The 114,626-nt window shown below is 38.4% G+C and carries 127 protein-coding genes, 1 tRNA gene, 2 pseudogenes and 1 riboswitch (1 of these 131 running past the window's edge); of the genes and pseudogenes, 27 read left to right on the top strand and 103 right to left on the bottom strand.

Features of this window, described 5'->3' with window-relative positions; genetic code table 11:
• On the bottom strand, positions 1-798 hold the 5' portion of the coding sequence (locus tag PDT38_RS00650) for a M24 family metallopeptidase (protein ID WP_270798238.1). It extends 264 nt beyond the left edge of the window; 798 of the gene's 1,062 nt are visible here — the first part of the coding sequence; it begins with the start codon at positions 796-798; the stop codon falls past the left edge of the window.
• Between the two features lie 201 nt (positions 799-999).
• Positions 1,000-1,533: a YqhR family membrane protein gene (locus PDT38_RS00645; protein WP_270798237.1), complete on the bottom strand. Its 534-nt coding sequence runs from the start codon at positions 1,531-1,533 to the stop codon at positions 1,000-1,002.
• Between the two features lie 255 nt (positions 1,534-1,788).
• Here PDT38_RS00645 and PDT38_RS00640 point away from each other — a divergent pair, with 255 nt between their 5' ends.
• A complete protein-coding gene (locus tag PDT38_RS00640; protein ID WP_270800074.1) occupies positions 1,789-2,745 on the top strand; it encodes a DUF1385 domain-containing protein in 957 nt (318 codons plus the stop codon).
• A gap of 40 nt (positions 2,746-2,785) precedes the next feature.
• Positions 2,786-3,172, top strand: coding sequence for an SA1362 family protein (locus PDT38_RS00635; RefSeq protein WP_270798235.1), 387 nt, complete (start codon positions 2,786-2,788; stop codon positions 3,170-3,172).
• On the opposite strand, the gene PDT38_RS00630 is transcribed toward PDT38_RS00635, so the two are convergent.
• The 3 genes from PDT38_RS00630 to PDT38_RS00620 form a co-directional block, all read right to left on the bottom strand.
• On the bottom strand, positions 3,169-4,041 hold the full coding sequence (locus tag PDT38_RS00630) for a patatin-like phospholipase family protein (RefSeq protein ID WP_270798234.1): 873 nt from the start codon (positions 4,039-4,041) through the stop codon (positions 3,169-3,171). The genes PDT38_RS00635 and PDT38_RS00630 overlap by 4 nt on opposite strands.
• Positions 4,042-4,146: 105 nt before the next feature.
• The gene (mntR, locus tag PDT38_RS00625) at positions 4,147-4,575 is read right to left on the bottom strand and encodes a transcriptional regulator MntR (protein ID WP_270798232.1); all 429 of its coding nucleotides are present in this window, start codon (positions 4,573-4,575) and stop codon (positions 4,147-4,149) included.
• Between the two features lie 80 nt (positions 4,576-4,655).
• Entirely contained in the window at positions 4,656-5,492 is an 837-nt protein-coding gene (locus PDT38_RS00620; RefSeq protein ID WP_270798231.1) for a lipoate--protein ligase family protein, read from the bottom strand.
• A 178-nt stretch (positions 5,493-5,670) separates the two neighbouring features.
• Between PDT38_RS00620 and PDT38_RS00615 the strand changes: the two genes are divergently transcribed.
• Positions 5,671-6,051, top strand: a complete 381-nt coding sequence (locus PDT38_RS00615; protein WP_270800073.1) for a rhodanese-like domain-containing protein — start codon at positions 5,671-5,673, stop codon at positions 6,049-6,051.
• Between the two features lie 161 nt (positions 6,052-6,212).
• Here PDT38_RS00615 and PDT38_RS00610 read toward each other — a convergent pair whose 3' ends face one another.
• The 6 genes from PDT38_RS00610 to gcvT all read right to left on the bottom strand — a co-directional run bounded on the left by PDT38_RS00610 (position 6,213) and on the right by gcvT (position 13,491).
• The gene (locus tag PDT38_RS00610) at positions 6,213-7,094 is read right to left on the bottom strand and encodes a glycine betaine ABC transporter substrate-binding protein (RefSeq protein WP_270798230.1); all 882 of its coding nucleotides are present in this window, start codon (positions 7,092-7,094) and stop codon (positions 6,213-6,215) included.
• Positions 7,094-7,948 carry an ABC transporter permease gene (locus PDT38_RS00605; RefSeq protein ID WP_270798229.1) on the bottom strand — a complete coding sequence of 285 codons (855 nt, stop codon included), beginning with the start codon at positions 7,946-7,948 and terminating at the stop codon, positions 7,094-7,096. The genes PDT38_RS00610 and PDT38_RS00605 overlap by 1 nt, the downstream gene beginning before the upstream one ends.
• Before the next feature lie 2 nt (positions 7,949-7,950).
• Positions 7,951-9,207, bottom strand: a complete 1,257-nt coding sequence (gene opuAA, locus PDT38_RS00600; RefSeq protein ID WP_270798228.1) for a glycine/proline betaine ABC transporter ATP-binding protein OpuAA — start codon at positions 9,205-9,207, stop codon at positions 7,951-7,953.
• A 370-nt stretch (positions 9,208-9,577) separates the two neighbouring features.
• A complete protein-coding gene (gene gcvPB, locus PDT38_RS00595; protein WP_270798227.1) occupies positions 9,578-11,041 on the bottom strand; it encodes an aminomethyl-transferring glycine dehydrogenase subunit GcvPB in 1,464 nt (487 codons plus the stop codon).
• Positions 11,034-12,380 (bottom strand): aminomethyl-transferring glycine dehydrogenase subunit GcvPA, encoded by a 1,347-nt coding sequence (gcvPA, locus tag PDT38_RS00590; protein ID WP_270798226.1) that lies wholly within the window; start codon positions 12,378-12,380, stop codon positions 11,034-11,036. Before gcvPA ends, gcvPB begins: the two co-directional genes overlap by 8 nt.
• Positions 12,381-12,393: 13 nt before the next feature.
• The gene (gene gcvT, locus PDT38_RS00585) at positions 12,394-13,491 is read right to left on the bottom strand and encodes a glycine cleavage system aminomethyltransferase GcvT (protein WP_270798225.1); all 1,098 of its coding nucleotides are present in this window, start codon (positions 13,489-13,491) and stop codon (positions 12,394-12,396) included.
• Positions 13,492-13,707: 216 nt separating this feature from the next.
• Positions 13,708-13,799: riboswitch (glycine riboswitch) on the bottom strand.
• A gap of 145 nt (positions 13,800-13,944) precedes the next feature.
• On the opposite strand from gcvT, the gene PDT38_RS00580 reads away from it, so the two are divergent.
• The 4 genes from PDT38_RS00580 (at position 13,945) to sinR (ending at position 17,096) form a co-directional block, all read left to right on the top strand.
• Positions 13,945-15,624, top strand: a complete 1,680-nt coding sequence (locus PDT38_RS00580; RefSeq protein ID WP_270800072.1) for a DEAD/DEAH box helicase — start codon at positions 13,945-13,947, stop codon at positions 15,622-15,624.
• Between the two features lie 3 nt (positions 15,625-15,627).
• Positions 15,628-16,422, top strand: a complete 795-nt coding sequence (locus tag PDT38_RS00575; protein WP_270798224.1) for a YqhG family protein — start codon at positions 15,628-15,630, stop codon at positions 16,420-16,422.
• Positions 16,423-16,559: 137 nt separating this feature from the next.
• Positions 16,560-16,727, top strand: a complete 168-nt coding sequence (sinI, locus tag PDT38_RS00570; protein WP_270798223.1) for an anti-repressor SinI — start codon at positions 16,560-16,562, stop codon at positions 16,725-16,727.
• 33 nt (positions 16,728-16,760) lie between these two features.
• Positions 16,761-17,096: a transcriptional regulator SinR gene (gene sinR / locus PDT38_RS00565; RefSeq protein WP_270800070.1), complete on the top strand. Its 336-nt coding sequence runs from the start codon at positions 16,761-16,763 to the stop codon at positions 17,094-17,096.
• Between the two features lie 100 nt (positions 17,097-17,196).
• Here the strand turns inward: sinR and tasA are convergent, their stop codons facing one another.
• The 3 genes from tasA to tapA all read right to left on the bottom strand — a co-directional run bounded on the left by tasA (position 17,197) and on the right by tapA (position 19,339).
• Entirely contained in the window at positions 17,197-17,991 is a 795-nt protein-coding gene (tasA, locus tag PDT38_RS00560; RefSeq protein WP_270798222.1) for a biofilm matrix protein TasA, read from the bottom strand.
• 84 nt (positions 17,992-18,075) lie between these two features.
• Complete coding sequence (gene sipW, locus PDT38_RS00555; protein ID WP_270798221.1) at positions 18,076-18,645, bottom strand: signal peptidase I SipW; 570 nt, start codon at positions 18,643-18,645, stop codon at positions 18,076-18,078.
• 61 nt (positions 18,646-18,706) lie between these two features.
• Entirely contained in the window at positions 18,707-19,339 is a 633-nt protein-coding gene (gene tapA, locus PDT38_RS00550) for an amyloid fiber anchoring/assembly protein TapA (protein WP_270798220.1), read from the bottom strand.
• 268 nt (positions 19,340-19,607) lie between these two features.
• On the opposite strand from tapA, the gene PDT38_RS00545 reads away from it, so the two are divergent.
• On the top strand, positions 19,608-19,934 hold the full coding sequence (locus PDT38_RS00545) for a DUF3889 domain-containing protein (RefSeq protein ID WP_270798219.1): 327 nt from the start codon (positions 19,608-19,610) through the stop codon (positions 19,932-19,934).
• A gap of 37 nt (positions 19,935-19,971) precedes the next feature.
• Here the strand turns inward: PDT38_RS00545 and PDT38_RS00540 are convergent, their stop codons facing one another.
• From PDT38_RS00540 to comGA, 8 genes are all read right to left on the bottom strand, one after another.
• A complete protein-coding gene (locus PDT38_RS00540) occupies positions 19,972-20,154 on the bottom strand; it encodes a YqzE family protein (RefSeq protein WP_270798218.1) in 183 nt (60 codons plus the stop codon).
• An 82-nt stretch (positions 20,155-20,236) separates the two neighbouring features.
• A complete protein-coding gene (gene comGG / locus PDT38_RS00535; protein ID WP_270798217.1) occupies positions 20,237-20,620 on the bottom strand; it encodes a competence type IV pilus minor pilin ComGG in 384 nt (127 codons plus the stop codon).
• Between the two features lie 2 nt (positions 20,621-20,622).
• Positions 20,623-20,997, bottom strand: a complete 375-nt coding sequence (gene comGF / locus PDT38_RS00530; RefSeq protein WP_270800069.1) for a competence type IV pilus minor pilin ComGF — start codon at positions 20,995-20,997, stop codon at positions 20,623-20,625.
• Positions 20,998-21,022: 25 nt separating this feature from the next.
• Positions 21,023-21,370 carry a competence type IV pilus minor pilin ComGE gene (gene comGE, locus PDT38_RS00525; RefSeq protein WP_270798215.1) on the bottom strand — a complete coding sequence of 116 codons (348 nt, stop codon included), beginning with the start codon at positions 21,368-21,370 and terminating at the stop codon, positions 21,023-21,025.
• A complete protein-coding gene (gene comGD, locus PDT38_RS00520; RefSeq protein WP_270798214.1) occupies positions 21,354-21,803 on the bottom strand; it encodes a competence type IV pilus minor pilin ComGD in 450 nt (149 codons plus the stop codon). Before comGD ends, comGE begins: the two co-directional genes overlap by 17 nt.
• Positions 21,804-22,100, bottom strand: a complete 297-nt coding sequence (comGC, locus tag PDT38_RS00515) for a competence type IV pilus major pilin ComGC (protein WP_270798213.1) — start codon at positions 22,098-22,100, stop codon at positions 21,804-21,806.
• A gap of 15 nt (positions 22,101-22,115) precedes the next feature.
• Positions 22,116-23,153, bottom strand: a complete 1,038-nt coding sequence (gene comGB, locus PDT38_RS00510; protein WP_270800068.1) for a competence type IV pilus assembly protein ComGB — start codon at positions 23,151-23,153, stop codon at positions 22,116-22,118.
• Positions 23,140-24,207 (bottom strand): competence type IV pilus ATPase ComGA, encoded by a 1,068-nt coding sequence (gene comGA, locus PDT38_RS00505; protein ID WP_270798212.1) that lies wholly within the window; start codon positions 24,205-24,207, stop codon positions 23,140-23,142. The genes comGB and comGA overlap by 14 nt, the downstream gene beginning before the upstream one ends.
• Positions 24,208-24,438: 231 nt before the next feature.
• On the opposite strand from comGA, the gene PDT38_RS00500 reads away from it, so the two are divergent.
• Both PDT38_RS00500 and PDT38_RS00495 read left to right on the top strand, forming a co-directional pair.
• Positions 24,439-24,510 (top strand) — tRNA-Gln (locus PDT38_RS00500).
• A 168-nt stretch (positions 24,511-24,678) separates the two neighbouring features.
• Positions 24,679-24,924 (top strand): DUF2626 domain-containing protein, encoded by a 246-nt coding sequence (locus PDT38_RS00495; RefSeq protein WP_270798211.1) that lies wholly within the window; start codon positions 24,679-24,681, stop codon positions 24,922-24,924.
• Between the two features lie 105 nt (positions 24,925-25,029).
• Here PDT38_RS00495 and PDT38_RS00490 read toward each other — a convergent pair whose 3' ends face one another.
• Complete coding sequence (locus PDT38_RS00490; RefSeq protein ID WP_270798209.1) at positions 25,030-25,668, bottom strand: MBL fold metallo-hydrolase; 639 nt, start codon at positions 25,666-25,668, stop codon at positions 25,030-25,032.
• 152 nt (positions 25,669-25,820) lie between these two features.
• Between PDT38_RS00490 and PDT38_RS00485 the strand changes: the two genes are divergently transcribed.
• Complete coding sequence (locus tag PDT38_RS00485) at positions 25,821-25,994, top strand: DUF2759 domain-containing protein (RefSeq protein WP_270798207.1); 174 nt, start codon at positions 25,821-25,823, stop codon at positions 25,992-25,994.
• 44 nt (positions 25,995-26,038) lie between these two features.
• Here PDT38_RS00485 and PDT38_RS00480 read toward each other — a convergent pair whose 3' ends face one another.
• The 11 genes from PDT38_RS00480 to rpmG all read right to left on the bottom strand — a co-directional run bounded on the left by PDT38_RS00480 (position 26,039) and on the right by rpmG (position 36,032).
• Positions 26,039-26,356 carry an MTH1187 family thiamine-binding protein gene (locus tag PDT38_RS00480; protein WP_270798205.1) on the bottom strand — a complete coding sequence of 106 codons (318 nt, stop codon included), beginning with the start codon at positions 26,354-26,356 and terminating at the stop codon, positions 26,039-26,041.
• A gap of 16 nt (positions 26,357-26,372) precedes the next feature.
• Positions 26,373-27,461: a YqgU-like beta propeller domain-containing protein gene (locus PDT38_RS00475; protein ID WP_270798204.1), complete on the bottom strand. Its 1,089-nt coding sequence runs from the start codon at positions 27,459-27,461 to the stop codon at positions 26,373-26,375.
• Between the two features lie 64 nt (positions 27,462-27,525).
• Complete coding sequence (locus tag PDT38_RS00470; protein WP_270798203.1) at positions 27,526-28,650, bottom strand: M14 family metallopeptidase; 1,125 nt, start codon at positions 28,648-28,650, stop codon at positions 27,526-27,528.
• Between the two features lie 89 nt (positions 28,651-28,739).
• On the bottom strand, positions 28,740-30,626 hold the full coding sequence (locus PDT38_RS00465) for an LTA synthase family protein (RefSeq protein ID WP_270798202.1): 1,887 nt from the start codon (positions 30,624-30,626) through the stop codon (positions 28,740-28,742).
• A gap of 173 nt (positions 30,627-30,799) precedes the next feature.
• A complete protein-coding gene (locus PDT38_RS00460; protein WP_270798201.1) occupies positions 30,800-31,765 on the bottom strand; it encodes an ROK family glucokinase in 966 nt (321 codons plus the stop codon).
• A gap of 14 nt (positions 31,766-31,779) precedes the next feature.
• Positions 31,780-31,977 (bottom strand): YqgQ family protein, encoded by a 198-nt coding sequence (locus tag PDT38_RS00455; RefSeq protein WP_270800067.1) that lies wholly within the window; start codon positions 31,975-31,977, stop codon positions 31,780-31,782.
• A 102-nt stretch (positions 31,978-32,079) separates the two neighbouring features.
• Complete coding sequence (locus PDT38_RS00450) at positions 32,080-33,534, bottom strand: spore germination protein (protein WP_270798200.1); 1,455 nt, start codon at positions 33,532-33,534, stop codon at positions 32,080-32,082.
• A gap of 226 nt (positions 33,535-33,760) precedes the next feature.
• Positions 33,761-34,942, bottom strand: coding sequence for a rhomboid family intramembrane serine protease (locus PDT38_RS00445; RefSeq protein ID WP_270798199.1), 1,182 nt, complete (start codon positions 34,940-34,942; stop codon positions 33,761-33,763).
• Positions 34,943-35,031: 89 nt separating this feature from the next.
• On the bottom strand, positions 35,032-35,205 hold the full coding sequence (locus PDT38_RS00440) for a hypothetical protein (protein ID WP_270798198.1): 174 nt from the start codon (positions 35,203-35,205) through the stop codon (positions 35,032-35,034).
• Between the two features lie 45 nt (positions 35,206-35,250).
• On the bottom strand, positions 35,251-35,835 hold the full coding sequence (locus PDT38_RS00435; protein ID WP_270798197.1) for a 5-formyltetrahydrofolate cyclo-ligase: 585 nt from the start codon (positions 35,833-35,835) through the stop codon (positions 35,251-35,253).
• Between the two features lie 47 nt (positions 35,836-35,882).
• The gene (gene rpmG / locus PDT38_RS00430; RefSeq protein WP_006637557.1) at positions 35,883-36,032 is read right to left on the bottom strand and encodes a 50S ribosomal protein L33; all 150 of its coding nucleotides are present in this window, start codon (positions 36,030-36,032) and stop codon (positions 35,883-35,885) included.
• A 327-nt stretch (positions 36,033-36,359) separates the two neighbouring features.
• Between rpmG and PDT38_RS00425 the strand changes: the two genes are divergently transcribed.
• The gene (locus PDT38_RS00425; RefSeq protein WP_270798196.1) at positions 36,360-36,710 is read left to right on the top strand and encodes a hypothetical protein; all 351 of its coding nucleotides are present in this window, start codon (positions 36,360-36,362) and stop codon (positions 36,708-36,710) included.
• Complete coding sequence (locus PDT38_RS00420; RefSeq protein WP_270798195.1) at positions 36,707-37,243, top strand: endolytic transglycosylase MltG; 537 nt, start codon at positions 36,707-36,709, stop codon at positions 37,241-37,243. The genes PDT38_RS00425 and PDT38_RS00420 overlap by 4 nt, the downstream gene beginning before the upstream one ends.
• Positions 37,244-37,447: 204 nt before the next feature.
• On the opposite strand, the gene pstB (PDT38_RS00415) is transcribed toward PDT38_RS00420, so the two are convergent.
• From pstB (PDT38_RS00415) to PDT38_RS00375, 9 genes are all read right to left on the bottom strand, one after another.
• Positions 37,448-38,227, bottom strand: coding sequence for a phosphate ABC transporter ATP-binding protein PstB (gene pstB, locus PDT38_RS00415; RefSeq protein WP_270798194.1), 780 nt, complete (start codon positions 38,225-38,227; stop codon positions 37,448-37,450).
• 12 nt (positions 38,228-38,239) lie between these two features.
• Positions 38,240-39,055 carry a phosphate ABC transporter ATP-binding protein PstB gene (pstB, locus tag PDT38_RS00410; protein WP_270798193.1) on the bottom strand — a complete coding sequence of 272 codons (816 nt, stop codon included), beginning with the start codon at positions 39,053-39,055 and terminating at the stop codon, positions 38,240-38,242.
• Positions 39,056-39,071: 16 nt separating this feature from the next.
• The gene (gene pstA / locus PDT38_RS00405; RefSeq protein WP_270798192.1) at positions 39,072-39,959 is read right to left on the bottom strand and encodes a phosphate ABC transporter permease PstA; all 888 of its coding nucleotides are present in this window, start codon (positions 39,957-39,959) and stop codon (positions 39,072-39,074) included.
• Positions 39,959-40,888, bottom strand: coding sequence for a phosphate ABC transporter permease subunit PstC (gene pstC, locus PDT38_RS00400; RefSeq protein ID WP_270798191.1), 930 nt, complete (start codon positions 40,886-40,888; stop codon positions 39,959-39,961). Before pstC ends, pstA begins: the two co-directional genes overlap by 1 nt.
• Positions 40,889-40,959: 71 nt before the next feature.
• A complete protein-coding gene (locus PDT38_RS00395) occupies positions 40,960-41,904 on the bottom strand; it encodes a phosphate ABC transporter substrate-binding protein (protein WP_270798190.1) in 945 nt (314 codons plus the stop codon).
• A gap of 126 nt (positions 41,905-42,030) precedes the next feature.
• Positions 42,031-44,148 carry a peptidoglycan D,D-transpeptidase FtsI family protein gene (locus tag PDT38_RS00390; protein ID WP_270798189.1) on the bottom strand — a complete coding sequence of 706 codons (2,118 nt, stop codon included), beginning with the start codon at positions 44,146-44,148 and terminating at the stop codon, positions 42,031-42,033.
• 59 nt (positions 44,149-44,207) lie between these two features.
• Positions 44,208-45,494, bottom strand: a complete 1,287-nt coding sequence (locus tag PDT38_RS00385; RefSeq protein WP_270798188.1) for an MFS transporter — start codon at positions 45,492-45,494, stop codon at positions 44,208-44,210.
• A gap of 121 nt (positions 45,495-45,615) precedes the next feature.
• Positions 45,616-46,224 carry a superoxide dismutase SodA gene (gene sodA, locus PDT38_RS00380; protein ID WP_270798187.1) on the bottom strand — a complete coding sequence of 203 codons (609 nt, stop codon included), beginning with the start codon at positions 46,222-46,224 and terminating at the stop codon, positions 45,616-45,618.
• Positions 46,225-46,383: 159 nt separating this feature from the next.
• A complete protein-coding gene (locus PDT38_RS00375) occupies positions 46,384-46,866 on the bottom strand; it encodes a DUF456 domain-containing protein (RefSeq protein ID WP_270798186.1) in 483 nt (160 codons plus the stop codon).
• Positions 46,867-46,974: 108 nt separating this feature from the next.
• Here PDT38_RS00375 and PDT38_RS00370 point away from each other — a divergent pair, with 108 nt between their 5' ends.
• From PDT38_RS00370 to ispG, 3 genes are all read left to right on the top strand, one after another.
• Complete coding sequence (locus tag PDT38_RS00370) at positions 46,975-47,733, top strand: DUF1189 domain-containing protein (protein WP_270798185.1); 759 nt, start codon at positions 46,975-46,977, stop codon at positions 47,731-47,733.
• Between the two features lie 76 nt (positions 47,734-47,809).
• The gene (locus tag PDT38_RS00365) at positions 47,810-48,127 is read left to right on the top strand and encodes a LysM peptidoglycan-binding domain-containing protein (RefSeq protein WP_270798184.1); all 318 of its coding nucleotides are present in this window, start codon (positions 47,810-47,812) and stop codon (positions 48,125-48,127) included.
• Between the two features lie 91 nt (positions 48,128-48,218).
• A complete protein-coding gene (ispG, locus tag PDT38_RS00360; RefSeq protein WP_270800066.1) occupies positions 48,219-49,331 on the top strand; it encodes a flavodoxin-dependent (E)-4-hydroxy-3-methylbut-2-enyl-diphosphate synthase in 1,113 nt (370 codons plus the stop codon).
• Between the two features lie 25 nt (positions 49,332-49,356).
• Here the strand turns inward: ispG and PDT38_RS00355 are convergent, their stop codons facing one another.
• A complete protein-coding gene (locus tag PDT38_RS00355; RefSeq protein WP_270800065.1) occupies positions 49,357-49,728 on the bottom strand; it encodes a DUF4190 domain-containing protein in 372 nt (123 codons plus the stop codon).
• A gap of 140 nt (positions 49,729-49,868) precedes the next feature.
• On the opposite strand from PDT38_RS00355, the gene PDT38_RS00350 reads away from it, so the two are divergent.
• Positions 49,869-50,444 (top strand): hypothetical protein, encoded by a 576-nt coding sequence (locus PDT38_RS00350; protein WP_270798183.1) that lies wholly within the window; start codon positions 49,869-49,871, stop codon positions 50,442-50,444.
• 25 nt (positions 50,445-50,469) lie between these two features.
• On the opposite strand, the gene PDT38_RS00345 is transcribed toward PDT38_RS00350, so the two are convergent.
• The 4 genes from PDT38_RS00345 to PDT38_RS00330 form a co-directional block, all read right to left on the bottom strand.
• Positions 50,470-50,898, bottom strand: a complete 429-nt coding sequence (locus PDT38_RS00345; protein WP_270798182.1) for a Fur family transcriptional regulator — start codon at positions 50,896-50,898, stop codon at positions 50,470-50,472.
• The gene (locus tag PDT38_RS00340) at positions 50,876-51,736 is read right to left on the bottom strand and encodes a metal ABC transporter permease (protein ID WP_270798181.1); all 861 of its coding nucleotides are present in this window, start codon (positions 51,734-51,736) and stop codon (positions 50,876-50,878) included. The genes PDT38_RS00345 and PDT38_RS00340 overlap by 23 nt, the downstream gene beginning before the upstream one ends.
• Positions 51,736-52,512: a metal ABC transporter ATP-binding protein gene (locus PDT38_RS00335; RefSeq protein WP_270798180.1), complete on the bottom strand. Its 777-nt coding sequence runs from the start codon at positions 52,510-52,512 to the stop codon at positions 51,736-51,738. The genes PDT38_RS00340 and PDT38_RS00335 overlap by 1 nt, the downstream gene beginning before the upstream one ends.
• Before the next feature lie 147 nt (positions 52,513-52,659).
• Positions 52,660-53,541: a YitT family protein gene (locus PDT38_RS00330; protein WP_270798179.1), complete on the bottom strand. Its 882-nt coding sequence runs from the start codon at positions 53,539-53,541 to the stop codon at positions 52,660-52,662.
• A 117-nt stretch (positions 53,542-53,658) separates the two neighbouring features.
• Between PDT38_RS00330 and PDT38_RS00325 the strand changes: the two genes are divergently transcribed.
• Positions 53,659-53,916 (top strand): DUF2624 domain-containing protein, encoded by a 258-nt coding sequence (locus tag PDT38_RS00325; RefSeq protein ID WP_270798178.1) that lies wholly within the window; start codon positions 53,659-53,661, stop codon positions 53,914-53,916.
• A gap of 28 nt (positions 53,917-53,944) precedes the next feature.
• Here the strand turns inward: PDT38_RS00325 and PDT38_RS00320 are convergent, their stop codons facing one another.
• Complete coding sequence (locus tag PDT38_RS00320) at positions 53,945-54,838, bottom strand: deoxyribonuclease IV (RefSeq protein ID WP_270798177.1); 894 nt, start codon at positions 54,836-54,838, stop codon at positions 53,945-53,947.
• Positions 54,839-54,849: 11 nt separating this feature from the next.
• Positions 54,850-56,169: a DEAD/DEAH box helicase gene (locus PDT38_RS00315; protein ID WP_270798176.1), complete on the bottom strand. Its 1,320-nt coding sequence runs from the start codon at positions 56,167-56,169 to the stop codon at positions 54,850-54,852.
• Between the two features lie 245 nt (positions 56,170-56,414).
• On the opposite strand from PDT38_RS00315, the gene vrrA reads away from it, so the two are divergent.
• Both vrrA and PDT38_RS00305 read left to right on the top strand, forming a co-directional pair.
• On the top strand, positions 56,415-57,104 hold the full coding sequence (gene vrrA / locus PDT38_RS00310; protein WP_270798175.1) for a VrrA/YqfQ family protein: 690 nt from the start codon (positions 56,415-56,417) through the stop codon (positions 57,102-57,104).
• A 124-nt stretch (positions 57,105-57,228) separates the two neighbouring features.
• The gene (locus PDT38_RS00305; protein ID WP_270798174.1) at positions 57,229-58,185 is read left to right on the top strand and encodes a 4-hydroxy-3-methylbut-2-enyl diphosphate reductase; all 957 of its coding nucleotides are present in this window, start codon (positions 57,229-57,231) and stop codon (positions 58,183-58,185) included.
• A 23-nt stretch (positions 58,186-58,208) separates the two neighbouring features.
• Here PDT38_RS00305 and PDT38_RS00300 read toward each other — a convergent pair whose 3' ends face one another.
• The 26 genes and pseudogenes from PDT38_RS00300 to rpsU all read right to left on the bottom strand — a co-directional run bounded on the left by PDT38_RS00300 (position 58,209) and on the right by rpsU (position 83,165).
• A complete protein-coding gene (locus PDT38_RS00300; protein WP_270798173.1) occupies positions 58,209-59,330 on the bottom strand; it encodes a Nif3-like dinuclear metal center hexameric protein in 1,122 nt (373 codons plus the stop codon).
• Positions 59,323-59,973 carry a tRNA (adenine(22)-N(1))-methyltransferase gene (locus PDT38_RS00295; RefSeq protein ID WP_270800064.1) on the bottom strand — a complete coding sequence of 217 codons (651 nt, stop codon included), beginning with the start codon at positions 59,971-59,973 and terminating at the stop codon, positions 59,323-59,325. Before PDT38_RS00295 ends, PDT38_RS00300 begins: the two co-directional genes overlap by 8 nt.
• 147 nt (positions 59,974-60,120) lie before the next feature.
• A complete protein-coding gene (locus tag PDT38_RS00290) occupies positions 60,121-60,828 on the bottom strand; it encodes an endonuclease V (RefSeq protein ID WP_270798172.1) in 708 nt (235 codons plus the stop codon).
• Between the two features lie 821 nt (positions 60,829-61,649).
• Positions 61,650-62,009 (bottom strand): cytochrome c550, encoded by a 360-nt coding sequence (cccA, locus tag PDT38_RS00285; protein WP_172296323.1) that lies wholly within the window; start codon positions 62,007-62,009, stop codon positions 61,650-61,652.
• 320 nt (positions 62,010-62,329) lie between these two features.
• On the bottom strand, positions 62,330-63,451 hold the full coding sequence (gene rpoD / locus PDT38_RS00280; RefSeq protein ID WP_270798171.1) for an RNA polymerase sigma factor RpoD: 1,122 nt from the start codon (positions 63,449-63,451) through the stop codon (positions 62,330-62,332).
• A gap of 169 nt (positions 63,452-63,620) precedes the next feature.
• Positions 63,621-65,444, bottom strand: coding sequence for a DNA primase (gene dnaG, locus PDT38_RS00275; protein WP_270798170.1), 1,824 nt, complete (start codon positions 65,442-65,444; stop codon positions 63,621-63,623).
• A 32-nt stretch (positions 65,445-65,476) separates the two neighbouring features.
• Positions 65,477-66,004, bottom strand: a complete 528-nt coding sequence (locus PDT38_RS00270) for a YaiI/YqxD family protein (RefSeq protein WP_270798169.1) — start codon at positions 66,002-66,004, stop codon at positions 65,477-65,479.
• A 218-nt stretch (positions 66,005-66,222) separates the two neighbouring features.
• Positions 66,223-67,041, bottom strand: a complete 819-nt coding sequence (locus PDT38_RS00265) for a pyruvate, water dikinase regulatory protein (protein ID WP_270798168.1) — start codon at positions 67,039-67,041, stop codon at positions 66,223-66,225.
• 12 nt (positions 67,042-67,053) lie between these two features.
• Positions 67,054-67,692: a helix-turn-helix transcriptional regulator gene (locus PDT38_RS00260; protein WP_172296336.1), complete on the bottom strand. Its 639-nt coding sequence runs from the start codon at positions 67,690-67,692 to the stop codon at positions 67,054-67,056.
• A 167-nt stretch (positions 67,693-67,859) separates the two neighbouring features.
• Positions 67,860-69,899: a glycine--tRNA ligase subunit beta gene (gene glyS, locus PDT38_RS00255; RefSeq protein ID WP_270798167.1), complete on the bottom strand. Its 2,040-nt coding sequence runs from the start codon at positions 69,897-69,899 to the stop codon at positions 67,860-67,862.
• Complete coding sequence (gene glyQ / locus PDT38_RS00250; protein WP_270798166.1) at positions 69,892-70,779, bottom strand: glycine--tRNA ligase subunit alpha; 888 nt, start codon at positions 70,777-70,779, stop codon at positions 69,892-69,894. The genes glyS and glyQ overlap by 8 nt, the downstream gene beginning before the upstream one ends.
• 249 nt (positions 70,780-71,028) lie before the next feature.
• A pseudogene (gene recO, locus PDT38_RS00245) lies at positions 71,029-71,833 on the bottom strand (DNA repair protein RecO).
• Between the two features lie 38 nt (positions 71,834-71,871).
• On the bottom strand, positions 71,872-72,015 hold the full coding sequence (locus PDT38_RS00240; protein WP_270798164.1) for a YqzL family protein: 144 nt from the start codon (positions 72,013-72,015) through the stop codon (positions 71,872-71,874).
• 155 nt (positions 72,016-72,170) lie between these two features.
• Positions 72,171-73,076 carry a GTPase Era gene (gene era, locus PDT38_RS00235; RefSeq protein ID WP_270798163.1) on the bottom strand — a complete coding sequence of 302 codons (906 nt, stop codon included), beginning with the start codon at positions 73,074-73,076 and terminating at the stop codon, positions 72,171-72,173.
• A complete protein-coding gene (locus PDT38_RS00230; protein WP_270798162.1) occupies positions 73,057-73,467 on the bottom strand; it encodes a cytidine deaminase in 411 nt (136 codons plus the stop codon). Before PDT38_RS00230 ends, era begins: the two co-directional genes overlap by 20 nt.
• A 144-nt stretch (positions 73,468-73,611) precedes the next feature.
• Positions 73,612-73,992, bottom strand: a complete 381-nt coding sequence (locus tag PDT38_RS00225) for a diacylglycerol kinase family protein (RefSeq protein WP_172296353.1) — start codon at positions 73,990-73,992, stop codon at positions 73,612-73,614.
• Entirely contained in the window at positions 73,970-74,446 is a 477-nt protein-coding gene (ybeY, locus tag PDT38_RS00220; RefSeq protein ID WP_270798161.1) for an rRNA maturation RNase YbeY, read from the bottom strand. Before ybeY ends, PDT38_RS00225 begins: the two co-directional genes overlap by 23 nt.
• Positions 74,443-76,476: an HD family phosphohydrolase gene (locus PDT38_RS00215; RefSeq protein ID WP_270800063.1), complete on the bottom strand. Its 2,034-nt coding sequence runs from the start codon at positions 76,474-76,476 to the stop codon at positions 74,443-74,445. The genes ybeY and PDT38_RS00215 overlap by 4 nt, the downstream gene beginning before the upstream one ends.
• A 166-nt stretch (positions 76,477-76,642) precedes the next feature.
• On the bottom strand, positions 76,643-77,602 hold the full coding sequence (locus PDT38_RS00210) for a PhoH family protein (RefSeq protein WP_270798160.1): 960 nt from the start codon (positions 77,600-77,602) through the stop codon (positions 76,643-76,645).
• The gene (yqfD, locus tag PDT38_RS00205) at positions 77,599-78,807 is read right to left on the bottom strand and encodes a sporulation protein YqfD (RefSeq protein WP_270798159.1); all 1,209 of its coding nucleotides are present in this window, start codon (positions 78,805-78,807) and stop codon (positions 77,599-77,601) included. The genes PDT38_RS00210 and yqfD overlap by 4 nt, the downstream gene beginning before the upstream one ends.
• Positions 78,808-78,822: 15 nt before the next feature.
• Positions 78,823-79,104: a sporulation protein YqfC gene (yqfC, locus tag PDT38_RS00200; protein WP_270798157.1), complete on the bottom strand. Its 282-nt coding sequence runs from the start codon at positions 79,102-79,104 to the stop codon at positions 78,823-78,825.
• 494 nt (positions 79,105-79,598) lie between these two features.
• On the bottom strand, positions 79,599-80,042 hold the full coding sequence (locus PDT38_RS00195) for a hypothetical protein (RefSeq protein ID WP_270798156.1): 444 nt from the start codon (positions 80,040-80,042) through the stop codon (positions 79,599-79,601).
• Positions 80,043-80,073: 31 nt separating this feature from the next.
• Positions 80,074-81,066 carry a flotillin-like protein FloA gene (gene floA / locus PDT38_RS00190; RefSeq protein ID WP_270798155.1) on the bottom strand — a complete coding sequence of 331 codons (993 nt, stop codon included), beginning with the start codon at positions 81,064-81,066 and terminating at the stop codon, positions 80,074-80,076.
• A 26-nt stretch (positions 81,067-81,092) separates the two neighbouring features.
• Positions 81,093-82,412, bottom strand: coding sequence for an NfeD family protein (locus PDT38_RS00185; protein ID WP_270798154.1), 1,320 nt, complete (start codon positions 82,410-82,412; stop codon positions 81,093-81,095).
• 118 nt (positions 82,413-82,530) lie between these two features.
• Positions 82,531-82,977 carry a GatB/YqeY domain-containing protein gene (locus PDT38_RS00180; RefSeq protein WP_172296368.1) on the bottom strand — a complete coding sequence of 149 codons (447 nt, stop codon included), beginning with the start codon at positions 82,975-82,977 and terminating at the stop codon, positions 82,531-82,533.
• Between the two features lie 14 nt (positions 82,978-82,991).
• On the bottom strand, positions 82,992-83,165 hold the full coding sequence (gene rpsU / locus PDT38_RS00175) for a 30S ribosomal protein S21 (protein ID WP_010196218.1): 174 nt from the start codon (positions 83,163-83,165) through the stop codon (positions 82,992-82,994).
• Between the two features lie 186 nt (positions 83,166-83,351).
• Here rpsU and PDT38_RS00170 point away from each other — a divergent pair, with 186 nt between their 5' ends.
• Positions 83,352-84,278, top strand: coding sequence for a Na/Pi symporter (locus tag PDT38_RS00170; protein ID WP_270798153.1), 927 nt, complete (start codon positions 83,352-83,354; stop codon positions 84,276-84,278).
• A gap of 43 nt (positions 84,279-84,321) precedes the next feature.
• Here PDT38_RS00170 and mtaB read toward each other — a convergent pair whose 3' ends face one another.
• The 12 genes from mtaB to gpr all read right to left on the bottom strand — a co-directional run bounded on the left by mtaB (position 84,322) and on the right by gpr (position 98,276).
• On the bottom strand, positions 84,322-85,677 hold the full coding sequence (gene mtaB / locus PDT38_RS00165; protein ID WP_270798152.1) for a tRNA (N(6)-L-threonylcarbamoyladenosine(37)-C(2))-methylthiotransferase MtaB: 1,356 nt from the start codon (positions 85,675-85,677) through the stop codon (positions 84,322-84,324).
• 2 nt (positions 85,678-85,679) lie between these two features.
• A complete protein-coding gene (locus tag PDT38_RS00160; protein ID WP_270798151.1) occupies positions 85,680-86,447 on the bottom strand; it encodes a 16S rRNA (uracil(1498)-N(3))-methyltransferase in 768 nt (255 codons plus the stop codon).
• A 24-nt stretch (positions 86,448-86,471) separates the two neighbouring features.
• A complete protein-coding gene (gene prmA, locus PDT38_RS00155; RefSeq protein WP_270798150.1) occupies positions 86,472-87,407 on the bottom strand; it encodes a 50S ribosomal protein L11 methyltransferase in 936 nt (311 codons plus the stop codon).
• A gap of 23 nt (positions 87,408-87,430) precedes the next feature.
• Positions 87,431-88,561 carry a molecular chaperone DnaJ gene (gene dnaJ / locus PDT38_RS00150; protein WP_270798149.1) on the bottom strand — a complete coding sequence of 377 codons (1,131 nt, stop codon included), beginning with the start codon at positions 88,559-88,561 and terminating at the stop codon, positions 87,431-87,433.
• Between the two features lie 152 nt (positions 88,562-88,713).
• Positions 88,714-90,549, bottom strand: a complete 1,836-nt coding sequence (gene dnaK / locus PDT38_RS00145) for a molecular chaperone DnaK (RefSeq protein WP_270798148.1) — start codon at positions 90,547-90,549, stop codon at positions 88,714-88,716.
• Between the two features lie 22 nt (positions 90,550-90,571).
• Positions 90,572-91,141, bottom strand: a complete 570-nt coding sequence (gene grpE, locus PDT38_RS00140; protein ID WP_270798147.1) for a nucleotide exchange factor GrpE — start codon at positions 91,139-91,141, stop codon at positions 90,572-90,574.
• 81 nt (positions 91,142-91,222) lie between these two features.
• The gene (hrcA, locus tag PDT38_RS00135) at positions 91,223-92,254 is read right to left on the bottom strand and encodes a heat-inducible transcriptional repressor HrcA (protein ID WP_270798146.1); all 1,032 of its coding nucleotides are present in this window, start codon (positions 92,252-92,254) and stop codon (positions 91,223-91,225) included.
• An 80-nt stretch (positions 92,255-92,334) separates the two neighbouring features.
• Positions 92,335-93,474 carry a radical SAM family heme chaperone HemW gene (gene hemW / locus PDT38_RS00130; protein WP_270798145.1) on the bottom strand — a complete coding sequence of 380 codons (1,140 nt, stop codon included), beginning with the start codon at positions 93,472-93,474 and terminating at the stop codon, positions 92,335-92,337.
• 57 nt (positions 93,475-93,531) lie between these two features.
• Positions 93,532-95,370: a translation elongation factor 4 gene (lepA, locus tag PDT38_RS00125; RefSeq protein WP_270798144.1), complete on the bottom strand. Its 1,839-nt coding sequence runs from the start codon at positions 95,368-95,370 to the stop codon at positions 93,532-93,534.
• A 149-nt stretch (positions 95,371-95,519) separates the two neighbouring features.
• Positions 95,520-95,843, bottom strand: a complete 324-nt coding sequence (locus tag PDT38_RS00120; RefSeq protein WP_270798143.1) for a YqxA family protein — start codon at positions 95,841-95,843, stop codon at positions 95,520-95,522.
• Positions 95,844-95,857: 14 nt separating this feature from the next.
• A complete protein-coding gene (gene spoIIP, locus PDT38_RS00115; protein WP_270798142.1) occupies positions 95,858-97,060 on the bottom strand; it encodes a stage II sporulation protein P in 1,203 nt (400 codons plus the stop codon).
• Positions 97,061-97,166: 106 nt separating this feature from the next.
• Positions 97,167-98,276 (bottom strand): GPR endopeptidase, encoded by a 1,110-nt coding sequence (gpr, locus tag PDT38_RS00110; protein ID WP_270798141.1) that lies wholly within the window; start codon positions 98,274-98,276, stop codon positions 97,167-97,169.
• Positions 98,277-98,480: 204 nt separating this feature from the next.
• Here gpr and rpsT point away from each other — a divergent pair, with 204 nt between their 5' ends.
• A complete protein-coding gene (gene rpsT, locus PDT38_RS00105; RefSeq protein ID WP_172296394.1) occupies positions 98,481-98,747 on the top strand; it encodes a 30S ribosomal protein S20 in 267 nt (88 codons plus the stop codon).
• Between the two features lie 46 nt (positions 98,748-98,793).
• Here the strand turns inward: rpsT and holA are convergent, their stop codons facing one another.
• Positions 98,794-99,834: a DNA polymerase III subunit delta gene (gene holA / locus PDT38_RS00100; RefSeq protein WP_270798140.1), complete on the bottom strand. Its 1,041-nt coding sequence runs from the start codon at positions 99,832-99,834 to the stop codon at positions 98,794-98,796.
• 227 nt (positions 99,835-100,061) lie between these two features.
• Between holA and PDT38_RS00095 the strand changes: the two genes are divergently transcribed.
• Positions 100,062-100,193: a YqzM family protein gene (locus PDT38_RS00095; RefSeq protein WP_172296398.1), complete on the top strand. Its 132-nt coding sequence runs from the start codon at positions 100,062-100,064 to the stop codon at positions 100,191-100,193.
• Between the two features lie 85 nt (positions 100,194-100,278).
• On the opposite strand, the gene PDT38_RS00090 is transcribed toward PDT38_RS00095, so the two are convergent.
• From PDT38_RS00090 to PDT38_RS00080, 3 genes are all read right to left on the bottom strand, one after another.
• Positions 100,279-102,600 carry a DNA internalization-related competence protein ComEC/Rec2 gene (locus PDT38_RS00090; RefSeq protein WP_270798139.1) on the bottom strand — a complete coding sequence of 774 codons (2,322 nt, stop codon included), beginning with the start codon at positions 102,598-102,600 and terminating at the stop codon, positions 100,279-100,281.
• A gap of 6 nt (positions 102,601-102,606) precedes the next feature.
• Positions 102,607-103,176 (bottom strand): ComE operon protein 2, encoded by a 570-nt coding sequence (locus PDT38_RS00085; protein WP_270798138.1) that lies wholly within the window; start codon positions 103,174-103,176, stop codon positions 102,607-102,609.
• Positions 103,177-103,244: 68 nt separating this feature from the next.
• A complete protein-coding gene (locus PDT38_RS00080; RefSeq protein WP_270798137.1) occupies positions 103,245-103,871 on the bottom strand; it encodes a helix-hairpin-helix domain-containing protein in 627 nt (208 codons plus the stop codon).
• 83 nt (positions 103,872-103,954) lie between these two features.
• Here PDT38_RS00080 and comER point away from each other — a divergent pair, with 83 nt between their 5' ends.
• Entirely contained in the window at positions 103,955-104,776 is an 822-nt protein-coding gene (gene comER, locus PDT38_RS00075) for a late competence protein ComER (protein ID WP_270798136.1), read from the top strand.
• Between the two features lie 67 nt (positions 104,777-104,843).
• On the opposite strand, the gene PDT38_RS00070 is transcribed toward comER, so the two are convergent.
• From PDT38_RS00070 to PDT38_RS00035, 8 genes are read right to left on the bottom strand one after another with little or no spacing between them, the layout of a single operon-like run.
• Complete coding sequence (locus PDT38_RS00070; protein WP_270798134.1) at positions 104,844-105,599, bottom strand: class I SAM-dependent DNA methyltransferase; 756 nt, start codon at positions 105,597-105,599, stop codon at positions 104,844-104,846.
• The gene (rsfS, locus tag PDT38_RS00065) at positions 105,596-105,949 is read right to left on the bottom strand and encodes a ribosome silencing factor (protein ID WP_270798133.1); all 354 of its coding nucleotides are present in this window, start codon (positions 105,947-105,949) and stop codon (positions 105,596-105,598) included. The genes PDT38_RS00070 and rsfS overlap by 4 nt, the downstream gene beginning before the upstream one ends.
• 19 nt (positions 105,950-105,968) lie before the next feature.
• Positions 105,969-106,526: a bis(5'-nucleosyl)-tetraphosphatase (symmetrical) YqeK gene (gene yqeK, locus PDT38_RS00060; protein ID WP_270798132.1), complete on the bottom strand. Its 558-nt coding sequence runs from the start codon at positions 106,524-106,526 to the stop codon at positions 105,969-105,971.
• The gene (locus PDT38_RS00055) at positions 106,516-107,085 is read right to left on the bottom strand and encodes a nicotinate-nucleotide adenylyltransferase (RefSeq protein WP_270798131.1); all 570 of its coding nucleotides are present in this window, start codon (positions 107,083-107,085) and stop codon (positions 106,516-106,518) included. The genes yqeK and PDT38_RS00055 overlap by 11 nt, the downstream gene beginning before the upstream one ends.
• Positions 107,086-107,103: 18 nt before the next feature.
• Positions 107,104-107,394, bottom strand: a complete 291-nt coding sequence (yhbY, locus tag PDT38_RS00050; protein ID WP_270798130.1) for a ribosome assembly RNA-binding protein YhbY — start codon at positions 107,392-107,394, stop codon at positions 107,104-107,106.
• Entirely contained in the window at positions 107,388-108,224 is an 837-nt protein-coding gene (gene aroE, locus PDT38_RS00045; protein WP_270798129.1) for a shikimate dehydrogenase, read from the bottom strand. Before aroE ends, yhbY begins: the two co-directional genes overlap by 7 nt.
• A 17-nt stretch (positions 108,225-108,241) precedes the next feature.
• On the bottom strand, positions 108,242-109,342 hold the full coding sequence (yqeH, locus tag PDT38_RS00040; RefSeq protein ID WP_270798127.1) for a ribosome biogenesis GTPase YqeH: 1,101 nt from the start codon (positions 109,340-109,342) through the stop codon (positions 108,242-108,244).
• A 3-nt stretch (positions 109,343-109,345) separates the two neighbouring features.
• On the bottom strand, positions 109,346-109,864 hold the full coding sequence (locus PDT38_RS00035) for a YqeG family HAD IIIA-type phosphatase (RefSeq protein WP_172296422.1): 519 nt from the start codon (positions 109,862-109,864) through the stop codon (positions 109,346-109,348).
• A gap of 362 nt (positions 109,865-110,226) precedes the next feature.
• On the opposite strand from PDT38_RS00035, the gene sda reads away from it, so the two are divergent.
• Complete coding sequence (sda, locus tag PDT38_RS00030) at positions 110,227-110,367, top strand: sporulation histidine kinase inhibitor Sda (protein ID WP_270798126.1); 141 nt, start codon at positions 110,227-110,229, stop codon at positions 110,365-110,367.
• A 113-nt stretch (positions 110,368-110,480) separates the two neighbouring features.
• Here sda and PDT38_RS00025 read toward each other — a convergent pair whose 3' ends face one another.
• Positions 110,481-110,606 (bottom strand): hypothetical protein, encoded by a 126-nt coding sequence (locus PDT38_RS00025; protein WP_270798125.1) that lies wholly within the window; start codon positions 110,604-110,606, stop codon positions 110,481-110,483.
• A gap of 226 nt (positions 110,607-110,832) precedes the next feature.
• On the opposite strand from PDT38_RS00025, the pseudogene PDT38_RS00020 reads away from it, so the two are divergent.
• Positions 110,833-111,180 (top strand): annotated as a pseudogene (locus PDT38_RS00020) (sigma-70 family RNA polymerase sigma factor); the annotation flags it as partial.
• Between the two features lie 34 nt (positions 111,181-111,214).
• On the opposite strand, the gene PDT38_RS00015 reads toward PDT38_RS00020, so the two are convergent.
• The gene (locus PDT38_RS00015; RefSeq protein ID WP_270798124.1) at positions 111,215-112,717 is read right to left on the bottom strand and encodes a recombinase family protein; all 1,503 of its coding nucleotides are present in this window, start codon (positions 112,715-112,717) and stop codon (positions 111,215-111,217) included.
• A gap of 544 nt (positions 112,718-113,261) precedes the next feature.
• On the opposite strand from PDT38_RS00015, the gene PDT38_RS00010 reads away from it, so the two are divergent.
• Positions 113,262-113,846: a hypothetical protein gene (locus PDT38_RS00010; RefSeq protein ID WP_270798123.1), complete on the top strand. Its 585-nt coding sequence runs from the start codon at positions 113,262-113,264 to the stop codon at positions 113,844-113,846.
• Between the two features lie 269 nt (positions 113,847-114,115).
• On the opposite strand, the gene PDT38_RS00005 is transcribed toward PDT38_RS00010, so the two are convergent.
• Positions 114,116-114,343: a hypothetical protein gene (locus PDT38_RS00005; protein WP_270798122.1), complete on the bottom strand. Its 228-nt coding sequence runs from the start codon at positions 114,341-114,343 to the stop codon at positions 114,116-114,118.
• Positions 114,344-114,626: the final 283 nt, after the last annotated feature.

The following is a 114,626-nucleotide window of genomic DNA, read 5'->3' as shown; positions in this document are numbered from 1 at the left end:
GGCATCAGCCTGCCTTCCGGTGATACCTGGTTTAATATTCGTCATGCCAATCATTTGCGCTTCAAATACAATTTGATAGATGTTTTTCAGCTGATCACTTGGTTCCCCCACTGCAATTGTTCGGGTTATATCTGAGCAGTAACCTTTATAATAAGCCCCGAAATCCAAGGTTACAAAATCACCCTTTTCAACAGTTTTGCTACTTGCTACTCCGTGCGGCAAGCTTGAACGAAGCCCTGATGCCACGATCATATCAAATGAAGAATGATCCGCTCCCTGACTTCTCATGTAAAACTCAAGTTCATTGGCAATTGAAATCTCTGTCATACCTGGCTTGATAACCGTCAAAATATGGCTGAACGCAGCATCTGCAATCTTTGCAGCTTCCTTTAATATCTTAATCTCTTCACTTGACTTAATCAAGCGTAACCTTTCCACAGATCTTGAAACCGGAACAAGTTCCACTGCCCCAAGTGCATTCTTGTAATTTGCATACATTCCATATGTCATTTTATCCTGTTCAAAACCGATTTTTTTTAATCCCATTTCTTTTATAACATCAACTGCTGTTGCACTCATACCTCTAGTATGTTCGATAATTTCAAAGCCATTGACTTGTCTTTTGGCCTGCTCAGTATAACGGAAATCTGTGATAAAGACAGCTCTGTCCTCCGATATAACGGCAAGACCCGATGAGCCGGTAAACCCGGTCATATACTGGAGATTCACTTGACTTGTGACAAGGAGCCCTTCTATTCCGAGCCCGCAAAAAAGCTCTCTCAATTTTTTCAGTTTCATTGTTGAATCCCCCTATTTATGGTTTTAAAAATAACAGAAAACCTCAGGCAAAACACAAATATGACTGCACATCTTCCACAAAACATATCAGATTAAATCGACGGTTATTGATTCCGTACCGAACCTCCCCCCTTTTACAATTCAAAATAAAAAAATGTCCACTTACAGTGAACATTTTAACATACAACACCTATCTCAACATTATTCTCTTGATTCACCGATGACACGGGAAAGTTTTTCTTCATTTAATTCATTGTATTCAAATGAAATAGAGTAGCCAACAAATAATCCATACAATAAGTAGATACAAAATGTTGTAATAACAGTTTCCCGTTTTAGTTCGGGAACAGTTTGAACATCTGGAAACATCGGATTAAACAGATAAAACACAATGACCCACAAAATGGCTCCGTATACAACACCCATCCACATGCCTTTCACCTGTTTGAAAATGCTGTAATACAGCAGTGCAGCCCCAATAGATATAACCCCGATTAGTAATATGCTAATGACCGTTCCAAGAAATTCACTTTTCCAGTCACCGAGGATAAACAGCTGAAGAATCATATTAGGGCTGACTTCTGAAAACTTCAAAAAATGGGTTAGCTCTCCTAAAGCACTCCAAAATACACCAGCGAAAAACCCAGTTGTAATGACTCTTCCACTAAAAGGTATAGGTTTTTCCCGTTTATTTTGTTCTAATTCTTCATCTTTCTTATTGTCTTCACTACTCATGTTATTATGTTCACCTCCATCTCCATTATGTCCAAAAATGGTAGTGTCAAAAATAAACGTTTTGACAGTTTTTTAATTCGATAAGTGTAAAAAATATGAAAACGGGTATACTTTTATTAGATTTGACGACGGTTGTTAATGAATTTCATGATTTTTTTCAAGCCATCGATCTAGAGGTTTCATCACTTTTCCTGTACAATAGGTGTAAGGAAATGGTTAATGAATTTAAAGATTGATACAGATAGGTTGATGCTTATGTCAAATCAGAAAAACCAACAGCAAGCATACGGTGGGCAGGCTGTTGTTGAAGGTGTTATGTTCGGAGGCAAACGCCACTATGTCACGGCGATTCGCAGAAAGGATCAAAGTATTGAATTTTTCAAACTGCCACGCAAATCAAATCCAACATTTGAAAAGTTAAAGAAAATTCCTTTTATTAGAGGAATTATCGCAATTATTGAAGCAAGCGCAAATGGAACCAAACATTTGAACTTTTCAAGTGAAAGATATGACCGTGATCCTGCGTTAGATGATCAGATCCAAGAAGAAAAACAGTCAAAACTGACAATGATCTTTGGCGTTGCTGTTATTGGAGTGCTTTCATTCCTATTCAGCAAATTTATATTCACCTTGGTTCCCGTCTTTTTAGCGGAATTGACTAGACCTATATTTCAGTCCGATGTTGCACAGATCATGATCGAGAGCTTATTTAAACTGGTTCTGCTGTTAAGCTATATTTACGCGATCTCGTGTACACCTTTTATTAAAAGGGTATTTCAGTATCACGGAGCTGAGCATAAGGTCATAAACTGTTATGAACAAAATTTGCCAATAACAGTTGAAAACGTTCAGCGTCAGTCAAGACTTCATTACAGATGTGGCAGCAGTTTTATTTTGTTTACTGTGATCGTGGGCATGTTTGTTTACTTGCTTGTTCCTACTGACCCTCTTTGGGTCCGCATTTTAAATAGAATTGCTCTGATACCAGTTGTTCTTGGTATTTCATTTGAAGTACTGCAGCTCACTAATAAAGTGAGAAATATTCCGGTGCTTAAAGTGCTGGGCTATCCAGGTCTATGGCTGCAGCTCTTAACAACAAAAGAGCCATCTGACGATCAGGTTGAGGTTGCAATTGAAAGTTTCAATGAACTTCTTGATATGGAGACCAAAGCAGAGGACGAACAGAAGGAACCTTCTCATATCGTAATATAGACTTTAACGAATTGGTTAATTTTTTGGGAGGTGGACAGTTATGAAGCAACGCGTACATCCAGTCTCAAGCTTAGTTATTGCGCTTGGTATTTTCGGTTTTGTTTATTTCGCAATTACAGAGCCAGGTCTTTTGCTCCAGTATATTTTCGTTACTGCCGCAGTCGGTGCGATCATTTACTTCGTGATCAAACGACTGAATAGTCGCAATATGGGAAATGAGGGAGCCGCTTTTAGAAAAGCAGCCAAACAATCAAACAAGCGTTTTCAGGATCATAAAAAACGCTCTGCGAAAAGCCGGGTCAATCATCTTAAGAGTGTACCGTCAGCCAATAAATCCAAACCTGGATTAATCAAAAAAAAGAACCATACCCAGCTGACAGTCATTGAAGGAAAAAAAAGCAAAAAGAAAAACAGAGCGCTTTTTTAATACGTCCACTGTTTCAAAAATATTTCTGTTCGTTTTTTCCCTAGCTCAATAAGAGCTAGTTTTTTTTCTTTTGAGACTGTAAACTCTGTTGATACGATTTCTTCAACAGGTAAAAAAATAATGTTGCGCTCGTGTTTGCTGGAGATATGTCTGGCATCATGGGCTTCTTTCATTGTCTCAAAAAGTGCTCCAAACAGTTCAAATGCATTATTGACGACATTTTTAGGCTTTTCCTTTATGTTCGGCATTAGAGTTACACCTAATACCGGCCGCTTTTTATCAGGAAAAAGCCAGATTGGAAAATTACTGAGCACTCCGCCATCTACAACCACGCTAACACCAGCCGATGATTTCAATTTGACAGGTTGGAAAAAATAAGGGATACTGCAGCTCATCCGCACAGCTCTTGCGACAGAAAAGCGATCAGGATTCAAACCGTATTTCGTTAAGTCGTCAGGAAGGACAATCATCCTTCCATTTGTTAAGTCAGAAGCAATCAGCTTTAGTTTTCCTTGTTCAAAGTCACCAAATACTGAAATACCTTTTGCTTTTAATTTTTCTTCTATCCAACTTTCCAGCTTATCCCCTTTATATAAGCCAAGTCGCCAATAAATTGAAACCCATTTTAAAATTTTCAAAGGGTAAAATGAATATCGCTGATCAAGGAGTTCAAGCTCATTTAATTCTTCTATTATTCGACGGATCTCAAGACTCGTATATCCAGCTGTTATGAATGATGCAATAATCGAACCTGCGCTCGTTCCAGCCAGCCTTTTAAAACGGAATCCTTTTTCTTCAAGTGTTTCATAGGCTCCCACAAGCGCTATCCCCTTCACTCCTCCACCTGAAAATACCCCGTCTATGTACATGTCGTTTCCTCCTCTTAAAAAGTTGGATCTAACACCATTCTAAGAAAAGGACAGAAAAAAAAGACCACAATAAAAAAGCCGCCGGATCATTCGGCAGCTACTTTCCTAGCGATTTTCTTGTTCATTTCTTTTTTGAACGCTTCTTAGTTCATCGATTCTTTTATGATCATCTTCAAAATATTGTACAAGATCTCCAATCCGATCAATGCTGTTCCAGCTTAAATGATGTTCTATTCCTTCCACATCATTGTAAATTCTCTCTTCTTCAACACCAATGATTCGTAAAAACTGTTCGAGTAATTCATGTCTGTAAACTAAACGCTTACCTATTTTTTTCCCTTTCGGCGTCAGTACAAGACCGCGATACTTTTCATATATCAAATATTCGTCTTTATCAAGTTTTTGAACCATTTTTGTAACGGAGGAGGGATGGACAGCTAAAGCTTCCGCTATATCTGAAACTCTGGCATATCCTTTTTCTTCTATCAGCATATAAATTTGTTCTATGTAGTCTTCCATACTCGGCGTTGTCATGAAACCCCTCCAAATCACACCTATTCAAATCACTACAAGTTTACACTATGAGCATGTAAAAAACAAGCAAACATAGATCTTTATCTTTTATAATTCCATTCATCTGACGCATATTTCTTTTCGGCTAAATCCCTGACAAATCTCATTTCTTCCTGTGTTAGTTCATAGGGCTGCAAATTGATGTTCAACCCTTTTTCAAATCCTTTTTTAAAAGCTAATACAGCTTCTTCTATGTTGACTTTTTGTGAGCTTAATTGATTAATGGCGACTGCTTTTTGTTTAAAGTTTCGCTGCAAGCGTTCTCTCACCCGATCATTTTTATAAAGAAACAAATCAAAGAGCATATCTTCATCCAAGTCAAGCAGAATTGACCCATGTTGGAGAATGACACCTTTTTGCCTTGTCTGAGCGCTACCTGCAACTTTTCTTCCTTCAACAACAAGCTCATACCATGACGGCGCGTCAAAACAGACTGATGATCTTGGGTTTTTCACACTTTGCTTTTCTTTTTCTGTTCTCGGAATCGCAAAGTAAGCCTCAAGCCCAAGCTCTCGAAAACCTTCAAGAACACCCTCAGAAATCACTCTATATGCTTCTGTTACCGTCTTAGGCATTTCCGGATGCTCTTCAGACACAATTACACTATAGGTGAGTTCTTGATCATGGAGAACACCTCTGCCGCCAGTTGGTCTTCTTACAAAGCCCAAATCGTATCTTTTGACAGCTTCTAGGTTGACCTCCTTTTCAATGTTTTGAAAATAACCGACAGAAAGTGTTGCCGGGTTCCAACCGTAAAATCGAATAGTCGGCGGAATCTGATGTTGGCTGTGCCAGTAAAGCAAAGCCTCATCAAGTGCCATATTAAAAGCTGGAGACTGTTTTCCTGAGTTAATAAAACGCCATGTTTCTTTTTCCATAACCTACCCTCTTTTTTTTTTCGTATAAAATTAGTCTATCATTCCTTGTTAAAATTGAAAATAAATTCGGCTAACTAGATGACATATCTCCGAGCCTTTACTATAATAGTACTTGTCTTAAGATAAAAACTAGCCCATCTTCCGGGATGATTTCAAAAGGAGTCGGATCAGATTGTCTATTAGCAATATTATCGTTTTCAGCATTTCCGCTGCACTGATTATTTACGCGGTGGTTTCATACATTTACCAGCAACGGATTATGAAAACCTTGTCAGAAGAAGAATTTCGAGCTGGTTATCGCAAGGCTCAGCTTATTGATGTACGCGAACCGAAAGAATTCGAAGGCGGTCATATTCTTGGAGCGAGAAATATTCCCCTTTCTCAACTGAAACAAAGGAAAGTGGAAATTCGCCCAGATAAGCCAGTTTATCTTTATTGTCAAAATAACATGAGAAGTGGGCGTGCCGCACAAACTTTAAAGAAGTACGGTTGTAAAGAAATCTACAACTTAAAAGGCGGCTTTAAAAAATGGGGCGGCAAAATTAAAACGAAAAAATAACGGAACAGCTATCTCAAATTGAGATGGCTGTTTTTGATGCTTTTGCTCTTAGAATTTCTTTCATGGCTAATTTGAAAGTCGTTTTATCATTTATTTGCGGTGTTTATTCTAGTATTTTCTAGAGAAAAAAGCCGGTGAATTTAGGATTCACCGGCTTTTCATTATTTTTTCAAATCTTCAATTGAGTTGATATCTTTCATATACTTCGGCACAACTAGTCCAATTTTTACACCTTTCATGCTGACACCGATATCTTCAAACTGACCTTTATATTTTTCAGCATATGCTTTGTGTGTTTGTGGTAACCATGCAGCAAGTGAAGCATCTACACTTCCCTTAGCAATCCCTGCCCACATTGGACCAGCTTCTATTTGACTAAGTGTCACTTTGTAACCTAAATCTTCAAGTACTTTACCGATAACATTTGTGCTGGCAATTTCACTATCCCATGCAACATAGCCAAGCTTAATTTCTTTGCCGTTTACTTTATCAACACCTTTTGTCCATTTTGCAACAAGGTCTTGATGTTTTTTCACAAAATTAGCTGCAGCTTCTTCCGGTTTTTTACCATCCTGAATAGCAAGCATGACTTCACCCATATCATCCTCTGTCCAACTGAACTGACTTAGCAATTTGTTGGCACCTGGATGATCTGCTTTAAACCCCGTACGTGTAATTGTATGAATTTCTTCTGCATCACCATATGAACCTTTCGGATCTTTCAAATACTTCAAGTCATATTTTGAAAACATCCAATGCGGTGTCCAACCAGTAATGATGATCGGATCTTTTTTATCGTAAGCCTTTTTTAAAGCAGCCGTCATCGCTGCACTTGATCCTTGAGTTAAAGTCCATTTGTTCAGATCATAGTCTTTTAATGCCTGCTCAGTTGCAGTCATAATCCCTGCACCAGGGTCAATACCTGTGATTTTATAGTTTACTTGTTCACCTACTGAAGCATCTTTATCAGTATTGTTTCCGCAAGCTACCAGACCTAACATGAGTGTTGCAGCAGCACCAATTCCAGCTATTTTTTTCCACATTATGCATTCCTCCTGTTTTTCTTCAATCTTATATTTTGTGTAATCCGGTCAAGCACAATTGCGATAATTACCATTGCTAGCCCGGTTTCTACACCGACCCCTGTTTTCACCTGTGTCACAGCGCGATATACTTTTTCTCCAAGTCCTGGTGCTCCGACCATTGAAGCGATAACCACCATTGACAATGCAAGCATAATACTTTGATTAATGCCGGCTAAAATCGTTTTGGTTGCAAGTGGTAACTGAACTTTGAAGAGTCGTTGGCTTGTTGTTGAACCAAATGCCTCTGTTGCTTCAATCAGATCTTTAGGTACTTGCTCGATGCCTAAAATCGTCATTCTAATTGTTGGAGGCATCGCAAAAATAACCGATGCAACAATACCTGGCACAACTCCGACGTTGAAAAAGAAAATCGCTGGTATCAAATAGACAAATGCTGGCATCGTCTGCATCAAATCGAGGATCGGTGTAACAATTCTTTGAACCATCTTCTTTTGTGAACCCCAAATACCAACCGGAATCCCGATGATGATCGAAATCAGAACAGATGTCAACACCAATGCCAAAGTTTGCAACATATCATGCCAATATCCTAAATAATCAATAATAGAAAAACCAAGTAAAGTAAAAAATGCAATACCTTTTTTACTAATTAGCCAAGCTAAAGCTGTAAAAATAATGATCAGGATCAATGGCTGAACTAATCCAAGTCCATCAACAATTGATTGATAAAATGTTTCCAGCCCTTCTGAAATACTGTTAAATATGCCTCCAAACGACATTGTCATCCAATCAACAAATTGATCAATCCAATCTGCTAAAGGAATTCTGGGAAGTGAAGATAAAGTAAACATGCTTAATTCACCTCCTGCATAACAGCTTCTTGTTTGTTAGCTGATTCTTGATGTGCATTAATATATTCGTCATTTCCAGCAAGAGCACCAATGAGGGCCCCCCTGACAATAATCCCTTTCATGCGATGTTTTTCATCAATGACAGCAATGGGAATGCTTGCATCTGATACCATTTCAAAAATATCGGTCAAAATCGTTTCTTGTTCGACAGTTTTGATGTCTGTTGAGATCACTTGATCAAGTGGTAAACCTTTCTCGGTCGCTTCCTTTGCTGTTGAAGCATCAATTGCTCCGATCAGGCGATTATGTTTATCCACAACATAAATTGAAGAAATACCTAAGTTTTTCATTAGTTCTAGTGCAACACGCGGTCCTTTATCAATTCGCACAGTTTCTGCACGTTTCATAATATGACCGGCTGTTAATACTTTAGATAAGTCCACATCTTCAACAAATTTCTCAACATATTCGTTTGATGGATTCATTAAAATTTCTTCAGGCGTACCGATTTGAACGATATTACCGTCTTTCATTAACGCAATACGATCACCAATCCGTAAGGCTTCATCAAGATCATGCGTAATAAAAATAATCGTTTTCCCAACAGATTCATGTAAGTCGAGCAACTCGTCCTGCATATTTTTACGAATTAACGGATCAAGAGCACTGAATGCTTCATCCATGAGCAGAATATCGGGATCATTTGTCAATGCGCGAGCAAGCCCAACACGTTGCTGCATGCCACCGCTTAGCTGGTTAGGATACTGGCTTTCATACCCTTCAAGACCGACGAGTTTAAGGGACTCTAGTGCCTTTTCTTGCCGCAAGCTTTTTTCAACACCTTGCAGTTCTAGCCCATACTCCGTATTTTCAAGGATTGTCCTGTGTGGGAACAAAGCGAAATTTTGGAAAACCATACTGATTTTTTTTCGTCGAACTTCTCGAAGCTGGTCTTTGGACATATTTGTTATCATGTCACCATCTATATAGATATTTCCAGCAGTCGGTTCAATCAATCGATTTAATAGCCGAACTAACGTTGACTTACCGCTCCCAGATAGACCCATGATGACAAATATCTCACCATCGTAAACATTAAATTCTGCTTGATTGACGCCAACGGTTGATCCGGTTTCTTTAAGGATCTCTTTTTTCGTTTTTCCGTCAGCAAGCATTTGTATCGCTTTTTTTGTGTGTTTACCAAAAACTTTGGATACTTTTTCTACTTTTATCTTAATTGGTTGTTCACCTACACTCATATTTTCCCTCCAGTATTTAAGCAATCCTTTATACCGTAACATTTATAAGGGATATCACACAAACTTCATATTTTCTTTAATTTGGTTTCATACCTTCATATACTTTCTTTGTGGCTTTCTAATCTTCTTTATACGGCTAAATGCTCTGTAATCCTCTATAATTAATGTACACCAGATATAAATTGATGACTTTTTAACTATTATTGCTGAAATAACTCGAATTATTTTAGTTATTTTAACCCATTATAAAGGTATTATTTTTTCTGGATACTTAATAAATAAGAGGAAACCAATCAATCGGTTTTTTGATTATTGGTTTCCCCTTTTATATGAAAGAAATCTTCAATGATTACTGAACGATCTTCTTTCATCAACCTTCTTTAACAAAGCGAAGCATAGGTTGGCGGGCCGCTTTTGTTTCATCCATTCGCTTAACAACCGTTGTGTGCGGAGCTTCTTGCACGATTTCAGGAGTTTCTTCCGCTTCTTTAGCAATTTGGATCATTGTATCGATAAAAGCGTCGAGCGTTTCTTTCGATTCAGTTTCTGTCGGTTCAATCATAATACATTCTTCAATATTAAGGGGAAAATAGATGGTTGGTGGATGGAAACCAAAATCCAAGATTCGTTTAGCGATATCTAATGTTCTCACCCCAAGTTTTTTCTGCCGCTTGCCAGATAAAACAAATTCATGTTTACAATGACAATCAAATGGCAAATCATAATACGGTGCTAATTTTCGCATCATATAATTTGCATTTAAAACAGCGTTTTCCGTAACCTCTTTCAGCCCATCAGGACCCATTGAACGAATGTATGTATACGCTCTTACATTAATACCGAAATTTCCGTAGTAAGGTTTAACTCTGCCAATTGATTGAGGACGATTTTTGTCAAATGTGTAATGGTCGTTTTGTTTCACTAATACAGGTTTAGGCAAAAACGGGATAAGCTCGTGTTTTACACCCACAGGACCAGATCCAGGCCCTCCACCTCCATGTGGACCTGTAAATGTTTTATGAAGGTTTAAGTGGACGACATCAAAGCCCATATCTCCAGGCCGTACTTTACTGAGAACAGCGTTTAGATTTGCTCCATCATAATACAGCTTTCCCCCATTTTCATGGACAATCTCGGCCATTTCTAAAATATTCTTTTCAAAGAGACCAAGTGTGTTCGGATTTGTCAGCATAAGAGCTGCTGTTTCTTCATTGACGACTCGTTTTAAGTCTTCTATATCAACAAGACCGTCAGCATTTGATTTGACAGTGACTGTTTCAAGTCCAGCAACTGTTACAGATGCCGGATTTGTACCATGAGCAGAATCTGGAACGATGACTTTTGTTCTTTTCACATCACCGTTTGCTTCATGAAAAGCACGGATCATCATCAGACCTGTCCACTCGCCATGCGCACCTGCTGCCGGTTGCAGTGTAACCTTATCCATTCCAGTGATTTCCTCTAGATGCTCACTCAAATCATATAAAAGTTCTAAAGCCCCTTGCACAGTATGTTCATCCTGAAGCGGATGGATAGCAGAAAAACCAGGAATTCTTGCGAGTTTTTCATTTAGTTTTGGATTGTATTTCATCGTACATGAACCAAGTGGATAAAAACCCGAGTCCACACCATGGTTGCGGTTTGATAGTGCTGTATAATGCCGCATAATATCAAGCTCAGATACTTCCGGCAACTGTGCTGGTTCAGTTCTCTGATATGTTTCATCAAGAAGGCTTGATAGATCTGTTTCAGGGACATCAAGTTTTGGCAGACTGTAACCAATCCGCCCTTCTTTTGATACTTCAAAAATAAGCGATTGCTCCTGATTATTCATGACCATCCCCCAATTCCTTGATGAGTGTTTCAATTTCATTTTTTGTTCTAAGCTCTGTAACAGCGATCAGCATATGGTTTTCTAAATCGGGAAATGTCTTACTTAAGTCATATCCACCAATGATTTCTTTTTTAAGAAGACGTTCGTTTGCTTTGCTGATAGGTTCGTTTAGCTTAACAACAAATTCGTTAAACATCGGACCATGATAAACAACTTCAAGACCTGCCTGTTGAGCAGCTTGTTTGGCATATGCTGCTTTTTGAATATTTTGCCAAGCGATTTCCTTGATACCGTTTTTGCCGAGTGCTGTCATGGCTACTGAAGCAGCAAGTGCATTAAGGGCTTGGTTAGAGCAAATATTTGAAGTCGCTTTATCACGCCTGATATGTTGTTCCCTAGCCTGAAGTGTTAAGACAAAGCCTCTCTTGCCATTTTCATCTTCAGTCTGGCCGACTAGACGTCCAGGAACCTTTCTCATCAGTTTTTTTGTAACAGCGAAAAAGCCGCAATGTGGTCCTCCAAAAGATGCTGGAATTCCAAATGGCTGTGCATCTCCAATCACAATATCAGCGCCAAATCTTCCTGGGGGCGCTAGAATCCCTAGAGCTAACGGGTTGACAGATACGACAAACATGCTTTTTCCTTTGTGAGCAATGGGGTCAATTTCTTTCAACGGTTCAATCTGCCCAAAAAAGTTCGGATATTGGACGATCACAGCAGCAGTTTCATCACAAACTGCTTGATGAAGAGCGTCCAAATCTGTTATTCCATTTTTTGAACGCACTTCAACCACATCGATGTACTGCCCTTTTGCATATGTTTTCAAAACCTCTCGGGATTCTGGATGGACGGTTTCAGACACAACGATTTTTTTCTTTTTCGTCTGTCCTGCGGCAAGCATCGCTGCTTCTGCCAATGCTGTTCCACCATCGTACATCGATGAATTGCTGATATCCATGCCTGTTAACTCACAAATCATGGTCTGAAATTCAAAAATGGCTTGGAGTTCCCCTTGAGAAATCTCAGGCTGATATGGTGTATATGCTGTATAAAACTCAGACCTCGATATGACATGATCAACAATAACGGGCTGATAATGATCATAGACACCTGCTCCCAAAAATGAAGCGTATGCGTCTGCATGTTTATTTTTAGCAGCAAGCTTTTGCAACTCTTTCGTCAGTTCTGTCTCAGATTTTGCTTGTTTTATCCGATATTCGCCTTTAAATCTGACCTTCTCAGGTATATCTGAGAAAAGATCATCAATTTGATTGACTCCGATCGCCTCAAGCATGTCTTTTTTATCTTGAGTGGTTGTTGGCAGGTAACGGTGCTTCATCGTCATTCTCCTTTCAAGACGTTTGTCGTTTATAAAATGGGGTTTTTACAATTTTGGCTTTCAGCCGCTTTTTCCTGACTTCCACTTCAACTACTGTGTCAATCTCAGTAGCTTCTATATTCAACATGGCAAGACCAACATTTTTTTTCAAAGTGGGCGACTGTGTGCCGGTTGTTACCTCACCGATTTTTTCATTTTGATAAAAAACAGCATATCCGTGCCGCGGAATTCCTTTATCAATCATTTCAAGTCCGACCAGCTTTCTGTCCACCCCATTTTGTTTTTGACTGGCCAAAACAGACTTCCCAAAAAAATCAGATTTTTTATTTGTTTTTACGACAAAACCAATACCAGCCTCAATCGGTGTAATTTCTTGCGTCAATTCTTGTCCGTATAAGGGTAGATTTGCTTCAAAGCGGAGGGTGTCTCTTGCGCCAAGACCGCACGGTACTAATCCGTCATTTTTGCCGGTTTCGAGAAGAAGTTTCCAAATGGAAGGAGCGTCTTGATTTTGACAATAGATTTCAAATCCATCCTCACCTGTATACCCAGTTCTCGAGATAAGTGCTCGCACACTTCCGATTTCTACACAATCTTGAAATGTAAACGGTTTTATCTTAGCGATGTCTACCTTTGTCACTTGTTGTAAAATATGCTCAGCTTTTGGTCCCTGCAAAGCGAGTAAACAAATGTCATCAGACATGTTCTTGATTGCAACATCCCCTTCAGCATGACGTGTCATCCATTCGATATCTTTATGAATATTGGCTGCATTCAAAACAAGTAAATAGTGATTGTCTCCCTTGTGATAAACGAGAAGGTCGTCAATCGTCCCGCCATTTTCATTACACATCACTGTATATTGGACGCGTCCTTTTTTTAATGTATGAACATCACTAGTCAACAGCTTCTGTAAAAATTCAAGGCTGTTTTCTCCAGTAACCTCCACTTCCCCCATATGTGAAACATCAAATAGCCCAGCGTTTGTTCTTACCGCTTCATGTTCTTCTTTAATTGAAGAAAAACGAACCGGTAGCTCCCAACCGCCAAAATCAATCATTTTCCCGCCATAATTTTGATAAAGATCAAATAAAGGCGTTCGTTTCAACATGTTGCTTCCCCCTTTGCTTTTTATAAAAATTTGTTAATCATCAGAAAACGCAAAAAATTTCAATAATAGACCACAAAAAAGGACAGAGAACCCCCCCTTTGAATTGGTTTTGGGTTCTCTGTCCTGGCACCTGAAAGTTTACTTTGCATAAAAGCAAAGGCGTCCCCTTTGGTGGTTTGCTCGTCATGATGATTATACAAACGCTCTCCAGAGTTGCGTCAAGCAAGAGTTCTTTTGCCTGAGAGATTCACGATCTTCGAAAGTTTGCTCCTTCGGCGCCTACTAAAGGTCTCTCCCCTTGCTATCATTCGCTCATATTCATGTCATTTATTGGACATACTAAATAAAGCTTATGTATTTTCATGATGATCTACAATTATCCTACCATCACTCATCTGATTGGGCAACAGAAAAAACATTTAGACTTAAAAGAGGAGGAAGGTGGCATTTATGATGAAACCAGATATCCATTTTGATCATGAGTGGCCGGCACAGTTTGCTCAACACCTTGATCAGGACGGCCCATGGGCGAATTGGGAGCTCTACAAATTATCATGTGAAGTGCAAAAACGGCTGTCGATTCCATCCTTTAAAGGGTTGCAGGCTCCATATCATTTGCCTGACTTCACCCCTCTCCCACATCAGCTTGAAGTGGCCCAAAAAGTCATTGAACAAATGAATGGAAAAGCTATTTTAGCTGATGAAGTCGGACTTGGAAAAACCATTGAAGCCGGATTAATTTTAAAAGAATACATGATTAGAGGACTGGCAAAGAAAATTCTTATTCTTGCACCAGCTTCCCTTGTTTCACAGTGGGTCAAAGAACTACGTGAAAGGTTTTTAATTCCAGCTGTTGAACAGAAAAAACATTATGTATGGGAGCAATGTGATGTTGTCGTCTCTTCTCTTGATACAGCGAAAAGATCTCCACATCGTGAGACCGTTCTCTCCATTCAATATGATGTCGTAATTATTGATGAAGCTCACAAACTAAAAAACAGCAAAACAAAAAACTATGAACTTGTTCGTCATTTAAAGAAGAAATATTGCCTGATGCTTACAGCAACACCTATTCAAAATAAGATAGACGAAATTTTCAACCTTGTATCCCTTTTAAAACCGGGGCACCTAGGCAATGAAAGTAATTTTAATAAAGATTATTCAAAAAAGAACGGCTCTGCTGAAGCACACGAACATTTAAAAACATTAATTAACAAAGTGATGATCAGAAACAGACGGCACGATACTGGGATCGCTTGGACAAATCGCCATGTTGAAACTGTGCCCATCTCGTTTTCACCGACTGAGCAGGCTTTATATCATGAGATTAAAAATTTAAAACAGGATCACCTTCATTCGTCAAGTATGTTTTCCATTATGACACTTGAACGAGAATGCTGTTCTAGCCGAGAGGCAGTTTATATGACTTTAAAAAATATGCTTGATCGAAAAAACCAAGAAGCTCCGATAATCGAAGAAACAATAATTCATGACTTGATTGAAAAAGTGAATGAGGTTACCCAAAACTCCAAAGCAATGAGAACACTAGAACTGATCCAAGAGCTTAATGACAAAGTGATTATTTTTACAGAATACAGAGCAACACAAATATACCTTCAGTGGTTTCTTCAACAAAACGGAATCAGCTCTGTACCCTTTAGAGGGGGTTTTAAGAGAGGAAAGAAAGACTGGATGAAAGAACTGTTCAAGAACAAAGTTCAAGTGCTCATCGCAACAGAAGCTGGTGGTGAAGGGATCAACCTTCAGTTTTGCAATAAAATTATCAACTATGACTTACCGTGGAATCCAATGCGTCTTGAACAAAGAATCGGCCGGATTCACCGTCTCGGTCAAAAACGAGATGTTTTTATTTACAATATGACAACTAAACATACGGTAGAAGAACATATTTTAAAGCTTCTTTATGAAAAAATCGACTTGTTTGAAAAAGTAGTTGGTGATTTAGATGATATTTTAACAAAAGTAGAGGTCGGCAATTTTGAAGAGCACTTGCATGATATCCTTTTCTATTCGACTACAGATGAGGAAATGAAAGTTAAAATGGAAAACCTGACTTCATTCATTTCTTATGGGAATAAAACGGTTTCAGATTACAAACAGACTGGAGGCTAACAGATGAGACAGGATGACATCTACCGGTTTTTAGAACACTTTTTCGAAGCGACTGGTTGCACGATTACAGATAAAAGTAGCGCTCATTTAACTGTTCAACTGACGGCTGAGGTCGATAAACAAATCATGAACAGACCCTTTTACTGGCACTGGCTCGAAAAAACAGGTGGTCAGCCGGATCCAATGAAAATTACGCTTATTACAAATGAAAAACAAGCTCCGGCAAATATAGAAGGAGACTTTATTCATTTTGGTTCACCTAGACTATTCCAAATCTTTCAGACCGTTAAGAGAAAAGGAAGATTTATTCGTCTCTATGAAAAAGTTCGTTCAAATGGCTTGCAAATCCCCCTTGAACCATGGCTCGGTGTAAATGTGACAATCTCTTACCAATCAGACCTGAAAAAAGATAAGCTTTTGTCTTGTGGTCTCCATCTAATCAACGGAGAACTCAGAGAAGGGTTTCAAGATGACCTAGAGGACTTTTTACTCACAACACAGATCTCTGATTATTGTTACACGATATCACCATTAATTAAACCGGAAAGCGGCATCAAACGACTCGAATATTATATCGAACAAGTGGCCAGAGATGAGCCGCTTGATTGGGCAGAAGCTGCCCTTAAAAGATGGAATGATGACCTTTCACTCCTCAATCAATTTTATGAGGAGGTAGAAGAAAAACCGCAAGAATACAAAATCGAAAAAAAAGCACTTCAGACATTATACGAACCAAAAATTAAAATTAAGATTGAAAATGGAGGATTATTTTATTTACAAAAAAAACAATTAAGTTAATTTTATTCATTCGACAAAATTCTCCAATTTATTTATGGATCAAGCATTATAATAGAAGATGGAGACTTAAAAATTCTTGATGACAACACGATCGACTGAAATACATGACAAAAGTATTTTGGGAGGGGAAATGTGTGATGAGAACTCATAAGGAAGAATTGGATATGGAATGGGTGAAATTAATTCATGACGCACTTAATGATGGGATTAGTCCAGAAGAAATACGAACTTTTCTCCAATTAGGAAAGAAGTCATCGAAATCTTCCATATCAATTGAAACAAGTCATTCAATAAATCCTTTCTGAATGTGCTATAATATCGAAAGGAAGGTGATGACATTGATTGGCCAGCGTATTAAACAATATCGTAAAGAAAAAGGCTACTCACTATCTGAACTAGCTGAAAAGGCTGGGGTAGCGAAGTCTTATTTAAGTTCTATAGAAAGAAATTTACAAACAAACCCCTCCATTCAATTTCTAGAAAAAGTCTCCGCTGTTCTGGACGTCTCGGTTCATACCCTGCTTGATGAAAAAGATGAAACCGAATACGATGGTCAATTAGATAGTGAATGGGAAAAGTTAGTTCGTGATGCAATGGCATCAGGGGTATCTAAAAAACAATTCCGTGAATTTTTAGACTATCAAAAATGGAAAAAAAGACAGGAAAAGGAGTAAGGAGTTTTCTTACTCTTTTTGGTTTTTTCTATCATTATATTACAAATAAAACCATAATAAAAAACGGATCTGAATGATCCGTTTTTTAAGTAGAACTTTATTATTTGTCTTCACTGTGAGCTTTTTCGTTCTCTTTAACATACCCATTTTCATCAGCATGTTTTTTACCATCGATTGTCAAGCCATTCCATTGAGTAGCTTCGAATGAGAAGTCAAGCTCTACAGAGTCACCTTGATATTTGTTTTGCAACATTCTGCCTTCGCTGTCTGTTGCTTTATCATTGACAAATTCAATGACCATTTCGACTTTATCGAAATCATATGGATCTTTTGGTACACCATCATATTCAGGTGCAGTTTTTCCTTTAATTGTTGCTACATTGATTTTACCATTTTCATGTAAGAAACCTGGTGCAATATGTTTTTTAACTTTATCATATGCAGCTTTATCTTCTTTAGCAGACGCATTGTATAGATCATAAAGGTTAGCAGAATCTAAAATGATGTTTTTCGGATAACCGTTTCCACCTTCAAGACCTACTGTCAATACGCTAACTTTAAATTGTTTAAGGAAGTCTTCAGCAGAGTTTTTACCGCCGTTTTTCGCTTTTCCATCAACAAAGTTTTTGTAGCCCATTTTCATTAAAACTTCTTTAATAGCCAATGTGCCATCATTTTTGAATGTAAATTCTTTTTTGAATTTATCACCCGGTTTGAGGTTAGACAAGCTTACTCTAGCTGATGTATCTTGAGCATTTAAGTCAAGCTCTCCAGCTGCGTAAGTTGCATGAGTTGTTTCAATATCGTTGAAAGCAGCCCATGTTCCTCCACCTACTAATGCAAGACCTAGCGCAGCAGATGCAACTCCTAATCCAATCTTTTTCTTTGTTCCCATGATAACTCCTCCTTTTATAATGAAAAGTTTACTATATATGGAGACCTGAATTTCAGGTTACCAACGAAATTACATTGAAATCGATCAATCTTTATGGGCGGCTTCAACCGCTTTTGTTTTTCGATCAATTTCTCTTAAAGCCGATGTTATATTAATCACGGCATAAAGGATTAATAAAATCCCTGGCACAATTAATAGAATTGCAGTGCCAATCGGTTTATTTGCAAAATCCAATACATATCCGGCATACGGAATTGTAAATCCAGAATATTTTGCTACTACATTTTTTGCTAAAACCGGATCGGAATCAGGTGATTTATTATTGTCACCCTTTGTTTGAAACTGTAATTTAGATTTATTTTTTGTTATACCGATAATTCGGTGAGTAACCATTGTGTTTTGATCTTGCATAAAGGTAATAATATCTCCCTTTTTTAACGACTTGGGATTGTCAATTTTCTCTACAGCAATCACAGAACCTGTCATAAATTTCGGTTCCATTGAACCAGACAAAACCGTTTTCAGCTCATAACCAAATAATTGCGGTTCTCCGCCTGACGATTTAGTAGAAATCACGACAATAATTGCAGCAATGATCAAAGTGAAAATAATCACATATAAAATATTGCTGACCCATTTCATGACTTTTTTCATGACGATGTTTCCCCGCTTCCTAATGAATCTCTTTACCTCTGTCTATTTTTCTTGATTATATTTAGTCTTGTTTGGTCTTAGTTGTCTCTTTCTTTTCTTCTTTAGAATCTCTTGTTTCTTTAGATGACTCTTTTTCTTTAGATTCTTTTAACTCAATTACTTTTGACCAAATATAAGATTTTTTTCCTTTAAAATCGGGATGACCTTTAGGTTTAATCAATTTAAAAGCATATTTACCTTCGCTAAGTTCCCGGGTTGATTCTATTCTGTATACTCCATCGTGAATCTCTTTAGAAACAGTACCTTTATCAATCACTTTTCCATCTTTCAGAGGTTTAGAGGAACTTTCAACTTTGTGTAGCTCCCATTTCCACTTGGAAGTGGTCATCTGATCTCCATGGTTGTTTACTTCAGCAAATAAAGGTAAAGACTCGGGTATTTTTCCTTTGGTCGATGTCTGTTTTTTGAAAGTCAGATCACTTCCATCCCACTGTTTATCATTAACATCTTTGAATTTTGTGCCCGCTTTCATCGAAAAGCTCGATCGTTCCACATCATGAAACGACGCATTTGTATTTTGATTCAGCTGACTTCCCAATCCAATTAAAAGATAAATGATTAAAGCGATTTGTAAGCCTATGACTGTTTGTTTGTTCCTTTTTCGACATCTCCTAGATCGAGATAATCTAATCATGACTACCCTCCTAGTGAGTGTTATACTCTATCGTTCGTTTTAAAGAACCTTATAGTTAGAGTATAAAGAACTAGAGAAAGGTTGAAAACTGCCAAAATAGTCGATTAAGTTCGCTTCAACGAACAATATCGTTTAATTACTCGAAAAAACTCTTAAATTCTCATCTTTTTAGTTTTTTCAGTTCTTTATAGTGTACATTGTTTATAACAAATTTCTGTATAATTCACCAGATAAAAGGGGAAAAATAGGATTGAAAGGGTGATGATCCATGCTGAAAAGACTGGCTATCTGTTTTTTACTAGTTCAAACTAGCCATGTCCCACTTCATATTCAGGTTCAGGCTGTAAATAACGAAGCATCAACATTGTCTAAATGGGAAGAGAAGGCAATAGAAGCAGCTCAAAAAAGGTATCCAAAAACCGAAGTACGCTCTATTCAAAAAGTATGGGACAGAAAGAGAACAGATGAGGCAGTCAAGCAGTATCATCTGACCCTAAACAAAAAAAATAAAAATTTTGGCGTATTTGTTACCATTTCATACGAACCTACAACCCATAATATTAATAAGATTGTAATTGTTGAAGAATATAAATAAACCGGTTTGCATAAAAACAAACCGGTATGAGTTACTGCTACTTACGTCTCTTAAAAAGCATGATGCAACCCATTGGTAAGATACCAAACCATCTATAAATACCTGAAGATGGCCTAGCTTCTTTCCGTTTTTCTTTCAATTGTTTTCTTTCTTGTTTTGGTGTGTCCATATACTTGACAAGCTGTTCAGTCACATATTTTACATAATCATTTGTTTTCATTAAGTCACCTCACCGCTCTTCTATTTATGATGAAGTTTTGTCAAGCACCTTCCGTTTTATACATTGTTATTCCGTCCATATATTACTTCTCCTTCCATTTTGTTATATGTTTAGTTTTTATATCATAATGAAATTCAACTGTGTGAACTGCTTTAGATGCTGTTTTGACCTGAATCCCTACATGCATTGTTTGCTTATCGGTGGGAGAAATAACATATGTCACTAACTCATTTACCTGCTTCTCTATTCCTTCCTTTTTAACTTTCTTTGTTTGAATCTGCCTTAGCGCATGTAAAACCCCATTTTGCAGGAGATTTTGCTGAATATAAAATTGTTTTGTTTGTTTAACAAAAGCTTGTTTGGTAATAAATGAAGACGCTGTTTGACTAGCACAAAGCATACATATGACAGCCATAAACAGTGTTGCGGGGTAAATAAAACCATTTCCATTATTCAGGTTTATCACCTTCATTCTACTTGATAAATTGAAAATGTTGCACGATATTTCTGATCGCTAAGACTGATTACTTCCATCATCACCTGATGGTGTTGAAATATGAAATTGACCCGTTTGATATGTTGTAAAATGGGTACATGACCTTTTCGATTCACTCTTTTTCGAATCGTTGTTTGATACGGTTCATAACGTATTGTTTCACCGAGAGAATTCGTCATTTCCAATAGCTGACCATTATTTTTCACTTTAACACTATGAGCCTGTCTACATTCTTTTAAAATTTGCTCAGTCGTAATGGCCCACTCTTGCGGATTGAGATCTGTATTTTTTACAGTTGGGGTTAAAAACAAATGAAAAATTGTGGCCATCGTCCCTGTTATGAACATATAAATTGATAGAGAAAGTAAAACATTAAGAAGGGTAAAGCCCCTTTGTTCTGAGAATGGTAAAACAGTGTTGCTGATTTTTCCGGTCCTCGATAGAAACACAGACGTTATAATGATCTCCTTCCTCCTCCCAATCAATAAGATAGGCTGTCCCTTGATAAAAAACAGTTTCTGCTGGCTGATAACGGCCAGTTATCAGATAACGATTAAGTTTTTCATCTAGAATGCGATATGCCTCTACTTCTTTTCTTGTCTTTTCTTCTTTTAATGTAAACTGGTGAAACATTGGAACAAATAGGATTGTAATCATCAACCATATGCTGAATGCGGAAACCGTTTCAATCGTTGTAAAGCCACTATTTTTTTTGAACATTGATTTTGCCGCTTCCTAAATAGATTGTGATAACAAAGGAGGCTTCACCTGTATTAATCATGATTTTTCCTCCTCGGCTGGGAACTCCGTCAGGGCTGTAGATTAGATTTTGGCTAATTGTTGTTCGTTTTATCATCACCTTCTCGTCATAAGTTCTGACAAGAAAAGGATCCTCACTTTTATCTGCAGACTGGATTGTGTAAGTAAAATGATCAAAATCAAATTTTACCTTAACCTTCTTATTTTGAGTAAGAGCCACTTGCTGAGCGTAATGTAAATCCTCCTCAAGCTGGGATACAAAGTGTTGAATGACCCTATTGTTATAAACGGGAGGCAAACCACTAAATAAAAGAATTGACATAATCGAACTGATCAGTAAAACTGTTAAACTCTCAAGAAGTGTAAAACCGTTTTGGGCCTTGATGTTTTCCATCTATCTAGTTTGTGCCTTGCCATTCATGATGACAATCTTCTTCCCATTAGGACAGGTTGTATTTTTCTTGAGATACCCTTTTGATCTTAGCTCCCCTATACTTGGTGTAGAACCTTTATGATCAATCTGATATGCGGTAATTTGAGCTTGAACCATATTTTTTAAACCATCACAACCTTTCTTTTGAATGCTCTCATTGTGCTTTGTCACATTAGGAATTGTAATCAAAAGCAAAATGGATACAACGAACATCACGACTAGCATTTCAATTAGTGTAAAACCCTGTTCATTCTTCATTCATTAACATCTCCTTTATAGTTGATTCATCATTTGGTACATAGGCAAAAGCATGGACAAGTATAGAATTAAAATCATAACCGCAGTAACCCCATAAATAACTGGTTGGAGCATAGCCGTCCACTTTTCTGCTTTTTTTTCAAGTCGGTCAAGTATAAATTGACTATACGAATAAAGCTCTCTGTGAAGATAACCGTTCAATTGACCGTGAGCTACTGCTCTAGATAGGTCCTTTTCGTAGAACGGCCGACCATTTAAAATCACTTCTATGGCCTCACCTTGTTTTAATCTCTTAATAAAGTGTTTTGCTTCACCTTGATAAAAGGGTATAAAAGGTTGGTTTTCAAACGCTTTTAAACTGTCATATATAGACATACCAGATTTTAATAAATTACTCAGTTGGAGAGATAAGAAATAGCTGTTGAATAATTTAACACTCCTTCCTATCAGCGGCATTCTGATAAGAAAAACCATTTGATCTTCAGATGATTTTTTACGAAATCCATACCAGTAGAAAACAAACATACCTATAGCACTAACAACCATAAGCATGAATATAAGGGAAAAACTGTCGAAAAATATGAATATGAAAGATGTCAGAAAAGATGTTTTCACATTCATGGAGTGATAAATCGCAGAAAATTGAGGAACAATAGCAGATTTCATGATGTAGGTGATCAAACAAACCGTTAAAATGAGGAAGGTAGGATATTTTGCCGCTTTCTTCATTTTTTCTGTCTGGTCAATTTTACGTTGAAGCAACTCACCGCTTTGCATAAAAGCAAACGGTAAATTACCGTGTTTTTCGGCAAAATATATAATACTGACGGCATCTTTATGAAATGAGATCATATTTAAAACTTGAAAGGCAGGATATCCTTCTGTTAGTTTTCTCATCCCCATTAAAATATCTTTTCTTTGTTTTTCATTCATTTGGAGCTCTAACATTTTTAAAGCATCTAGAAGCGTGTAGCCGTTTTTCATCATCTCGCCAAGCTTTTTAAGCAGGTCCGCCTGCTCCCGAACAGACCAGCGTTTTTTATTCCGCTTCATGATAAACCCAACGATCATAAGTTTCAGCTGGTAAATAGCCAAGAGCTATTCCTTTTCTGATTAGAGGTGTCAGTTTTTCAGAACAATTGTTCAAATATTCGCCTTTTGCTTCTCTTATACAGAGGTTCAGGTTCTTCCCATATAAAAGTTCAAATATGCTTGCTCTCCTAACTGTTCTTGACAGTTTACAATATAAAGAACAATCATCTCCGCAAAATGGACAAACGAGATTAACAAGACGTTGCGCACTTACCGCAATCAATGTTTGCTCAAGTTCTGTTATATTAACACCTAACTCAAGTAGTCTGTATATCGTGCCTTTTGCATTTTTTGCATGCATACTGGATAACACGAGGTGCCCTGTTAAGGCTGCTCTAATTGCAAGTTTAGCGGTTTCTGCATCACGTATTTCTCCCACAATAATCATGTCCGGATCATGACGCAGGACCGCTTTTAAACCTACGGAGTATGTCATACCAGCCTTTTCATTAACCTGAACTTGAAGAACACCGCTACTTCGAGATTCAACTGGGTCCTCCAATGTTATAATATTGCGATTAAAATGTTGTTTGGCATGATCAATCAAGGAATATAAGGTCGTTGTTTTCCCTGATCCTGTCGGACCACTTAGAATCATCAGACCATGAGCATGTTTAAGAAATGACAAGAGTGTGATTGCTGCATTTGGAAATAATGAAAGTCTTCTGAGTGATGGTGTCCTTTCCTTTTGAAGAATACGAATGACAAGGCTTTCTTCATGAATCGTTGGCAAAGTGGACATTCTTAAATGAACCGGCACACTTTTCACAACAAGTGATAAAGCCCCGCTCTGTGGCTGTCTTCGTTCACCAATATCCATTGAAGAAAGGAATTTAAAGTGGGAGATGAGCCTTGAACACTCTTTTCTTGTCAGCCTTTCCTTATTAAATAATTCATCATCAATTCTAAATCGGATAACGGCTTCTTTTTCTCCGGGGACGATATGAATATCAGAAGCTTTCATCATACATGCTTCTTCAATTAGCTTCCCACCCAGTGCTTCAATCGTGTACAACCCTTTCGCCTCCTTTCTTAGCCGCAGTTTAACGCAAAAGATCGGAAGCTTCAACACCTCAAAAAGTTAAAATGGCCCTACCACAAAAGCGAAATAATTTTTTTAATATTGCAAAAAATTACTTTTGACGTTATACTCCCCTTTATTTAATCTTTTTTCTTATAGACCCATTCGATTCCTGTGATTCATGTATAAAATAACGGCTCTTGCTAAAACTACTATTGAAAGCAATGGGCTATAGCCAAGCGGTAAGGCAACGGACTTTGACTCCGTGACGCGCTGGTTCGAATCCAGCTAGCCCAGTTATTTATTTCTCTATAGAGATTTGTCCAAGATTCCGGTCTGTAACTGCTTCAACCTCCCCATCATAATTTTGTAAAAAATGAATTGATTTTCCCTAAATGATAATGTTTACATCTGAAGATGTGTTGATTATAATAGAAGCAAAGGGGCTTTTGGGGAGGGATATTAATGAATCGCATGTTCCGTGTGTTAGGTTTTTGGACAGGTATTTTTGCGGTCATGTTTTATCTAGGAAATATGAAAGATGCATCACTGCTGTTTTTTGGTCAAACCATTTTCTTCGTTTTCTTATCGTATCTTAACTTGACCGAAAGGATGTACATTTATATTTTCGGTGCCTATTTAACGATCTTTTTTGCAGCATTTACATACTATTCTGTCTTTATCATGGTCCCAGGTCAAGGAGGCCATTAAAACTTATAAATCTATCAAGCAGGTGTAGTGAATTCTTTTTGATTCCACCTCATGAAAAGCCCCCTACAAAAGAGCTTTTAGCTTTTTTGTAGGGGGCTTTTTAGACTATAATGTAAAACCATTGATAAACGGGTTTTCTTCCTGTTCCGTCATAATATCCGTTTCAGGACCATGTCCACTTAATACAAGCGTATTTTCAGGCAGAGAAAGCAGTTTTTTATGAATACTGTTGAGCAAAACTTCATGATTTCCACCAGGGAAGTCGGTACGGCCAATGCTTCCTTTAAATAAAACATCTCCAGAAATAATCAGGTTTTCCTCTTCTAAATAATAAGAGACACTTCCTGGAGAATGACCAGGGGTTAAGAAAACTTGAAGTTTAAACGGACCTATTTCTAAGTTCTCTTCCTTTTCGAGCAGATGATCGGCTTTTTCCGCTGTGATATTCTGGCCTGTTAGTAAAGCTGACCCGTTTAGTGACGGATCAGTAAGCCAATTTTCTTCATTTTTATGGACATAAACAGGGATGTCCCACTCTTTTCTCACCTTGTCCACAGCTCCGATATGATCAAAATGTGCATGTGTTAGCAGGATGGCAAGTGGTTTAAGATTTTTTTCTTTTATGTATGTATTTAATTTTATAGCTTCGCTACCTGGATCAAATATTAAGCAATATTTCTCATCGTTTGAGAGAATATATGCATTTGTTTGTATAGGACCTAACGGCATTCTTATCCAATTCATTTATCTCACCTCAACATTTATTCCTTTTTTCATTATGAATGTTTTATGAAAAACTTTCAATAAATCAGATTGTTCTCGACAAAGTTACTGAAAACCATTAAAATAAAATTGGAAATAAACTGCAGGGGATCCAAACGAAGGGGGTTTTATTGATGTTGCTTGTTATCATTTTTGGTCTTGTCGCAATATTATCCGCTTTTGGGGCTGTTCGTTCATTTAAAAAAATTAATGTTCTTGGAATTTTATTTGGAGGAGCTGCTTTTTTAGTTTTCGGTTGGTTTACAGTGATGACGATTATAAACAGCGGATATCCAACAGCGCACTAAATTTGAGTTATACAGCCCTCTTCCTTAGGAAAAGGGCTGTTTGTTTAAGGATGGTTCAAATGGTTATGAACACTTAAAAGTTTCCCCTCCATTGTTGTTCTCTTGTCACGTCGATCATCTATCCTGATATTGGTCGCAACTCTGTCTATCCCTTTACTGAAAGGTGCTTCATGAATTGTTTGAATGACTTCAAACAATTCACTTAATTCTCCTTCAATTATTGTATTCATCGGTGTCAGTTGATATTTAATTTTACCTTCTTTTTTAAAGTTTTCTAAAATCATTTGAATCTCTGCTACGTATTTGCTCACACTTGGAGTTTTAGTTCCAATCGGTATAATTGTAACATCTGCAATAGCCACTGTTTATACTTCCTTTCTATTCCTCGATTACAAGAGACTCTAATTTTTTTGAAGAAATTGAAATGATCTGATTTTTTGTATAGCCGTATAAAATATGATTTCCGTCTGGAGACAGTGTAAGTGGGTGCATTTCGACCCGTTTACAGATGACCTTCCGTTTTCCTGACTGGAGATGAATAGCTATCAGGTCAAACAGAGACCCTGATTGATTCTGCTCATATGTATAAAGCACTTTGTTTTTTTGGTCATAAGTGTATTCCATTGAAGAAAGACTGGAATAAGCAGAATACAACGGAAGCTTTAAAGAAATCTGTTTTTTCATCGATGAAACATCCGAAAATAGATAGATTCCTTCAGCGGATTCTTCAGGTGCCAATTTTACGATCAGCCGAATATTTTGAACAACGTCAAGAAACAAAACATCATCAGCCACTTTTTTCTCATGTTTACTCTTGATCTCGTAGGAATAAACAGGAGCCGGTTTTTCCCGGTCCCCATTATCCCATTTTATATATTCAAAAGTCTCTCCTGACGTCCAGTGGACAAATGCTGCCTGAGCGATATTCTTCTCTACTTTATGATCTTTTACATCAACTAAATATGAATCATAACCCCAATCTTTTGTAAACTCAGTAACATATAAAAGATAAGGATTAAATTGATTCCAATCCACTTGAAGTTCGTGACTATCAAAACTTTTCGTAAACAGCATATCTCCTTTCAAATTGATCAAAGTTAATTTAATTTTTGAGCCGTTTTCTAAAGTTTGAACGAGAATCATGTCTTGCTTTTGATTTAATTCAGCTGATATCAACCGATCATCTGTTGTATAAATTGTTTTGCCTTTCCCTTTAAAAATATGATAATCCTTTATTTTACTTCCTTTAATCGGATCGTTTGTAGTATATAAAATGGTTTCATTATCAAGCCATCCTGCCGCTTCACTGAAATGCTGTTCTGTTAAAGGTATGATTTTCTTGTCCGAAGCTGTCACATTATTTTTTTTCTCTTGGTGAACGGCTTCTTGATCGCTTGACTGTGAGTGTGTGCAAGAAGTTACTAAACTAGCCGAAACTGCGGCAATAATACATAATGAAACTCTCAAAAGCGCCTCCTCCCTCCGTAACACAATCATCTATTTACATTTACGAATAAAATTGTAAAAAGTTTCAACAATTATAATAACATGCTGCCCAAAGAATTCCTCTACCTTTACGATATATATCATGAAATTGTTTCATTGATAAAGGATTTTTTCCTTTGCCAAGCTCAACAGTATATCCTTCTCTATGGTAAAAATGGATAAACCAATCCCTAAATCCCGCATAACTATCAATATCTCTTATCCCTAAATACCCGCTGAGTCGTTCAAATAGTTGAATCACTTCACCTGAAACAGCTGGTTCAAATCCTTTATAACCCCAATAAATTTCTTCACCCTGTGTATGGAGCGCTATCAGGCGGTTTGGTGGATGCCGAACAATCAAATCACGCATAACGATTGCTTCTGGCTCGGTCAGTGGTGCATCTCCAGGATAGTCTCGATATGATGGTGCTTTGGGCGGTTTTCTCTGTTTTTCAATTTCCCAAAAAGACGGAAATTGATTATTCAAATCTACCCCGTTTATATTGGCTTTCCATTCTTGAAAATGAGATTGTTGCCGATTCATCTCATCAAGACTCGCCCGCTCTATGCCAAGTTCTTCTGGGCCCTTCAGTACAAGATCAACCCCATCAGGGTTGACAAGCGGAACAATTGAAAGTTTAGTCTGACTAAAGAGTTGGAGTGGAGAAAAACCTAAAACTTGCTGATTATCACATAGAGACAAACAGTATTCTTTAAGCCATTTCAAAAGTACAGAAGTTGTAATCCACTCATTGGCATGAAAAGAGGCGTTGATATGTGTTAACTTTTCAGCATCTGGTGCTCCTATATTCAACTCATATATTGGCTTTCCTAATACTGAATGACCGAGAATATGATACGTAACAAAAGGAAAGCTTTCCGTAAGTTTTTGAATTTCCATTTTCAATGTTTCTGAATCATATATGATTTCTTTTGTTAGCCACTCTTCATCAAAATTTTGTTTGTTGTTGACCATTAATTGCAGCTGCTCATACGTGTCTACTGTTGGTACATCTTTTTCTGCTTGGTGATTGCTACCTGGAAAATAAAGCTCATCATGGGCAGCAGAGTGGTTTCCAGAGGTTAGTATCTGTTCAGGTATGTTCAGGATTTCAGACAGCCTTGCCATGTTTTGTTTTAACAACGGTTTGATTTTGATAAGTGCCATTAATGATCCCTCCCACAATAGCATATGAAGGAAGTTTGTCTAACTCCTACAAAAAAAAGCCTCCTTTTGTAAACGGAAGCTTTCAATCATTATTGTTTTTTACTGGTTTTCTTTAGGCGTTCATTGTCATAAAACCTCAGCAAATCACCATAAATGATTTCGTCAGAGTATGACAACTCCTCTTTCGCTTTTTCGACATATGGTTCACAGCTTGCTTGATCTTTTACAGGCTGACCTGTTGCTTTATCATAACATATACCATCCGTGTATACCCTATCCTTCGTAATAAAGCTACCGTCACGCAATACGGTGAACTCCTTTTTGTCTTTTGAAAACAAATCATTGCCAAACTGAACCTGGTCACTTGAATGAATACCGAGAAGATTTAATAATGTTGGGCGAATATCAATCTGTCCACCAACTGTATCAATCGTTTTCGGTTTTTTATCTGTTACTCCTGGAATATGAACCACAAGTGGTACTTTTTGCAGCTGAACCTCCTCAAATGGCGTAATTTCTTTGCCAAGGAACTGCCCCATTGCTTCATTATGATTTTCCGAAATTCCGTAGTGATCGCCATATAAAACGATCACTGAGTTTTCATAAAGACCATCTTCCTTTAGCTTTTCAATAAAACGTTTAAGTGCCTCATCCTGATAACGGACAGTTGGGAAATATCTGTTTAATGTGCGGCTGTTTGACTGATATTCATCAATCATTTTATCTTCTTCATCTAACTCGAATGGAAAATGATTTGTTAGTGTGATCAAACGAGTATAAAACGGTTGAGGCAGATCTTTCATAAGTGCTGATGTCTGCTCGAAGAATTCTTTATCTTTCAATCCCCAACCTACAGAATTTTCTTCAGTTACGTTATAAGATTGAACATCATAAAATTTATCATATTTTAAAGATTGGTACATGATATCACGATTCCAGAAACTTTTATTGTTGGCGTGAAAAATAGTGGAATAGTAACCATGACCTTTCAGTATTTCAGGCATAGCTGTATATTCGTTTCCTGCGTTTGTAAAGAAGACCGCTCCCCTTCCTAAAGGATAGAGAGAGTTATCAACAATAAATTCAGAGTCAGCTGTTTTGCCTTGACCTGTTTGATGATAAAAATTTTCAAAATAATAACTATTTTTAATCATGTTATTCAAGTAAGGTGTGATCTCTTTACCATTCAGTTTTTGATTGACAACAAAGTTTTGCGTTGATTCAAGAGATACAAGGATGACATTGCGTCCTTTAGCAATCCCAGCCAAATCTTGATTGGTATCAGTCCGATTCGCATTCACATAATTTTCAATTTCAGTAAGGCTGTTACTATCAGCCAAGGCGCGTTGAGCGGACTGCTTTGATTGAATCAAGCCATCATAGATATGATAGTTGTACAGACTGATGTTCTTCACTAGTACTTCTCTGTCAAACGATCTCGTCAATAATTGGGGTCTTTCTGTTTCCGATAACCCTAAATTAAAAAAGAAAACAGCAATAGCGAACAAAAAATAAGCTGCTCGTTCTTTCCTCGTTGCTACAGAACTAGCATGAATTGGCTTTCGTTTATACAACCAAATCAAAATCACAATATCCACGATTAAAAGAAAGTCAGTAGGCATAAACAGTGAGTTTATACTGCTGCCCAAATCACCCATATTATTTGTTTGGAATAATACAGGGATCGTTAAAAAGTCGTTATAAAAACGATAGAAGACCATATTGGCCAACAGTACAAATGTCAACATGATGCTGGTTCCAATAAGGAATCGATTTCTGTTTTTTTCTTTAAAAAATAGACCGATTCCAAATATAAACAGCAAAAAGCTTAATGGATTAATGAATAATATAAACTCTTGCATAAAGTTTTCAATTTTAATGTTAAAGCTAGTTTTATAGACGACATACGTTTTTAGCCACATAAGCAATGTCGCAATGAATAGAAACGAAACTTTTGAAATAAACGACTTTCGCATGTCAAACCTCCCTTATGCAGCAAGACAACCATTTTAAAATAGGCATCCATATATTTCTTTTTTTTCAAAAAAGATAAAATAACTAAACCATATCTTAACCTGTCTTCACAAAAAAATCAATCTTTTTTAAAAAATGTTCAAAATTCCCAATTTTTAAATGGAGGTATTCCATTTTACTCACTTTTACTATCACGCCAAGCATTTTTTGCGATCCATGCTCCGCCGATCACTCCTGCATCATTCCCAAGGGAGGCGATTACAATGTCAACTGCCTCTCCTGCTCGCGGAAATACATGTTTCTCAAAAGATTTTTCCACTTTAGAACGAAGGAATTCGCCAGCTTTTGAGACACCTCCACCGATTAAAATTTTTGAAGGGTTTAACGAACTTGCTAAACTTGCTAAAACTACTCCGAGATGATGTGTCACATATTCGACAACTTTGAGCGCTGCCGGATCGTTTTGTTCAGCTGCTTCAAAGATATCCCGTGCTGTTAATGAGGTGTTTTTTTCTAAACTTGTTGCACAATCGCTAGCCACAATCGCTTCTTCGGCAAGTCTTACGATACCTGTAGCAGATGCAATTGTTTCAATACAACCGGATCTTCCGCAGTTGCAAGGCGCTCCTCCTTCAGCAATCGAACAGATGTGACCTATTTCTCCACCAGCACCGTTTTTTCCATGAACAACTTCTCCATTGACAATAATGCCTCCACCGACACCTGTCCCTAAAGTAACAAGGATCAAATCCTTCGCTCCATCTCCAGCACCTTTCCACATTTCTCCTAAAGCCGCGAGATTTGCATCATTTTCGATGACAACGGGAAGTCCAGTCCCTGCCTCTAGATGCTCTTTCAAAGGATAGTTTTCCCACCCCATATTTGTCGTTTTATAGACAATTCCTGTTTCGGTATCGACTGGTCCTGGAGCCCCCATGCCGATCCATTTTAAGATTTGTTTCGGTTTGCCGATTTCGTTTAGCTTGCTGTCAATTGCCTTTGCGATACTTGTCGTAACAGTCTCTCCTGACTTATCCGTCGGTATCTCCCATTTGTGTTGCACTTCCCCACAAGCGCTTACAAAAGCAAGTTTAACGGTTGTTCCTCCAAGATCAATTCCAACGAGCCAGTTTTCATTCATCAATAAGTCCCCCATTATTTTCTCTTTATTTTGGTCAGTTCATTCTGCAAAATCGACATCGAAAGCACCCATTTTTCTTTATCAATCAAATTTGAATGATACATTTCCTTTAGTTCGTCCATCATAAATTCGAGTTCAAGCTGACGATCTCCGAAATAGACATAGCATCCGAACTGCTTTAAAAATAACTGAACATCATATGCTGTTCTCATTTTATTCACCATTTCTCTTTCATATCTACCAATATTAAGCGTATTCATAAACCTATCTTTCGTCAAGTAGAAAAAAGCCTGTTTTCAAAATGAAAACAGGCTTTATCGGTCCGGATCTTGTGGATTTAAAAATCTAGGCCTTCGGGTTTTGAGCGGCATAGGTGTTCGAATAACAACATCGCGAAAAGCCTCGTAGTCAAAAGGTATAAACGGCCATAGATATGGAACATAAAACGATTTCATTCTGACCAAGTACAAAATCCAGCAAAATATTCCAATAATAAAACCAGACGGACCAAACGCTCCTGTAATAATGAGCAGTACAATTCTCGTGATACGGTTTGCCATACTCATTTCATAACTTGGTGTCGCAAATGTGCCGATGGCAGCGATCGCCAAGTAAAGAACAACCTCATGTGAGAAAAGCCCGACTTGAACGGCTACTTCACCAATCATTAAAGCTGCTACAAGCCCAAGAGCTGTAGCCAATGATGAGGGGGTGTGAATCGCTGCCATTCTCATCATGTCGACACCTAATTCAATAATGAGAAACTGACCGAGTAAAGGAATGACTCCTTTTTTTTCAGGACCTATATATTGAAGCGGTTCAGGAAGTAACTCTGGATGAATAGCCAACAAAAACCATAATGGCAATAAAAAAAGCGATGCCATAACAGATAAAAAGCGTACCATCCTCAAATAAGCTCCTGTAAGAGGTTTATTTCTATATTCTTCAGCATGCTGTAAATGATGCCAAAAAGTTGATGGTGTAATCATCGCACTTGGAGATCCGTCGACAAAGACGAGAATATGACCTTCAAATAGATGAACTGCAGCAGTGTCAGGTCTTTCTGTATAACGTACTGTTGGATATGGGTTCCAATGTCTTCCACCAATATATTCTTCCAATGTTTTTTCAGCCATTGTTAACGCATCTGTATCAATAGCTTTAAGAGACTGTTTTATTTTTTTTACATTTTCCAAATCAGCAATATCTTCTAAATAACAGACTACAACATCGGTTTTGCTTCTTCTGCCGACTTGCAGAAACTCCATTCTTAATGACCGGTCGCGGACTCTTCTCCTAGTCAATGCTGTATTAAATACAATTGTCTCGACAAACCCATCTCTTGATCCTCTGACAACACGTTCATTATCTGGCTCTTCAGGGCCTCTGGCGGGATATGTTCTGGCATCAATCATAATGGCATGGTCAACCCCGTCGACAAGTAGGATCGTTGGTCCCGCAAGCACCTGATCTGCTGCTTTATCCAAATCTCCCTCAGTATTAATTTCAACATATGGAATGTGTGTTTTCATCAGTTTTTCGAGTGGATCATTCTTTAAATATTCAGGAGGTAGGTTTGCCAAATATTTTTGTAAAAGGTGCATAATATCGTCTTTTACAAACCCATCTATAAAATATAACGCCATATCTCTTCCAGCATAGGAGACATCAAGCCTAATCATATCAAAACTCTTACCGACACCCAGTTTTTCATTTAAATATTCAACATTTTTGGCTAGACATTCTTGAACATTATGCTTTTTTTCCATTATAAAAGCTCCCATCAATGAATCTGTTTCATCAGACCATTTTTTACATCTTGGGAGCTTTTCATACTCTCTAATAGAGACATTCTTTTTTTTCTACTTCAATTGATTATAAAGTTCGGCAAAAGACCTGAAGTCATATATCGCGAAAAAGACAGACATAACTCGTATAAGACAATCCTGAAGTGCTTCTAAACGTTAAGTGCTAAACAGAGGCAGTTTTCGGTTTTTAGAGAGTTTGAGAATGGACTCCCCAGTACAATGCTCCACCACCTAGAATGATGACTAAAATCCAGCCAAAAATCCGCTTGAGTAAGATCTTCTCCTTAGGAAGACCAACTGCTAAAGCTGTTAAAAAACCACCGACTAATCCGCCGATATGCCCCGCATTATCAATATTAGAAATCGTAAAACCTAGCCCAAGGTTTAGGATGATAATCACAGCAATATTAGTCCCAATCGTTTTTAAGAAAGCCTGCTTATTTGAAAAAGCGAGATACAAAAGAGCTCCGAGACAGCCGAAAATGGCTCCAGATGCCCCTGCTGAAAGATACGGACTGAACAAAAAGCTACCAAGTGAACCGAAAACCCCTGCTAATATGTAGATCACCAAAAATCGAAATGAACCAAAGACTCTTTCTGCAGCTGCTCCGACAGATAGCAAAGCAAAAGTGTTAAATAAAAGGTGAATGAAACCGATGTGAAGGACAATTGGAGTTAATAGCCTCCACCATTCCCCATCTAAAATCAGAGTATTAACCTTAGCGCCAAAGCGAATCAGTGTTTCAATATTTTGACTCCCTCCCGATATTTCTAAGAGAAGGAACATCATGATTTGAAGAATAGCAAAAAACCAAGTGAAAATTGGTTTGCCTCTTTGAAAAATAGCGGAATGTCGCTGTCTTTCTTCCTCTCTATTTTTAATTTCTGCCAACACTTGGGCCTTGATATGCTCTACTTCCTCTTCAGATTGCTCAACAATCTGATCAGTTAATTCGCTTAACTTTAAATTTAAGGCAAGAGCGACTTTATTAAACGCTTCTTCAACACCAGACTGATCGATAAAAATAGGAACAATGCTAATTCGTTTGTCTTGAATAGGATGGTTGACAACATCTTGCCATTCATCAACAGGCGCCTCTTGTGATAAATATATTGTTAATATTGAGAGATTCCGTTGACCAGAGGCAACGCGGATTCGATCCGCTCTTTCAGCCAGAGATTCAAGATCAAAAACAAGCGCCTGACGGAAGTCAATGTCTTTTCGATAAATCCGAATCAAATCATATGGTACATGTCCCTTCGCTTCAAGCCATGTTTCTTCATCAGAAACAGGCGCTTTTAAAACCTCGAACCCCTTTTTCGAAAGAGTTTTGATTAAATTCCAGTACATATAATCAAATGAATACATTCCAACGCTCCAGTATCGTTTTTGTTCATTATAACAAGAAATTCACAGTTTTGCTCAAAACAGATAAAAAACCCCGCCTTTTACGGGATTTAATAAACAGGTGGGGTGAATTTATTTCGAAAAAAAGGAATTCTCATGATCCAGTGAATAAAGTAATGGCGAATTCTGTCCTGACCAAGAACAAAATTAAGTACCCGATAACGGTTTTGAAAAAACAGGACAATTGTAATCAAACCTAAGATTAAAAAAGTAAATCTTCTCATATCATCCCTCCTACCACCTATCGTTTCACATTTTGCATGATTTATTCAGGTTGGAAAATCAGAGGGACTTTCTTTACAAATCAATGTAACGACTTCCGTAAAAATTTGGTCTACCGGAATATCGTGTTTTTCATGGGGAACTTGATCGATCATTTGACATTGAAAGGCAAGTGAAGCTGTCTTATTTCTATAGCTAGATAAATATCTGTCATAATATCCGCCTCCATAGCCGATTCTATAACCATTCCGATCAAAACAGATGCCGGGAACAAGTATAAAGTCAATGTCTTCTTGACTAACCAGTTCGGTTTTATTCATGATGGGTTCTAGCAAACCAAAATAAACAACTTCAAGTTCGTTTTCATTTTTGAAACAGCGAAAATGCATATCATGCGTCTCAGGAAAACATTTTGGAATACATACGACCTTCCCTTCTTGCCAAGCCCGTTTAATAATCGGTTTTGTAGGTATTTCAAGTTTTCTTGAGATGGTAAGGGCAATAACAGATGATTCTTTCCATACTTTAGATTGAAAAAGCATCTGGTGAATCGCTTCTGCTTTTTCCTGAAACTCTTGATCTGTAAGCTGTTCAAGTTTAGTTCTCATCGTATTTCTTAAAAAACGCTTCACATCGCTTCCCCCTTAAAATTGAAAAAACAGCAGGAAATTCCTGCTGCTTACTTTGTTTCACGGTGTAAAGTTGATTTTTTGTCACGTGGGCAATACTTTTTGAATTCAACGCGATCTGGATTGTTACGCTTGTTCTTTTTAGTAATATAGTTACGCTCGCCGCATTCAGTGCAAGCTAAAGTAATATTTACGCGCATGATTTTCCCTCCAAACTATATATCATTTCTGTTCAGACTTATCTATAATACCACTAATAAAGCTGGAATGCTAGGCGTTTTTTTCGTTTACATCGTTTGTTTTGAGATCATGATCGATGATGGACAACTTCTTCTTACAATAAACGTGCTTTATTTGATTAATTGTAAAGCAATTTGTAAAATAGAGATAGCGAATTTTCGAAGGAATCTTCGCTGGAATTATTTTTTTCGACAAATTTTATTATTTTTTTATTAAATCCTTTTGGAACAAGCATTTTTATGGTATAAAAAAGAAGGAGAAAATAAGAAGAATTGAAGGTGATGAACGTGGAATTCGCTATAATTGCACTGCTTGTCGTCAGCATTGCGCTGATTGCATTCTCATATTTTCAAAGGGAGCCAATTAAAGAAGTGGAGCAAGAGTTGGAGACGCTTCAGCTGTCAGCAATGCAGGAAATTTATAAACTGAAAAAGAAAATGACAGTGCTTGAGGAGGAACTACTTGATTCAAACGTTGTGATCCGTAGAACGGCTTCAGGGATCAACCAGCATATCGCAAAACAGATTCTTTCCAAATATCAAAACGGGATGTCTGAAGAAGCTATCGCCAAAGCAGAACATGTCTCTGTTGAAGATGTTAAAGCTATTATTAATGACAATAAGAGGGTGCTTGTATGAACAGACAAAGTGTACAAGCATTTGCCGGAGGAATGATTTTAGCCACGGGTGTTCTTGCAGGAGCATTTTACCTGACAGGTAACGGAAATGCTGAATCGAAAGATGCTGAAAAAGTAAGTGAGTCCAATGTTAAAACGTATTTAAAAAACAATGAACAAATTGCTGTTGAAAAGAATGAGTATCAAGAACTACTGCAATATAAAGAAACAGCACTAAAACAAGGGAAAGTCGCCCAAAAAGATAACAATAAAGCAGAAGACAAAAATAAAGACAAAGATAAGAATAAAGATAACGACAAAAAGGAAGATAAAGACAAAAAGAAAAAAGATACAAAATATAAACTCGAAATTAAGAGTGGGATGAGCCTATCAGAAGTGGCTGATACCCTTGCAAAAGAAAAAGTTGTCTCTTCTGCAGATAAATTTGAAAAATACGCAAAAAAATCTGGGTATGAATCAAAACTTCGTGCAGGTAAGTATGAATTAAAACGTGGGGAAAGTTTCAAAAAAATCGTGGAGACACTATCCAAATAAAATTAACCGCCGGTATATAACTGGCGGTTAATTTTAGCCCTAAAAGACACTTACGGTCCGAATGTACTCTTTATCCTTTGCTCTTATAATTAACGATTCTCTGGCCTAAATGGCATGCTTTCTAAATTAGGATCGTAGTTTTTTATCGCACCCTATATATAAAAACAGGCTATGAAACTTTAGCCTGTTTTTTGGTTTGTCATCTTATCCAAAACGACCGGTAATATAATCTCTTGTTCGGTAATCAGCCGGGTTTGAAAATAATGTCAATGTATCCCTGCATTCAATGAGTTCTCCCATTAGAAAGAAAGCTGTTTGATCAGAAATCCTTGAGGCTTGCTGCATATTGTGAGTCACAATGGCAATCGTATACTTTTCTTTTAGTTTCAACATCAGTTCTTCTATTTTCAAGGTGGATACGGGATCAAGGGCTGATGTAGGCTCATCCATTAATAAAACATCAGGGTTTGTGGCAAGCGCTCTTGCAATACATAATCGCTGTTGCTGTCCTCCAGAAAGGCCGAGTGCCTGAGAATGAAGACGGTCTTTCACTTCATCCCACAACGCTACATCGATCAATGCTTTTTCGACTCTTTCATTCAGTTCCTGTTTGTTTTTTACGCCATGAATTTTAGGGCCGTACGCAACATTATTAAAAATCGATTGAGGGAATGGATTTCCTTTTTGAAAAACCATACCGACATTCTTTCTTAATTCAACAAGGTCAGTTGATCTATTCAATATATTATTGCCTTTATAGCTAATATCACCTGTTATTTTTACGTTTGGTACCATGTTGCTCATCAAATTTAGCGTCTTAATAAAAGTTGACTTCCCACAACCTGACGGACCGATGATCGCAGTAATCTCACGTTCAGGGATTGATAAATTAATGTTTTTTAATGCATGGTGTTCACCATACCATAAATTCAAATCACGAACTTGATATACATCTTTTGGCTTTATTGCTGTTACAGCATCCATTACCATCCCTCCTTAACCGAATCTACCGTTAATATAATCCTCTGTTTGTTTTTCAGAGGGATTTGTAAAGATTTTTTTTGTTCTGTTATATTCAATCAAATCACCATTTAGGAAAAACGCTGTTTTGTCGGAAATTCTAGAAGCCTGTTGCATATTATGAGTCACAATGATGATAGAATATTCCTTTTTTAAATTGACGATTAATTCCTCAATTTTTGCATTTGAGATTGGATCAAGTGCTGAAGCCGGTTCATCCAAAAGCAATACTTCAGGTTTCATCGCAAGTGTTCGAGCAATGCAGAGGCGCTGCTGTTGACCTCCTGACAATGATAAAGCCGATTGATGAAGGCGGTCTTTTACTTCATCCCAAAGCGCTGCTTTCGTTAGACTTTCTTCTACGATATCATCCAAAACCGTTTTCCTTCGTTCTCCTGCATACTTCAAAGCATGCGCTATATTCTGATATATCGATTTTGGAAAAGGATTCGGCTTTTGAAAGACCATGCCAATTTCTCTTCTTAGATTGATAACATTTATATGGGAATCAAGAATATTAAGCCCTTCATATAAAATTTGACCCGTAGTTCTTGCAGTAGAAATCAAATCATTCATGCGATTAATGCTTCTTAAAAAAGTCGATTTCCCACAGCCTGACGGACCGATCAATGCTGTAACAGCCTGTTTATCAATTTCAAGAGAAATGTTGTTAACAGCCCGTTTTTCTCCATAATAAATATTTAAGTTTTGCACTTCTAAAATGTGCTCTTTGGGAAGCTCCGCAATTCCGCTACTGTTATCTACGATTTCTAAGGCCGGAATTTGAACCATAAACATTCACCCTTCTTTATTTATTTGCCGTTAATTTTCTGTGAATAAAAGAGCCAAGCCATCTTGCTAACAAGTTAAACATCAGAACAGACAGCACGAGTACCGCTGAAGCTCCGTTTGCAATGGCTTCTGCATCTGGGATGATGCCTTGTGTATTAACATTCCAAATATGAACGGCCAACGTCTCTGCTGGTCTGAAAATATTAAGTGGAGACGTTTCTGAAAATGGATTCCAATTACCAAAATTCAATCTCGGTGTTGTCAAACCGGCAGTAAATAACAATGCAGCAGCCTCACCAAATACACGTCCTGATGCAAGGATCGCTCCAGTGATGATAGATGGGACAGCCCCCGGAACCAAAACAGTTTTGATCGTATGCCATTTGGACACCCCTAAAGCAAGTGAAGCTTCTTTTTGATCTTTCGGTACAGTACGAATTGCATCTTCTGTCACCCGCACCATTACAGGGAGATTAAAGATCGTTAATATGAGTGCTCCACCGATAATACTATAGCCCCAGCCAGTAAGATTGACAAACACCAGCATTCCAAACATCCCCATAACAATCGATGGAAGGGATGATAACACTTCAATACAGATTCGGATAAAATCCGTCAGTTTATTAGCAGGTGCATATTCAGCCATATAAATCCCGCCACCAACTCCAATTGGAATGGTAATCAACATGGTTAAAATCAAAATATAAAAAGAGTTAAACAGCTGATCACGAATCCCGCCACCACTTAAAAGTGCACTTGAACGTGAGGTCAGAAAGTCAAGACTAATATGTGAAACACCACCGACAATGATATATGTGAACAAACTGACAAGAATCGCCGTAATGATTGCGGCAATAAGTCCAAAAACACCTGTTGCAATTCGATTGGCTACTTTGCTATTCATTACAATTTCCTCCTAGATGACAGATACCGAATCAGCAGAATAAAACAGAACGACATTATCAATAGTACAAGTCCCATTGACCAGAGTGTATTGTTTTCTACGCTTCCATATGTTGTATGACCCATATTAAGTGTGATAATCGTTGTTAATGTAGCTGCTGGATCTAAGAGACCATCAAAAAGATCCCGTGAGTTTCCAATTACCATCTGCACAGCAAGCGCTTCTCCAAACGCCCTTGCCATTCCCAATACAACAGCTGTTAGGAGTGAAGGGAGCGCTGCTGGAATCAAGACTTTTCTGATCGTCTGCCACCGGGTCGCGCCCAATGCATATGAGCCTTCTCGCAAGCTTTTTGGCAGAGAAATGAGCGCATCTGTTGAAATCGAAGTGACGGTCGGTAAAATCATCACAGCTAGGACAATCGTTCCTGCTAGCAGGCTGTGTCCTGAGCCACTTGTTTTAAATTGAGATATGAATGGCACTAATACTGTAAGACCTATGAATCCATAAACGACAGAAGGAATCCCAACAAGCAATTCTACCACCGGCTGTAATAGTTTTCTTCCCCATGAAGGTGCAATTTCCGTCATAAATATCGCACCTCCGATACCAAGCGGGGCAGCGATTAGAGACGCGAGCAGTGTCACTGCAAATGAGCCGAGTATAAACGGCAATGCTCCATACTGAGGATCTTCTTTTGTTGGATTCCAATCTAAACTGGTTAAGAACTCAATTGGACTTACATTGTTAGCCAGAAAAGATTGTAACCCCTTATTTCCAAGGAAGATTGTGATTGAAATCGCCGCTACTATCATGATAAATGCACACGTTGCAACCAGCATTTTTCCCCGAATTTCATCCATTTTACGATTTTTCTTGGAGCTGATCAGCCGCTCTTGCGCGGACGGTTTCTCTATTTTTTGATACATTTTTTACACTCCCATATAAAAACAAGTCATAAGAGGGAAAGCAAAAGAACTCACTTTCCCCAATTTATTCATTATTTAGCAGTTTGTTTTCCCTTTGCATCACGCTTTACTTCCATATCTGTTACTGGAATATAACCTTGATCTGTCACAATCGATTTTTGGATTTCTTCACTCTTCAAATAATCCAAGAATTTTTTAGCTAAACCTTTAGGTTCACCTTTCGTATAAGAGTGCTGATATGCCCAAACTGGAAATTTGCCTTTTTGAACGTTTTCCGCAGTCGGTTTTACACCATCAAGTGACAGAGCAGTAATAGAGTTATCAGTTAGGTATGAAAAAGCTAGATATCCAATTGCTCCTGGTGTATCAGCAATTAGTTTTTTAACTGTATTAGAAGAATCCTCAGTAATTCCTTCGGCAGGAGCTTCTCCATCAAGTGCATATTTTACAAAGGTCGCACGAGTTCCTGAGGAATCGGGACGATTGACAAGGGTAATCTTTTGATCTTTCCCGCCAAGTTCCTTCCAGTTTTTGATTTTTCCTGTGAATACCTTTTTCAGATCTTTCATTGAAATATCTTTGATGCCCACATCAGGATTGACAGCTGCTGCCATTCCAACAACGGCTACTTGATGATCAACCAGCTTATCAGCAGGAATGCCTTCTTTTTCTTCAGCGAAGACATCGGAGTTCCCAATTTGAACTGTTCCTTCAGCCACCTGTGAAAGACCTGTACCAGATCCTCCCGCTTGCACTTGAATATCAGCCTCCTGATTCTCATTCATGAATTTCTCAGCCGCAGCCGACACAAGTGGCTGCATTGCAGAAGAACCGGAAATGGTTAACGTTCCTGAAGCCTTACCGTCATTATTATCGTTTTTCTTGCCTTCATCGTCATTACCGCCTGCACAAGCCGCTGCGAAGACAACTAAAACGGACATCATTAACATCAATGTGACTTTTTTAAATGGTTTCACTTCATAATCCTCCCGAATAGTGTGTAATTTGTCCTGCATGTTTAGCGTACCTTTTCAGTATTAATCTTGTTTGAATAAATTATTAAGGTTTTGTAAAGGAAACTTGTTTTATTACTGGAAAAAACGTCCGCAGGGATTTGTGCGGACGTTTCGAGGAGTAACTATTCATGTGTTTTCTTCAATGTTAAGCTTATTTTTCTCTTTTGTATCATCTCGTGCTTGTTTAGATTTCAGTTCAAAATACTTATCAAGTACTTTTCGTCCGATATTATTCGTGATTGAATACCTCTTCTTATAATCAATATAAGCCCATGGAACCACAACAGAAATTGCCACCTCTGGCTGTTTGTAAGGAGCATATGCAACAAGTGTTGTATTATAAACCGGCGTCCCTGTTTTTGCCTGTTCAGGTCCTTCATAGAATGACTCTACGGTTCCTGTTTTACCTGCGGGTTGATATGGTGCTGATGCAAATTGTTTTTTTGCTGTTCCTCGTATCATCACCCGTCTAAATCCTTTTTGAACAATCTCTATGTCTTTCTGACTCATATCTAAACTATTTAACACTTGAGGCGGTATATATTTCGTGATAGCTCCGATGCCTTTTTGAGAATCTGGTCTCCTTATTTCTTTTATGATCTGAGGCTTCATCCGATAGCCACCATTTGCAATTGTCGAAACATACTGGGCCATCTGAAGCGGTGTATAAGTATCAAATTGCCCGATGGAAAAGTCAAGTAAAAAACCAGGAAGCTTTTGTGAACCTTTGAAGCCACTCGCCTCATTTGGTAGATCGATTCCCGTTTTAACACCTAGTCCGAATTGATTGAAATAATATCTGAATGTATCGAATGCTTTCGTATGAATGTCAAGTGGCTGATGTGCTCTGTAATACCCTTTGCCGATTGCAATGGCCGTTTTAAACATAAAGACGTTAGAAGATTGTTCAAGCGCTTTTTTAATACCAACTCTCCCAAGATAGTTTGACCATGATTTTTTGACAGGAGATCCTGCAATATAAAGAGGCTCATCAAAAAAATGGGTATTTAATTGAATGGCGCCAGTCTGTAATCCTGTTAAGACAGTCGCTCCTTTAACAGCTGAACCCATGGCATATGAAGATGTCATTGTTCCTAAGGCATAACTATCAAATATCAATTTCCCACCTTTGTTTTTCATTTGTTTTCCAGCAAGTGTTAAAACTTCCCCGTTTCTTGGATCCATCATCACGACAAATGCTCGATCAAGGAGTGGTGCATATTGTTGAGTTTTTGCTTTTTTCATCTCTACCTCAATGATATTCTCAACTGCTTTTTGCATGTCAACATCAATTGTTAGCACGATATCTTTACCGCTTTCCCCTTTTGAAATCATCTTTTTATTAATTAAATTCCCTGATTTATCAGTAATGTTTTTCACTCTTTCTTTTTGTCCCTTGAGTACTTCCTCATACTTAGCTTCAAGATAACTTTTACCAACCCGATCATTGCGGTTATAGCCAAGTGATAAATAATGATCAAGTAGATGTTTAGGAAGGCCTTCATTTGAATTAGAAACACGACCAATGACTGTTCTCAGAAGTTCATGATACGGATAATCTCGTTCCCAATCAGATGTCACATCAACACCCGGGAGATCGTCAAGGTGTTCGCTGACATAAGCCAATTCTTTTAAGGTTACATGCTTGTTTTTAATGTATTGGGGTATTTTCGGATAACCTGAATCCATCCTTCGTTTAATTGCCAATACCTCTAAATCCGTTTTGGTTAATTGAGAGAGCTGCTGTTTTGAGATCCGGTCAAGCTGAAGTTGATATAAATCATCATCAGAAATTTTACCTTGCTTAACTTTTTGGCGATCTTTACGAGTCACTAATTTTTTTGCTTGTTTGGGTCTTGTTAAGATCCAGTAATCTTTTTTATCTCGCTCTGTTACTTTACTAGTGTCAATCGTAAGCATATCCGCCAGTTTTTTTGCAATCTCTAGCTGCTCCTTCTGTGAAACCGATGATGAACGAGTGTATGTAATCGCATTTAAAGGTTTATTTTGGACAAGGGTATTCAAGTTTCGGTCAAATATTTTTCCTCTAGGAACTGATGTTGTCACATCGACTTCTGCCTGTTTTTGAATTTGATGAATATAGTCTTCACCATAGACAATCTGCACCATTCCAAGACGGATAATCATAGCCGTAAAAGTAAGAAAAGCCAAAAAAAACAGGATATGGAGCCGAATCGGGACCAGTTTTCGTTTTTTTTCTGTTTTCGTTTTGTTTTTTATCATTTATCATCACCTATTCTTAACCTAAAGAAAAGACACCTTATGAAAAGGTGCCAAATCGATTATCGTTTCCCTTCTAAATAATTTGGCTCTGCTGTCTGTTTGCGGGTATCTTGTCCGACTGTTTCCTGAGCAGGCTCTGTCAAGCTTACATCTTTAATGAAATAATAAATGAGCGTGTGACCAGCCCCTAGTAAAACTAATGAAATTGGAATACCCAAATCTTCTTTAAACAGAAGTACAAGGAGCAGAAACACTAAAATAGAAACAATACGACCGCTATTTAAATAAACTTCTCTCACAACAATATATTCAATTCGTGCTTTTCTGGCATATCTCGCTTTTCCAATTACATCATAGGTCAATGATGAGTACGGAACAAGTAGCATCGGATAGCCGATCGCAATCGCTACAGCGTAAAAAAGTAAGGTCACATATGTCATATGAAACAAAATGAGAAACAGGGAGCCGAATAAGACGAGCCCTCCCAGCAAAATTGCTTTTTTACGTGCTCCTTTTTTGATAAACCTTGTGGCAAAATAATAAGCAAAAAAAGATACTGCCGAATTAACAAGCCCGAATTTTCCTAACGCAAGCTCACTTTTTGTTGTGATAAACACAAAAACATTAATTAAGAAAACAAAAATACCCTCTCTTAGCCCTTGAAAAAAATGAGCATTGGTGACATTTTTCCAGTTTTCATCTGAATGTCGTTCCTTCCAAATTTTTTTTAAAATATACTGACCTCGAGCTTCTCTACGTTTAAGAAAAAAGCTTGTAATGACGGCGATAGTAAACAATCCTAAAGAAAAACTAAAGATCAGTGTATAGCCTGTATTGTCGGTGAGCCTTGAAATGACATAACCGGCAACAATTGGTCCGATCATTCCAGCGCCTGAGGTTAACACACCAAGAAAACCATTAAAAAAATCCCTTGTCTCCGGTTCTGTGATTTCAAATGTCAATACATTAAAAGCAAGCCAATAAAAACCATAGCCCACTCCAAGAACACTACCGAGCAGTACCAATTGTGATCCAGCGTTTTCCCCTACCAAAAGAACCGTTAAATAAAAGATGGCCAAAAATGAGACACCAAATCTTAAAATAAATACCCGATCGATTTTTTTTGCTAGCCTCCCAGCAATCATAAAGGTTAAAGGTTGCATCACAACAATTGACAGATTGTAAATTGCCAAATCAATAAATCGCCCTGATTGTTTCCATAAATATACATTCACAAACGTATTGGAAAGAGCAATGCTCAGTGAATAAAGGCCGCCAACAGTCAGTAGAAGCAACAAGTCCCTGTTTACCTCAACATCGCCTATTATGTTTTTGATTTTGCTCATAACTGACTCCCCTTTACTGATACTCTTTAGTTTGTCTAATCAAAAGTCAGTTATGTACTTGAAAAAAGAAAACAAGCAAGGCCCACTCAAAACGGACCTTGCTTGTCTTCATAAACCTTATTTATTTTGCTTCGTTATAAATCCGGGCAACTTCATCCCAATTCACGACATTCCAGAATGCTTTAATATAATCTGGACGGCGATTTTGATAATTCAAGTAATAAGCATGCTCCCATACATCTAGACCTAGGATCGGAGTTTTGCCTTCGGAAAGCGGAGAATCTTGGTTTGGTGTACTTGTGATTTCAAGCTCACCATTGTTGACAACAAGCCATGCCCATCCGGATCCAAAGCGGCCTGCTGCTGCATTTGCAAACTCTTCTTTGAATTGATCAAAGCTGCCAAATTTATTTGTGATCGCTTCTTTCAATTCACCTGATGGAGCTCCACCTCCATTTGGAGAGAGCAGTTTCCAGAAAAGTGAGTGGTTAGCATGTCCTCCACCATTGTTACGGACAGCAGTGCGAATGTTTTCTGGAACAGCATCAAGATTAGCAACAAGTTTTTCAACTGATTTGTTTTCTAGCTCTTGAATTCCTGCCACCGCATCGTTTAATTTTGTTACATATGTGTTATGGTGTTTCGTATGGTGAATGTTCATTGTTTCTTTGTCGATGTGCGGTTCTAACGCATCATAAGCATAAGGTAATTCTGGAAGTTTGTAAGCCATCATTAATTCCTCCTTATTTTATATGTACTTACCAGCTTTCATTTTCAATGTATCAAAAGAAAAAGCCTCTTTCAATTGAAATGCTCACAAAACGATCACATTTATTGTGTATTTCAATTGATAATTACACATTATCCGTTTGTGCCTCTTTTTAAACATTTATAAGACCGCAAATAAAAAATACCCGATCATCATCACCTGAATCACACTTTTCGCCAATACACTTGAAATAAATCCGAGCAATGAACCCGTACCTATTTTCATTGCAGTTTTTATATCCTTTTTATGAATGAGCAGTTCTCCCAACATTGCACCGATAAAAGGTCCGACAATAATGCCGGCTATAGGGATGATAAAAGGTCCAACAAGAAGACCGATTGTACTTCCCCATATAGCAGCCCGGCTTCCACCGAAGCGTTTAACTCCAAAAAGATTAGCAAGGTAATCTGCGACTAGTAAAGCAACAATAAATATCCCCTCGACAATCCAAAATAGGTATGTAAACGGTGCAAATGAAAATAAAAATCCGTACATAATAAACCCGGCGATGATGAAAACAACACTTGGAATAATTGGATAGACTAAACCGATAAATGCAATGATAAACATTGCAGAAATCAACAACCAATATAAGATATCCAATATCCTCCCTCCAATCTCTTCTATTGTCTAATAAGTTCCCTTGAATTCCTTCTTACCTAGCGATACAATAATGCAAATACCTTAGATTATGATAGGAAGTGAATATGAATGAATATGTTGAGGCTATCATTAAAAAGCACGTATTCTCCTCAGGCAATAGCAAAAGCACGTTTTCAAGGAATAGGCAAAACCATTTTATATGTTTTCTTACTCAGTATGATCGCTGCTTTACCAAATGTGTACCATACTAACAATCATTTCACAGAGGCAATAGACGGCCTTCACTCGGATCTTAAAGATTTACCTGACTTTTCAATTACAGACGGTTCATTACATACAGATACAAAAAAAGCAATTGAATCGCAAACAAATGGATATGCGGTTGTCTTAGATCCTGAAAACTCTTTTAAAATGAAACAGATAAAAGACAAACAAAATGCAGTCGGCTTTTTGAAAGAAAAACTTGTCATCGTCATCAATGGACAGGACATAGAAGTACCTTATACAGAATTTAATGAAGAAATCACACAACAAGACATATTATCTCTTATTGATCAAATGAAGACAATCATTTTTCCTGTATTATCTATTTTTATTCTCTTAGCTTCTACCGCTGGGAAATTTATTGCTGTTACATGTCTTGCACTAATCGGTTTATTTATACGTTACAGACTGAAAAAAAATCTCAGCTACAAGAATTTATGGGTAATGTCTGCTTATTCCATTACCCTCGCAACTGTCTTCTTTTTTATGATGGACACTCTCCAAGTGGTTGTCTTTAAAGGGTTTTTACTGTATTGGCTTGTTATTATTGTGATGTTGTTTCTGGCTATTAAAGAAGTCCCACACCATAAAAAACAAGGATAATCAGCATTTTATTGTCATGTCAGACAATGGACAAGCATAAAATAGTAAAAAAATGAATGAAGTGGGGACAAGTTAAATGAAGCGGTTAGTGATGTTCCTGTCTATTTTACTGACTCTGTTCATTATATATTATGATTTAAAAACTGGTACCCTCCCAGAACAGGCAATCCCTGTTTCTGCTAGGACGAAAGAAACGATCGCTACTGACATGATTGAATATAAGACCGTCACTGTTCAACCTGGTGAGACTGTGATCTCAATAACTGGAGAACAAGATATCACTGCCAGGCGAATGATCAATGATTTTGAAAGATTAAATCCAAATGTAAAGGCAGGGCATATTCGAGCGGGAGTTACCTATAAATTCCCGGTTTACCCTGAGAAAAAGCGTTAATTCTTGTCAGCTCAATCAACATACTGTTACAATAAGACTTGTTATAAAAACGGCGATATCCGCGGATTTTATCATAAATTTTAAGGAGAGAATTAGAGTGAGTGAAATCACACATCGTACAAAAACACGTCCCGTTAAAGTGGGACCTTTAACAATAGGCGGTAATAATGAAGTCGTCATTCAAAGTATGACAACAACGAAAACACATGATGTTGAAGCAACCGTTGCCGAGATTAACAGGCTAGCTGAAGCGGGCTGTCAAATCGTACGTGTAGCCTGTCCTGATCAGAGAGCAGCAGAGGCTATTCCAGAGATCAAAAAACGGATCTCCATCCCCCTTGTCGTTGATATTCATTTTGACTATAAATTAGCATTAAAAGCAATCGAAGGTGGAGCTGATAAAATTCGGATCAACCCAGGGAATATTGGCCGCCGTGAAAAAGTCGAAGCTGTCGTTAATGCAGCAAAAGAAAAAGGCATTCCGATTCGTATCGGAGTCAATGCAGGTTCTCTTGAAAAACGAATTTTAGAAAAGTATGGCTATCCGACAGCAGACGGTATGGTTGAAAGCGCGTTACATCATATTCAAATTCTTGAAGAACTGGATTTCCACAATATTATTGTGAGCATGAAAGCATCGGATGTTAACCTAGCAATCGAAGCATATGAAAAAGCAGCAAAAGCCTTTGATTATCCACTTCATTTAGGAATTACTGAAAGCGGAACATTGTTTGCAGGAACGGTGAAAAGTGCCGCTGGACTTGGTGCAATTTTAAGCAAAGGTATTGGCAACACGCTTCGTATTTCATTAAGTGCAGATCCTGTTGAAGAAGTAAAAGTGGCAAGGGAATTGTTAAAATCATTTGGACTCGCTGCTAATGCAGCAACATTGATCTCTTGTCCGACTTGCGGGCGGATCGAAATCGATTTGATTAAGATTGCCAATGAAGTCGAGGAATATATTTCAAAAATTAAAGCACCGATCAAAGTAGCTGTTCTCGGCTGTGCAGTCAATGGCCCAGGTGAAGCTCGTGAAGCGGATATTGGTATTGCTGGCGCACGTGGAGAAGGCCTTCTTTTCCGCAAAGGAGAAATCGTTCGAAAAGTACCTGAGGAAACTATGGTTGAAGAACTAAAAAAAGAAATCGATAAACTGGCAGAAGAACATTATGCCAAGCAAGCTGCTGAAAAAGCAAAAGCTTGACGGAAATCCGTCAAGCTTTTTTGCTTTAGAAAAACGGTGCCAAAAATATGCCAAGCACTACAGAAACAACACCGATACCCATCGCCCAGGCTCCTATGCCAGTTGCTCCTTGTCTTCTGGCTATGAAACCAACGATAATCCCTGCAATTCCCAATAATACAGGAAGCATAAACAATGAAATAATTGACAGTGCCAGCGCAATATATCCGGTCACCCGACCACCAGTAGCACCTGTCTCATTTTCTGCAGTTCCGCCATTACGGTCGTTATCCGTACCATATCGCGGAGCAACTTCTGCAGCTGTTTCCTCTAAATAATTATCATCATTTAAAGTTGCGTCAACTATATCGGCATTATAACCGCTGCGATGACGATCTTGGTTTTGCTCTCTTTCCATTCGTGGTCCCCCCTTTGAGTCCATCATAAAGGAGCATTTATAGTGTAAACATTTTAGAACTAATTCATGTTTGCTAAACTTTACTCGCATTGTTAAAAGTTTATGATACACTATAGGAATGGAAAATAAGGAGTGTGGACATGTTACACTTAGGAATTGATATTGATGGTACGATTACAGCACAAGATACGTTAGTCCCTTACTTAAACGAGGCATTCAACCTCTCGATTACATTTGAAGACATAACGGACTATGATTTGACAAAGCTATTGAATATATCTGAGCAAGCTTTTTGGAAATGGATGGACGAGAATGAACCTCACATCTATAAAGAAGCAATGGTGGCCCAATATGCTAAACAAACAATTGACGAATTGAAGAACCATCACAAACTTTTTTATATTACTGCAAGAAGACTTTACTTAAAAGATACAACACATGCCTGGTTTCACAAAAATAAAATCCATTACGATCATATTGAACTTGTTGGTGGTCATGATAAGCTAGAAGCTGTATCTAAACACAAAGTCGATGTTTTTTTTGAAGACCATCATGGGAATGCTACCATGATTGCCAAGGAAGCAAATATTCCGGTTATACTGTTCAATACACCATATAACCAGCTCCCGACCGATTCAAACATTATTAGAGTCAATAGTTGGCTTGAAGCAGCAGCATGGCTCAGAAAACATGAAAAAGACTTAAAAGCAGTGTAAAAAAAACCGGCGTATACCGGTTTTTTTATGCATTTATGCTTTTTTCTTCACATAGTGGACATGTTCCGTAAATTTCAAATTTATGTCCGCTGATCTGATAACCATCAAGATCAGCATTTAATTTTTCCATAGGGCATGATTCAATTTCTTTCGTTTTTCCACAAACCATACAGATAAAATGATGGTGGTGATGTATGGAAGAACATTTAAAACGAAACAGCTTTTCACCAGAAAGCTCAGTCGTTTCCAGAATACCGAGTTCCTCAAATAAAGACAGATTTCTGTATATCGTATCAAAACTTAATCCCGGGTAATGATCATTTAGCGCGGATAATACATCTTTCGCTGTTAAATACTTATCAGAATCTCTAAAAAGCTGAAGCATATCCTCTCGCTTACTTGTATACTTATAGCCTTTTTCTTTTAACAAATCAAGCGCTTCCTGTACGTTCATGGGGAATCCTCCTTTTGATTTTGTTAAAACTGATACACAATATGAGAATGAAAATCGAGAGCATCACGATCGTCCCACCTGGAGCGAGATCTAGATGATATGCAAGTACCAATCCGATGACAACAGACAATTCCCCAAACAAAACAGAATAGAAAATCGCTTGCTTAAATCCTTTGGCAATCCGCATACTTGCAGCAACAGGTAGTGTCATCAATGCAGAAACAAGTAATGTCCCAACAATTCTCATTGATGCAGCAATGACTAGCGCAACAATTAAAATAAAAATAAAATGAATCCACTTGGCAGAAATACCGGATGCTTTCGCATGTTCTTCATCAAATGAAAGCAAAAATAACTCTTTAAACAACGAGAAAACGATAATCAAAACAGCAGCAGATATCCCAATAATGACCAACAAATCCTCACGGGAGACTGCGCTGACACTGCCGAACAAATAACTAAACAAATCTGTGTTAAATCCGTCGGCAAGCGAAATGAAAATAACTGAAATGCCGATACCACCAGACATGATGATGGGAATTGCAAGCTCTTGGTAATGTTTATAAACAGATCTCAGTTTTTCAATCATTAAAGACCCAGTAACTGAAAAGATCATGCCAAAATAGATCGGACTGATTCCAATCAGAGCGGTAAATTGTTTACTTAAGTAAAGGCCTGCCGCAATTCCTGCCAAAGAAACGTGGCTCAGTGCATCAGCAATCAATGATAACCGTCTAACAACGATGAACACTCCGAGCAAAGGTGCAATAAAACCGATTAATAATCCTGAAAAAAAGGCATTTTGTAAAAATTCATAATGAAAAAAAGGTGTTAACATTATTGTTGACCTCCATGTTCATGGTGGTTGTGGCTAATTGCTTGAACATCATGCCCGTAAAAATGTGAAAGATCTTGGTCTGTCATTGTTTCAAACTCCTCTGTATCGCCATGAAAATGAAGATGCTTATTCAAACAAGCAACATGTGTCACTTTATCAGAAACCGTTCCCACATCATGGGTAACAAGAATCAATGTGATGCCTTTTTTACGATTTAATTTTTCTAAAAGCTGATAAAAACCTTCAACTGTTTTTTGATCAACACCGACTGTCGGTTCATCCAGAATAAGTAGCTTTGGCTCACTCACAAGTGCCCTAGCAATAAACGTTCTTTGCTGCTGTCCTCCAGAAAGTTCACCTATATTTCTGTCTTTTAAAGAGGAAATTCCAACTGCCTCGATCGCGTTCAATACTTTTTGTTTATCCGTTTTTGACATCCGTTTAAACAAACCAAGCTTTGCTGTTAAACCGCTTGCGACCACTTCATAAACTGAAGCAGGAAACCCAGTATTAAAACTGTTTGCCTTTTGTGAGACAAATCCAATCTTGTTCCATTCTTTAAATTTCTTAACAGGAACACCAAACAAAAGAAGTTCACCTTGTTGTGGTTTAATGAGGCCGAGTATGCATTTTAACAACGTTGTTTTTCCCGAACCATTCGGACCAACTAAACCGAGAAAATCCCCTTCTTCAACTGTTAAATTAATATCTTCTATCACATTTCGCTGATCATATGAATAAGATATATGTTTCATTTCAATAATAGGTTGTTTCAATCCGTTCACCTTCAAATATTATCAGAATCATTCCGATTTAATACACAAAAAGAAAATGGCAACCGAAGATTTCAGCAAGCCATTTTGCTTATGTAACCAGTTCAATATGGAATTATACATCAAATTTGCAAAAAAGTAAATCAAGACTTAATGAATCGGGTTTTTAAACTTACCGCCACGTGTTTCATGCGTATCCACAATCGTAATAAAGGCATTGTCATCAATTTCAAAAACAATTGATTTGAGTTTTGTCACTTCAAGCCTTGTCACAACCACATATATGACCTCAGTCTCTTCGTCTGAATACCCCCCTTTTCCTTTTAGTTTCGTTGTCCCCCGACCAAGACGATGCAATAAAGCATCAGATATTTCTTCATATTGATCAGATACAATCATGACAGCTTTTGTCTCCTCAAGTCCTTGAATCACAGTATCAATTGTCTTCATTGCAATATAATACGTCATAACGGAAAACATTGCTTGTTCAAATCCAAATACAAACCCTGCCCATGTAAAAATAAATATATTTATGAACATGACAAATTCTCCAACTGAAAACGGCAGTTTCTTGGTCAGTAATATCCCGAGAATCTCTGTTCCATCCATAGAACCGCCGTTACGAATCACAAGCCCTACACCAAATCCAAGTAAAAGACCGCCGAAAACAGCAGCCAACACAGGCTGAGTCGTAACCCCTTCTACATGATGCAATAAAGTTTCAATAATAGACAAACTGATAATTCCAATAAGTGTTGATATCACAAATGTTTTCCCAATATGTTTGTAGCCGTAAAACATAAACGGAATATTAAGGACAATAACAAGCAGTGCAAAATTGATAAGTGGACTATCTTTAAAAAGGTAATCCAAAATCAATGAAATACCGATAATTCCTCCGTCAATAATTTGATTTGGGACTAAAAACAATTCAATACTGGCGGCGGCACAGGCAGCTCCGATCAAAATCATAATGATTCGGAACATCAAATGGATGGTTGATTCTTTTTTATGCTGTTTTTTTACTACCATGCCTCTCTCCCTTCCTGAACTGACTTTATCGCTATTATAGCACTTTACATGAGGTAACAAAAAAAGTGACACATTTTTTGATTTCTCCCATACATTAGTTCAGAGGGGGGAACGGACGTGATATTATTTCAGAAAATCGTACTGCAGCGCTTAAATCAGGTTACTGCTGATGAAGTGCTCAAATATGCAGAGAAATACGGAATTCATGTCACAAAAAAGCAGGCTCTTGAGGTGGAAAAGCTTGTTAACGGGAAAAATATTAATATTTTCAATGAAAATGAACGGATCAAACTTCTCCGTCAAGTAGAAGCGGTCACATCAAAAGAAGCCGTTCAACTGCTGAACCAGCTGTTTGAACAATATGTATCATCATAAAAGGGGCTGTAAAAAAAGCCCCTTGTTCTTATTGCTGTTTAATTTTTTCTAAAACCCCTTCATCAAACTGTTTATTCCTAATCATGTCAATTTCAAAGCGATATGGTGGTTTTTTATTCTTCTTATCTTCCCCAACATATGGCGTCTCCAGGATCTTCGGTATATCAGTCAGCTGATTGTGGTGAACGATATATTGAAGGGCTTCAAAGCCGATTTCCCCAAAACCAATGTTTTCATGCCGGTCCTTTCTCGCTCCTCTGATATTTTTACTATCATTAATATGAAGAACTTTCAAACGCTCGATTCCAATGATTTTATCAAATTCGTTTAAAACTCCATCAAAGTCAGAAACCACATCATAACCTGCGTCATGAGTATGACATGTATCAAAACAAACAGACAGGTATTGATTATGCGTCACACCGTCGATGATCTGAGCAAGTTCATCAAACGTCCGACCGCATTCTGAACCTTTTCCAGCCATTGTTTCCAGAGCAATCTGTACATTTTGTTCTGGATCGATCACTTCATTTAGCCCCTCAATGATCTTTTTAATCCCTGTCTCAGCTCCTGCTCCGACATGGGCCCCAGGATGAAGAACAATTTGTTTCGCACCGATTGCCGCGGTTCTTTCGATCTCTGAGCGCAGAAAATCAACACCAAGCTGAAATGTTGCGGGATTCGTTGTGTTGGCAATATTAATGATATATGGCGCATGAACAACAATATCCGTGATTTGATGCTCTTTCATGTGAGCATGTCCAGCTTCAATATTCAAATCCTCGATTTTTTTTCTGCGGGTATTTTGCGGTGCACCCGTATAAATCATAAAGGTATTGGCCCCATAAGAACTCGCTTCTTGGCTGGCTGCAAGCAACATGTGCTTGCCGCTCATTGAAACATGTGAACCGATTTTCAACAAAGCTGTTTCCCCTACTTTCCTTTTTTAAATTGTTTCCGTTTTTGTTGTCTTTTAATTTTATTCATTTCTGTTTGCATTTTTTTCTTATAGCCTGGCTTGACTTTTTTCGGTCGTTTTACAAGCCGCTTTGCCAACTCATCCGTTTCATCAGGAGTTCTTTTCCGGTTTTCACGGCGTTTGCGATCATCAATTTTTTTCCATTCGCCTTTTTCAAGTTTCATATTTTCGAACACGATTCCCATTTTTTCAAGGTGAACAAGGGCATCTTCATCAGCAGTGTCATAAAAAGTCATCGCTGTTCCAGATGAACCTGCACGCGCTGTCCGACCAACTCGGTGAACGTAAAAATCAAGGTCTTCAGGCAGCTCATAATTAATGACATGACTCACACCTTTAATATCGATACCCCTCGCTGCCAAATCTGTAGCAATGATATAGGTGAACTCAAGATCACCGATTTGTTTCATCACTTTTTTGCGCTCGCGTGGTGTCAGCCCTCCATGTAGAAGCCCAACTTTCATGCCCTGATCAGTTAGAAATGCGGCAATATGATCAGCCATTGTTTTTGTATTGGCAAATACAATCGCTAAGTATGGGTTTAAATGCGTCATGACCTCTAGTAAAAGTTGATTTTTATCCCCGTGCTTTGACGGAATCAACACATGTTTTATTTTTTCGGCTGTAATGTGTCTTGGTTCTACATGGGCATATTTCGGATTCGCCATATATTTCTTTAGAAAAGGTTTTAATTTCTCTGGAATTGTTGCAGAAAAAACAAGCATCTGCAAATCCTCTGGCATGTTAGAGCCTATAAAATCAACATCTTCTAAAAAGCCCATCTCAAGCATTAAGTCTGCCTCATCAATAACCAATGAATCTGCCTTATGAACATTTAGCGCCTGTTCCTTGATCAAGTCGGCAATTCTCCCCGGTGTCCCAACTGCAAGGTGGGGTTGGGTTTTTAATTTATCAATTGATTTTTGTTTGTCAGTTCCGCCAATAAAAATCTTAGAACGGATCGCTTGATCAGGATCTAAAAATTTAGTGATTTTCAACACTTCCTGATGAATCTGGTTGGCTAGCTCCCTTGTTGGAGCTGTAATAACAGCCTGAACAAACCCTTTTTCAGGATCAATTTTGCTTAAGATTGGAAGAAGGTATGCATGGGTTTTTCCTGTCCCAGTCTGAGACTGACCAATTGCACTTTCTCCTTTGAGTGTTGAAGGAATTAATCTTTTTTGAATATCTGTCGGTTCATAAAAACCTAACTGGCTAACAGCCTCTATAATAAAGGGCTTTAAATCGTACATTTCAAATTTCGTCTGCTTCATTTTTCCAACTCCTTCTTGGAAAACGAGTTCCAAGCTTTATCCTATATGGCTAAAATTGTGCACTTATGTACCCTTTTTTATGCTGAAGCAATTAAAAAAGGAGGTTGCATGTCCATCATTAAATTATAACTGATCCAACATAAAAAAACCATCACAATGATGGCAGGCAATCCATGAGACAAAAGCACTTTGTGTGTGATCTGCATATCCTATTTAAAGAGAAAGGTGTGAAAGGAGGTATCAGTATGTTTCCTCAACAACCCATGAGAAATCCGAGAGTTCCGATGACACAGAGGCCGAGTCAGACATTGCTGCCAAGAAACCCAGGGATGGGAATGAACCCTGGACAACAGCAAGGTTTCCAACAGTTTTTTAATCCGATGAACGCAGCCCAACAAGGGGGAACGCGTGGAGGTGGTTTGAAAGGATTGATTTCTAAATTTCTCCCTGGCGGTGGCGGAGCACCACCTAGTGGAACAGGAGCCGGTCTGGGTGGGTTTGGTGGAGCAGGCAACGGCCTTGGTGGAACAGGAGCCGGTCTGGGTGGGATGAAAGGACTCACAAACCCGACGTCTATATCAAACATGCTGGGCAATGTTCAAAAAGCACTTGGTGTTGCCCAACAAGTAACACCAATGATTCAGCAATATGGCCCACTCGTCCGTAATCTACCCGGAATGATCAAATTGTTCAAGCAGATCAACTCAGAGGACAGCAACAGTGAAGATCATGATGATGAAGAAGATAAAGAGAAAACAAAAGAGTCAAGTGCAAAAAAACAATCAAGTAAAGAAACGAGTACAAAAACAGAAACAGATCAAAAACTCACCTCTTCTAAAAGATCTAAGGAGAAAGCACATGAACAATCAAATCGTTCTGTGTCTGCTCCAAAGAAAAGAAAAAGTGGTGGGTCAAAGCCTAAACTATATATATAACATTCTTTGATATCTGATTCGCGATCATTTATAATGAGGTCTAAAGAGACTGTAAGTATATTAAGCCGTTTTATTACGGCTTTTTATCATGTTCAGTTCTCACTTCTTCATAGGAGGACTCATAATGAATGTTCTTAAAATCTCGCCACGAGGCTATTGCTATGGCGTTGTCGACGCGATGGTTATTGCCAAAAATGCGGCTCTTGATAAAAGTCTACCAAGACCTATATACATTTTAGGCATGATTGTTCATAACAAACATGTCACAGACGCTTTTGAAAAAGACGGTATTTATACCCTTGATGGTCCGAACAGGTTGGACATATTAAACAAGGTCGATAAAGGGACTGTCATTTTTACCGCCCATGGCGTCTCACCGGAAGTCCGGAAAGTAGCGGAAAAAAAAGGGCTTGTAACAATTGATGCTACATGTCCAGACGTAACAAAAACACATGATTTAATTCGAAAAGTAGAAGCAGAAGGTTATCATGTCATTTATATCGGAAAAAAAGGGCATCCAGAACCTGAAGGTGCTGTCGGAGTCGCACCTGATATCGTTCATCTTGTTGAAACAGAAGAAGATGTGGATCGTCTCACAGTTGATTCTGAAAAACTAATTGTCACTAACCAAACCACCATGTCCCAATGGGATGTTCATGACATTATGGAGAAAGTAAAAGAGAAGTATCCGCATGTCGAATTTCATCAGGAAATTTGTCTGGCCACCCAAGTTCGTCAGGAAGCCGTCTCTGAACAAGCAAAAAAAGCCGACCTTACAATTGTTGTCGGTGATCCAAAAAGCAATAACTCCAATCGCCTTGCACAAGTATCTGAAGAAATTGCCGGTACAAAAGCATATAGAATTGGCGATTTAAGCGAATTAAAACTAGAATGGCTAGAAGGTGTTGATACAGTGGCGGTGACAGCTGGGGCTTCAACACCGACACCAATTACAAAAGAAGTCATCCGGTTTTTAGAACAATATCAACACGAAGATCCGTCCACATGGAATATTAGTCATGAGGTCCCACTTCATAAAATATTGCCTAAAGTAAAAGCGAAAGGGTCGAATCTTGTATAATACAAGATTCAACCCTTTTTTTCTTACAGAAAAGTAAACGGATTGGTATTTGTTTCTGAAGGAAAAATATGAATAGCATAGTTTTTCTCTTCGCATAATGATAACAGTTTCTTTGTGACACCATCTTTCATAATTTGCTCAACGTAATGACCAGGATCAATGACAGCTAGTCCGATCATCATCGCATCATGTGCTGTATGAAAATACAGATCACCTGTGATGTACACATCGGCACCCATTCGTTTCGCTTGATGAATATATTTGTTTCCATCCCCTCCAAGCACCGCCACTTTTTTCACTTTAGCATCCGGTTTTCCGACCATTCGCGCTCCGTTCGCTTGAAGCTTTTCCTTTACAAATTGAGCAAAGTCCCCAAGTTCCATCTCTTTTTTCAGTTCACCGATTCGACCGAGCCCTTTTTGAAGAGGGTTTTGTTCAATAGGATAAATATCATAGGCAATTTCTTCATATGGATGAGCCTTCTTCATCGCTGTCAATACAGTTTTTTCAATCCCTACTGGATAAACCGTTTCAATTCTTACTTCCTTAACACGCTCAAGCTGACCTGATTGGCCTATAAATGGTTGAGCATGTTGAAGTGGGCGGAAGCTGCCCATGCCTTCTGTAGAGAATGCACAGTGACTATATGCCCCAATATGTCCAGCTCCTGCATCTCCAAGTGCTAAACGCACCTGCTCTTCATAATCCTTCGGGACATAAACAACAAGCTTTCGAAGAGGTTCTTCATAAGTAGGAACAAGCACCTTTGTTTTTTCAAGCCCTAATGCGTCTGCAAGCATATCATTGACACCACCATCGGTAATATCAAGATTTGTATGTGCCGCATAAACTGTAATATCGTGCTTTATACATTTTTCAAGCAGTCTTCCACTTGGCTGATCAGTGATTAGCTGTTTAAGTGGCCGGAAAATCGGTGGATGATGGGCTATGATTAAATCGACATTTTTCGAAATCGCTTCATCAATCGTTTCTTCAAGCACATCTAATGTGATCATGACATTGTTTATTTTTTTACGCAATGTACCAATTTGCAGTCCGATTTTATCCCCTTCAACAGCCAATGACTTTGGTGCAAATTGTTCAAACAGTTGAATGATTTCATTACCGTTTATTTGTTTAGCCAAGTCTAAGAACCTCCTTCAACATTTCAATTCGTTCTGAAAGCTCAATGAGCTTTTGGTGACTTTCTGTTTTCGAAGCACCAGCCGTTATTTGTTGATAAATATGTTGCATATGTTCAAGTTCCCGTCTCCATTTTTTGATAAAAACGGCGTTTTTTTCTTTAGCTAAAAACGGTCCAACCAATAAACCAGTCGCAAAAGGGATTTCTCGGTATGCAACATCTTTATCTCCTTTTTCAGCCACAAGAACTTCATAATATTTCTCATCTTCTTCAAGGATTTCTTCATTGATCAGAGTGTATCCTTCCTTATACAACCACTCTCTTATATGATAAGCATGAATATTCGGTTGTAAAATCAAGCGTTCCTTGCCAACTAGTTTGTTCTTGCCAGACTCAAGAATTTGGGCAATAAGGGAGCCTCCCATTCCCGCAATCGTAATCACATCTACTTCACCTTTTTGAATAACTTCAAGCCCATCCCCTTTTCTCACTGAAATGTGCGAACTTAAAGATAACTTCTCAACCTGTTGTTTTGCAGAGAGAAAAGGACCCTCTGTAATCTCTCCCGCAATCGCACCGTTTGCGATATCGTTCAGTATACAATAGCAAGGCAAATACGCATGATCAGACCCGATATCTGCCACAACTGCTTTTTTCGGTATGTATTTGACAACAGTCAGCAATCTTTTCGATAATTTCATTTCATTCACTAATCATCACAACTTTTCTCATTCATTTTCCCATTACTATCATATAAAAAAACTGGTTGATTTCCAAGCTGAGCGATGATATTAATCGCGATAATATTTTCTTAAAGCATGTGTCTCAAGGTCAGCTAGACGAACAGGTATCGGCAGTCTACTATCTGGATTAATCAAGGTCATGGTTATTTGATAACTGCTTTCTAAATCAATAAAATTTCCGCATGACAAAAAAATGGGCTTCACATCTTGCCTCGTCCGCAATGTGCGTCCATATACTTCACCTTCTATCACAATATCGGTATAAGCACCGATTTGGTTGTCAGGCATCTTAAAGTCATGGTTTTTAATTTTGAGGTAAGTTTTTGCAATCCCTATTGTCGGTTTATTAAGAAAAAACGATGCGTGTGTTGCAATCCCCAGATGATGAGGATGCAAATAGCCGTTACCATCAAATAAAAAAACATCCGGTTCAATCGTTAACTTTTTTGCAGCCTCCACGATAAGAGGTAACTCTCTAAATGCAAGAAACCCGGCCACATATGGTACAGTGATGTTTCCGAAATGATGAACTTTTTCAATAACTTTCTTCGTATGAACATCCAGCACAATGATACTGCAGACACCAAATGATTCCCCGTTTTCTTCCCAGTAAGCTAAATCAACACCCGCGCAAGTTTGTAAAGAATCCGTATCGATGGCATTTGATAGGTGAATCAGATATTTGAGCTCCTGCTGAACAGCCAAAAAATCTTGTTTAGTATTCAAAGTGAAATCATGAATATCGTTTAATTGCATGTTTAAATAACTCCTATATTAGTTCTATGTTAATATCTTGATTTAGAAGCTTCGGCTACTCCAAGCCTAAATCTACTCAAGTCCTGCCAAAATCATTTATCTATTTCTTTTCAAATTGAAAATAGACAATATAAAATCAAACTCACCTATTGAGGTTATCTTCTGATTTTAGTTCTAGTGGTTTGAGTCGTCTTTAAGAATAGATGACACAGACAGCCCACATAGTGCAAACACAACCGGAAGTCATTAATACAATCGTTGTTACGGTAGCCTAAGATCATCGCCCAAAAGGGAACTTCCTGTTTTCTAAATTCCATTATACAACAAATGAACGAATAATAAGTTCCCTACCAATCTCTAGTACTTAAAACACTATTATAGATCAACTTTCTTTTCATGAGTTTTGTAAACCAAAAAATTGATACATCCATAAGGATTACCCGACATACATGATGGCCTTTGTGACAATTGCAATCAAGCTACTTTTCAGAAAATCCCTTTTCAAACGATCTGCGTAACATTTGAACTTAAAAAAGGGCCGCCCATAGGTATTCCATGAGACAAACCCTTCAAAAATCGATTTTCAGGTGAAAGTACTATAATCTCCGCAAAATTTCCATCTCGTTTCCAAATGGAGCATTACCTGCTTTTGTTAGCGTTTCCTAATCATCTTTAAATCATCAACAAGAATGAGCTTTTTTGCAGTAGAAAAAGGGTGCTTGTAACACATTTAAACTAGAGGATCTTCACTCCTTTTTGGTGCTGCTAATTGAATATGATCAATACCCATTACGCTTATTTAAGACCCCTTTCCATAACAGCTATTTAATTTTAGATAGCCATTTTGCCATCTCATCCAGTTTTTCGGCAGGAACCAGTCCGGCTGGCATGCCATTGCCGCCTTTTTGAATCTTTTCTTTAATTTTAGCGGTATCCAACCGTTCTCCGACTCCTTTTAATTTTGGACCTGACACGCCTTCATAGTTTTCACCATGACAGGAAACACAGTTCTGTTTATAAATTTCTTCAGGTGAGGCGGCAGCTTTGTTTTCTTCAGCTGTTTTATTATCCTTACCGGCGATTTCTTTTTGATCGTGCAGACCTTTCATCGATAAGAAAAATACTAGACCTATACCCATAATCGCAATCAATAAAAATGGAATTAACGGATTTCGCTTCATTTTGGATCCCCCTTTTTCATTTACCCCAGTCCCTTATGAAAACAATTCTAATTCTACTTTAATTTTACAAAAAATAAACCCGTTATGTAAGAATAGCTGTTGAAGTTCACATTTTAGACAAATTCAGCATCCATTTTTGAATACGGTTTCAACATCATTATAAAGCCCTTTTCCTACGATCTCAAGGTATAATGCCTTAATATCCGTTTTTGACTATTTGCATTATCGAAAAAAATTAAGTAAAATATAATCATGTTTACCAATAACAGCGTTTTCAATTTGAACAAAAAAAGAACGGATCTATTTGACCCGTTCAACATTTATTCTAGAAAATCTTTTAACCGTTTGCTTCTGCTAGGATGTCTTAGTTTTCGAAGCGCTTTAGCTTCGATTTGGCGGATTCGTTCCCTTGTTACTCCAAATACTTTACCGACTTCTTCTAGTGTTCTTGTTCGGCCGTCATCAAGACCAAATCGAAGACGTAACACATTTTCTTCTCGATCAGTCAGTGTATCTAGAACGTCTTCAAGCTGTTCTTTTAATAGCTCATAGGCAGCATGATCTGAAGGTGAAGTTGCTTCCTGATCTTCAATAAAATCACCTAAATGGGAGTCATCCTCTTCTCCAATAGGAGTCTCTAGTGAGACCGGCTCTTGGGCAATCTTTAAGATTTCACGAACTTTTTCAGGAGTCAAATCCATGTCTTCGGCAATTTCTTCTGGTGTTGGTTCGCGTCCCAGATCTTGAAGAAGCTGTCTTTGAACACGAATCAGCTTATTAATCGTCTCCACCATATGAACAGGTATTCTGATCGTTCTTGCCTGATCAGCAATGGCTCTTGTAATTGCCTGTCTGATCCACCATGTTGCATAAGTACTAAACTTATAGCCTTTTCGGTAATCAAATTTTTCAACTGCCTTCATTAGACCCATATTTCCTTCCTGAATGAGGTCTAAGAAAAGCATGCCACGGCCAACATAGCGTTTCGCGATGCTGACTACAAGCCTTAAGTTCGCTTCTGCCAATCGGCGTTTAGATGCTTCATCGCCTTCCTCTATCTTTTTGGCATATTCGATTTCTTCTTTAGCAGACAAAAGGTTTACCCGTCCGATCTCCTTTAAATACATCCGGACAGGATCGTTTATCTTAACGCCCGGTGGGACACTTAAATCGTTTAGATCAAATTCTTCTTCAGCCTTTTCCAGTTGTTGAATATTAGGATCCTCATTGTCCTCAGTCTCACTAATTAATTCAACACCTTGCTCTCCTAAAAATTCATAATACTCATCCATTTGGTCTGATTCGATTTCGAAACTGGACATGCGCTCAGCTATTTCTTCATATGTGAGCACGCCGCGTTTTTTACCGGCCTCTGTCAATTGATCCCTTACCTGTTCAAATGTGAATTCAGTTTCGGTTTCGTGTGCTTGTTTATCAGCCATTCATGGATCCCTCCTTCCAAAACTTACAGACGGATTATAAAAAATGCTCCGCTTCAATTTCCCTTTTTTTAACAAATCGTAATTGACAATATATGATTTAGGATAAGCCCGTTTTTTGCTCCTCCATTAGGATTCATTGCCAAGAGCCTTTCCTATTATATATAACGGTTTATTTTAGCGAACGGTTTAACTTCACGATTTCTTGAGCCAAAGTTGCTGCCCTGATGAAATCCTTTTGCCTTTCAGCTTCTGCCCTTTCAACTTCTTTTTCTTTTATCATTGACCATTTTCGATAATTCAACACTTTTTTTACATAATCAGAAAATTCTGTTTCACTTAGTTCGTCATTAATCTGGAGCATTAAAATATCTGTAAGGAGTTGACTTAACTCCTCATCCTCGACTCTTTTATAGAGATTCTGGATCGATATTTCGGTTTCTTCCTCATACATACCATACAGAAAAGTGGCTAGTGCACGATGCTGATCAATGTTAAATTCGAAACCGATTTTGTCCAAAACCTTTCGAATCACATTACGATCATGAACCATGTGAGCAATGAGCATTCGTTCAGCATTTTCATATGCTGGGCGAAGTCCAGTGCGTTTTCTCGGTGTTCTTGAGATATAAGCGCGCCGCTCTTTTGATTCTTGACGGCTGTTTTGTCTGCTGCGAGCTGCTGTTTGTTTTTCAAAAACAGAGAGCTGCTCTTTTAATGAATCACTGGAGATTGAGAATTCATTTGCTAGCTGTTTAACATATATCTCTTGTTCCAAGGGACCACTAAGGGAACTAATTTCCCTTAAACAATCGTTTATATAGGTAATACGATCCCCTTCATCAGACAGATTTTTCCCTTTTCTAAAATAGTGCATCTTAAACGTCATTACGGTCACGCTGGCCCCTATTACATCCTGTTTAAATTTTTCACTACCAAATTTTTTGATGTAGTCATCGGGATCAAGTCCATCAGGTATCATGGCAACTTTGACTTTACAACCTTTTTTTTGGAGCAGATCAGAAGCTTTTAGTGTCGCTTCATACCCAGCCAGATCAGAATCGTAGCAAAGAATAATTTCCTCAACATTGCGCCTGATCACCTTTGCATGCTCTTCGGTAAGTGCAGTTCCCATTGTCGCAATCGATTCTTTAATTCCCGACTTAACGGCTGACATAACATCTGCAAATCCTTCAAAAAGAACTGCTCTTTCCTCTTTCCTGATATGAAGCCGAGCCTGATGAAAATGATAGAGCAATCTGCTTTTATGAAAAATCGGTGTTTCTGGACTGTTCATATATTTTGGATGTTCTCCGGTAAATGTTCGACCAGAAAAAGCAACGGTTGTTCCATGATGATTATGGATCGGGAAAATAATCCTATTTCTAAAACGGTCAAAATAGCCTTCTCCATTCTCCCGGCTTATAATGAGCCCTGCTCGTTCCATAAGCTCGGCTTCAAAGCCTCTCCGTTTAAGAAATTTTGTGATAAAGTCCCATGAGTCAAGCGCGTAACCTATTTCAAAATGCTCAATCTCTTCCATTTTGAAACCTCTTTTAAGCAAATAGTCCAACGCTGCCTGACCTTCTTTTGTATTGACCAGCAGATGATGATAAAATTTCTTTAAGAGTTCGTGCGCTTCCATCATTTTCTTTTCTTCTGAATCGTTTGCATTGTCTGATGAAACAGCTGTAGCATGATCCGGAAGATTAATCTGATATTTATCTGCCAAGTGGAAAACTGCTTCAGTAAACGAGTAACCTTCCATTTGTCTTAAAAATGAGAAGACATTTCCACCAGCTCCACATCCAAAACAATGAAAAATTTGTTTCTCGCCTGAAACAGAAAAAGATGGTGTATTTTCACCATGAAATGGACAAAGCCCAAAATAATTACGCCCCTGTTTTCTTAACTGGACGTATTCTCCAATAACTTCAACAATATCAGCTGATTTTTGTATCTGTTCCACAATTTCATCCGGTATACGATTGCCCATGTTTAACACTCCGCCCGTACATAATTCGCTGCTTAACATTTAAATCCTTCATTTTTCGACAAGATTTTTTGCAGCTGTTTGACAAATCGCTCCTTGTCTTCTTTGACCAGTTTTTTCGGGCCTTTCGTATAGTGTCCGCTCTTTCTCAGTTTTTGAGAAACATGACGGCGGTAAAGAGCGACATCTATGGACTTTTCTTCAAACAAAAATCCTCTCTCCGACATCACGATAACCTTTTTTCCAAGCAGTAAAGAAGCAAGTCCAATATCTTGAGTAATCACCAAATCACTGGCTTGGACATGATTAGCAATGTACAGATCAACAGCTTCTTTATGCCGATCAACATATGTCCAATCCTCTTGTTCGTTTCTAGTGATTTGAAAATGTTCGAATGAGGCCACGAACTTCACATTCACTTGATAATCCGCTGCCACTTTTAGAACTTCATCTTTGACCGGACATGCGTCTGCATCGACAAAAATCGTCCTTTCTTTTTCTTGAAGAATTATTTCTACATCCCTCCACCGATTTCCTGCTAAAATACAGGCAAAATCACACATGTTTCAAATTAATTGATTTATAAAATTTGTCAAAAACTTTTTTCGTCTTCTCCTGACACAGTTTCCCCTAATAGTTTATTCGTTCTATCCATAGATTAAACCTAAAAATTAATCATTTTATCACAATTTTTTATTATAATACAAATGCTAAAAAGATGCTAATATTTTCACTCTCTCTATCGTCAATGGAAAAACCCAGGATATTAAGTTCCTGAGTTTTATGATAGATCACCTTTTGTCATCATGTTGTGAATAATGTTTGCCGTTTCCTCCACAGCCTTATTTGAAACATCTACCACTTTACAACCGATACGGTCCACAACCTTCTCGAAATATAAAAGTTCGTCTTTGATGCGATTGATATTTGCATAAATCGCTTTATCATTTAGCCCAAGGGATTTTAACCGTTCTTTGCGGATGTGATTCAATTTATCAGGGCTGATTTTTAAACCTATACATTTTTTCGGATCTACTTTATAAAGCTCTTCAGGAGGATCAACTTCCGGAACGATCGGAACGTTTGCAACTTTTAAACGTTTATGTGCCAAATATTGAGACAAAGGGGTTTTTGACGTTCTTGAGACACCTATTAAGACAATATCAGCTTTTAATATTCCACGAGGATCTCTGCCGTCATCGTATTTTACAGCAAATTCAATCGCTTCTACTTTTTTGAAATAATCTTCATCAAGTTGGCGGACCCGACCAGGCTCACATTTTGAACTATGACCAAAAACCGACTCCATTTTGTCGATTAAAGGACCAATAATATCGTAATAAACAACCTTCGCCTTTTCCGCTTCAGTAATTAGAAATTCACGAATTTCAGGTACAACAAGTGTAAAACAGATAATTCCACCGTCTGATTCAGCCTGTGAAATCACTTCTTTAATTGTTCCACGGTCTTCTACATAAGGAATTCTTCTAATATTTGTATGTTCAGATGAGCCATTAAACTGGCTAACTGCCGCCTTGACCACTAACTCGGCCGTCTCGCCAACAGAATCGGAAACAACATATATTGTCTTCTGATTCATGATATCCCCCCATTACATAATTTCATTTTCCGATAAACCGACAAGGATTTTTGTCATATTTGTTTTCGTAATTCTTCCAACTACTTCATACCCTTTTACTGTATCTTTTACAACGGGCAGTGCATCTATCTGCTTATCAATCAACATTTTCGCAATGTCCAAAACAAAATCATCACGTTTGCATAACGTAATATTCGGCATTCTTGTCATAATAATATGGACAGGTATGGATGGAAGCTCCTGTTTGCCAATACTTGCTCTTAACAAATCTTTTCGTGAAAGTACACCGACTAAGATGGCGTTATCATCTACAACAAACAGTGTCCCTACGTCTTCTAAGAACATCGTGCAAATCGCATCATAAACAGAAACATTTTCATGTATCACCACGGGAATCGACTGGAAATCCTTGACCTGAAGTTTTCTTAGTTTATCGGCCAATAGCTGTGTCCCTGTCTTTCCCGTATAAAAATAGCCGACTCTCGGCCTTGCTTCCAAAAAGCCCGACATCGTCAAAATCGCCAAGTCTGGCCGAAGAGTGGCTCTTGTTAAATTCAGTCTTTCCGCAATATGTTCTCCAGTGATCGGTCCGTTCTCTTTCACAATCTGCAAAATATGCTCCTGACGTTTATTTAATTCGATCGTACTCACCACCTTTTGTTAAAAGCTAACACGTAATATGTAATCAAAATATTATTTATTATAACGTATGTGCAGGTTCATTTAACAGCATAACTATCGAAAAGGCAAGCGTATTTTGACAAGGCTGTGAAAATATTAACAAAAGACGATTGCTTGTTTGCAACCGTCTTTTAATACTATTTTACAATAATGACATCAATATTTGCAAAGCTTTGAATCAGCGCAGCTAAACTTGCCATTTGTGCAAGACGGTTCTTCTTCAATCTTTCATCTTCAGCATGAACCATTGTATGATCAAAATATGCTTCAATCGGTTTTTTTAGTTTAGAAAGCTCTGTAAAAGCACCTTGATAATCTTTTTCTTTGTAAAGTTCAATAATGTTCTGCTTACATTCTTGATAAGCTGTAAACAGTTCAGTCTCTTGAGAGTTTTCAAACAAAGACGTATCAATGTTTGCAGTTTCGCTTTTCTTACTGATTGAAATGACCCTAGCAAGTGCTTCAGCTATTTCTTTATACTCTTGTTTTTTCGCCTCTAATTCCAATACAGCCGCTTTTTTCAACGCTGAATATGGTTCAAGTTCAGTACTTTCCAACACAGCGTCTATCACATCATATCTAATATTTTCTTCTGTTAACACATATTTAAGCCGTTGTTTAAAGAAATCAAGGAGTTCACTGTGTTCTTCCTGTCCTGTAAAAGAAACCAGCTTTTCAAAGGAAATGTCCCAATTTCGATCAAGCAGGATTTGAACGATTCCACTCGCTTGACGTCTTAATCCATACGGGTCTTGAGAACCAGTTGGAATAACTCCAATTTTGAAAAAGGATGCGACGGTATCAAGCTTATCAGCTAAGGCAACAATGGAACCGACAACTGTTGTTGGAGTCTTTCCACCTGCTTGCCGCGGCATATAGTGTTCATTGACAGCTAAGGCAACCTCTTCATGTTCACCATGCATACGTGCATACTTTTCTCCCATAATACCTTGAAGTTCAGGAAACTCGTATACCATATTTGTTACCAAATCGAACTTGGATATGTGCGAAGCACGTTTGATTAACTTAACGGTTTCAAGGTCAGTATCTATTTCTTGGGCAATTCGTTCAGCGATTGCTACCGAGCGTCTCACTTTGTCTCCAAGCGACCCAAGCTCCTCGTGAAAAACGATTTTTTCAAGTTTTTTCACATTTTTATCAATATTTAATTTCTGATCTTCTTTATAGAAAAAGGCAGCATCTGAAAGCCTTGCACGCAAGACTTTTTCATTTCCTTTCACAACATTTTCGAGCGCGTGTTTGTTGCCATTTCGAACTGCTACAAAGAAAGGAAGCAATGTACCGTTTTTGTCTTTGACCGGAAAATAACGCTGATGCTCTTTCATCGTCGTTACGAGAACCTCTTCTGGAATCGTCAAAAACTCCTCTTCATAAGAACCGGATAATACAGTCGGATATTCTACTAAATGGCTGACTTCATCCAATAATTCTTCATCTCTCGGAATCGACCATGATTTTTCTGTTGCCAATTGATTGAGCTGATCTGTAATCAGCTGTTTTCGTTTCTTAGGATCTGCAATCACAAATTGACTTTCTAATTTTTCTTCATACTCAAAAGGTGATCCTAAAGTGACTGATTTGCCAAGGAAGCGATGTCCCTGTGTGATACGACCGCTTTCAACTCCAGCGACAGAAAGTGGAATAACCTCACTGCCAAATAAAGCGACAATCCATTTAATTGGACGAATATATTTGAGGTCTTGGCTACCCCAGCGCATATTTTTCGGAAAGTGAAGATGTTTCACCAGGTCGCTAAGTTCTGGAAGAAGCGTCATTGTATCTTGACCCTTCTGAAACTTTTCTACAAAAACATATTCTGTTCCTTTAACATCTTTAAAATATAAATCTTCTGAACTTGCACCTTGTCCCCGTGAGAAGCCAATAGCAGCTTTCGTCCATTCACCGTTTTCAGTAAGCGCAATTTTCTTGGCTGGTCCTTTTGCTTCTTCTTTTACATCATCCTGTTTTTCAGCAATATTTTCGATTAAGACGGCAAGTCTTCTTGGCGAGTTAAAAAGTCTGACTTTCCCATAGTCAATCTTTTTATCTTTTAGCCAGCTTTCAATTTTTTCACCTAATTGATTCATGCTGTCATCTAAAAATCGTGCTGGCACTTCTTCTAATCCGATTTCTAAAAGTAAATCTTTTTTATTCATGAGCCGCCTCTCCTTTCTCCAACATTGGAAAGCCTAACTTTTCACGTTCATTATAGTATGTTTTGGCCACTTTTCTCGCAAGATTTCTAACTCTCGCGATATAGCCGGTTCGTTCCGTAACAGAAATTGCACCTTTAGCATCAAGCAAATTAAACGTATGAGAGCATTTTAAAACGTAATCATACGCGGGATGGACAAGACCTTGATCCATTTGCCGGTTCGCTTCTTTTTCATAAGTAGCAAACAATTCAAACAGCATATCCACATCAGACGTTTCAAATGTATAAACAGAATGTTCGTACTCCGCCATCATAAATAAATCTTTTATCGTGTAACCACTTGTCCATTCTAAATCAAACACGTTTTCTTTATCTTGAATGTATGAAGCCAAACGTTCAATCCCGTAAGTGATTTCGACAGAAACCGGATGACATTCAAGTCCGCCGACTTGTTGAAAATAAGTGAATTGGGTAATCTCCATCCCGTCAAGCCAGACTTCCCAGCCAAGGCCAGCACAGCCAAGAGACGGATTTTCCCAGTTATCTTCAACAAATCGAATATCATGTTCTAAAGGATTAATTCCGAGCGCTTTTAAAGAGTCTAAATATAGCTCCTGAATATTGTCAGGGGACGGTTTAATAATCACTTGGAATTGATGATGCTGATAAAGCCTGTTTGGATTTTCACCATACCTTCCATCAGCAGGCCGCCTTGATGGTTCAACATAGGCGACCTTCCACGGTTCAGGTCCAAGACTCCGTAAAAATGTATATGGACTCATTGTTCCTGCTCCTTTTTCCACATCATAGGATTGCAAAAGGACACAGCCTTCGTTTGACCAATGCTTTTGCAATGTCAATATCATCTCTTGAATATTCAAATAAAGCACCTCCACAATATCTGTATGACAGTAAAAAACTCCCGTCTCTATGCTTGTTTTCTACAAACATAGGGACGAGAGTTCTCCCGCGGTTCCACCCTAATTGCTGAGAGATCTCAGCCTCTTTTTTAAAGCTGTTCAGGTAATGCCTTTAATTACGCTCTCATCCCTGGCTCTCACCGTCCCAGGATCGCTAAATATGAGGGTATGCGCAATTACTCTTTTCCGTCACCACAGCATCATTATTGTTTATGAAATGATCTTATAAAAGATTGAAGAAGATGTCAACTTTTTGTTTTCACCTGAGCATATCTTTCATATTGTCCATTTGCTCGATGAATCGCCGCGATTTCAGAAAAATACCAGAGTATTCGTCATAATAAAGACGGAGAACCCTTTTAAGTTCTTCTTTCGTTTCCTTCTTGACTGACACATGCCCAAGCCTTGATAGATCAAAATAATAAAACAGCCTTAACAGTCTTACAGTAGCCGGAGAAAGCGGGACCCTGTATGGATCTTTTTCAAAACAACGATGGCAAATAAAACCATTTTCTCGAATAGAAAAATGGAATGTACCTTCTTTGCTTTTACAATGAACACATTCGTCAAATTCCGGATACAAACCGATAACACCAAGCATTTTGACCTCAATTACATTTGTAATGATGTCAGGATCAGTTCCTTCATTCAGCCTTTGCAGTGATTGAAGAAAAAGTTCAAATAGAAATGGGTTCGGTTTCTTTTCTTCAGTTCCCTTATCGATTAATTCGGCAATATATGCCGCATGCGCTGTTAAAAAAAGATCCTCTCGGATATGACGCATGCTTTCTATCATCTCGCCCTGTTCCAATGTTCCTAGACCTGATGATTTCCGAAACAAAAAGGAAGCATAGTGAAACGGCTGGGAAATCGCTGACAAGCGGCTGTTCGGTTTTTTTGCACCCCTTGCCAGCAGACCGATTTTGCCATGTTCCCTCGTTAAGATTGTAATGATTTTATTTGATTCACCATAATCATTTGTACGAAGGACTATACCTTCACATTTTGTCAGCATATGTGCACCATCCAAAAAATTCGAGGGGAATCAAGCATTCACAAAATTGGATAATCAACTTGCGCTAGCTCTTCTTCAAGTACATTGGGTCTTTCCAGGTTCTCCTTTTCCAATTCTTTGAAAAGAAGATACGTATCAACGCTTCCTGTTTGTGAAAATACATTCCAAGTAAAATTCAACATAAAAACCCCACCTTTCTGTTTATAACTAGCTTTTCAACTCCAAATTCATAAGATTATCTTGACCCCGTATCCTTTATTTCATGTTAAACATTTTTTTCTAATAATACTTTAATTTTAAGAGGTTATATTACGACACCACGGTCAAGTTGAGGTCGTTAATACTCGTCTTCCCTGAATCCAAAATCACGAAGCTGTGACATCTTATTCCGCCAGTCTTTTTGCACTTTGACCCACAGTTCCAAAAAGACGCGTGAGCCAAGTAGAGCTTCAATATCAGTCCTAGCCCGTTTACCAATTTCTTTGAGCAGACTGCCCCTTTTTCCAATAACTATTCCTTTTTGGGAGTCGCGTTCGACAACAATAGTTGCACCTACATAAACAGAACCATTATCTCGTTCTTGAATTGAATCGATGCTAACAGCAATGCTGTGAGGAATCTCTTCTCTTGTCAGATGCAGCACTTTTTCCCGAATCAGCTCAGAAATGATGAAGCGCTCTGGGTGATCGGTTACTTGGTCACTCGGGTAAAACTGCGGACCTTCTGGCAAATAATCTTCAATTTGCTTTAAAAGCGTATCGATATTATTTCCCTCAAGAGCAGATATTGGAATAATTTCTTTGAACGGGTATCTGGTTCTGTATTCATCAATTAGCATCAGTAATTGGTCCGGATGAATCTGATCGATTTTATTGACAATCAAAAAAACTGGTGTCGTCAATTGGTTTAAGCGTTCAATTATGAATTCATCACCTTTTCCATACCCTTCGGCTGCATTGATCATGAATAAAATAATGTCGACTTCTTTTAAAGTATTCTGGGCAACCTTCATCATAAAATCGCCAAGTTTATGCTTTGGTTTGTGAATTCCGGGTGTATCGATAAAAATCGTTTGCGATGTCGTAGTTGTTAATACGCCCTGAACCTTGTTTCTCGTTGTTTGTGGTTTATCGCTCATGATGGCAATTTTTTGGCCGATCACACGATTTAAAAAAGTTGATTTTCCTACATTAGGTCGCCCAATAATGGACACAAATCCTGATTTAAAGTTTTCCAGTGTCATGTAAATCCTCCGATGAAAATGCTCCTGGCAATAATTCTTGAGCTGTCATTTCGACAACTTGGCCTTTTAGATTAGTCAAAATAACAGGCATATCATTTGAACAAAGTTCAGAAATCACTTGTCTACACGCGCCACATGGTGATACAGGTCCAGGCGTATCTGCAACAACGACAAGCATTTTAAAGGCTGTATCCCCTTCAGAGTAAGCTTTAAACAGCGCTGTTCGTTCAGCACAGTTGCATAGGCTGTATGCAGCATTTTCAATATTGCAACCTCTATACAACTTGCCATCCTCTGTTATGAGTGCTGCACCGACTTTAAACTTTGAATATGGAACATATGCAAATTCTCTTGCTTCTAACGCTTCTGCAATTAACTCTTGTTTAGTCATTTGAAAGTTCCTTCCTTCATACGGTTTTTGGTACCGCTAACACTTTTATTTTACATAATCATGACCAGTTTTTCACGCCCAAATCGAAAATGTAAAATCTTTGTAAGAATCTTTTACCTGGTAGAAATAAAAGGCAATTTTGTGTCAAAATAATTTTGGTATAAAGATGATTAATCCAATCATACACGAAATAGCAGCAAAGACGCAAACAGCTCCTGCTGCTGCATCTTTAGCAGCTTTTGCAAGTGGATGGTTTTCGTTTGTAATTAAATCAACAGCATGTTCAATCGCTGTGTTGATTAACTCCAAAGCAAACATTCCACCGATAAGCATTAAAATAACGACCCACTCTAGAGCTGTCAATCTAAAGATGAAGCCGCAAAATATGACCAATATTGCGGCTCCCGTGTGTATTTGAAAATTGCGCTCGGAAATGAACGTCAGGAAAATTCCGTTGAAGGCATTTGCAAAGCTTTTTCGCAACCGCTGCCATTCTTTTTGTTTAGGAGGATCTTGAAAGCCCATATTTATTTAAAAGATCCTTCTGTTTAGTAAACATTTCTTCTTCATCTTCCTTTGTCATATGATCATATCCGAGTAGATGCAAAAAACCATGTACAGTAAGAAATCCCAGTTCCCGCATAAGTGTATGCCCATACTCTGTTGCTTGTTCTTTTGCCTTATCCACACTGATGATGATGTCACCAAGAACGGGCGCTAGGTCAGTACCGATGATTTCAACCTCTCCCTCCCCCTCTTCTTCAAGTGCAAAAGAGATGACATCAGTCGGACAGTCTTTTCCTCGGTATTCTTTATTGATCTTTTGAATTTCTTCATTCGTGACAATCGTAACGGATACTTCCGCTTGATCAGCAACTCCTTCTTCACGAGCCGTAAATTGAAGAAGCATTTCAAGCTCTTGCAAATGTTCATCGGAGAGACAACTTGTTTCATCTGAAATATCAATGATTAAACTCATGTGTTTTTCACCTTCTGTTTTGAATTAACCTCTGGATACTCAATCCGCGAATGAAAAATGCCTTTTAACGTTTCACAAATCGTCGTCGCGACTGTATGAAGTTCTTTTAATGTCAGGTCACATTCGTCAAACTGTCCATCTTGAAGTTTATCGGAAATAATACCACGTACAAGCTTTTCGATTCTCTCGAGGTTCGGATTATGCATCGATCTGACCGCCGCTTCCACACTGTCAGCTACAGAGATAATCGCTGCTTCTTTTGATTGTGGTTTTGGACCTGGATAACGAAACTCTTCTTCTGTCATCTGATCTCCTTTTTCTTTTGCTTTATGGAAAAAGAACTTAAGCAGCGATGTGCCGTGATGCTGTTCAGCGATATCAATTAATTCTTTTGGCATATTATGCGCCCGCAACATTTCCGCCCCATCGATCGTATGTGCGATAATAATATTTTTGCTTAACTGAGGTGACAGCTTGTCATGCGGGTTATCAATATTCATTTGGTTTTCAATAAAATATTGGGGTCGTTTTGTTTTACCAATATCATGATAATATGCGCCAACCCTTGCTAAAAGCCCCTTTGCACCAACTGCTTCGCATGCCGCTTCCGCCAAATTAGCAACCATCACACTGTGATGATACGTCCCAGGTGTTTCCGTTAATATTTTACGGAGTAGTGGGTGATTTGGATTTGAAAGTTCGAGCAGTCTCATTGTTGATAAAATACCAAATCCACTTTCAAAAAACGGCATAAAGCCAAGGACAAGGACAGAAGATCCAATACCTGATACCACACCCATCACAATATTTGTACCAATTTCTAAGCCTGATTGCGCCGCATTTTGAATCAATTGTAGGGTAAACATCACGACAATATTAATAAAGGATACAAACAGACCGGCTTGGAGAATTTTAGCCCTTGCATTATGCTTCCCTAATAACAGTATACCTGCTATAGAACTAATTAGAAAATACGTTCCAATTCCGTAATTAAACGTTCCTGTAACACCTTGATTAAACATCATGCTACCACAAATCGACAGGATCATACTAGCAAGGATTGCCAACCGTTCATGAATTAAAAGCTTAATCAACATGGCGCCCATTGCGATTGGAACTAAGTAACCGATATGGCTGAACTCAAGTTCCTGAAACAGGCTGATGACTTCCATTACAATTAAAACAATCGCAGTTACGAGTGAAAATAACATCAGTGATTTCGTTTTCGATAATCTGTTAGAATCATGCTGTTTTTCGAAATAGTAAATCAACACGGCAATAAACAACCCAATTAGTAATAACAGTCCACCAATCGGTTTATACATATTAGCACCGCTTAATAATCCTGTTAATTCCAACTTTCTGTATACTTCTCTATCAATTAGCTCGTTTTCCTCAACAAGAATTTGTCCTTGTTTAATTTGGATCTGTTGAACACTATCTTCCGCCTCTTGTCGTTTTTGTTCTGTTTTATTAGGATCGTATACATAGTTGGGAATGATTGCAAAGCGAGCAATTTCATTTGCAGCACTCTTTAGCTTGCTAGGAATAGAATTGCTTTTTAATTCTTTCGTGACTTGTTCTCTGGCACTTTCAAGTTTTCCGGCCGGAATTTCCTTACTCATGACATCATTAACAGCTGTAATGACAGAGTCCTGAGTCATTGAAAGTTCACCATCACTTGCATTTAACAGCTTTTGCACTGATTTTTCTGATAAAGAATCTGTCACATCTGAAGTCAGTTTATCTTCCACAGATTTGACTTGTTCTTTTTCAGACCCATTACCATTTTCTTTTTTGACTTCCTTAATAATCTCAAATATCGATGAGACTAGATCAACTCTGTTATCAGAGTACTCTTTCTTAAGAGTATATTGATCGGGAACCTCTTCACTTGCTTCTTGCTTTTTCGTGGCTGTTGCTTGTTGATCCTCCACTGTTGCCGGCGCATAAATTGTATTTTCACTGATGGAAAATAAGTCAAGGTCAAGTGATTCAGGTCTTACATGAACAAAAAGCAGAATAAACATCAAAATCGAAATCACTGTATAGAGAATAATCGGAAGGAAACGTTCTTTTTTTATTAGCTTGAACCGCTTTCTCTCAATTCTTCGTTTCTTTTTCAAATCAAACACCTCTTTTCCGGCAACAAACTAAAAAACGACCCGATAGCGGGCAACAATCGGGTCATTCCAATTATTTTGTCTTCTCATATGCTTCAATGATTCGGGCGACAAGGGGATGTCTGACGACATCCGTCTGATCCAATTCGACAATTGAGATTCCGTCGATATTAAGGAGCATATTTTTTGCAACAGCAAGTCCAGACGCAACTCCCTTTGGCAGATCAACTTGTGTAATGTCGCCTGTAATAACCATTTTAGAACCAAAACCTAATCTCGTCAAAAACATTTTCATTTGTGCCGGTGTCGTATTTTGTGCTTCATCCAAAATGACGAAAGCATCATCGAGTGTCCGACCTCTCATATAAGCGAGCGGTGCGACTTCAATCGTTCCCCTTTCAAGCAACCGTGCTGTATGATCTGCTCCTAACACATCATAGAGAGCATCATACAAAGGTCGTAAATAGGGGTCAACTTTTTCTTTCAAATCACCGGGTAAAAAGCCGAGACTTTCCCCCGCTTCAACTGCTGGTCTTGTCAAAATGATCTTTTTAACGTGCCCATTTTTCAGTTCATGAACGGCTTTTACAACAGCTAAATAGGTTTTCCCGGTTCCAGCTGGGCCGATGCCAAAGATTAAGTCATGCCTTTTCATTGCAGCTATATATTCTCTTTGACCCATAGTTTTGACACGGATCGATTTACCTTTGGCGTTTTTGGTAATTTCGTCTTCATACATACTTTCAAAAAATTCTAGCTTTTGCCTCTTCGCCATCTTGATCGCATATAAGACATCTCGTTCTGAGAGTTCAATTCCTTTGCGAATCAGACGTAAAAGGGAAGCAAGCAGGCTGTCCACAATTTGAAAAGTTTCCTCATCACCGGTTACATATACAGTTTCTCCCCTAGTGATAATCGAAATATTCAGCTCTTCTTCCATCATTTTCAGATGTGAATCCTGATTTCCAAATAGTGCTTGAGCTTCATTCGGACCTTCCAACTGTTGATTAATCGCAAGTAAGTGTTCTGTCATTCTTTAGTCTCCTGAACAATTGGTGTTGTTTGAACAATGTCTTCAATAACTTGGTAAAGGATGATCAATTTAACTTTACCATTCTCACTCGTTTCGTGCAAAACTTTTTCACTGATAACCTCTCCGTCATTACCAATTTTTTTTCGCACATCTTGTTTTCCCATTTTGATCGCTTCTTGTGCTGCTTCTTTTTTTGTGTAAACTCTCTTAACTTTTTCGCTTTCCCTTGTTGTTTCCTTTACATATGTGAAAGGAAGTGTAAATTTGAAGAAATGAAGCGGATGTTCTTCCGTTTCTGTTTTTGGATTAGAGAGCTTTTCTTCTTTAAAGGAAAAACCCCAAAAAGGCACAGATAAAAAACCGCTAGAGAGCTTGTGCCTTGTCTTTACTTTACCCGTAAAAACATCAAATGATGTCTCAAGAGGAACCGTTACCGTTGATCGGTACCATGTTTCACCAAAAATTTCCCCCTTGGCTCCAACTTTTTGTTTATCCTCTTCTTCATCCTCCTCATTGCCAATTAACCCAGAAACAAGCTTTTGACCTTTCTTAACATGTTCGTTAACAGTGACAAGTGGTTCACCTTTTTCGACAAACATGCTAGAAATTGTTGCATCTTTTTTTGCGATAATATGCCTCGGACCCATACCTTTTTCTTTTTCCGGTTCATTCTTCTCAACCACTTTCATGTGAAGGGCTGTCCCATTTAATTCGATACCCACCCATGTAATATTCTCCACTTCTTTTGTAAGGGATTGCTGAATTTTTTGCGGTGTCATCATTAAAAACTGTAAACGTCCCTTTTTAACCCCAATTCGATTCAGTTCCTGCCTGATTTGATGCTCTGTTTCCGGATTTGCCCCGGAAATATCGATTTTCCATATCATATTTGAAAGAAGAAACATGATGACGAAAAAAGCAGCAATTCCTAAAGTAAAACCGCTGTTTCGTTTTGATTTTTGCAACAAGAAAGGGAACCCTTTTCTTTTCAAAAAGCGGCATTTGCAGTCGAAATTCCTGATGGCCTTACGGAAAGCATGTACATCTGAAAGCAGAATATAAAGAAAAACGGTCTGGTCTTTTCTTTCTACATCAAACAGTGGGATACCGCGCCTGATGCATTCGTTTAAAAAACGTTCAATTCCCGTTCCCATGACTTGAAGCCGTACTTTTCCTGAAAAAAAAGAAAGCCATTTATTTTTCACGCTACTTCCCCCTAACTATGACTCGATATAGCGAACAAGTTCAATTGTTCCTTCAAGCAAAATTTCTTCAGGCAAAATCGTCTTAATCACAAAGTCTTTTCCTTGTATAATACATTGTCCCTGTTTTAGCATCAGCCTTACTTCACGATCACTGAACATCAGGAGCCCTTTGTGATTTTCAATATATATATGTAGCCTCCCAATCATTGTTATTCTCGGAAGATCCATCATAACGTCAGGGGGAACTTCCAATGTTCTTGTCAGCCACTCTCTCATGCGGTTTTTTCTTTTCACCAAAGAACCCCCTTTCCTCTTAGATGGCTTTAGATTTAAATCATCTATAATATTCTTATTCTATAGGAGTTCATAACATGCTAATTCAAACACTCTCTAAATCAAATCAGTTTACTAGGAATTAATGCTATGTCACAAGATGAGGCCAATCGCGGATTAAAGATGTTGTCAAGAAGTATGACTTAGAAATGATTGTAGAGCGGACTTAAAAAGATCAATAAACTGGGACCGATCTTATTCAAGTTTAACGTGAGGGTAGACGTGATAATTTCATTGCTCGTTTGTGCGTTGGGAGTGTTTGTACTACGTTATAGCGTTATAGAAGGTCTTCAATGTCAATATTGAACAGCCGACTCGACATCACTTCGAATAAATAATTGGAGTGATCTAATGAAAACGATTATTGTAACCTCGCACTGGTTGACCCCATATCCAACAAAACAAAAACATTGGGCTCAGGTTCCCTATGAACTGTGGAACCTGAGCCCAGTAATGTGTTAATGTTTAGAACGGCGCCTCATCGTATAATGCAGTTTTTTGGAGCGAGGAGGACCGAATACCTCTCCAAAAACAATGCCTTGAACAACAGTATTTTTATTCATTTTGAGCAATTTTTGATTCTCTTTAACCTGCAAAGAATGGCTTTGTTTTTTGATCTCTCGCTTAACAGCAGGTAGAGACCGTTCTGCATCTGTCTTGATTCTGTTCAGCTCAGCCATCACGTCTACTGTTTGCTGTTTCGTTACTGATTGTAACGAAGGTTTATCATCTTGTTTCTGCTGACGTTTTGGTTTTGGCTTTTGCGCTTGTGTTTTAGATTTCGCAGAAGTTTTCTTGTTTTGTTCTTCTTCATCATTTTTCCCTATACGGTTGAAAATGAGAGAAATAGCCCCGACAATAATGGCCATCATGATCGGGTTGTCTAAAATGAAGTCTAACAATTTAGCTCCCTCCTTTTAATCAGGGGCTTGTTTATTTATGATCGTCTTCAGACTGGTCTTTTGTCAGTTTTCCGAATGAATCGCGCATATCTGTGTCAGCATCAATATTTTTAAAATTGAGGTAATCCATGACACCGATATTTCCACCGCGGAGTGCTTCAGACATAGCAAGTGGTACTTCTGCCTCGGCTTCTACTACTTTAGCGCGCATTTCTTCTACACGGGCACGCATTTCTTGCTCTTGTGCAACCGCCATCGCACGGCGCTCTTCCGCTTTGGCTTGTGCGATATTTTTGTCCGCTTCAGCTTGGTCAGTCTGAAGAATGGCTCCGATGTTTTTGCCGATGTCCACATCAGCGATATCAATCGACAGAATTTCAAATGCTGTACCTGAATCTAAGCCTTTGCTCAACACGGTTTGTGAAATCATATCTGGGTTTTCAAGGACTTTTTTATGGTTAGTAGATGAACCGATTGTTGATACGATCCCTTCACCTACACGGGCAATAATCGTTTCCTCTCCAGCTCCCCCGACAAGTCTGTCAATGTTGGCACGTACTGTAATTCTTGCTTTTGCTTTTACCTCAATACCATCCATAGCTACACCGGCAATAAACGGTGTTTCAATTACTTTGGGATTAACGCTCATTTGCACAGCTTCAAGAACATCGCGGCCTGCTAAATCAATTGCTGCACATCTGGCAAATGTTAATTCAATGTTGGCACGATGGGCTGCAATTAGTGCATTAACAACTCTGTCAACATTTCCTCCAGCAAGGTAGTGGCTTTCAAGCTGGTTAATGGAAACATCTAATCCAGCTTTATGTGATTTGATAAGCGGATTGACAACACGATTTGGAATAACACGGCGAAGCCTCATTCCAATCAGTGTAAAAATGCTAATCTTGACTCCTGCTGCTAATGCTGAGATCCAGAGCATAACAGGAACGAAAGTGAAAAAGACGGCCAATACAATGATTCCTGCTGCTATCATCACTAAAAGTAGCAAAGTTGACGAATCCATAGTCTGATTCCTCCTAAATAGTTGATTTAAATTTCTCTTACAACAATACGTGAACCTTCTACTTTCACCACTTTCACTTTTTTGTCTTTTGCGGTGAAAGAGCCTTCGGAAACGACGTCGAGCCGTTCGTCCCCAATGATGACCGTTCCTGACGGTCTAAGCGGTGTAAAAGTAATTCCAATTTGACCGATTAAATCATGACGGGTTTCATTAGAAATATAGCCGCTTTCTGAATTTGTAGAATCGGTTAAGATCAATTTTTTAAAAAAGTTCATTCGCTTCCCCAACACCCTTGTCAATAGTATGGATGCTGCAACAGAGACAGCAATTGCAATCAAAATGGAGATGGCCATATCCGTGAAACTACCTGAAGCTAGAAAGAGACTCGCAATAACAGCAATGATACCGATAATCCCGACAATTCCACCCGGTACAAAAAATTCTAAAATAATCAGAATGATCCCTGTGATAAATAGAAGGAGCGTTTCCATTCCCGCAAGTCCTGCTACGAGATGACCATAAAAAAACAACATCAGCGCTGAAAGACCCATGAAACCCGGTATTCCAAACCCCGGTGAATAAAGTTCGACAACTAGGCCGAGACTTCCGATTGAAAGCAAAATCGGGACCACAACAGGGTGTGTAATAAAACGCGCTACTTTTTCGGCAAAGCTAACCTCGGTGTGCTCTACTTTGGCATCTTGAAGTTTCAATTTTTTCAAAAGATCATCAAGATTTGAAACAGTACCTTCTGAATAACCAACTTTAAGAGCCTTATCAGGACTTAACGTTAATAGTTCACCCTTAGGAGCACCGACATCTTTGGCATCGACATCAGCATCAGCCATCGCAAGTGCATACTTTGGATCGCGACCATTCTTTTTAGCAGCGTCTTCCATTTCCGCTAGCCACAATGATTCTGCCTTTTTGTCCGCCGCATTTCCTTGTGTGTCGATGATGGCAGCAGCTCCCATTTTTCCACCTGGCGCCATATAGATATCATCCGCATTTAATGCAAGGTATGCACCGGCAGAAAGAGCCCTCCGATTGACATAAGCCGTCACAGGAATGTCGGAGTTATGTATCGTGTCAGCAATTTTCAATGCTGCATCGACGGCTCCGCCTGGAGTATTGATATCAAGTATAATGTGCTTTGCCTTCATTTCTTTGGCTTCCTGAAAAGAACGCTCAAGAAATTTAGAAAGTCCCTTTTCCACCGTTTCTTCAACCGGAATCACATATACCGTATTCTCTTCTGCCTTTACGGTCAAATGAACTCCTAATAATAAGAATAATCCAAAACCACATATGAGGGCAACTGACAATTTTATTTTTTTCAGTAACAAGGACTTAACACCCTCCTTCCACATTATCATTAACCATATATACGTAACAAATGTATCAAAGGTTTCAACATACCAGATATAAAAAAGACACCTTTCGTTTTGAAAGATGTCTTTTTCTTTAAGACAGTTGTTTGCTGACAAGCTTATTGACGAGAGATCCATCCGCCTTACCTTTAACCTTTGGCATGATAGCTGTCATCACTTTACCCATATCCGCTTTTGAAGCGGCACCGATTTCAGCAATCGTTTCATTAACAATCTCAGACAGCTCTTCTTCTGTCAGTTGTTCAGGCATATAAGCTTCCAAAATGTCTAACTCTTTTTGAACTTTATCTACTAAATCTGAACGATTAGCGTTTGAAAATTCATGGAGGGAGTCTTTACGCTGCTTTAATTCACGAGAAAGAACAGTCAGTTCCTCATCATCGGTCAGCCTGTCTTTCTTAAGCTTGATTGCTTCGTTTTGAAGCGAAGCCTTCACCATTCGAACGACAGTCAGTTTGTCTTTCTCCCGGCTTTTCATATAGAGCTTCATATCTTGATTTAGTCGCTCAAGAAGACTCATAAATCCACCCTCTTTTAGAATTTGCGCTTTCTTGCAGCTTCAGACTTTTTCTTACGTCTTACACTAGGTTTTTCGTAAAATTCACGCTTTCTTGCTTCTTGCAAAGTACCTGTCTTTGATACACTGCGTTTGAAGCGACGAAGAGCATCTTCAAGCGATTCGTTTTTTCTAACGACCGTTTTTGACATTCTCTTTCCCTCCCTCCGAATACACCAATCGACTGCTTTAAAAAAAGACATACATTAATACATGTACTTTGACATTATAATATAAGCTTTCGGTAAGGTCAACCAAACAAGGTTGTTTTATGTTTTTGTCATTAGTTTGCAAGCTTGTCTATATAAATTTATTGGAGGGGGTGTCTCCACAATCTGATGATCATTTTTATATTATTTCTATTTTTGATTATTTTTTTTCTTACGGGTATGGGTATGTTACGAAAAGGTTTGTTTTCTTTAACATTTGAAACGATTGAAAAACGACTACTTTTTTTTACGGATCATCCATTAAAAGCTTTTCTTGTTAGCATTATTTTTACTGGAATTTTACAAAGCAGTTCAGCATTTATGGTTATTGTTATTGGCTTTGTCAGTGTTGGGGCATTATCGTTTAAACGTTCCATTCCGCTGATTTTGGGGACAAACATTGGATCTACATTTACAACAGAATTTTTAGCTATCAAACTAGAATTTCTCATTTTCACTCTTTTTACAGTTGGAATTGTTTTGTGGATCACAAGAAAACACCCTTTTCACCACTTGGGTGTTAGTTTGATCGGCTTAAGCATTATTTTTTTCTGTATTCAAGGTTTTAGTCATCTTGCCATTCCATTATCAAATCTTGATTCAGGCGCATATATTGTTCATCTTGTTGAACATTCATCATTTTATGCTTTAATCGTTGGGACATTGTTGACGGCTTTGATCCATTCCAGTTCTGCCTGTGTTGGGATCTTGATGAGTTTTATGGATCAAGGGGTCATTGGCTTGACGCAAGCTATGAGTGTCGTGCTCGGTTCTAATATCGGGACATGCATCACAGCAGTAATGGCTGCTGTCAAGGGTGGTACAGCCGCTAAACAAACAGCTTATGCCCATGTTATCTTTAATGTTATTGGCGTGTTGGCCATTTACCCTATTCTTTCGTCTTTAACTGAATTTATTTCTAGCCTTTCCACAAGTCCAGCTCAACAAATTGCACATTTTAGCTTGGTGTTTAACATCGTAACTGCCGTTCTTTTTTTGCCATTGACCAATCTGTTTCATTCGTTTATCTTGTTCCTCTTCGCAAAGCGGAATTAGACAAAAAGCCAAATCACATCTTGATGTGACTCGGCTTTTAAAATTAAGACGTGAGGCGGATATTTTCGTGATGATCTTCACCAGAAACTCTAAGGAATTGTCCTTGATTATACGGATAGCCCGCCTTTACGATTTTCACTTTAACAAGTTTTCCGATTAGGTCTTCAGAACCTTCAAAAACCACTTTCATATAATTATCAGTGTAGCCGACAAATAAGTTGTCTTCACCGGTTTCTGTAAATGGCTCTTCGGGAATAATTTCCAGAACATCACCTTCATAATTTGACGCATACTCTTTTGCCAACTGATCTGAAAGGGCAATAAGTTGGTGAACGCGTTCATTTTTCAAGTTTTCATCAACTTGGTTTTCCATTCGTGCGGCAGGAGTTCCTGTCCGTTTACTGTATGGAAAAACATGCAGTTCAGAAAATTGATGCTCTTTAATGAAACGATAGGTCTCCATGAATTCTTCATCCGTTTCACCCGGAAAACCGACAATCACATCAGAAGTGACAGCAAGACCCGGAAGAGCTTTTTTGAGTTTCGTTAATCTGTCAGCGAAAAATTCCATTGTATATTTTCTTCTCATCCGTTTTAAAACACTGTTTGAACCGGACTGAAGAGGGATATGAAGATGTCTGACGATTTTATCAGAGTGGTCAAGCACTTCGATCACTTCATCCGTAATTTGACTTGCTTCAATTGAAGATATGCGAATCCTTTTCAGACCTTTAACACGGCTATCCAACTCTCTTAATAGCTGTGCAAAGTTATAATCTTTCATGTCTTCTCCATAGCCGCCTGTATGAATTCCGGTAAGAACGATTTCTTTATAACCAGCATCAACAAGTTGCTGCGCCTGACGGATGACCGCTTCTGGATCACGTGAGCGTAACAAGCCTCGTGCCCATGGAATGATACAAAACGTGCAGAAGTTGTTGCAACCTTCCTGGATTTTCAAAGAAGCCCGCGTCCGATCGGTAAATGCAGGAACATCAAGCTCTTCAAACACTTTGGCTTTCATAATGTTGCCAACACCGTTAATCGGTTGTCTTTCTTTTTGGTATTGCTTAATATAGTCGAGCATTTTTTCACGATCCTGTGTACCAACAACGATATCTACTCCAGGAATCGCCATAATCTCCGCTGGAGAAGTTTGCGCATAGCACCCAGTAACACAAATGACAGCATCGGGGTTTTGGCGAATTGCCCGTCTGATGACCTGACGACTTTTCTTATCGCCTGTATTTGTAACAGTACACGTATTAATGATGTATACGTCTGCTAAACTTTCAAATTCTTTTCTTTCATAGCCGTTTTCTTTAAAGAGCTGCCAAATTGCCTCTGTCTCATAATGATTGACTTTGCAGCCAAGTGTATGAAAAGCAACGGTTGCCATAATTACTCACCTCTTAATAACTCTGTTTGATAAGAAACAGCCGCCAAAGCATAAAGCGGCGCTGTTTCTGCCCTTAATATCCGCGGACCAAGCCCGCAAGCAATTGCTCCTTCTTCTTGGAGCGCCTGAATTTCACTGTCTGAAAAACCTCCCTCAGGACCAAACATCAAAAGGATTGAGGAACCTTTCGGCAAGTCTTTGATGACAGATTGAAACAGGGTGTTCTCACCTTGTTTTGATGACTCTTCATATGCAACGACACATTTATCGAAATTGTGAAGGCTTTTCAGTAAACTGTGAAATGTATGGATGTCTCCCACCTTTGGAATCTTGTTTCTTTGCGACTGTTCTGCAGCTTCCTTGGCGATTTTCGCCCATCTTTCTTGTTTTTTCTTCGCCTTTTTATCATCAAATTTTACAACAGATCGTGATGCTCCAAAGGGAATAAAAGAACTGGCTCCAAGTTCTGTACCTTTTTGAATGATCCATTCCAGTTTATCACCTTTTGGAAGTCCACTGGCAATATGAACTTGAAGTGGAAGTTCACGACTTTTTCCAGTCCATTCAACGATTGTTAACTCAACCTCGTGCTTTGATAAAGAATCCAAGGTACAGAATGCTTCATGGCCATCTTTTGTACAGCAAATAATCTGATTACCCTCAGCCATTCTCATCACATTTACGATATGGTGGACGTCTTCACCTTTGATGACAAGCACACCGGACGTTGTTACTTCTTGTTTCGTTTGTTCAATAAAATATCGTTGCATACGCTAGTGCCACCTACTAAATAATTATTTTTTGGCAATGATGCTGACCCAATCTTCCATCGACAGAACTTCAATGATTGTGAATCCCTCTTTTATTAGCGCATCCTTGACTTCCTGTTTTTTGTGCTGAATAATGCCTGATGTGATAAAATAACCATCCTGTTTGAGTAGGCTGTAGGCTTGGTTAGTAAAACGAAGAATCACTTCTGCCAAAATGTTTGCTACAATCACGTCTTTTTCTCCGCTAATCCCGTCAAGCAAATTATTTTGTTTAATTTCAATCTGTTCAGCAACCTTATTCAGTTTGGAATTCAAACGGGCGCTTTCAACAGCAACTGGATCAAGGTCATATGCTTCTACCTGGTCAGCACCAAGCATTGCGGAAGCGATGCTCAAAATACCTGTTCCCGTTCCGACATCAACAACTGAATCGCTTGTTTTCACATACCGCTCTAGTGCTTGTATGCAGAGAACTGTGGTTGGATGTGTGCCTGTTCCGAATGCCATCCCGGGATCCATTTCAATGATCAGTTCATCTGTATGAACGGGTGTATAATCTTCCCAAGTTGGAACAATTGTAAACTTTTCGGAAATTTTTACCGGATGGTAATATTTTTTCCAAGCTGTTGCCCATTCTTCTTCATTTACCTCACTGATGGTAATTTTATTTCTACCAAGATCAATGTCATATAACAACAAATTATTAATCGTTTTTTTGATGCCATCAACGGTTTCACCTAAAAAACTGTTGATCGGCAGGTACGCTTTAATGATGACGCCTTCTTCAGGGTAATCATTGGGATCGAGCTGGTAGATTTCTCCGTAAACATTCTCACGTTCTTTACTTAAATCAAGCGGATCTTCTATCACCACACCACTTGCACCAGCTTCATGCAAAATATTTGAGATGGGCTCTACCGCTTCATGTGTTGTGTGAATGCAAATTTCGGACCATTTCATACTACCAACTCCTCATCCAATCATTAATCACCTTTAAAGGCGCGTTTTACTTTATCAAAAAAACTCATTTCTTGTTCATCTGGCATATTCCCACTTACTTCTGCAAAGTCACGGAGAATATTTTTTTGTTTTTCGGTTAAATTCGTCGGTGTAATGACTCGGACGACAATATGTTGATCGCCTTGCCCATATCCCCGAACATTTTTAACGCCTTTTCCTTTTAGACGGAACTTCGTACCCGTTTGAGTACCTGCCGGGATCTTTAATTTCACTTTTCCATAAAGAGTGGGCACTTCTATTTCGTCTCCAAGCGCTGCCTGTGCAAAAGTCAGAGGCATTTCACAGTAGATATCATCTCCATCACGCTCAAAAAACTCATGTTCACGCACATGGAAAACAACGAATAAGTCACCTGATGGACCACCGTTTACACCAGGCTCACCATGTCCTGATACCCGAAGTTGTTGGCCATCATCAACACCTGCAGGGATAGTGACATTGATTTTTTTGCGGTTTTTCACTTTCCCTGTTCCACCGCATGTTGAACACTTATGCTTGATTTGCTTCCCAGTTCCATTACAGTAATGACAGACTCTTCGATTGACCACTTTACCAAACGGTGTAGACTGTTCCATGTTCAGCTGGCCTGAACCTCCGCAATGTGTACATGTGTCAGGGGTCGTACCTGGTTTTGCGCCTGAGCCGTGACACGTATCACACGTTTCTTCCCGAGGGATTTCGATCGTCGTCTCTTTTCCGAAAGCTGCTTCTTCAAATGACAATGTCATTGTATATTGTAGGTCTGCTCCTTGGCGAGGGGCATTGGGATCTCTTCGTCTTGTGCCGCCTCCAAAAATGCTTGAGAAAATATCATCAAATCCAAAACCACCGAAGTCACCGCTTCCCCCGAAACCACCGCCACCAAACCCTTGATTTGGATCAGCGTGGCCAAACTGGTCATAATGAGCTCGTTTTTGTTCGTCAGAAAGAGTCTCATAGGCCTCTTTCACTTCTTTAAACTTTTCATCTGAACCAGCTTCCTTATTAATGTCAGGGTGATACTTTTTTGACAGCTTGCGATACGCTTTTTTTATTTCGTCTTTAGAAGCGCTCTTACTTACCCCAAGCACCTCATAGTAATCACGCTTACTCATCTCTTCACACTCCCGATTTTCTCACATAAATTAAATTGTATCATTTTAAATTATGTTTTTTCAATTCCTTTTGTCTTAAATGATAAAAAAGTCAAAGTCAAGAGATCCTGACTTTGACTTTCATTACTTGTGATCAAAGTGATTTCATTTTCTTATTTTTTGTCTTGATCATCGTTGACTTCTTCAAATTCAGCGTCTACGACATTGTCATCCGCTTTTTTAGCTCCTTCTCCACCTTGTTCGGCTTGAGCTTTTTGAGCAGCTTCTTCATATAGTTTCATTGAAAGTTCTTGAACGATTGCCTGCAATTCTTCTTTTTTCGCCTTCATTTCATCAAGGTCATTTTTTTCAATTGCTGCTTTCAGCGCCTCTTTAGCTTCATTCGCTTTTTTCACTTGCGCTTCGTCCACTTTGCCTTCAAGATCTTTCAACGTTTTTTCAGTTGAGAAGACAAGCTGGTCTGCTTCATTCCGAATCTCGATTTCTTCTTTTTTCTTAGCATCGGCATCAGCGTTTTCTTCAGCCTCTTTCACCATGCGTTCGATCTCATCATCAGAAAGACCTGAAGAAGACTTGATAGTGATGTTTTGTTGTTTTCCAGTTCCTAAGTCTTTCGCACTTACATTGACAATTCCGTTTTTATCAATATCAAAAGATACTTCAATTTGCGGAACACCACGTGGTGCTGGTGGAATATCTGTAAGCTGGAAGCGACCCAATGTTTTGTTGTCAGCAGCCATCGGACGCTCACCTTGAAGAACATGGATATCAACTGCTGTTTGGTTATCAGCCGCTGTTGAGAACACTTGTGACTTACTCGTTGGGATTGTTGTATTACGATCGATCAGTTTCGTGAACACGCCACCCATCGTTTCAATACCAAGTGATAAAGGTGTTACATCAAGAAGAACAACGTCTTTAACGTCACCAGTGATGACACCACCTTGGATTGCTGCGCCAAGCGCTACTACCTCATCAGGGTTTACACCTTTATGCGCTTCTTTGCCAGTTTCTTTTTTGATGGCTTCCTGTACAGCAGGAATCCGTGTTGAACCACCAACAAGAATGACTTTGTCAATTTCGCTTGCAGAAAGATCTGCATCTTGTAAAGCCTGACGAACTGGACCCATTGTCCGCTCTACTAAATGAGAAGAAAGCTCTTCGAATTTCGCGCGCGTCAATGTGAGTTCAAGGTGTAGAGGACCTGCATCACCAGCTGTGATAAACGGCAGAGAAATTTGTACAGAAGAAACACCTGACAAGTCTTTTTTCGCTTTTTCAGCTGCATCTTTTAGACGTTGAAGCGCCATCTTATCTTTAGATAGATCAATGCCGTTTTCTTTCTTGAATTCTGAAACGAGATGATCGATGATCACTTGGTCAAAGTCGTCTCCACCTAGACGGTTATCACCCGCTGTAGAACGAACTTCGAATACACCATCGCCAAGTTCAAGGATGGATACGTCAAATGTACCGCCACCAAGATCATATACAAGAATAGTCTGATCTTCATCAGTTTTATCTAAACCGTAGGCAAGTGCAGCTGCAGTCGGTTCGTTAATAATCCGCTCAACTTCAAGGCCTGCAATTTTGCCGGCATCTTTTGTCGCTTGACGTTCTGCATCATTGAAGTATGCAGGAACAGTAATAACAGCTTTTGTAACGGTTTCCCCAAGATAGCTTTCCGCATAAGATTTTAAATGTTGAAGGATAATGGCTGACACTTCTTGAGGTGTGTACTTTTTGCCGTCAATTTCAACTGTATAGTCTGTCCCCATATGACGTTTAATTGACATAATCGTATTTGGGTTTGTAATAGATTGACGTTTCGCCACTTCACCTACCTGGCGTTCTCCGTTTTTAAAAGCAACAACTGACGGAGTTGTGCGGCTTCCCTCTGCGTTAGGAATGACTTTTGGCTCACCGCCTTCAAGCACTGCGACACATGAGTTCGTTGTTCCTAAGTCAATTCCGATTACTTTACTCATAATATAACCTCCTGCTATGTAGTTATTGATTTACTTTTACCATAGAAGGACGGATCACCCGGTCCTTTAATTTGTATCCTTTTTGCAATTCTTCTACGATTGCATTTGATTCGTATGCTTCATCCTCAACCTGCATGACCGCTTGATGTAGATTCGGATCAAATTGTTCACCGACTGAAGGTATCTGTTCAACACCTTCGTTTTTAAGCGCTTCTAAAATTTGACGCCGAACCATTTCCATTCCTTGCAACAAACTTTTCGTTTGCTCATTGTCAGGTTCGATTTCTAGAGCCCGTTCAAAACTGTCAAGCGCCGGTAGCAGCTCACTGATCATTCGTTGTGAACGATATTTTTCAGCTGCTTCAAGGTCAAGGCGTGCACGTCTTTTGTAATTTTCAAAATCTGCCTGAACACGCAAGTATTTATTTTCTTGTTCTTCAAGCCTTTCTTGAAGTTCTTTTATTTGTTTCTCAAGTTGTACTGTTTGAGATTCTTCAGCCTGTCCATCGGCCTCCACGTTTACTTGCTCTTCTTCAGTCACTTCTGTTTCCTTTAGTTGATCTTGCTCTTTCGTTTGGTTTTCTTCTGCCATCTGTGTTCACCTCCCTCAAAGGTTTATGTTAATGATGAAGAGAAGGGAACCATTCCCTTCTACTACCTTGTCAATACCGCCTTACCCATCATACAAACTCGTCAGTGCTTTTGACAAGTCAGATGATACATACTGCAGTAAGCTAACAACACGAGAATAGTCCATACGAGTTGGACCGATGACCGCTATTGAACCGATTTGTTTTGAACCGACCGTATATGTCGCGGTAATAAAACTGCAGTTCTCCATTTCTTCATAATCATTCTCTTTACCGATTTTAATCGTGATACCGGTATCTGTCGACTGAAATAACCGCAAGATTTCCTGTTTTTTCTCAATTAATGTCAAGAGGGACTTTACCCTTTCAATATCATGAAACTCAGGCTGATTCAGCATATTAATCTTACCGCCGAAAAAGAGTCGTTCCGTTTGAGATGAGGAATCAAAAGTAGCACCAAGACCAGCTAAAATTTGGTCATAACTTTGTATATGAGATCTTAAAAAGGTGGCAACTTCTTTGAAAATCTTGTCTTTAAGATCTGATATTGGTACGCCTCTAAGGCGTTCATTTAATATATTCACCAGCTTTTCAAGATCAGACAGATCCACTCTAGCTGGGAAATTGATCATTTTATTCTCTACATGACCGGTGTTGGTTACCAATATGGCAACGGCCTTATCTGGCTGGATTGGCACAATTTGAATCTGTTTCAAAAAGTTCTCGCTCAGCTTAGGCCCAAGGACAATCGATGTATAATTCGTCAGGTCTGATAAAATCTGAGCTGATCTCTGCACGGTTTTTTCAAGTTCAAAGATTTTTTCTTTAAATATAGAATGGATCAATGACAGATCCGTGTTTGTCAGCTTTCCTGGCGACAGCAAATGATCAACATAATACCGATAACCTTTTTCCGAAGGAATTCGTCCCGAAGATGAGTGGGTTTTTTCAATAAAGCCAAGTTCTTCTAAATCAGCCATTTCGTTTCTGATTGTAGCTGAACTAAATGTAATATCTTCCTTCTTAGAAAGTGTTCTTGATCCCACCGGCTGAGCTGAACGAATGAAATCGTTGACGATAATCTGTAAGATTAGCAGCTGACGATTTGTTAACATCCATATCACCTCTGTTAGCACTCTCAGTAAATGAGTGCTAATTGTATTTCAAAATTACCAAACTGCAATCAAAATGTCAATTATAACTCACCTAAGAATGATTGAAATACTTCATTCCCTAACAATTTTCCAGTATGTGTTAAACAGACATTTGTATTTGTGTTCTTGATCAGACCTTTTTGTTCAAGAGACTGTAAAACATCTGGAAAAAGCTCATCAAGGGACTGACCGTACTTCTTGAAGAATCGAGTTTTACAAACACCTGTTATTTTTCGAAGACCGAGAAACAGTTCTTCTTCGATTTGTTCATTTTTTGTGACACGATGAGTTTCCTTATAAGGAAAGCCACTGTTGTCAATACGGTCAATATACTGTTTAACAGGCGCTACGTTTACAGTCCTGATCCCATTAATATATCCGTGTGCTCCTGCTCCAAACCCAAAATACTCTTCATTACTCCAATATGTGAGGTTATGCTTACTTTCAAACCCTTTTTTGGCAAAGTTGCTAATTTCATATTGATGAATATTTGCTTCATTCATCTTTTTCATGACCAATTCGTACATTTCTGCTTCACGATCCTGTGGTGGCAGATGGAGGCGACCTTTTTTTGCCAGATTATAAAAAACGGTTTTGGGCTCAACAATTAGCGAATAAACGGAATAATGTTCAGCATCAAGTGACAGTGCTGTATCAATGGAAGCGACGAGCTGATCAACGGTTTGATCAGGCAGTCCAAACATAAGATCCAAGCTAATATTATCAAACCCAATCGCTCTCGCTCTATCAAAAGAGTTTAGCACATCTTTCTGTTTGTGAACTCTACCAATTTTTTTTAATAGATCGTCTTCAAATGTCTGAACACCAAAACTCAGCCTAGTGACACCCGCATGTTTTAAAATGGTTAGTTTTTCAGCGTCAAGATCATCTGGATTAGCTTCAACTGTAAATTCTAGTAATTGTTCAGTTGGTTTTAAAATGGTCATAATCCCATTAAGCAACCGTTCAAGCTGTTTGGCAGATAATGAAGTCGGTGTGCCACCACCGATAAAAATCGTTGTCAACTCAGGGTAACCAGCGGCTTCCATTGAATTCACCATTTCTTTTTCCAATGAATTTAGATACTCATCAACGGGCTGGCTATGATAAAAGAATTTATTAAAATCGCAATAATGGCAAATGTGTTCGCAAAATGGGATATGGATATAGGCTGATTTCATTGTTTTCACCTTCTTTACAGGAAGAAGCCGCAGTGTTTTATGCTGCGGCTAGTCTGCTTATGATTTTTGACCGCTATCGTCCATTTTCAGAACAGCCATAAAGGCTTCCTGTGGAACTTCGACAGAGCCAACCTGTTTCATTCTTCGCTTACCTTCTTTTTGCTTTTCAAGAAGTTTTCGTTTTCTGGAAATGTCACCGCCATAACATTTTGCCAGCACGTTTTTACGCATGGCCTTAATTGTAGAACGGGCAATAATTTTCTGACCGATTGCAGCCTGAACTGGCACTTCAAACTGTTGACGCGGAATAAGTTCTTTTAACTTTTCAACAATGACTTTTCCACGTTCATAAGCATAGTCACGATGAACAATAAATGATAGAGCATCGATTTTTTCGGCGTTCAGCATGATATCCATTTTTACAAGCTTAGATGGTCTATATCCGATCAATTCATAATCAAATGACGCATAACCCTTTGTATTTGATTTTAATTGATCAAAAAATTCATAAACAATCTCTGCAAGCGGAATTTCATAAACAATGCTGACTCTGTTAGCATCAAGATATTGCATGTCGATGAACTGTCCGCGTTTTCCTTGACACAACTCCATAACAGCTCCAACAAAGTCATTTGGTACCATCATGGTTGCTTTCACAAACGGCTCTTCAACCCGTTCAATCTTCTGTGGATCAGGCATATTGGCTGGATTGTCAACAACAAGCTTTTCACCATCTGTCATATACACCTCATAAATAACACTTGGTGCCGTTGTGATCAGATCGATTTTAAACTCCCGTTCAATCCGCTCTTGAATGATTTCCATATGCAGCATTCCTAAAAATCCGCAGCGAAAACCGAAACCAAGCGCTTGCGAAGTTTCCGCTTCATATTGGAGTGCTGAATCATTCAGCTCCAGTTTTTCCAAGGCTTCCCGTAAATCGTTATACTTTGCCGTATCAATTGGATACATTCCGCAATACACCATAGGATTTAGTTTTCTGTAACCTGGTAAAGCTTCAGGAGCCGGATTTTCTGCACCTGTAATGGTGTCTCCTACACGGGTATCTCCGACGTTTTTGATAGCTGCCGTCAGAAATCCAACATCCCCCACTGTTAATTCGTCTACAGGAACGGCTTTCGGTGTAAATACACCGACTTCAGTTACTTCAAATTCTTTGCCCGTCGCCATCATCTTAATTTTTTGGCCTGCCTTGACTGTCCCTTGAACAACCCTAATATAAGCAACAACACCTCTGTATGCGTCATACAGAGAGTCGAAGATTAAAGCTTGTAAAGGCGCTTCAGGATCACCATTTGGAGCAGGAACTTTCTCAACAACTTGTTCCAATATATCTTCAATTCCGATACCGGCTTTGGCAGATGCAAGAACAGCCTCAGAAGCATCAAGTCCAATGACATCTTCAACTTCCTGGCGAACTCGTTCAGGTTCTGCACTTGGAAGGTCAATTTTGTTGATAACCGGAAGAATTTCAAGGTCATTATCAAGGGCAAGATAAACGTTTGCAAGTGTTTGCGCCTCAATCCCTTGAGCAGCATCGACAACAAGAATTGCACCTTCACACGCAGCCAAGCTTCTTGAAACTTCATAGGTGAAGTCTACATGTCCTGGGGTATCGATGAGGTGAAAAATATATTCTTCTCCATCTTGGGCTTTATATTTGAGCTGAACGGAGTTTAATTTAATCGTAATTCCTCTTTCACGTTCCAAATCCATGGAGTCGAGCAATTGTTCTTTCATTTCTCTTTGAGTGATAGCCGCCGTCTTTTCCAATATTCGGTCTGCAAGTGTTGATTTTCCGTGGTCTATATGGGCGATAATAGAGAAATTGCGAATTCTCGACTGTCTTTGTAATCGTTTTTCTTTATCTGTCACACTAATCACTCCTACTATTAAACGCAAGTTGCGCTAGCTTAGATTATATCAATAGGGGTGTTAAGATTCAATCTCTAGAGAACATATAGTGAATGGCTACGATCTTAGAGACCATAAAACACGAAAAAACGGGCGAAGGTCTCCCGTTTTTACTCTGTTTTTTCCTTTATCCAGTTAAAAACAAACTTAGCTGAGTTTGTGATCGAGTCAGCCAATACTCGACCTGCTGAAGAAAACAAGTTAAATGCTTCCAGCTGTTCAAGTTCTTTCTGCTTTTCCTCCAAATCAATTTCATGTCCTAGAACAGAAGCCTCTTTTATTTTCCCTTTAGAAATACTGAATGCTCCTTTTAAGTCAGGATCGCTGTAACCCTTCATTTCCAACATTCCTTGATTTGCCTGCTGCATACCGAGAAGAACACCAAACAACATGATGACAGAAACCAATATCGATTTTCCAATAAAAGATGCCATTTTATCACCTGCTTCTACTGTTTTTTCTTATTTTTTTCATCTGAACCAGCATCAACTTTCTCCGCTTCCCAGAACATCTCACTGAACACATCAGCTGTTGCGTCTGCAGCCCTCTCTAGCTCTTTTCGGTTATTATCTACACCACCAAATTCTATTAATATCGATCTTTCATTTAAATCTTGATTATAAACTCCATTATCCCCAGAAGCCCCTTTTGATATAACCCCCCGACTAAGCCCCGGATATTTTTTCTCCAGCCGTTCATGAAGCTCTTTTGCCAGCTTAAAGTTAGCTTCAAAATTAGAGCTTTTCTTACCAATCACAAATGCGATCCGCGCATAGTTTTTTCCACCAATCTTTGTAGTCGTTGCTTTTTTTCGTTGTGAATCTCGGTGAATGTCGATAAAATACTGCAAATTTTTGTTTTTAGCCATTGCCTCCTTAATAGCTGGTCTTGATTCATCATATGAACGCGCATAATTCCAGCCTTTTTTCTTCAGATTGGCTTGAAAATCCGTTTTATTAATTGAAACACCCACCCCTTGTGACTCGAGTGCTTGACCAAGCATATCACTGACAAGTGTGATATTCGCTTTTGAATGAAGGGCCAGATCAGGATCTGTCTCACCCTTTAAAAAAGGAAGATAGGATTCTGTATTATGAGTGTTATAAATAAACACCACTTTTCGGTCACCTGTTGATTGTTTAGATGAATGTTCATCTTTTTTCTTCTTGTCTTCTCCTTCAAGTTCAGCAAGGTTCGCCTCTCTTTCTTCTTTTAACACTTCAGCCGGTGGTGAAGATTCAGAGGGCATATTTGTATAATTTGTTCCTTTGCCGGCCACAAGAATATCTGAGTCAAATTGAGAAAAGCCAGGGAGCTCTCGTCCGAGAAAACTTCGCGGATCTTTTAAATTAATGCTTGTTGCTAGTTTTAGAATAAGAGGGGACAACTGAAAACTATCTCTCGAATTGGGAATTTCAGATACAAAATAGTGGTTTTCCATTCCTAAAATAAGTCCATAGGTTTCGCCTGCTAGCTCATTAGCCACTCGATAAAATGGTGAAGAAGGCCTTAGTTCCGGACGAAGAGATGTCAGAACTCCGGATAAAATAAATGTGAGCAGCAAACCGACGATGAATAAGAAGACGGTTTTTGCTGCTGTTCTCCCATTTACCGTTAACATAAATTCAAAGTTTCTTCCTTTTTTTCTCATCGGAAATCCCTCCATAGCTTGTCTAGTAAATAGACTATGAACAAGCTAGAGGAAGTAGAACAAGTTCATGAATACAACCTAAAAAAAGACGACTATAGTAGCCGTCCTAGTGATTATACATGCCTTTATTGTCTTGAGAGATTTGCTCGTGCAAAGCTGTATTCAGCCCATTAGCAATCACATTTGCCATATCATCAATAAACGTATCAACTTCTTTAGGTGTTACCATCAAATTATGACCAAGCGGTGATAGCACTTCATGTATCAGCTGTCTTTTTTCATCTTCTTCAAGTACACCGACAATACCGAGAAATGATTTCCGCTGTTCCTCTTCTGGAAGATCTTCCTCAGTCAGGACTTTCCTTTTTCCGAAATTCATTCCTGCAGGGACAAGTGAGCGAGACGGACTGTCATCTTTCATTTCTCTTCCAAAATGTTTTAAAATATAATCGATCGTATCACTTGTGATCGTTACCGCATCTACAACAGTCGGAACACCAATCGCGATAACGGGGACCCCTAGCGTTTCCTTACTCAGTTCTTTTCGCTTATTCCCGACCCCTGATCCTGGATGAATCCCACTATCAGAGATTTGAATAGTAGAGTTGACGCGCTCAATACCTCTAGAAGCCAAAGCATCGACAGCAATGACAAAATCGGGCTTTGAACGGTCAATCACTCCTTGAATAATATCGCTTGTCTCAATTCCAGTCAGCCCCATCACTCCTGGCGAAAGTGCACTAACTGGTCGATATCCTTCTTCAACATGTTCAGGTTGCAGTTTAAATAAGTGCCTTGTCACTAAAAGGTTTTCCGTAACAAGCGGTCCAAGCGAGTCTGGTGTGACATTCCAATTGCCCAACCCCACGATCAAACAGCTAGCATCTTTTGAAATATTTAAATTATCAAGGAAAGCGGAAAACTCCTTTGCAAAAACGTTCACAACATTTTCTTGCAAGTCAGAATCCTGCTGTCTGATTCCTTGTGTTTCAATTGTTAAATAACGTCCTGCTTTTTTGCCGGACAACTTTTCGCCTTCTTGATCAATATCTATAGTCTGTACTTTTATCCCGTCCTGCTCATATTCTTTAACTGTAAAACCTTTTGGATCTTTGTTAGAAGCAACCGTTTGATTGTCATGCACTAAATCTTTTGCTTCAACAGCTAGATCTGTGCGAACAGTGTATTGACTCAAATCAAGCTTTTTCTTCTCCATGGTTCATTCCCTCCAAAAACGTCACTGCTGTTAGTATGGCCTGACCTCAATTTAATCATTCTTTTCGGTACGACTTTCAAACAAAAATACTTTACATTTATATTGCAATCTCTGGGTGTGTTTGATAGAATACAATTTGTTCTATTGTTGAGATTTAACCTATTAGAGAAAGGACAGAGGTTATATCTTAGGAGGTGAAATACATTGCCAAATATTAAGTCAGCGATCAAACGTACAAAAACAAATACTGAGCGCCGCGCACATAACGCAACAATCAAATCTGCAATGCGCACTGCTATCAAGCAAGTTGAAACACTTGTAAGCAATAATGAAGCAGACAAAGCAAAAACAGCTTTATCTGCAGCAGCGAAAAAAATTGATAAAGCAGCGAAAAAAGGTCTTGTCCACAAAAACACTGCCGCTCGTTACAAATCAAACTTAGCGAAAAAAGTGAACGGACTTTCCGCATAGCATAAAAGAAAGCTTGGCGAGCGCCAAGCTTTTTTACTTGCAATGATTAAACAGAATCGTTTTTTCCAGGCGGTTGTAACAATTTGAGGAGAAACAATTCAAGCAGTAATTGCTTGTCTTTTTTTCCCGTTTTCATCTCATAATCCATAATTGCAAGCTGTTCAATAATATTTTTTAGTTCCTCTTCTGAAAAAAGCTTTGCTTGATCGAGCGCCAGCTTTATCCTGAATGGATGAACTTTTAAGTTTGAAGCAATTTGCTTTTGACCATATCCTTGTTGCGAAAAGTATTTGGTCTGTAAAATTAGACGAAATTGATTGACAATCAACGCCATCATTTTAATGGGCTCTTCATTTTGTTTTAATAAATCATAGAAAATTTGTAACGCTTCAGTTCGGTTTCGATTCACAATTTTGTTAATCAATTCAAAAATATTTTGCTCAAGTCCCCTTGCAACAAGCTTTTTAACATCGTCAAGCGCAATTAGATCGCGTTCTCCAATATATGTACTAAGCTTTTTAATCTCTTGGTCAATTGATGATAAACTGGCATTGCACAAAATAACAAGCTCTTCTGCCGCCTCTGTTTCGATTTGTTTTCCTTCTGATTTCGCAAGATTTTTAATAAAGTCAGCAGTTTCTTTTCCATTTAATTCTTTCGCTTCAACCATGTAAGCGTGTTTTTTCAACAGTTTGGTCAGCTTTTTTCGTTCATCAAGTTTTTCATACGGGGCAAGCATAACGAAAACAGAATACGGGGCAGGCTGTGTGATATAAGCTTCCAACACTCCCAAATTGTGCTCATGCTTTTCTTTCTTTTTTTCAGCAGTTAAAAAAGATGGATTTTTGACAATAACGAGTCGCCGCTCACCCATAAACGGAAATGTTTCTGCATCTTCTATGGCAAGCTCCAATGAATCCTCTTCCAAATCAAATACGGAAAGATTAAAATCTTTCGTCTCCTCATCAACAACAGCTTGTCTAATCCTATGAACCGTTTCCTGCAACAGGAATGTCTCTTTTCCATATAAACAGTAAACAGGATGAACATCCCCTTTTGCTAAGCTTTTCCAAACGTCAAATACCATCTTAAATACGACCTCTCTTTCTTCTCCCTTCTATCCTAAAGCGTGATTGACAAATAGTAAAGAGAGATGCGGAAGATCCGCTCTCTCATTTATAATAAACGCCTTTTACAAACCCCCGGGTCAGCTTATAAAAGACGATATTCATAAATTTTGAAAACGGCTACAGAACACTTCTAGATTTTTCTAAAGAATTGAATTATACTGAATAACAATAGGAGGGGTAAATGGTGAACGAATTTGAAAAAAACGTACAAAGCAAACGCAATGATCTTATTGACTCTGGTGTCGGTTTTGTCGTAACTTTTGGCTTTTTTGCTACGATGTTCATTATTGCTACTGTGATCCATCTAGCCAGTTAAATCAATTCATCATAACAGATCTACTCTCTTCATTTTAAGGCTAGGCTGCTTCATCCCGACTGCTTAACTGCAGTCTTTTTCTCTATTATGAGGAAGATATTTTATCATATGGAGGATGAAGAAAAAACGTTCCGCCTCTCTTTCCAAATAGGTACTGAATGGTTCCATCTCGATCTGTTCTCATGACCTTAACATGATGTCGTTTTAAAATTTTCAACACTTCGAAATGCGGATGGTGATAGCGATTATTTTCTCCTGCTGAGATAAGAGCTATTTTAGGCTTAATTTGTGCGACCAATTCCTCTCCCGTTGACCCTTTACTACCATGATGACCAACTTTCAGAACATCAGCTTTCAAATGAGGATACGTCTCTATTATTTGCCTCTCCCCTTCTTTTTCCAAATCACCTGTTAAAAGCCAACTAAAACCGCCTGCCATCATCCATAAAACGAGTGAGCTGTTATTTCTACTATTCCTATCAATCTTGTCTGGTGACAAAACATAAAACTTGAGATCCCCGATCTCCAATCTGTCGCCTCTCTTGACAACTTTTACTTCTATTCCTTTTTTTAAAGCAAGGTGGAGGAGATTTTCGTCGGCCAACTGAACCGCATAACCTTTTGGAACAATCAATTTGTTAATCTTATTTTTTTTAATCAGCGTCTCCGCTTCACCGATATGATCTTGATCCGCATGGGTAAGTATTAAAGCATCGAGTTTTTTAACACCTTTCGAGGATAAAAATGGTATTAATACACGATCTCCTAATGAAAACTCTTTTTTCCTTTTCCGCCAGTCCTCATTGTCAAACGAAACAATTCCCCCTGTATCTATTAAAACGGTTCCGTTCTGTCCAGGAGCACTAACATACATGCTGTCTCCTTGTCCGACATCGATCATTGTGACTTCACCTTCTTGTTTCAAAAATGGTGTTGCGAGATGAAACAAAAGCACAACAAAAAAACAACAAAGCGGAGCAATTAGTTTTTGAAGAGACAATGCCTTTTCCATATACACAAGGAGAACACATATAGAAACCGAATAAAAGAGCAATTGGAGGTGTCCTGGCTTGACAGCAGCAAATGTAAAAACATCAACAGAGGAAGCGGCTGTTGCAACTTGATGGCTCCATCGAATCAAAGCGTCAAGGACATTTACGATCATTTCACCCAGAGGATGTACAATCAACAAAGCTAGTATACTACCAAGTACTAACGGTATGATCATGTATATATAAAACGGTACAAACATGAGATTCATGAAGATGCTCAGAAGTGAAAAGGTTTGGAAATGATAAAGGAGAATTGGAAGGGAACCGAGTTGAGCCAGAAAAGATGCAAGTAACAATTGTGAAATTCGATATTTCAATTTTATAAATATGTCTTTTGAAAGAATGAAAACAAAACATATCGAAAAAGAAAGCTGAAAGCCGACTTGAAATAAGAGATATGGGTTATACAACAATAATCCAAGACAAGCAAGGCCGAGAACATCGGCTGTTTTAAGTCGTTTTTTTAACAATGAAGAAAGCAAATATATTTCTGACATGAGGACAGCTCTTAGAACTGATGGAGCACAACCTGTTAAAACTGTAAGGACAGGGAGAAATATGATTAAAAATACCTTGGCAGTTTCTCTCGTTATACCTATTCGGAGAAGAGTGTAAAAAATGGTTGTTGAAAAAATGGCGACATGAAGGCCAGAAATAGCTAAAAGGTGGATGATGCCAAGTATTTGATAGCTATCCAGCACTTCCTTTTCAATCAAAAACCGCTCGCCAAAGATAAGTGCTTGAACAATACCGGCTGCTTGTTCAGGCATATTTTTTTCAATAAAGGCAAGCCCTGTTTGACGAATGTTTAATAAAAATGACGATTCGTCAGATTTACAATTGGTGATCGATTTGAGCTTATAATTCCAGTGTATACCTTGTTGATAAAGATACTCATAAGCACCAAAAGTCCCGGGGACCGTCGCTTTTTTCGGTTTCCTTAATTGACCTGTAAAGAAACATGAACTGTTAGGTTTCAAGATTGAAAGCACTGTTTTTTCCTCAGGGGATCGAATGGTGTAATTAACTTTTAACCTTTCCTTATCAGCCGTTTCTGCAATGAAAGTGAAACGATCTCCATCGATTTTAGGAATATTCAGTACAGAGGCTTTAGTATGAAAAGGACCCTCTTGGTAATATGTCGTATTTGAATGGTCCATGATTAAAAAATAAATAACATACAATGCGAAAACAAATATACAGATCACGAAAAGAATAAATTGCTTTCTTGGAAGACAGGAGATCAAGAGAAGACATAAAAAGATGGCTACAGGGAGAAAAGAAGAAGATTGTGCAGAGGCAATTCCGGCAACTGCTGAAATTGCTCCGCACGGGATGAGGCGGTACATGTCCATTACAGACTACACACGACTTGCAAACAATTGATTTGCCTGCTTCTGGATTTTTTCCATCTCTGCTTCTTCTAGTCCCGCCTCAGAAAGCCGTTTCATCATATCAGCTACAAAAGATAATTTTTCTTGGTGATGAAGATCGATCATCATCTCTTTTAATTCTACCTGCTCGACTCTGACTGAAGCCTGCTCAAAAAGGTCAATGGCATATGGGTGATTTTTATAATCCTTGGCATAATATATTGTTTGAATGCCTGCTTGAATAATTGATTTAGAGCATTGTATGCAGGGAAAATGAGTAACATAAATTTCCGCTCCTTCTGTTGGAACACCAAATTTAGCACATTGAAGAATCGCATTCATCTCTGCATGGATCGTTCTGACACAGTGATTGTCCACAATATAACAGCCTTCATCTGTACAGTGAACTCCACCGGCGATTGATCCGTTGTATCCCCCCGCTATAATCCGTTTATCTCTGACAATCGTCGCTCCCACAGCAAGTCTAGTACATGTGCTGCGAAGCGCCAATAAATGGCTTTGCGCCATAAAATATTGATCCCAAGAAATCCGTTCCAATTGTTTTTCCCTCCAGAATATGAAATCATCTTTCCTAAGTTTACATAGGTTTGTATACTTACGTCAATTTAGTTTACAGATAATGATGATTTCATTTTTTCAAACGATTTTTCTCCAATGCCTGTTACATTTGTTATGTCTTCAATTTTCTGAAATGGTCCATTTTCCTCCCGATAGGCGACAATCGCATCCGCTTTTGATGGACCGACTCCCGGTATTGATTGAAGCTCTTTTGATGATGCGTTGTTTATATTAACCACTTCGGCCTCTTCCCCACTCTCTTTCACCGAAGCCGTAGCCTCTGTTTGAGCTTGAACCGCCTTTTCACCTTTACTAGGGATATACACTACCATTCCATCCTGCAGAACTGCAGCTAAATTGATTTGCTTTTCATCTGCCTTTTTAACAGTCCCACCAGCTTTTTTCAGCAATTGATGCACCCTGTCTCCCGCCTTCATCTGATATACACCAGGGTGTTTCACAGCTCCTTTTAAATCGATCACAACTTCTTTCACTTTTTCGGGTTTTGTTTTTTTCACATGCTTAGCTGAAACGGCTGCAGCCTCTTTTGGCAAAATAGTATGTTTAGATGATTGATGTCCTTGATTTTTTATGATAACAACTCCTGCAATGATCAAAACCAGAATAAAACCCACTACCACCAGCCATTTGTAAGGTTTTAAAAATCTAGCCAATCGTTACCACCTACTTTCATACATAATTTGGCTACTGTTCTCATAATGTTTAAAAGATACAGGTTTAAAGGAGGGGAGACCGATTGAATATCGGCTTTATCGGAACTGGCAATATGGGAACGATATTAATTGAGGCGCTAATAGAATCTAAAGCAGTAGATCCTTCATCATTAACAATTACAAATCGTACGATTGCCAAAGCATTATCAATAAAAAAACAATTTTCAGACATTCATGTTGCAGAGCGACCAGAAGAAGCCGTTTCGGAAAGTGAGGTCGTGTTTATTTGTGTTAAGCCGCTTGACATATACCCACTACTTAAACAGTTAGCACCTCTTTTCACTAAGGATCAGGTTGTGATTACAATCACGAGTCCAGTGCAAGTCGAACAGGTAGAATCCGTCGTCTCCTGTCAAGCGGCAAGAGTAATTCCGAGTATTACGAACCGGGCTTTGACAGGTGTTTCACTTTTAACCTTTGGGGAAAGCTGTCAGACAACTACAAAAGAATCCATTACAAAGTTGTTGAAGAATATTTCCAATCCTTTAGAAATCAATCCAAAGATCACACGGGTTGCTTCAGATATTGTCAGCTGCGGTCCTGCTTTTATTAGCTTTTTGCTTCAAAAATTGATTCAAGCAGCACAAGAAGAAACATCTGTATCAAAAGAAAATGCCATTTTGATGTCAACTGAAATGCTAATCGGTTTAGGGAGACTCCTTGAAAACGGAGTTTATACTCTCCCAACTCTCCAAGAAAAAGTCTGCGTAAAAGGCGGGGTGACCGGTGAAGGGCTCAAAGCACTGGAAAACGGTGTTCAAGACATGTTCAATCAAATGTTCCGAAACACTCATTCAAAGTATGAGGAAGACATAGCTGCTATCAAAAAACAATTTCAAGTTTGACTCATTATTTCACATACACTCTCATTGTTCAACAAAGGAAAAAGGCATTTTTAAAACCATCGTCATTTTAAACGATGGTTTTAGGTTTTTTAGCTATATAAAAAAGACGTTCTGAGGTTTCCTCAGGTTCTCGATCTGAAAAATCAGCTGTTATCTGTAGCACTTCAAAGCCAGCCACTTTCAAAAGATGGCTGTATTCTTGGATAGTAAAGGTGCGCTGTTCATGTGTTTCATCAAAGCGATTGTAGAAACCTTCATTCTCGACAAAAAATGTCAAATCATGAACAACTGAGTGAGGCACATCTCCTTGATAGCTTTGCCAGATCACACTAATGTCTTCATTCTGATCAGCATAGGTGCTGTCCGGAAAAACAGCGTCCATTTTATATATGGAATGAACATCAAATAATAGAAGGCCTTGATCCTCTAATAAAGAAAAAACATTTTTGAAGGTAACTAAAACGTCTTTTTCAGCTTTTAAATAATTTAAAGAATCACAACAAATCACAACCGCATCAAATTTTTCGGAATGACCTATTAAATTGCGCATATCCTGCTGAAAAAATGGAATGGACAACTGTCGACTAGCTGCTTTTTGCTGAGCCTGAGTGAGCATATCTTCACTTATATCAATACCTGTTACGTGATAGCCTTTTTCAGCTAAACGAATGGCAATTTCACCTGTACCACAGGCTAAATCAAGGATCCGCAGCTTTTCATGGTGCTGTGTGGCTAATGTCCTCTCAATCCATTCCACCCACTGATCATACGGGGCATCAGACATGAGATTGTCATAAACATTAGAAAAACCTTCATAAATCATTTTTGATCTCCAAAAGGATCTTCAAATGGGGCATCTCCCCATAACTTCTCAAGATTGTAATAATGTCTTTCCTCTTTATGAAATACATGGGCAATGACATCACCTAAATCAATCAACACCCATTTAGCTTCATCAAAACCTTCCATTTTCTTAACATTGATACCATTTTCTTCAGCACGATCCTTAATTTCCCGGGAAATCGCCTGTACCTGTTTATCTGAGTTCCCGTGACAAATGAGAAAATAGTCAGCCACAAGCGAAATCCCTTCCATATTCATGGCGATAATATCCTCTGCACGCTTATCATCACAGGCTTCCGCGGCAATTTTTAAAATTGAAGCTTGATCCATTCACTAATTCCTCCTATTGTCATTGTTTAATCAATGCATTATATGTCGCTATCGTCTTTGGAAAGACGGCTTGATTTTTTGTTAACAAAAAGGCAATCGTATTTTTTAAAGCCTGAATCAGTGCAAGATCTAAATCGGTTTCAGCCAATGTACGAACTTCCTCAACACCTGGAAAAGAACGGCCAGGCTCGATATAATCCGCAACATAAATCACCTTTTCCAACAATGTCATATTGGGTCGTCCGGATGTATGGTATTTAATAGCTGAAAGAACATCTTCATCTGTTATCCCGACTTCTTTATTCACTAATATCGCCCCAGCTGGTGCATGCCAAAGTTCAGGGTGAAAATCAAGCACGTCAAGAGATTCACCTTCAGAGACAATGATCTGTTTCATTTCCTCTTTTGGTCGAAATTTAGCATAATCATGAAAAATCGCGGCGGTTTCTGCTTTGTTCACATCTGCGCCAAAACGGTTAGCAAGCTCGATCGCAGTTTCCATCACACGAATTGTATGGGTATAGCGGGCTTCGGTCAGTTGTTTTTTCACACAAATAAGAGCTTCATCACGTTTCATATAAATGATTCTCCTTTACATAGAGCTTCACTTTGTCAGGAATTAAATAATCAGTCGGTTGACAATGTTTGAAGCGGTCTCTCAGTAAAGATGATGATACTTCAAATGCTGGTACATCCACGAAAACAAGCGGATAAGGTGTTTCTATTTGATAACCGGGTCGCTTAACGCCGACAAATTTAATCATGTTGACAAGTACATCAATATTTGACCACTTCGGCAAGTACTCTATCATATCCGCACCGATGATAAAATAAAATTGATCTTTTGGATATCGTTGTTTTAACAAGGATACTGTATCAAATGTATAGGAAGGACCTTCCCGTTCCAGTTCAATGGTTTCCAGTTTAAATTGCTTTCTCTCCGATATCGCAAGTTTGAGCATCTCAACACGATGTTGGCTTAATGAAAAAGTATTTTCCTGTTTGTGTGGCGGAATTTGATTGGGCATAAACCATATTTCATCAAGTTCCAATTTGTAAAGTACTTCATTTGCCATTAACAAGTGCCCATTGTGAGGTGGATCAAATGTCCCCCCAAAAACTCCGATTTTCCTCATATTTACCACCTTTAAATGTTAAGGAAGCTCAATTTGTTTATTTTCTTTTGATTCTTTATAGAGCACAATTATATTTCCAATGGTTTGAACGAGCTCGGCATGAGTTCCACTTACCAGAGCATCTCTTACTTCATCTTTTGGTTGTTCACAATTTTGAAGCACACTTACTTTAAGCAACTCTCTTGCTTCAAGTGCTTCACTAATTTGTTTGATCATATTATCATTGACTCCACCTTTTCCAACTTGAAAAATCGGTGTCAGATGATGTGCTTCTCGCCGTAAATAGCGTTTTTGTTTTCCTGTTAACATTCTTTTCCTCCTAATTTTCGTAAAACGATTGATTTCATTTTTTCCATATCTGGCTCATGTCCGGTCCACAACTCAAAAGACAGTGCGGCCTGACCGATAAACATCCCGATTCCATTTAGTGTCTCTAAGCCTTTTGCTTCAGCTTGTTTGAGAAAAGCCGTTTTCAACGGATTGTAGATAATATCGCAGACAAGGCAAGTTTTTTTGGATTTTGTTACGTTTAACGGACATGCCTCTATATTCGGGTGCATACCAACTGAAGTCGTTTGAATCAAAACATCATATGATGCCAGATTTTTTTCTGCCTCAGCTAATGATAAAGCTCTCGTTTTTCCCTCATAAAGTGAAATGAATGCTTCAGCTTTTTGAGGTGTCCTGTTTGCTACATCAAGTTGTTTCGGATGATGTAATGCAAGTGTTGTGAATATCGCCCGTGCCGCCCCACCGGCCCCTATAATGAGAATCATCAACTCATCAATTGGTTTTTTTAGTGACTGTTTCAGTGATTTTAAAAAGCCTTCTCCATCTGTATTATATCCGACTAACTGGTCTTTTTCTCTTCTAACAGTGTTTACCGCTCCAAGGATTTTGGCACTTTGGTCAATTCGATCAAGATATTTTATAATTGACACCTTATGCGGTATGGTTACGTTAAACCCTTGAATACCCAGTGCTCGCATCCCGTTGACTGCATCTTCAAGGCTTTCATTTTTAACACAGAAAGCATGATAATATCCGTCTAAAGATAGATCTTGGAACGCTGCGTTATGAATGTCAGGAGACATGGAATGCGCTACTGGGTTTCCAATTAGTCCATATATCGGTTTCATGACTCTCCCCCTCGCACTTAAATTAACGAACGGCGTAAAAACACATGAACACCCTTAGGTGCATAAGCAGCAACTCTTTGATTTGCTTCTTGAACAGTAACCCAACCTAACCCTGAAAACACAACATCTGTTTTTGGCTCCTTTATAGTAAACGTGTGTTTCATCAGTTCTGGAAATGTTTCAAGTTCTTCTTTTGCAGGAGGAGCCAATAATTCTCCCGCGTGCTTTTCATAAAGTTGATCCGCATTTTCAAGTTTTGTCCGGTGAATGTTTAATGCATTGGGTATATAACAGACAAACGCTGATCTGCCTCCAGATAAATAATCAAACCGGGATAGCCCCCCGAAAAATAAGGTTTGCTGTTCATTTAACTGAAATGTGCGGGGCTTTAATTCTTTTTTAGGCGTCAAGATTTTCAAATCGTGTTTGGCAACATAATGTGCCATCTGATGATGGTTAATGATGCCTGGTGTATCAAACATCGACGAACCATCATCAAGCGGAATTTCAATGGCATCTAGCGTTGTTCCTGGATACTGAGATGTTGTAATAATATCTTCTTCTCCAGACACTTCTTTAATAATACGGTTAATAAAAGTTGATTTCCCTACATTTGTACAGCCAACGACATAAACATCTTTGCCCTGTCTGTAATTCTCAATTGTTTCAATCGCTTCTTTCATTCCTTGCCCACGTCCAGCACTGACAAGCAAGACATCAATCGGTTTTAAACCGAGCTCTTTTGCCTCACGCTTCATCCACTGAATAAGCCGCTCCCGTTTTAATGATTTAGGAAGAATGTCTGCTTTATTTCCTATTAATAAAATCGGATTGCCTCCGACAAAACGATTGAGACCGTTAATCCAGCTTCCGTTAAAATCAAAGATATCGACAATTTTAACAATGAGTGAATCAGTTTCCCCTATACCATGAAGAATCTTCAAAAAGTCATCATCTGTTAAGGAGACATCCTGAATCTCGTTATAATTTTTCAATCTAAAGCAACGCTGGCAGATAACATCATCTTTTAGCAGAGAGCTTTCAGGGGCATAACCCAGTTCATGTTTGTTTTCCGTTTGGATTGTGATACCACATCCGATACAAACGACCTTTTCCATTCTTTAATCCTCCCACTGAATATGGCCTTGCCGTTTTAAGGCGTTCAAAATTCTGCGCTCAACCTGCCGGTTAAAACGGGTAAAGAAGCCGTCTGATGATGCAACAGGTACAACCAATATGGTGTGAAAACCATTACGATTTCCTCCAAGTACATCGGTCATTAACTGATCACCTATTACAACAACATCTTCTTTATTTAAGTTCATATCTTTCACAGCTTTTCTAAAAGCCCTACCCATCGGTTTTTTCGCTTTATAGATAAACGGAATATGTAGTGGTTCAGAAAAAATCTTGACACGTTTTTCGTTGTTATTGGAGACAATCGTTACTTTAATATCGTTTTCCTTCATTTCCTCAAACCATTCAATAAGTCGGGGAGTCGCACTTGGCCTGTCCCATTCGACCAGTGTATTATCCAGATCTGTAATGATCCCCTTTACATTTCGCTTCTTCAGTTTTTCAGGAGTAATATGAAAGATGTTTTTTACAAATTCATCGGGTAAAAAAAACTTTTTTAACACAAGTCGCACCCTTTCTCTAATCTGTTTCTTTTTGATCGTGTCGAATTCAATCTAAAAGTGTCTTAATACATCACCTATTTGAAAAGTTTTCGACATATAATAGGATCGTTCAACAGGTGTGGATAAAATTACACACATTATCCACTCTTATTTCATCTACCTTTTATTAAATTATAAACATGATACCCACAACTTATCCACTTTTAGATGTGGATAACAGAACGATTGTTCTTACTCGGCATTCATGATAGATTATAGATACTCCAAACAAAGACCACATAACTTAACATTTTATGATGATTCTAAACAAATCATTCCAATTTTATATGAGGAGGTGCCTTCCCATTCATTGGGTATCTAGTATGAAAAAGCTGTCTGATGAACTTTTAATAGAATCATACATTAAAGCAAACGAGATGAATTTAAATCGCGAATTCATTGAGCTGATTGAAATCGAAATTAAAAGAAGGTCGCTCGGTCATCTACTTTCCATCTCTTCATAGTCAAAGACTTCCGGGCGTTCCTTGAACTTTTTTTCACTTAGGTTGATATTATATCACTTGAACCCTACGCTTACTACTGTTTTCATGAAAAACACCTCCTTTTCAAGAGGTGCTTATTTTAGGAACCCGTAAGGCCCCAACCAGTAAAACCCGCCGACAACAAGCAGGACAACCACCAAAACAACAATAAATGCATAACCGTATGCTCTCCCAGAATCATATGGATAACTCCAAGTCATAGCGTCCTCCCTCCTTTAGACAATTGTAATAACAACATATGAAATCAACAAGGAGTGTGGCTAGGTCTTTGACTATTCCTCCGTCAAAACGAATGACACCTCATGACATTATTCACAGCTCTCACCTCTTACGGTATTTTTATCACGTACAGACACAGACAGCCTTCTTTCCACATACATTTACATATAGGCTTTTGCCTACATACATTTTGTGGAGGTGCCGATAATGACAGGTGTTTTTGCAGCGCTCGGGTATGTCATCAAGGAACTTGTTTTTTTAGTATCATATGTGAAAAACAATGCCTTTCCACAACCACTCTCAAGCACTGAAGAAAAAAAGTATTTAGAATTAATGGCTGAAGGGAATGAACATGCGAGAAATATGCTAATTGAGCACAATCTTCGCTTAGTCGCCCACATCGTCAAAAAATTTGAAAACACAGGCGAAGATTCGGAAGACTTGATTTCCATTGGAACAATCGGACTGATCAAAGCGATCGAGAGCTACTCTGCGGGCAAAGGAACAAAGCTCGCCACATATGCGGCACGGTGTATTGAAAATGAGATATTAATGACGTAAGGGGAGTGCAAAATACTGCACATCCCCTTTAATATGTCTCAATATCCACTTTGTCAGAATCAACGATAACGATCTCTTTGACCAGAAAGTTGATGATCGCTTTTTTGTCTTCGGAAGTTAAGTTGTCGGCTCCAATATGATTAAAATAATCAATTGCCCTTTTCAAAGCATTATCACTTAACTTTGAATGTTGAGCATCTTTCATTTTGGACTCTATTTCGTTCAGTTGGTTTGTAAGATGATTTTGCTTTTTTTGAAGTTCAACGATTTGACCCTTAATTTCTTCTATATTTATTTCGTCATCTTCACTCAGGCTGATTAATGTAAATAAACGTTGTCGACCTCTTTTAGTTTTTTCGATTTCTTTTTTTACAAATTCGAGTTCTTCAGCAAGATGATTTGTTTTATTTACTTCTTTAAAAGCTGAATATTTTTCAGGATTGGTTATGAATCTATAAACTTCTTTCCATACATAATTATTCAGTTTATTTTCAGACATTTGTTTGCCGCACCCACGGTTTTTAGATCCAGCGTAATTTTTCCGGCAATCATAAATGTAGTAGTCTTTTCCATGTGACTTTCTTTTTCGACCAGTCATTGTATTTCCACATATACCACATCTCACTAAACCAGATAATAAATATTGGTGTGGGCTATAGCTTAAATGCTTTCTTTTACTCTCCCCTAACAGTTCTTGAGCATAATCCCATTGTTCTGTTGGAATGATTTGCGGAATGTTGATGACATATCGTTCTTCTTTCGGTCTTAACTTTAAAAGACTTTTCCCTCCTGCTTGCTTCGAAACATAACTGCCTACAGTATCATATTTGTACTGTTCATATTCACCTTTGTAAGCAGGGTTCATAAGGATTTGGCGCACCACTTGCCTATGCCAGACCTTTCCGCCTTTTTTGGTTTTTATTCCTAATTCGGTTAGGTGTAAAGCTATTCCATTTACTCGGGAGAAAAAGGGGCTAGTATGATCCGTAAAATAATCAAAAATCATTCTTATGATCTTTGCTTCTTCATCGATTATTTCAAGGGTTCTTTTTTCTTTTATAAATTTCAATCCAAATAGACCTGAATCTTTTATGATCATACCCTTTTTTATTTTTTGAAGACGGCCGGCCGATGTTCTTTCTTTTATTTTCGCTTTCTCAAATTCTGAAATAGCTCCTCGCATAGAAAAAAACAGCTGACCTTCTGGTGAATCTGCATATTCACCATTCACAAATGTTAAAGTGATTTTTTGCTTTCTTAGTTCATCATCTATTATGAGCTGATTCATTAATTTTCGTGAAAGTCGGTCTGGGTCGTAACAAATCACTTCATTTATTAACCCTTTTCGAGCATCTTCACGTAAACGACTTAAAGCAGGACGTTCTAACAACTCACCTGAATATCCTTCATCAGCATATTTTAATACATCAGTCGTCCCAGCCTTCTTCAGACAAGCTTCTATTTGACTGTCGATACTCGACCCTTTGATCGCTTGTTCCTCGGTCGATACCCTTACATATATCGCTATCACACTGTATCTCCTTTCTATAGAGACTTATTAAATAATGATAGCAATCATTAATACATTTGTCAGCATGAGGCCCCTCAATGATCTTGATTTTCATCGTGTCATCCCCCCTGCTAAATGTTTATGAATTAGCAGGTTGTACAGATGATCTAAGTAGATTATTCTAGAAAAAAAGAACGTACGTTCCCTTATCATCATCTCAATGAACTTCACACACGCCTTAAACAATTATATATAGGTTGAGTAAATAATAGGCACTACGCCTGTTTATTTTCATCAGTACTTTTTCTTTTTTTCATTACTAACATAACGGAGGTTGTTATGAGCGATATCAAAAAGATGATGCCAACGTATAGGAAGCCAATTAACTCTATCCCCTTAACTTTGTAGACGAAAAAAACACCACAAAAAAAGATTGTTCCCAATAAAAAAAATGAATTAATACGCCTTAAAAATTTACTCATTTTACCATAACCTCCATTTTATTCTTTACTTAGCATAATATATCGTTTACAATATTTTTAAAAGAGTCAAAAGGAGTGATGATTTGGTTAAAAAATCCTTGTTGCTTACATTAGTAATGATTTTGGGATTAACAGTTTTAATACCTTTTTCAGACGCTTTAGCCTCTGAAAGAGACTATGAACAACAACAAGAGCAATTATCAGATGCTGATTTAGATAAACAGGTTGTAGAAAAGGAGATAGACAAGCTACGTAATGCTGGCATTAACGATTTTAGTATTGTTACAGGCTTTGAGGATAAAGACGAAAGCGTTCTTTTTCCTGATAATGCTAACACACAAGCAAAATGGAAAACAATACTAACTGGTTCTAAAACTTTAACAAGAGCTGATTTTTATGCACATGGAGCCTATATTTTCATGATTACTTCAATTCTTGGTTGGGGTAGAACCTTAACAAGCATACTTGCGGGTGTTCTTGGTGTTGCTGTCACCGCAGTTCCAAACGCTCTTCCAGGAGAAAAACTACGCTTTAAAAAAGAAATGAAATGGGTTAATAAGAAAAAATACATTTACGATATCCGCACAACTGAATATATTCGTCGAAATGGAAAAACAGCCATCATTAGCAGGAAAGTAATTAGAGAAGATGGATGGGGAAATGGATAATTAGAAGTAATGACCCTTCGTTTTGAGAGCCTTTTTGTTACTTCAATAGCTTTAATTTTTGCCTTTGAAGTTTGAGAGAGAAGTATATTTATATTTTCATATATGAGCCAACTCTTTGATCGGCCACCTTTATATGAAAGACTTGACTATACCAGCAGTCGGGTCTTTTTTAGTTTATGCAATTTCTTTAGGATTTATTTTTATAAGAAACATTTTTTTGCATAAAATAGCGCCAAAATCAGCTTTTCAAGTAAGTGATCATCCTACTCCTAGGAAACTCTCCAAACAACTTTTTTATGATCCGCAGGAGAAACAGCGTGGATATTTTCTCTTGTAAACGTTTTTGTTTGTCGGCTTTTAAAACAATAAGCTCGTATATAACCCTCATTGATTTGATGAATAATGATTGACCTTTTTGAAATTCGACCGTCTCTTCTCATATAAATCATATCTAAAACTGTCTTTTCTTTTAATGAACGTTTTAACATCGTATCCATGTGTTTCTCCTCCTTTATTATTTCATTTCACCAGAACGTGCGTTCCTGATACAATCATAATACGAATGTTTGTTCGTTTTGTGTTTTGTGATTTTCTTCAACCCCTATTATTCAAGGTGATCACCAGAAAAAATGGGACTATTTTAATAACTATGAATGCGGATACCTATAAAAAACAGTTCTATATCACTATTTCACTCACTTCACTTCTTTTTTATGATTAAAGGTATGGAAAAAAATTCAGTGGTTAAATCTGTATAATTCCTTATATTGAGGTGAAACA

The organism is Bacillus changyiensis, from assembly GCF_027706145.1.
Taxonomy (GTDB): Bacteria; Bacillota; Bacilli; order Bacillales; family Bacillaceae; genus Bacillus; species Bacillus changyiensis.
This window is presented reverse-complemented; position numbering and strand designations above follow the sequence as displayed.

What these genes read in the sequence shown, in the direction of transcription:
- PDT38_RS00645 (WP_270798237.1), bottom strand. Translation starts at nt 1,533, where the DNA reads ATGAGTAGTGAAGACAATAAGAAAGATGAAGAATTAGAACAAAATAAA.
- PDT38_RS00640 (WP_270800074.1), top strand. Translation starts at nt 1,789, where the DNA reads ATGTCAAATCAGAAAAACCAACAGCAAGCATACGGTGGGCAGGCTGTT.
- PDT38_RS00635 (WP_270798235.1), top strand. Translation starts at nt 2,786, where the DNA reads ATGAAGCAACGCGTACATCCAGTCTCAAGCTTAGTTATTGCGCTTGGT.
- PDT38_RS00630 (WP_270798234.1), bottom strand. Translation starts at nt 4,041, where the DNA reads ATGTACATAGACGGGGTATTTTCAGGTGGAGGAGTGAAGGGGATAGCG.
- mntR (WP_270798232.1), bottom strand. Translation starts at nt 4,575, where the DNA reads ATGACAACGCCGAGTATGGAAGACTACATAGAACAAATTTATATGCTG.
- PDT38_RS00620 (WP_270798231.1), bottom strand. Translation starts at nt 5,492, where the DNA reads ATGGAAAAAGAAACATGGCGTTTTATTAACTCAGGAAAACAGTCTCCA.
- PDT38_RS00610 (WP_270798230.1), bottom strand. Translation starts at nt 7,094, where the DNA reads ATGTGGAAAAAAATAGCTGGAATTGGTGCTGCTGCAACACTCATGTTA.
- PDT38_RS00605 (WP_270798229.1), bottom strand. Translation starts at nt 7,948, where the DNA reads ATGTTTACTTTATCTTCACTTCCCAGAATTCCTTTAGCAGATTGGATT.
- opuAA (WP_270798228.1), bottom strand. Translation starts at nt 9,207, where the DNA reads ATGAGTGTAGGTGAACAACCAATTAAGATAAAAGTAGAAAAAGTATCC.
- gcvPB (WP_270798227.1), bottom strand. Translation starts at nt 11,041, where the DNA reads ATGAATAATCAGGAGCAATCGCTTATTTTTGAAGTATCAAAAGAAGGG.
- gcvPA (WP_270798226.1), bottom strand. Translation starts at nt 12,380, where the DNA reads ATGAAGCACCGTTACCTGCCAACAACCACTCAAGATAAAAAAGACATG.
- gcvT (WP_270798225.1), bottom strand. Translation starts at nt 13,491, where the DNA reads ATGTTGAAACGAACGCCTTTATTTGATCTTTATCAAAATTATGGCGGG.
- PDT38_RS00580 (WP_270800072.1), top strand. Translation starts at nt 13,945, where the DNA reads ATGAAACCAGATATCCATTTTGATCATGAGTGGCCGGCACAGTTTGCT.
- PDT38_RS00575 (WP_270798224.1), top strand. Translation starts at nt 15,628, where the DNA reads ATGAGACAGGATGACATCTACCGGTTTTTAGAACACTTTTTCGAAGCG.
- sinI (WP_270798223.1), top strand. Translation starts at nt 16,560, where the DNA reads ATGAGAACTCATAAGGAAGAATTGGATATGGAATGGGTGAAATTAATT.
- tasA (WP_270798222.1), bottom strand. Translation starts at nt 17,991, where the DNA reads ATGGGAACAAAGAAAAAGATTGGATTAGGAGTTGCATCTGCTGCGCTA.
- sipW (WP_270798221.1), bottom strand. Translation starts at nt 18,645, where the DNA reads ATGAAAAAAGTCATGAAATGGGTCAGCAATATTTTATATGTGATTATT.
- tapA (WP_270798220.1), bottom strand. Translation starts at nt 19,339, where the DNA reads ATGATTAGATTATCTCGATCTAGGAGATGTCGAAAAAGGAACAAACAA.
- PDT38_RS00545 (WP_270798219.1), top strand. Translation starts at nt 19,608, where the DNA reads ATGCTGAAAAGACTGGCTATCTGTTTTTTACTAGTTCAAACTAGCCAT.
- PDT38_RS00540 (WP_270798218.1), bottom strand. Translation starts at nt 20,154, where the DNA reads ATGAAAACAAATGATTATGTAAAATATGTGACTGAACAGCTTGTCAAG.
- comGF (WP_270800069.1), bottom strand. Translation starts at nt 20,997, where the DNA reads ATGTTCATAACAGGGACGATGGCCACAATTTTTCATTTGTTTTTAACC.
- comGE (WP_270798215.1), bottom strand. Translation starts at nt 21,370, where the DNA reads ATGTTCAAAAAAAATAGTGGCTTTACAACGATTGAAACGGTTTCCGCA.
- comGD (WP_270798214.1), bottom strand. Translation starts at nt 21,803, where the DNA reads ATGGAAAACATCAAGGCCCAAAACGGTTTTACACTTCTTGAGAGTTTA.
- comGC (WP_270798213.1), bottom strand. Translation starts at nt 22,100, where the DNA reads ATGAAGAATGAACAGGGTTTTACACTAATTGAAATGCTAGTCGTGATG.
- comGB (WP_270800068.1), bottom strand. Translation starts at nt 23,153, where the DNA reads ATGAAGCGGAATAAAAAACGCTGGTCTGTTCGGGAGCAGGCGGACCTG.
- PDT38_RS00495 (WP_270798211.1), top strand. Translation starts at nt 24,679, where the DNA reads ATGAATCGCATGTTCCGTGTGTTAGGTTTTTGGACAGGTATTTTTGCG.
- PDT38_RS00490 (WP_270798209.1), bottom strand. Translation starts at nt 25,668, where the DNA reads ATGAATTGGATAAGAATGCCGTTAGGTCCTATACAAACAAATGCATAT.
- PDT38_RS00485 (WP_270798207.1), top strand. Translation starts at nt 25,821, where the DNA reads ATGTTGCTTGTTATCATTTTTGGTCTTGTCGCAATATTATCCGCTTTT.
- PDT38_RS00470 (WP_270798203.1), bottom strand. Translation starts at nt 28,650, where the DNA reads ATGGCACTTATCAAAATCAAACCGTTGTTAAAACAAAACATGGCAAGG.
- PDT38_RS00465 (WP_270798202.1), bottom strand. Translation starts at nt 30,626, where the DNA reads ATGCGAAAGTCGTTTATTTCAAAAGTTTCGTTTCTATTCATTGCGACA.
- PDT38_RS00460 (WP_270798201.1), bottom strand. Translation starts at nt 31,765, where the DNA reads ATGAATGAAAACTGGCTCGTTGGAATTGATCTTGGAGGAACAACCGTT.
- PDT38_RS00455 (WP_270800067.1), bottom strand. Translation starts at nt 31,977, where the DNA reads ATGAGAACAGCATATGATGTTCAGTTATTTTTAAAGCAGTTCGGATGC.
- PDT38_RS00450 (WP_270798200.1), bottom strand. Translation starts at nt 33,534, where the DNA reads ATGGAAAAAAAGCATAATGTTCAAGAATGTCTAGCCAAAAATGTTGAA.
- PDT38_RS00445 (WP_270798199.1), bottom strand. Translation starts at nt 34,942, where the DNA reads ATGTATTCATTTGATTATATGTACTGGAATTTAATCAAAACTCTTTCG.
- PDT38_RS00440 (WP_270798198.1), bottom strand. Translation starts at nt 35,205, where the DNA reads ATGAGAAGATTTACTTTTTTAATCTTAGGTTTGATTACAATTGTCCTG.
- rpmG (WP_006637557.1), bottom strand. Translation starts at nt 36,032, where the DNA reads ATGCGCGTAAATATTACTTTAGCTTGCACTGAATGCGGCGAGCGTAAC.
- PDT38_RS00420 (WP_270798195.1), top strand. Translation starts at nt 36,707, where the DNA reads ATGAACAGACAAAGTGTACAAGCATTTGCCGGAGGAATGATTTTAGCC.
- pstB (WP_270798194.1), bottom strand. Translation starts at nt 38,227, where the DNA reads ATGGATGCTGTAACAGCAATAAAGCCAAAAGATGTATATCAAGTTCGT.
- pstB (WP_270798193.1), bottom strand. Translation starts at nt 39,055, where the DNA reads ATGGTTCAAATTCCGGCCTTAGAAATCGTAGATAACAGTAGCGGAATT.
- pstA (WP_270798192.1), bottom strand. Translation starts at nt 39,959, where the DNA reads ATGAATAGCAAAGTAGCCAATCGAATTGCAACAGGTGTTTTTGGACTT.
- pstC (WP_270798191.1), bottom strand. Translation starts at nt 40,888, where the DNA reads ATGTATCAAAAAATAGAGAAACCGTCCGCGCAAGAGCGGCTGATCAGC.
- PDT38_RS00395 (WP_270798190.1), bottom strand. Translation starts at nt 41,904, where the DNA reads ATGCAGGACAAATTACACACTATTCGGGAGGATTATGAAGTGAAACCA.
- PDT38_RS00390 (WP_270798189.1), bottom strand. Translation starts at nt 44,148, where the DNA reads ATGATAAAAAACAAAACGAAAACAGAAAAAAAACGAAAACTGGTCCCG.
- PDT38_RS00385 (WP_270798188.1), bottom strand. Translation starts at nt 45,494, where the DNA reads ATGAGCAAAATCAAAAACATAATAGGCGATGTTGAGGTAAACAGGGAC.
- sodA (WP_270798187.1), bottom strand. Translation starts at nt 46,224, where the DNA reads ATGGCTTACAAACTTCCAGAATTACCTTATGCTTATGATGCGTTAGAA.
- PDT38_RS00370 (WP_270798185.1), top strand. Translation starts at nt 46,975, where the DNA reads ATGAATATGTTGAGGCTATCATTAAAAAGCACGTATTCTCCTCAGGCA.
- PDT38_RS00365 (WP_270798184.1), top strand. Translation starts at nt 47,810, where the DNA reads ATGAAGCGGTTAGTGATGTTCCTGTCTATTTTACTGACTCTGTTCATT.
- PDT38_RS00355 (WP_270800065.1), bottom strand. Translation starts at nt 49,728, where the DNA reads ATGGAAAGAGAGCAAAACCAAGATCGTCATCGCAGCGGTTATAATGCC.
- PDT38_RS00350 (WP_270798183.1), top strand. Translation starts at nt 49,869, where the DNA reads ATGTTACACTTAGGAATTGATATTGATGGTACGATTACAGCACAAGAT.
- PDT38_RS00345 (WP_270798182.1), bottom strand. Translation starts at nt 50,898, where the DNA reads ATGAACGTACAGGAAGCGCTTGATTTGTTAAAAGAAAAAGGCTATAAG.
- PDT38_RS00340 (WP_270798181.1), bottom strand. Translation starts at nt 51,736, where the DNA reads ATGTTAACACCTTTTTTTCATTATGAATTTTTACAAAATGCCTTTTTT.
- PDT38_RS00330 (WP_270798179.1), bottom strand. Translation starts at nt 53,541, where the DNA reads ATGGTAGTAAAAAAACAGCATAAAAAAGAATCAACCATCCATTTGATG.
- PDT38_RS00315 (WP_270798176.1), bottom strand. Translation starts at nt 56,169, where the DNA reads ATGAAGCAGACGAAATTTGAAATGTACGATTTAAAGCCCTTTATTATA.
- vrrA (WP_270798175.1), top strand. Translation starts at nt 56,415, where the DNA reads ATGTTTCCTCAACAACCCATGAGAAATCCGAGAGTTCCGATGACACAG.
- PDT38_RS00305 (WP_270798174.1), top strand. Translation starts at nt 57,229, where the DNA reads ATGAATGTTCTTAAAATCTCGCCACGAGGCTATTGCTATGGCGTTGTC.
- PDT38_RS00290 (WP_270798172.1), bottom strand. Translation starts at nt 60,828, where the DNA reads ATGCAATTAAACGATATTCATGATTTCACTTTGAATACTAAACAAGAT.
- cccA (WP_172296323.1), bottom strand. Translation starts at nt 62,009, where the DNA reads ATGAAGCGAAATCCGTTAATTCCATTTTTATTGATTGCGATTATGGGT.
- rpoD (WP_270798171.1), bottom strand. Translation starts at nt 63,451, where the DNA reads ATGGCTGATAAACAAGCACACGAAACCGAAACTGAATTCACATTTGAA.
- dnaG (WP_270798170.1), bottom strand. Translation starts at nt 65,444, where the DNA reads ATGGGCAATCGTATACCGGATGAAATTGTGGAACAGATACAAAAATCA.
- PDT38_RS00270 (WP_270798169.1), bottom strand. Translation starts at nt 66,004, where the DNA reads ATGTGTGATTTTGCCTGTATTTTAGCAGGAAATCGGTGGAGGGATGTA.
- PDT38_RS00265 (WP_270798168.1), bottom strand. Translation starts at nt 67,041, where the DNA reads ATGAATCAGAAGACAATATATGTTGTTTCCGATTCTGTTGGCGAGACG.
- glyS (WP_270798167.1), bottom strand. Translation starts at nt 69,899, where the DNA reads ATGAATAAAAAAGATTTACTTTTAGAAATCGGATTAGAAGAAGTGCCA.
- PDT38_RS00240 (WP_270798164.1), bottom strand. Translation starts at nt 72,015, where the DNA reads ATGTTGAATTTTACTTGGAATGTATTTTCACAAACAGGAAGCGTTGAT.
- era (WP_270798163.1), bottom strand. Translation starts at nt 73,076, where the DNA reads ATGACACTGGAAAACTTTAAATCAGGATTTGTGTCCATTATTGGGCGA.
- PDT38_RS00230 (WP_270798162.1), bottom strand. Translation starts at nt 73,467, where the DNA reads ATGACTAAACAAGAGTTAATTGCAGAAGCGTTAGAAGCAAGAGAATTT.
- PDT38_RS00225 (WP_172296353.1), bottom strand. Translation starts at nt 73,992, where the DNA reads ATGGGCTTTCAAGATCCTCCTAAACAAAAAGAATGGCAGCGGTTGCGA.
- ybeY (WP_270798161.1), bottom strand. Translation starts at nt 74,446, where the DNA reads ATGAGTTTAATCATTGATATTTCAGATGAAACAAGTTGTCTCTCCGAT.
- PDT38_RS00215 (WP_270800063.1), bottom strand. Translation starts at nt 76,476, where the DNA reads ATGTTTATTCTGCTTTTTGTTCATGTAAGACCTGAATCACTTGACCTT.
- PDT38_RS00210 (WP_270798160.1), bottom strand. Translation starts at nt 77,602, where the DNA reads ATGACAGAACACTTACTTGCGATTAATCAACAGTTGGAAGGTCCGAAT.
- floA (WP_270798155.1), bottom strand. Translation starts at nt 81,066, where the DNA reads ATGGATTCGTCAACTTTGCTACTTTTAGTGATGATAGCAGCAGGAATC.
- PDT38_RS00180 (WP_172296368.1), bottom strand. Translation starts at nt 82,977, where the DNA reads ATGAGTCTTCTTGAGCGACTAAATCAAGATATGAAGCTCTATATGAAA.
- rpsU (WP_010196218.1), bottom strand. Translation starts at nt 83,165, where the DNA reads ATGTCAAAAACGGTCGTTAGAAAAAACGAATCGCTTGAAGATGCTCTT.
- PDT38_RS00170 (WP_270798153.1), top strand. Translation starts at nt 83,352, where the DNA reads ATGATCATTTTTATATTATTTCTATTTTTGATTATTTTTTTTCTTACG.
- mtaB (WP_270798152.1), bottom strand. Translation starts at nt 85,677, where the DNA reads ATGGCAACCGTTGCTTTTCATACACTTGGCTGCAAAGTCAATCATTAT.
- PDT38_RS00160 (WP_270798151.1), bottom strand. Translation starts at nt 86,447, where the DNA reads ATGCAACGATATTTTATTGAACAAACGAAACAAGAAGTAACAACGTCC.
- prmA (WP_270798150.1), bottom strand. Translation starts at nt 87,407, where the DNA reads ATGAAATGGTCCGAAATTTGCATTCACACAACACATGAAGCGGTAGAG.
- dnaJ (WP_270798149.1), bottom strand. Translation starts at nt 88,561, where the DNA reads ATGAGTAAGCGTGATTACTATGAGGTGCTTGGGGTAAGTAAGAGCGCT.
- dnaK (WP_270798148.1), bottom strand. Translation starts at nt 90,549, where the DNA reads ATGAGTAAAGTAATCGGAATTGACTTAGGAACAACGAACTCATGTGTC.
- grpE (WP_270798147.1), bottom strand. Translation starts at nt 91,141, where the DNA reads ATGGCAGAAGAAAACCAAACGAAAGAGCAAGATCAACTAAAGGAAACA.
- hrcA (WP_270798146.1), bottom strand. Translation starts at nt 92,254, where the DNA reads ATGTTAACAAATCGTCAGCTGCTAATCTTACAGATTATCGTCAACGAT.
- hemW (WP_270798145.1), bottom strand. Translation starts at nt 93,474, where the DNA reads ATGAAATCAGCCTATATCCATATCCCATTTTGCGAACACATTTGCCAT.
- PDT38_RS00120 (WP_270798143.1), bottom strand. Translation starts at nt 95,843, where the DNA reads ATGGCATCTTTTATTGGAAAATCGATATTGGTTTCTGTCATCATGTTG.
- spoIIP (WP_270798142.1), bottom strand. Translation starts at nt 97,060, where the DNA reads ATGAGAAAAAAAGGAAGAAACTTTGAATTTATGTTAACGGTAAATGGG.
- gpr (WP_270798141.1), bottom strand. Translation starts at nt 98,276, where the DNA reads ATGGAGAAGAAAAAGCTTGATTTGAGTCAATACACTGTTCGCACAGAT.
- holA (WP_270798140.1), bottom strand. Translation starts at nt 99,834, where the DNA reads ATGGTATTTGACGTTTGGAAAAGCTTAGCAAAAGGGGATGTTCATCCT.
- PDT38_RS00090 (WP_270798139.1), bottom strand. Translation starts at nt 102,600, where the DNA reads ATGGACATGTACCGCCTCATCCCGTGCGGAGCAATTTCAGCAGTTGCC.
- PDT38_RS00070 (WP_270798134.1), bottom strand. Translation starts at nt 105,599, where the DNA reads ATGATTTATGAAGGTTTTTCTAATGTTTATGACAATCTCATGTCTGAT.
- rsfS (WP_270798133.1), bottom strand. Translation starts at nt 105,949, where the DNA reads ATGGATCAAGCTTCAATTTTAAAAATTGCCGCGGAAGCCTGTGATGAT.
- yqeK (WP_270798132.1), bottom strand. Translation starts at nt 106,526, where the DNA reads ATGAAACGTGATGAAGCTCTTATTTGTGTGAAAAAACAACTGACCGAA.
- PDT38_RS00055 (WP_270798131.1), bottom strand. Translation starts at nt 107,085, where the DNA reads ATGAGGAAAATCGGAGTTTTTGGGGGGACATTTGATCCACCTCACAAT.
- yhbY (WP_270798130.1), bottom strand. Translation starts at nt 107,394, where the DNA reads ATGTTAACAGGAAAACAAAAACGCTATTTACGGCGAGAAGCACATCAT.
- aroE (WP_270798129.1), bottom strand. Translation starts at nt 108,224, where the DNA reads ATGAAACCGATATATGGACTAATTGGAAACCCAGTAGCGCATTCCATG.
- yqeH (WP_270798127.1), bottom strand. Translation starts at nt 109,342, where the DNA reads ATGGAAAAGGTCGTTTGTATCGGATGTGGTATCACAATCCAAACGGAA.
- sda (WP_270798126.1), top strand. Translation starts at nt 110,227, where the DNA reads ATGAAAAAGCTGTCTGATGAACTTTTAATAGAATCATACATTAAAGCA.
- PDT38_RS00025 (WP_270798125.1), bottom strand. Translation starts at nt 110,606, where the DNA reads ATGACTTGGAGTTATCCATATGATTCTGGGAGAGCATACGGTTATGCA.
- PDT38_RS00005 (WP_270798122.1), bottom strand. Translation starts at nt 114,343, where the DNA reads ATGGATACGATGTTAAAACGTTCATTAAAAGAAAAGACAGTTTTAGAT.